The sequence below is a fragment of the Stenotrophomonas sp. Br8 genome (assembly GCF_014763005.1).
GTDB lineage: Bacteria > Pseudomonadota > Gammaproteobacteria > Xanthomonadales > Xanthomonadaceae > Stenotrophomonas > Stenotrophomonas lactitubi.
In genome coordinates, this window is the sequence record NZ_JACGTN010000012.1 from 1 (window position 1) to 108,916 (window position 108,916).

90 protein-coding genes, 2 tRNA genes and 1 pseudogene are annotated in these 108,916 nt (G+C 65.6%); 29 read left to right on the forward strand and 64 right to left on the reverse strand.

Translation table 11 applies throughout. The features are described from left to right. Positions 1 to 45 precede the first annotated feature (45 nt). Positions 46 to 121: transfer RNA gene (locus H3005_RS11380), tRNA-Lys, on the reverse strand. Positions 122 to 267: 146 nt separating this feature from the next. Between H3005_RS11380 and H3005_RS11385 the strand changes: the two genes are divergently transcribed. Then, positions 268 to 1,227 carry a DUF2268 domain-containing putative Zn-dependent protease gene (locus H3005_RS11385; RefSeq protein ID WP_191078215.1) on the forward strand — a complete coding sequence of 320 codons (960 nt, stop codon included), beginning with the start codon at positions 268 to 270 and terminating at the stop codon, positions 1,225 to 1,227. 72 nt (positions 1,228 to 1,299) lie between these two features. On the opposite strand, the gene queC is transcribed toward H3005_RS11385, so the two are convergent. The 19 genes from queC to aspS form a co-directional block, all read right to left on the reverse strand. Next, a complete protein-coding gene (queC, locus tag H3005_RS11390) occupies positions 1,300 to 1,965 on the reverse strand; it encodes a 7-cyano-7-deazaguanine synthase QueC (protein WP_191078216.1) in 666 nt (221 codons plus the stop codon). A gap of 77 nt (positions 1,966 to 2,042) precedes the next feature. Next, positions 2,043 to 2,744 (reverse strand): 7-carboxy-7-deazaguanine synthase QueE, encoded by a 702-nt coding sequence (gene queE / locus H3005_RS11395; RefSeq protein ID WP_191078217.1) that lies wholly within the window; start codon positions 2,742 to 2,744, stop codon positions 2,043 to 2,045. A 139-nt stretch (positions 2,745 to 2,883) separates the two neighbouring features. Further along, entirely contained in the window at positions 2,884 to 3,702 is an 819-nt protein-coding gene (gene ybgF, locus H3005_RS11400; RefSeq protein ID WP_088100990.1) for a tol-pal system protein YbgF, read from the reverse strand. Between the two features lie 3 nt (positions 3,703 to 3,705). After that, positions 3,706 to 4,224 (reverse strand): peptidoglycan-associated lipoprotein Pal, encoded by a 519-nt coding sequence (pal, locus tag H3005_RS11405; RefSeq protein WP_100553345.1) that lies wholly within the window; start codon positions 4,222 to 4,224, stop codon positions 3,706 to 3,708. Positions 4,225 to 4,288: 64 nt separating this feature from the next. Continuing rightward, positions 4,289 to 5,608, reverse strand: coding sequence for a Tol-Pal system beta propeller repeat protein TolB (gene tolB / locus H3005_RS11410; protein WP_100460130.1), 1,320 nt, complete (start codon positions 5,606 to 5,608; stop codon positions 4,289 to 4,291). 143 nt (positions 5,609 to 5,751) lie between these two features. Further along, positions 5,752 to 6,168 carry a TonB C-terminal domain-containing protein gene (locus H3005_RS11415; protein WP_100553346.1) on the reverse strand — a complete coding sequence of 139 codons (417 nt, stop codon included), beginning with the start codon at positions 6,166 to 6,168 and terminating at the stop codon, positions 5,752 to 5,754. A gap of 9 nt (positions 6,169 to 6,177) precedes the next feature. Then, on the reverse strand, positions 6,178 to 7,230 hold the full coding sequence (gene tolA, locus H3005_RS11420) for a cell envelope integrity protein TolA (RefSeq protein ID WP_191078218.1): 1,053 nt from the start codon (positions 7,228 to 7,230) through the stop codon (positions 6,178 to 6,180). Further along, complete coding sequence (gene tolR / locus H3005_RS11425; protein ID WP_100553348.1) at positions 7,220 to 7,648, reverse strand: protein TolR; 429 nt, start codon at positions 7,646 to 7,648, stop codon at positions 7,220 to 7,222. The genes tolA and tolR overlap by 11 nt, the downstream gene beginning before the upstream one ends. 24 nt (positions 7,649 to 7,672) lie before the next feature. After that, entirely contained in the window at positions 7,673 to 8,452 is a 780-nt protein-coding gene (tolQ, locus tag H3005_RS11430; protein ID WP_025874672.1) for a protein TolQ, read from the reverse strand. A gap of 10 nt (positions 8,453 to 8,462) precedes the next feature. Then, on the reverse strand, positions 8,463 to 8,912 hold the full coding sequence (gene ybgC / locus H3005_RS11435) for a tol-pal system-associated acyl-CoA thioesterase (protein WP_100553349.1): 450 nt from the start codon (positions 8,910 to 8,912) through the stop codon (positions 8,463 to 8,465). Beyond that, positions 8,902 to 9,942 (reverse strand): Holliday junction branch migration DNA helicase RuvB, encoded by a 1,041-nt coding sequence (ruvB, locus tag H3005_RS11440; RefSeq protein ID WP_089236560.1) that lies wholly within the window; start codon positions 9,940 to 9,942, stop codon positions 8,902 to 8,904. Before ruvB ends, ybgC begins: the two co-directional genes overlap by 11 nt. Before the next feature lie 514 nt (positions 9,943 to 10,456). Beyond that, entirely contained in the window at positions 10,457 to 12,376 is a 1,920-nt protein-coding gene (locus tag H3005_RS11445) for a potassium transporter Kup (protein ID WP_089236561.1), read from the reverse strand. Between the two features lie 49 nt (positions 12,377 to 12,425). Beyond that, positions 12,426 to 13,019 (reverse strand): Holliday junction branch migration protein RuvA, encoded by a 594-nt coding sequence (gene ruvA, locus H3005_RS11450; RefSeq protein WP_089236562.1) that lies wholly within the window; start codon positions 13,017 to 13,019, stop codon positions 12,426 to 12,428. A gap of 13 nt (positions 13,020 to 13,032) precedes the next feature. Beyond that, positions 13,033 to 13,554, reverse strand: coding sequence for a crossover junction endodeoxyribonuclease RuvC (gene ruvC, locus H3005_RS11455; RefSeq protein WP_089236563.1), 522 nt, complete (start codon positions 13,552 to 13,554; stop codon positions 13,033 to 13,035). A gap of 129 nt (positions 13,555 to 13,683) precedes the next feature. Further along, positions 13,684 to 14,415 (reverse strand): YebC/PmpR family DNA-binding transcriptional regulator, encoded by a 732-nt coding sequence (locus H3005_RS11460; RefSeq protein ID WP_089236564.1) that lies wholly within the window; start codon positions 14,413 to 14,415, stop codon positions 13,684 to 13,686. Between the two features lie 153 nt (positions 14,416 to 14,568). Next, complete coding sequence (locus H3005_RS11465; protein WP_025874679.1) at positions 14,569 to 15,201, reverse strand: alpha/beta fold hydrolase; 633 nt, start codon at positions 15,199 to 15,201, stop codon at positions 14,569 to 14,571. Between the two features lie 77 nt (positions 15,202 to 15,278). Continuing rightward, the gene (locus H3005_RS11470) at positions 15,279 to 15,800 is read right to left on the reverse strand and encodes a GNAT family N-acetyltransferase (RefSeq protein WP_191078219.1); all 522 of its coding nucleotides are present in this window, start codon (positions 15,798 to 15,800) and stop codon (positions 15,279 to 15,281) included. 32 nt (positions 15,801 to 15,832) lie between these two features. Further along, positions 15,833 to 16,168: a DNA primase gene (locus tag H3005_RS11475; RefSeq protein ID WP_191078220.1), complete on the reverse strand. Its 336-nt coding sequence runs from the start codon at positions 16,166 to 16,168 to the stop codon at positions 15,833 to 15,835. A 16-nt stretch (positions 16,169 to 16,184) separates the two neighbouring features. After that, a complete protein-coding gene (gene aspS / locus H3005_RS11480) occupies positions 16,185 to 17,936 on the reverse strand; it encodes an aspartate--tRNA ligase (protein ID WP_191078221.1) in 1,752 nt (583 codons plus the stop codon). Positions 17,937 to 18,096: 160 nt separating this feature from the next. On the opposite strand from aspS, the gene H3005_RS11485 reads away from it, so the two are divergent. Continuing rightward, positions 18,097 to 18,849 (forward strand): DUF3011 domain-containing protein, encoded by a 753-nt coding sequence (locus H3005_RS11485; RefSeq protein WP_100553353.1) that lies wholly within the window; start codon positions 18,097 to 18,099, stop codon positions 18,847 to 18,849. A gap of 99 nt (positions 18,850 to 18,948) precedes the next feature. Here H3005_RS11485 and H3005_RS11490 read toward each other — a convergent pair whose 3' ends face one another. The 3 genes from H3005_RS11490 to blaL2 all read right to left on the reverse strand — a co-directional run bounded on the left by H3005_RS11490 (position 18,949) and on the right by blaL2 (position 21,890). Next, a complete protein-coding gene (locus H3005_RS11490) occupies positions 18,949 to 19,590 on the reverse strand; it encodes a hypothetical protein (RefSeq protein WP_191078222.1) in 642 nt (213 codons plus the stop codon). Positions 19,591 to 19,646: 56 nt separating this feature from the next. Next, positions 19,647 to 20,861 carry a cation:proton antiporter gene (locus H3005_RS11495; RefSeq protein WP_191078223.1) on the reverse strand — a complete coding sequence of 405 codons (1,215 nt, stop codon included), beginning with the start codon at positions 20,859 to 20,861 and terminating at the stop codon, positions 19,647 to 19,649. A gap of 117 nt (positions 20,862 to 20,978) precedes the next feature. After that, a complete protein-coding gene (blaL2, locus tag H3005_RS11500; protein WP_191078224.1) occupies positions 20,979 to 21,890 on the reverse strand; it encodes a L2 family extended-spectrum class A beta-lactamase in 912 nt (303 codons plus the stop codon). Between the two features lie 175 nt (positions 21,891 to 22,065). Between blaL2 and ampR the strand changes: the two genes are divergently transcribed. Beyond that, positions 22,066 to 22,929: a LysR family transcriptional regulator AmpR gene (gene ampR / locus H3005_RS11505; RefSeq protein WP_191078225.1), complete on the forward strand. Its 864-nt coding sequence runs from the start codon at positions 22,066 to 22,068 to the stop codon at positions 22,927 to 22,929. Between the two features lie 91 nt (positions 22,930 to 23,020). Here ampR and H3005_RS11510 read toward each other — a convergent pair whose 3' ends face one another. Beyond that, a complete protein-coding gene (locus H3005_RS11510) occupies positions 23,021 to 24,886 on the reverse strand; it encodes an ABC-F family ATP-binding cassette domain-containing protein (protein WP_191078226.1) in 1,866 nt (621 codons plus the stop codon). 334 nt (positions 24,887 to 25,220) lie between these two features. Here H3005_RS11510 and H3005_RS11515 point away from each other — a divergent pair, with 334 nt between their 5' ends. Both H3005_RS11515 and ybaL read left to right on the forward strand, forming a co-directional pair. Next, positions 25,221 to 27,608 (forward strand): TonB-dependent receptor, encoded by a 2,388-nt coding sequence (locus H3005_RS11515; protein ID WP_100553359.1) that lies wholly within the window; start codon positions 25,221 to 25,223, stop codon positions 27,606 to 27,608. Positions 27,609 to 27,778: 170 nt separating this feature from the next. Beyond that, a complete protein-coding gene (ybaL, locus tag H3005_RS11520) occupies positions 27,779 to 29,479 on the forward strand; it encodes a YbaL family putative K(+) efflux transporter (RefSeq protein ID WP_191078227.1) in 1,701 nt (566 codons plus the stop codon). A 387-nt stretch (positions 29,480 to 29,866) separates the two neighbouring features. Here ybaL and H3005_RS11525 read toward each other — a convergent pair whose 3' ends face one another. Then, positions 29,867 to 31,153, reverse strand: a complete 1,287-nt coding sequence (locus tag H3005_RS11525) for an aminotransferase class V-fold PLP-dependent enzyme (RefSeq protein WP_191078228.1) — start codon at positions 31,151 to 31,153, stop codon at positions 29,867 to 29,869. A 180-nt stretch (positions 31,154 to 31,333) separates the two neighbouring features. Between H3005_RS11525 and H3005_RS11530 the strand changes: the two genes are divergently transcribed. The 3 genes from H3005_RS11530 (at position 31,334) to H3005_RS11540 (ending at position 34,296) form a co-directional block, all read left to right on the forward strand. After that, positions 31,334 to 32,068, forward strand: a complete 735-nt coding sequence (locus H3005_RS11530; protein WP_191078229.1) for a response regulator transcription factor — start codon at positions 31,334 to 31,336, stop codon at positions 32,066 to 32,068. Then, positions 32,065 to 33,354: an ATP-binding protein gene (locus H3005_RS11535; protein WP_191078230.1), complete on the forward strand. Its 1,290-nt coding sequence runs from the start codon at positions 32,065 to 32,067 to the stop codon at positions 33,352 to 33,354. The genes H3005_RS11530 and H3005_RS11535 overlap by 4 nt, the downstream gene beginning before the upstream one ends. A 141-nt stretch (positions 33,355 to 33,495) precedes the next feature. Continuing rightward, complete coding sequence (locus H3005_RS11540) at positions 33,496 to 34,296, forward strand: MipA/OmpV family protein (protein ID WP_191078231.1); 801 nt, start codon at positions 33,496 to 33,498, stop codon at positions 34,294 to 34,296. A gap of 79 nt (positions 34,297 to 34,375) precedes the next feature. Here the strand turns inward: H3005_RS11540 and clpB are convergent, their stop codons facing one another. Further along, positions 34,376 to 36,961, reverse strand: a complete 2,586-nt coding sequence (gene clpB / locus H3005_RS11545) for an ATP-dependent chaperone ClpB (protein ID WP_100553365.1) — start codon at positions 36,959 to 36,961, stop codon at positions 34,376 to 34,378. Positions 36,962 to 37,141: 180 nt separating this feature from the next. Next, positions 37,142 to 37,957 carry a DUF3014 domain-containing protein gene (locus H3005_RS11550; protein WP_191078232.1) on the reverse strand — a complete coding sequence of 272 codons (816 nt, stop codon included), beginning with the start codon at positions 37,955 to 37,957 and terminating at the stop codon, positions 37,142 to 37,144. Between the two features lie 149 nt (positions 37,958 to 38,106). Here H3005_RS11550 and H3005_RS11555 point away from each other — a divergent pair, with 149 nt between their 5' ends. Beyond that, positions 38,107 to 38,817 carry a glutathione S-transferase gene (locus H3005_RS11555; RefSeq protein WP_100553367.1) on the forward strand — a complete coding sequence of 237 codons (711 nt, stop codon included), beginning with the start codon at positions 38,107 to 38,109 and terminating at the stop codon, positions 38,815 to 38,817. Between the two features lie 59 nt (positions 38,818 to 38,876). Here the strand turns inward: H3005_RS11555 and H3005_RS11560 are convergent, their stop codons facing one another. From H3005_RS11560 to H3005_RS11575, 4 genes are all read right to left on the reverse strand, one after another. After that, positions 38,877 to 40,484, reverse strand: a complete 1,608-nt coding sequence (locus tag H3005_RS11560) for a hypothetical protein (RefSeq protein WP_191078233.1) — start codon at positions 40,482 to 40,484, stop codon at positions 38,877 to 38,879. A 726-nt stretch (positions 40,485 to 41,210) separates the two neighbouring features. Beyond that, positions 41,211 to 42,929, reverse strand: a complete 1,719-nt coding sequence (locus tag H3005_RS11565; RefSeq protein ID WP_191078234.1) for a thiamine pyrophosphate-dependent enzyme — start codon at positions 42,927 to 42,929, stop codon at positions 41,211 to 41,213. A gap of 109 nt (positions 42,930 to 43,038) precedes the next feature. Further along, on the reverse strand, positions 43,039 to 43,899 hold the full coding sequence (locus H3005_RS11570) for an SH3 domain-containing protein (protein WP_191078235.1): 861 nt from the start codon (positions 43,897 to 43,899) through the stop codon (positions 43,039 to 43,041). Between the two features lie 36 nt (positions 43,900 to 43,935). Continuing rightward, positions 43,936 to 44,412, reverse strand: a complete 477-nt coding sequence (locus H3005_RS11575; RefSeq protein WP_191078236.1) for a DUF3574 domain-containing protein — start codon at positions 44,410 to 44,412, stop codon at positions 43,936 to 43,938. Between the two features lie 241 nt (positions 44,413 to 44,653). On the opposite strand from H3005_RS11575, the gene H3005_RS11580 reads away from it, so the two are divergent. From H3005_RS11580 to otsA, 4 genes are all read left to right on the forward strand, one after another. Beyond that, positions 44,654 to 47,086 (forward strand): TonB-dependent receptor, encoded by a 2,433-nt coding sequence (locus tag H3005_RS11580; RefSeq protein ID WP_191078237.1) that lies wholly within the window; start codon positions 44,654 to 44,656, stop codon positions 47,084 to 47,086. Positions 47,087 to 47,242: 156 nt separating this feature from the next. Beyond that, positions 47,243 to 48,001: a trehalose-phosphatase gene (otsB, locus tag H3005_RS11585; RefSeq protein ID WP_099820904.1), complete on the forward strand. Its 759-nt coding sequence runs from the start codon at positions 47,243 to 47,245 to the stop codon at positions 47,999 to 48,001. A gap of 38 nt (positions 48,002 to 48,039) precedes the next feature. Then, positions 48,040 to 49,821 (forward strand): glycoside hydrolase family 15 protein, encoded by a 1,782-nt coding sequence (locus tag H3005_RS11590; RefSeq protein WP_180165718.1) that lies wholly within the window; start codon positions 48,040 to 48,042, stop codon positions 49,819 to 49,821. Then, the gene (gene otsA / locus H3005_RS11595; RefSeq protein ID WP_180165720.1) at positions 49,818 to 51,182 is read left to right on the forward strand and encodes an alpha,alpha-trehalose-phosphate synthase (UDP-forming); all 1,365 of its coding nucleotides are present in this window, start codon (positions 49,818 to 49,820) and stop codon (positions 51,180 to 51,182) included. The genes H3005_RS11590 and otsA overlap by 4 nt, the downstream gene beginning before the upstream one ends. A 127-nt stretch (positions 51,183 to 51,309) precedes the next feature. On the opposite strand, the gene H3005_RS11600 is transcribed toward otsA, so the two are convergent. Genes H3005_RS11600 through rluD form a run of 3 tightly spaced genes read right to left on the reverse strand, consistent with a single transcriptional unit; the run spans position 51,310 to position 53,491 of the window. Further along, on the reverse strand, positions 51,310 to 51,735 hold the full coding sequence (locus H3005_RS11600) for a thiol-disulfide oxidoreductase DCC family protein (RefSeq protein ID WP_191078238.1): 426 nt from the start codon (positions 51,733 to 51,735) through the stop codon (positions 51,310 to 51,312). Further along, on the reverse strand, positions 51,735 to 52,502 hold the full coding sequence (gene pgeF / locus H3005_RS11605) for a peptidoglycan editing factor PgeF (protein ID WP_191078239.1): 768 nt from the start codon (positions 52,500 to 52,502) through the stop codon (positions 51,735 to 51,737). The genes H3005_RS11600 and pgeF overlap by 1 nt, the downstream gene beginning before the upstream one ends. Further along, entirely contained in the window at positions 52,502 to 53,491 is a 990-nt protein-coding gene (gene rluD, locus H3005_RS11610) for a 23S rRNA pseudouridine(1911/1915/1917) synthase RluD (RefSeq protein WP_089236593.1), read from the reverse strand. The genes pgeF and rluD overlap by 1 nt, the downstream gene beginning before the upstream one ends. 113 nt (positions 53,492 to 53,604) lie before the next feature. Here rluD and H3005_RS11615 point away from each other — a divergent pair, with 113 nt between their 5' ends. Then, entirely contained in the window at positions 53,605 to 54,489 is an 885-nt protein-coding gene (locus tag H3005_RS11615; RefSeq protein WP_100553374.1) for an outer membrane protein assembly factor BamD, read from the forward strand. A gap of 153 nt (positions 54,490 to 54,642) precedes the next feature. Beyond that, complete coding sequence (locus H3005_RS11620; RefSeq protein ID WP_191078240.1) at positions 54,643 to 55,842, forward strand: lipase family protein; 1,200 nt, start codon at positions 54,643 to 54,645, stop codon at positions 55,840 to 55,842. Between the two features lie 99 nt (positions 55,843 to 55,941). Here the strand turns inward: H3005_RS11620 and H3005_RS11625 are convergent, their stop codons facing one another. From H3005_RS11625 to sucC, 3 genes are all read right to left on the reverse strand, one after another. Next, positions 55,942 to 57,576 carry an NAD+ synthase gene (locus H3005_RS11625; protein WP_191078241.1) on the reverse strand — a complete coding sequence of 545 codons (1,635 nt, stop codon included), beginning with the start codon at positions 57,574 to 57,576 and terminating at the stop codon, positions 55,942 to 55,944. 234 nt (positions 57,577 to 57,810) lie between these two features. Next, complete coding sequence (gene sucD / locus H3005_RS11630) at positions 57,811 to 58,686, reverse strand: succinate--CoA ligase subunit alpha (RefSeq protein ID WP_017356169.1); 876 nt, start codon at positions 58,684 to 58,686, stop codon at positions 57,811 to 57,813. A 21-nt stretch (positions 58,687 to 58,707) separates the two neighbouring features. Further along, on the reverse strand, positions 58,708 to 59,877 hold the full coding sequence (gene sucC / locus H3005_RS11635; RefSeq protein WP_025874298.1) for an ADP-forming succinate--CoA ligase subunit beta: 1,170 nt from the start codon (positions 59,875 to 59,877) through the stop codon (positions 58,708 to 58,710). Positions 59,878 to 60,254: 377 nt separating this feature from the next. On the opposite strand from sucC, the gene H3005_RS11640 reads away from it, so the two are divergent. Next, entirely contained in the window at positions 60,255 to 61,868 is a 1,614-nt protein-coding gene (locus tag H3005_RS11640) for an ATP-binding protein (RefSeq protein ID WP_108265606.1), read from the forward strand. A 54-nt stretch (positions 61,869 to 61,922) separates the two neighbouring features. After that, the gene (locus H3005_RS11645) at positions 61,923 to 63,296 is read left to right on the forward strand and encodes a sigma-54 dependent transcriptional regulator (protein ID WP_100553378.1); all 1,374 of its coding nucleotides are present in this window, start codon (positions 61,923 to 61,925) and stop codon (positions 63,294 to 63,296) included. 393 nt (positions 63,297 to 63,689) lie between these two features. Here H3005_RS11645 and pilB read toward each other — a convergent pair whose 3' ends face one another. The 6 genes from pilB to H3005_RS11675 form a co-directional block, all read right to left on the reverse strand. Next, a complete protein-coding gene (gene pilB / locus H3005_RS11650; protein WP_191078242.1) occupies positions 63,690 to 65,417 on the reverse strand; it encodes a type IV-A pilus assembly ATPase PilB in 1,728 nt (575 codons plus the stop codon). 117 nt (positions 65,418 to 65,534) lie between these two features. Next, complete coding sequence (galE, locus tag H3005_RS11655; RefSeq protein ID WP_191078243.1) at positions 65,535 to 66,512, reverse strand: UDP-glucose 4-epimerase GalE; 978 nt, start codon at positions 66,510 to 66,512, stop codon at positions 65,535 to 65,537. Between the two features lie 96 nt (positions 66,513 to 66,608). Further along, positions 66,609 to 68,153, reverse strand: coding sequence for an NAD(P)/FAD-dependent oxidoreductase (locus tag H3005_RS11660; RefSeq protein ID WP_191078244.1), 1,545 nt, complete (start codon positions 68,151 to 68,153; stop codon positions 66,609 to 66,611). Next, positions 68,150 to 68,617, reverse strand: a complete 468-nt coding sequence (locus H3005_RS11665; protein ID WP_191078245.1) for a GtrA family protein — start codon at positions 68,615 to 68,617, stop codon at positions 68,150 to 68,152. The genes H3005_RS11660 and H3005_RS11665 overlap by 4 nt, the downstream gene beginning before the upstream one ends. Then, on the reverse strand, positions 68,614 to 70,518 hold the full coding sequence (locus H3005_RS11670) for a hypothetical protein (protein WP_191078246.1): 1,905 nt from the start codon (positions 70,516 to 70,518) through the stop codon (positions 68,614 to 68,616). The genes H3005_RS11665 and H3005_RS11670 overlap by 4 nt, the downstream gene beginning before the upstream one ends. 81 nt (positions 70,519 to 70,599) lie before the next feature. Next, positions 70,600 to 71,004: a pilin gene (locus H3005_RS11675; protein ID WP_191078247.1), complete on the reverse strand. Its 405-nt coding sequence runs from the start codon at positions 71,002 to 71,004 to the stop codon at positions 70,600 to 70,602. A gap of 348 nt (positions 71,005 to 71,352) precedes the next feature. On the opposite strand from H3005_RS11675, the gene H3005_RS11680 reads away from it, so the two are divergent. Genes H3005_RS11680 through coaE form a run of 3 tightly spaced genes read left to right on the forward strand, consistent with a single transcriptional unit; the run spans position 71,353 to position 74,107 of the window. Next, on the forward strand, positions 71,353 to 72,612 hold the full coding sequence (locus tag H3005_RS11680) for a type II secretion system F family protein (RefSeq protein WP_191078248.1): 1,260 nt from the start codon (positions 71,353 to 71,355) through the stop codon (positions 72,610 to 72,612). Positions 72,613 to 72,620: 8 nt separating this feature from the next. Next, positions 72,621 to 73,484: an A24 family peptidase gene (locus H3005_RS11685; RefSeq protein ID WP_100553384.1), complete on the forward strand. Its 864-nt coding sequence runs from the start codon at positions 72,621 to 72,623 to the stop codon at positions 73,482 to 73,484. 11 nt (positions 73,485 to 73,495) lie between these two features. Further along, positions 73,496 to 74,107, forward strand: coding sequence for a dephospho-CoA kinase (coaE, locus tag H3005_RS11690; RefSeq protein WP_191078249.1), 612 nt, complete (start codon positions 73,496 to 73,498; stop codon positions 74,105 to 74,107). A 72-nt stretch (positions 74,108 to 74,179) separates the two neighbouring features. Here the strand turns inward: coaE and H3005_RS11695 are convergent, their stop codons facing one another. Further along, the gene (locus H3005_RS11695) at positions 74,180 to 78,976 is read right to left on the reverse strand and encodes an RHS repeat-associated core domain-containing protein (protein ID WP_223880210.1); all 4,797 of its coding nucleotides are present in this window, start codon (positions 78,974 to 78,976) and stop codon (positions 74,180 to 74,182) included. 161 nt (positions 78,977 to 79,137) lie between these two features. Here H3005_RS11695 and H3005_RS11700 point away from each other — a divergent pair. Continuing rightward, positions 79,138 to 79,410 (forward strand): annotated as a pseudogene (locus tag H3005_RS11700) (dephospho-CoA kinase); the annotation flags it as partial. A 98-nt stretch (positions 79,411 to 79,508) separates the two neighbouring features. On the opposite strand, the gene H3005_RS11705 reads toward H3005_RS11700, so the two are convergent. The 10 genes from H3005_RS11705 to H3005_RS11750 all read right to left on the reverse strand — a co-directional run bounded on the left by H3005_RS11705 (position 79,509) and on the right by H3005_RS11750 (position 87,884). After that, positions 79,509 to 79,895 carry a hypothetical protein gene (locus H3005_RS11705; protein ID WP_191078250.1) on the reverse strand — a complete coding sequence of 129 codons (387 nt, stop codon included), beginning with the start codon at positions 79,893 to 79,895 and terminating at the stop codon, positions 79,509 to 79,511. A 512-nt stretch (positions 79,896 to 80,407) separates the two neighbouring features. Then, entirely contained in the window at positions 80,408 to 81,778 is a 1,371-nt protein-coding gene (locus H3005_RS11710; RefSeq protein ID WP_100460170.1) for a HAMP domain-containing sensor histidine kinase, read from the reverse strand. After that, complete coding sequence (locus tag H3005_RS11715; RefSeq protein WP_025874286.1) at positions 81,741 to 82,418, reverse strand: response regulator transcription factor; 678 nt, start codon at positions 82,416 to 82,418, stop codon at positions 81,741 to 81,743. The genes H3005_RS11710 and H3005_RS11715 overlap by 38 nt, the downstream gene beginning before the upstream one ends. Before the next feature lie 8 nt (positions 82,419 to 82,426). Next, positions 82,427 to 82,900 carry a hypothetical protein gene (locus H3005_RS11720; protein ID WP_191078251.1) on the reverse strand — a complete coding sequence of 158 codons (474 nt, stop codon included), beginning with the start codon at positions 82,898 to 82,900 and terminating at the stop codon, positions 82,427 to 82,429. Positions 82,901 to 82,989: 89 nt separating this feature from the next. Beyond that, complete coding sequence (locus H3005_RS11725; protein WP_100553388.1) at positions 82,990 to 83,466, reverse strand: hypothetical protein; 477 nt, start codon at positions 83,464 to 83,466, stop codon at positions 82,990 to 82,992. A gap of 255 nt (positions 83,467 to 83,721) precedes the next feature. After that, positions 83,722 to 84,600: a 30S ribosomal protein S6--L-glutamate ligase gene (rimK, locus tag H3005_RS11730; protein WP_100553389.1), complete on the reverse strand. Its 879-nt coding sequence runs from the start codon at positions 84,598 to 84,600 to the stop codon at positions 83,722 to 83,724. A gap of 94 nt (positions 84,601 to 84,694) precedes the next feature. Continuing rightward, a complete protein-coding gene (locus H3005_RS11735) occupies positions 84,695 to 84,937 on the reverse strand; it encodes a hypothetical protein (RefSeq protein WP_100553390.1) in 243 nt (80 codons plus the stop codon). A gap of 199 nt (positions 84,938 to 85,136) precedes the next feature. Next, positions 85,137 to 85,517, reverse strand: a complete 381-nt coding sequence (locus tag H3005_RS11740; protein ID WP_191078252.1) for a DUF805 domain-containing protein — start codon at positions 85,515 to 85,517, stop codon at positions 85,137 to 85,139. Between the two features lie 342 nt (positions 85,518 to 85,859). Next, a tRNA-Gly gene (locus H3005_RS11745) sits at positions 85,860 to 85,933 on the reverse strand. A gap of 106 nt (positions 85,934 to 86,039) precedes the next feature. Further along, the gene (locus tag H3005_RS11750) at positions 86,040 to 87,884 is read right to left on the reverse strand and encodes an autotransporter domain-containing protein (protein ID WP_100553407.1); all 1,845 of its coding nucleotides are present in this window, start codon (positions 87,882 to 87,884) and stop codon (positions 86,040 to 86,042) included. 206 nt (positions 87,885 to 88,090) lie between these two features. Between H3005_RS11750 and thiS the strand changes: the two genes are divergently transcribed. The 4 genes from thiS to H3005_RS11770 all read left to right on the forward strand — a co-directional run bounded on the left by thiS (position 88,091) and on the right by H3005_RS11770 (position 91,810). Further along, a complete protein-coding gene (thiS, locus tag H3005_RS11755; RefSeq protein ID WP_025874279.1) occupies positions 88,091 to 88,291 on the forward strand; it encodes a sulfur carrier protein ThiS in 201 nt (66 codons plus the stop codon). 115 nt (positions 88,292 to 88,406) lie between these two features. Then, positions 88,407 to 89,201, forward strand: a complete 795-nt coding sequence (locus H3005_RS11760; RefSeq protein ID WP_100553408.1) for a thiazole synthase — start codon at positions 88,407 to 88,409, stop codon at positions 89,199 to 89,201. Then, positions 89,201 to 89,935 carry a tRNA (guanosine(46)-N7)-methyltransferase TrmB gene (trmB, locus tag H3005_RS11765; RefSeq protein ID WP_089236613.1) on the forward strand — a complete coding sequence of 245 codons (735 nt, stop codon included), beginning with the start codon at positions 89,201 to 89,203 and terminating at the stop codon, positions 89,933 to 89,935. Before H3005_RS11760 ends, trmB begins: the two co-directional genes overlap by 1 nt. Positions 89,936 to 89,962: 27 nt before the next feature. Then, the gene (locus tag H3005_RS11770; protein WP_100553409.1) at positions 89,963 to 91,810 is read left to right on the forward strand and encodes an SLC13 family permease; all 1,848 of its coding nucleotides are present in this window, start codon (positions 89,963 to 89,965) and stop codon (positions 91,808 to 91,810) included. A 327-nt stretch (positions 91,811 to 92,137) separates the two neighbouring features. Here H3005_RS11770 and H3005_RS11775 read toward each other — a convergent pair whose 3' ends face one another. Next, a complete protein-coding gene (locus tag H3005_RS11775; RefSeq protein ID WP_049469607.1) occupies positions 92,138 to 92,473 on the reverse strand; it encodes a Rieske (2Fe-2S) protein in 336 nt (111 codons plus the stop codon). A gap of 178 nt (positions 92,474 to 92,651) precedes the next feature. Here H3005_RS11775 and H3005_RS11780 point away from each other — a divergent pair, with 178 nt between their 5' ends. The 4 genes from H3005_RS11780 to H3005_RS11795 all read left to right on the forward strand — a co-directional run bounded on the left by H3005_RS11780 (position 92,652) and on the right by H3005_RS11795 (position 95,827). Next, the gene (locus H3005_RS11780) at positions 92,652 to 92,933 is read left to right on the forward strand and encodes a hypothetical protein (RefSeq protein WP_089236615.1); all 282 of its coding nucleotides are present in this window, start codon (positions 92,652 to 92,654) and stop codon (positions 92,931 to 92,933) included. A gap of 70 nt (positions 92,934 to 93,003) precedes the next feature. Beyond that, positions 93,004 to 93,720 (forward strand): fumarylacetoacetate hydrolase family protein, encoded by a 717-nt coding sequence (locus tag H3005_RS11785; protein WP_100553410.1) that lies wholly within the window; start codon positions 93,004 to 93,006, stop codon positions 93,718 to 93,720. A gap of 56 nt (positions 93,721 to 93,776) precedes the next feature. Then, a complete protein-coding gene (gene mscL, locus H3005_RS11790) occupies positions 93,777 to 94,181 on the forward strand; it encodes a large-conductance mechanosensitive channel protein MscL (protein ID WP_100553411.1) in 405 nt (134 codons plus the stop codon). A gap of 224 nt (positions 94,182 to 94,405) precedes the next feature. Next, positions 94,406 to 95,827 carry a M28 family peptidase gene (locus tag H3005_RS11795; protein ID WP_089236617.1) on the forward strand — a complete coding sequence of 474 codons (1,422 nt, stop codon included), beginning with the start codon at positions 94,406 to 94,408 and terminating at the stop codon, positions 95,825 to 95,827. A gap of 77 nt (positions 95,828 to 95,904) precedes the next feature. On the opposite strand, the gene H3005_RS11800 is transcribed toward H3005_RS11795, so the two are convergent. The 9 genes from H3005_RS11800 to H3005_RS11840 form a co-directional block, all read right to left on the reverse strand. Beyond that, positions 95,905 to 97,356 carry an alanine/glycine:cation symporter family protein gene (locus H3005_RS11800; protein ID WP_100553412.1) on the reverse strand — a complete coding sequence of 484 codons (1,452 nt, stop codon included), beginning with the start codon at positions 97,354 to 97,356 and terminating at the stop codon, positions 95,905 to 95,907. 13 nt (positions 97,357 to 97,369) lie between these two features. Next, the gene (locus H3005_RS11805) at positions 97,370 to 98,362 is read right to left on the reverse strand and encodes a hypothetical protein (protein WP_100553413.1); all 993 of its coding nucleotides are present in this window, start codon (positions 98,360 to 98,362) and stop codon (positions 97,370 to 97,372) included. A 271-nt stretch (positions 98,363 to 98,633) separates the two neighbouring features. Beyond that, the gene (locus tag H3005_RS11810) at positions 98,634 to 99,407 is read right to left on the reverse strand and encodes a TrmH family RNA methyltransferase (protein WP_223880213.1); all 774 of its coding nucleotides are present in this window, start codon (positions 99,405 to 99,407) and stop codon (positions 98,634 to 98,636) included. A gap of 52 nt (positions 99,408 to 99,459) precedes the next feature. Continuing rightward, positions 99,460 to 100,977 (reverse strand): alanine/glycine:cation symporter family protein, encoded by a 1,518-nt coding sequence (locus tag H3005_RS11815; protein WP_089236620.1) that lies wholly within the window; start codon positions 100,975 to 100,977, stop codon positions 99,460 to 99,462. Between the two features lie 216 nt (positions 100,978 to 101,193). Continuing rightward, the gene (locus H3005_RS11820) at positions 101,194 to 101,733 is read right to left on the reverse strand and encodes a GNAT family protein (protein WP_100553415.1); all 540 of its coding nucleotides are present in this window, start codon (positions 101,731 to 101,733) and stop codon (positions 101,194 to 101,196) included. Beyond that, positions 101,726 to 104,851, reverse strand: coding sequence for an efflux RND transporter permease subunit (locus H3005_RS11825; protein WP_100553416.1), 3,126 nt, complete (start codon positions 104,849 to 104,851; stop codon positions 101,726 to 101,728). The genes H3005_RS11820 and H3005_RS11825 overlap by 8 nt, the downstream gene beginning before the upstream one ends. After that, on the reverse strand, positions 104,848 to 105,954 hold the full coding sequence (locus H3005_RS11830) for an efflux RND transporter periplasmic adaptor subunit (RefSeq protein WP_100553417.1): 1,107 nt from the start codon (positions 105,952 to 105,954) through the stop codon (positions 104,848 to 104,850). The genes H3005_RS11825 and H3005_RS11830 overlap by 4 nt, the downstream gene beginning before the upstream one ends. Positions 105,955 to 106,271: 317 nt before the next feature. Further along, complete coding sequence (locus H3005_RS11835; RefSeq protein ID WP_191078253.1) at positions 106,272 to 108,335, reverse strand: TonB-dependent copper receptor; 2,064 nt, start codon at positions 108,333 to 108,335, stop codon at positions 106,272 to 106,274. A 72-nt stretch (positions 108,336 to 108,407) separates the two neighbouring features. Continuing rightward, complete coding sequence (locus H3005_RS11840; protein ID WP_100554192.1) at positions 108,408 to 108,791, reverse strand: DUF2946 family protein; 384 nt, start codon at positions 108,789 to 108,791, stop codon at positions 108,408 to 108,410. Positions 108,792 to 108,916: the final 125 nt, after the last annotated feature.

Consider the following 108,916-nt stretch of genomic DNA (forward strand, 5'->3'; position numbering starts at 1 on the left):
CCCACAAAAAAGGCGCCCTGAAGGCGCCTAAGTTGTTGTCACAATTGGTGGGCCGTGATGGATTCGAACCATCGACCAAAAGATTAAAAGTCTTCTGCTCTACCGACTGAGCTAACGGCCCATGCAACATCCCTGCCTGTCGGCGGGGTGGGCATTCTACCCTACTTTGCGCGGCAGAGAGAAATCATTGCAGTATCGGCCTGCAGTTAAACCGTTCCATGCACCGGACGCATCTCATCCACGATCCTTCTTCCTTCGGAGCCACGGATGCGCCTGTCCTTCTGTCTGTACGCCTGCCTGCTGCTGCCCTGCGCGGTCACCACTGCTGCGCCCCCATCGGTACAGACAGATGACATCGCCCGATTCTGGAGTACCTACGATGCGGTGCTTGCCGAGCCCGATGGCGCGCAGCGGGTGGCCCTGGTCCGGCAGCACTACATCGAGCCGGGTAGTGCCGGCCTGCATGCGCTGATGAAGGTGCGCAACTACACCGCCGTCGAGTACGCCGACGCAATGCTCGCCTGGCCGCGCTTCTGGGCCTCGGTGCGGCCGCTGACCGCCAACGCCCAGCAGGCCAGTGCCACGCTTGAGCGGGATCTGGCGGCGTTCCGCAGGCTCTACCCCGCCCTGCGCCCGGCCAGCATCACCTATGCCGTGGGCGTGCTGCGCACAGGTGGCACCACGCTGGGCAACCAGGTGCTGATAGGCGCGGAGATGGCACTCGGCGATGCAAGCGTGGATGTCAGTGAACTGCCGGAGCCGTTGCGCAGCCGCCTTCGGGTCTTCTACGACAGCACTCCCGGCGCGAACAACGCGCAGAACAACCTGCACGAGTACGTGCACACCCAGCAGCACGAGACAACCGGCTCGCTCGCACAGTACGCGGTGCGCGAGGGCGTGGCCGAGTACATCGCCGAACGGATCAGCGGTCGCCGACCGGCGCTGCCGCTGTACACCTACGGGCCGTTGCATGAATCCGACATCCGCGCTCGCTTCATCGTGGAGATGGACGGCAATGATCTGGACAACTGGCTGTACAACAGCGCACGCAATCCGTTCGGGGTGAGTGATGTGGGCTACTACGCCGGTTACCGCATCGCGCAGGAGTACATGCGCCAGCAGCCGGATGAGCAGGCGGCGATCGCACGGATGATCGAGCTGGATTACACAGATCCGGCCACGGTGCGGGCGTTTATCGAGGCGTCGGGGTGGTTGCAGCAGCGGTAGCGCCGGACCGTGCCCGGCGCACAGTGCCAACCAAGGTTGGCACCTACCATTGGGGAATCAGCCCCCATTACCTCAGGCGTACAGCGTCGGGTCGGCCACGCCGGCGTCGGTGAAGCCCTGCGCGCGCAGGCGGCAGGCGTCGCAATGGCCACAGGCCGCGCCGCTGGCATCGGCGTTGTAGCAGGACACGGTCAGGCCGAAGTCGACGCCCAGGCGCACGCCTTCGCTGACGATCTGGCCCTTGCTGAGGAACTGCAGCGGCGCATGCACGGTGATGCCCGCGCCTTCCACGCCCGACTTGGTCGCCAGGTTGGCCAGCGTCTGGAAGGCGGCGATGAACTCGGGACGGCAATCCGGGTAACCGGAGTAGTCCACGGCGTTGACGCCGCAGAAGATGTCGTTGGCACCGAGCACTTCGGCCCAGCCCAAGGCCAACGACAGCATGATGGTGTTGCGCGCCGGCACGTAGGTGACCGGGATGCCCTCGCCGCCCGCCTCGGGCACATCGATGTCATCGGTAAGCGCCGAGCCGCCGATGCTGCGCAGGTCCACGTCCACGGTCTTGTGCACGATTACGCCCTGGGCCTTGGCCACGCGCGCGGCGGCATCCAGCTCGGAGGTATGGCGCTGGCCATAACGCACGCTCAGCGCATGCACGGCGAAGCCCTGTTCCTGGGCCATGGCGATGACGGCGGCTGAATCCATGCCGCCGGAGAGAAGCACGACTGCCTTCTTCATGGGTAAATCATCCGGTTTGGGGGAAAAGCCAGCACGCTGTCCCGCGCCGGAACTACATCAAGGAACAACGGACGGGCTCAGCGGCCCGGCTCGTCATTCCACAGAATCTTATGCAACTGCATCTGGAAGCGCACCGGCAGCCGGTCTTCCACGATCCAGTCCGCCAGCTGGCGGGCAGTGATCTCGCCCTTGCTGGGCGAGAAGAACACCATCGTGCGCTGTACCAGTTCGTGTTCGGCGACCATGGCCTTGGCCCAGTCGTAGTCTTCGCGATTGCAGATCACGAACTTGATCTGGTCGCGCGTGGTCAGCAGCGGCAGGTTCTCCAGCCGGTTGCGGGCGACCTCGGCCGAGCCGGGCGTCTTGATGTCGACCACGCGCGATACGCGCGGATCGACCGCGCTGACGTCCAGCGCACCGGACGTTTCCAGCGACACATCCAGACCGGCATCACACAGCTTCTGCAGCAGCACCAGGCAGCGCTTCTGTGCCAGCGGCTCGCCGCCGGTCACACAGACGTGACGCACACCCTGCGCCCGCACCTCGGCGACGATGTCGTCGATGTCCCACCAGGTGCCGCCGTGGAAGGCGTAGGCGGTGTCGCAGTACTGGCAGCGCAGCGGGCAACCGGTCAGGCGCACGAACACGGTCGGCCAACCGGCGGTATCGGCTTCGCCCTGCAGCGAGGTGAAGATCTCGGTGATCTTCAGGCGCGGCAGTGGCGACTGCACGATTTCGCTGGGCGTGGCGACGGCGGCGGACGGGGAAACGGCGGTCATGGCAAACAATTCTTCATGGGACGGGCGACGGATGTATCGGCGCCGGAAACGAAAGCAGCCGAGCATGGGCTCGGCTCTACAGGAGGCTGCCGGGAGTCAGCCCGGCGCCAGGGTGCGTATTGTACGCCTGGTCAGCGGATCAGCGGATCTGATTGCCGAGGCGGATCGATTGCAGGCGGTCCTGCGCGGTACGCGCGGCATCCGAGCCCGGGTATTGCGCCACGACGGTCTCCAGCGTCTGCTGGGCCTGGTCGACCTTGCCCTCGCCATACTGCGAGAGGCCGACCTTGAGCAGGCCACCTGCGGCCTTGTCGTGGGTGGGATAGCGCGAGAGCAGTTCACGGAACTGGGACTCGGCCATCGGGAAATTGCGGGTGGCGTAATAGCTCTCGCCCAGCCAGTACAGCGCGTTGGGGGCGTAGACGCCGTTCGGGTACAGCTCCAGGAAGCTCAAGAACAGCTGCGCCGAATCATCGTACTTGCCTGCCTTCAACGCATCGAAAGCCACGTTGTAGGAGGTACGCTCGTCACCGGTGACGGCCAGGCTGCCCGGATCACCATGGACGGAAGGCGGCCGCTCGGAAGTGGCCGCCGCTGCGGGTTTTGCCGGGGCTGCAGGAGCCTTCGGTGCGCTCGCCGGAACAGCAGGCAGGGCCGGGGCGGCAGAGCCCCCTTCCAACCGGTTCAGGCGGCTGTCCAGATCCAGGTACTGATCCTGGGCGGACTGCTTGAGCTGGGCGTTGTCGTGCTGGAGTTGCTCGATCGAGGCCTGCAGGCTGGTGACCTGCTGCCGCAGCTGGTTGATCTGGTTCAACAGGTCCTGGTTGGCACTGTTGTTGTACATCTGCTGCTCGAGCGAACCGACACGGTCGGCCAGACTCTGACGTTGTGCATGCGCCGGTGCGGCAGCCACGAGGGCTGCCGCAACGACCAGCATCAGTTTGATGCCAAGGCGCATGGATTACTGCGCGGTGTAGACGATTTCGACGCGACGGTTCTGCGACCAGCAGGACTCGTTCGACTCGGTGCAGACCGGACGCTCTTCACCGTAGGACACGACGGTCAGCTGCGAAGCCGAGCCACCGTTGGCCTGCAGCGCCGAGTTGACGCCGTTGCCACGACGCTCGCCCAGGGCCTGGTTGTACGCGCGCGAACCGCGCTCGTCGGTGTGGCCCTGCAGGGTGATGCGCGAAGACGGACGGTCACGCAGGTACTTGGCGTGGCAAGCCATGATGGCCTGGAATTCCGACTTCACTTCTTCCTTGTCCAGGTCGAAGTAGACAACGCGCTGACGCAGGCAGGCATCGGTGTCCAGATCGCCCGGGCCGTACAGGCCGGAGGTGGACGGACCGGTCGGGGTGGTGGTCGAGGTGCCGGTATCGACCGGAGCCGGGGCTTCTTCCTTGACCTTCTTCGAGCAACCGGCCAGGACGGCCACGGACAGCAGGGAAACAAGCAGAACGCGGGTGGACTTGTTCATGGCGATACCTTTGTGGCTCCTAAGCCGATGAGGGGTTCAATACAGAGAAAATATTAACACTCTTTTAGCGCTGGGTACGGTATGGGGACCATGCCGGCTCGCGCACATCACCGTCTGCCAGGACCAGGCGCTGGCGCACGCGCGCGTCGGCCGAGACGGCGTACAGCACACCACGACCACCCTCACGGGCGGCATACAGCACCATGCTCGCGTTGGGCGCGAAGCTCGGCGATTCGTCCAGCGAACCCGGCGACAGCGTGCTCCAGCGCGGCGAGCCCAGCGAGCTGTCCATCAGCGCGATCTTGTAGCTGTTGCCCGAACCCTGGGCGACAGCGATCTTCTTGCCGTCGTAGGACACCGACGGCTTGGCGTTGTAGTTGCCCTGGAAGGTCACACGCTCGGCGCTGCCACCACCGGCCCCGACCTTGTAGACCTGCGGACGGCCGCCGCGATCAGAGGTGAAGTACACCGCGCTGCCGTCCGGGGCCCAGGTCGGCTCGGTGTCGATGGCGAAGTGGTTGGTCAGCTGGGTCAGCTGCTTGCTGCCCAGGTCCATCACGTAGATTTCCGGGTTGCCCGAACGCGACAGGGTCAGGGCCAGCTTGCGGCCGTCCGGCGAGAAGGCCGGTGCGCTGTTGATGCCGCGGAAGCTGGTGACCAGCTCACGGGCGCCGGTGGAGATGTTCTGGATGTAGATGGCGGAGTTGCCACGCTCGAAGCTGACGTAGGCCAGCTTGTTGCCATCCGGGCTCCACGACGGCGACAGCAGCGGCTCGGCCGAACGCACGATGGTCTGCGGGTTGAAGCCGTCCGAATCGGCGACCATCAGCGCATAGCGCATGGCGTCGCCCTTGCCGCTGGCGGTCACGTAGGCGATGCGGGTCCAGAAGGCGCCACGGACACCGGTGATCTTTTCGTAGATGGCGTCGGCCATCTGGTGGGCGACGTCGCGCATGGCGTTGCCGCGCGCGGTCATCGCCAGGCCCAGCAGGCGCTCGCCCTTGGGCACGTCGAACAGTTCGTACTCGACGCGGTAGGCGCCGGCGCCGGCGTCCATGACCCGGCCGACGACGATGTAGTTCTGCTTCAACGCGCGCCAGGTGGCGAACTGGATGTCACCGCCACGGATCGGCTTTTCCACGATCTGCGCTTCGGGCAGCGTGCGGAACTGGCCCGAACGCTCGAGATCGGCACGGACCACACCGGCGACGTCGGTCTGCGGGGCGGCGGCCGAACCCTGGTAGGGCATCGGCACGATGGTGATCGGGAGGGCGGAGGCATTGCCGCCGATGATGTCGATATCCAGCCCCTTCTGCTGCGCGACGGCAGCAAAGGGCAGCAACAGAGCCGCAAACACGGCAAGCCAGCGAGGCATCTTCTTCATGGAGAGCTCAAAAAAGGGAAACCGGAACGAGGGATAGCAAAACGGGAGTGAACCGCTTCGCAATCATGAACCAAGGGTACGTGAAAGGAGAGTCACTTGGGGCAAGACAATCACGCGCCTTTAACGAAAACGCAGGATCTCTACTACTCCGCGACAAAGGTCAGCTGTAGATGTCGCACGTAGACAGACTGGAATCCCTCGATGGGCAATGGCTGCGCCCTGCGGACGGCATCCTCCAGAGACGACCGCCCCACGGCATCGAACTGGCAGTCGGACTGCGTCTCTACGGAGATGACGGTGCCGGTGGGCAACTGCAGGACGCGCGCGGAGCACCGTTGGCCCGGCAGCACCGAAGCTGGACGAAGCCAATGCTCCACGATCCGCGCGCGGACAGCGTCGGCGTAGGCCTTCTGCAATGCCAGATGATCATTGCGGGGCGAGCCTGCGTGCTCTGCTGCCGATAACGACAGCGCCATCGGCAACGACAGCGCGAACGCACACAGACGCAGGGCTCCCTTCGTCGCGGGTCCTCCACAGCGCGGGGGGCGGGCGTTGGTCATTCTGTTCCGTCAGTCCTGAGCAGTGAAGGTCAGGTTGAGCGTGCGGTTGAACACCTTCTCGAAGCCCCGGTATGGCAACGGCTGGGCGTTGAGAACGGCCGCTTCGATCGAGCGCCTGCCCGCTTCATCATAGGCGCAGTTGGAACTCACCTTGGCCTGCAGCACCTGCCCGCCCGGAATCTGGGTGATGGTGACCTGGCACTTCTGCCCCAGCGGTACGCTGTCCGGACGTGTCCAGGTATCGCGCACCTTGGCCTGGATGGCCGCAGCGTACTTGGCAGACAGGTCGTCGCTGCTGCCACCACCACCGGCAGCCGGCTGAGCGGCGCCGCTGGCGCCTGCGGCAGCAGTGCCGGCAGCGTTACGCGCGGCAGCGACCTGACGCAGCTTCTGCTCGGCCAGCTTGGCTTCCTTCTCGGCCTGCTCGCGGCGGGCACGGATGTCGGCGATCTTCTTCTGCTTCTCGGCCTCGGCCTTGTCGGCCGCCAGACGCTCCTGCTCGGCCTGCTTCTTCTTGGCGTCCGCTTCCTGCTGCTTGGCCAAGCGCAGCTTCTGCTCGGCCTCTTCCTGGCGCTTGCGCTCGGTCAGGTCGATCTGCTCCTGGCGGCGCTTGGCTTCCTGCTCCTGCTTGGCCTTTTCCTGCGAGATCGCCAACGCGCTGACCGCATCCTGGTCCTTGGTGTCGGGCTGCGCCACGCGCTCCTGCGCCTGTTGCTGCTGCGGCGTCGGCGCGTCCTGCGGGCGCGGCTCTTCAATTGGCTGCGGCGGCGGGATGGTGTCTTCCGGCACCGGGATCGGCTCGGCCACCGGCGGCGGCAGGTCTTCCAGCTTCTCCGACTGGCGCAGGGCCTGGCGCGCGGCAGCCGCCTCGGAGGCGGACAGCGCCAGGCTGGCCTCCACCGAGGGATCGCCTGCGGCGGCATCGGTATTGCGCTGGGGCGACCACAGCCAGGCGCCGATGAAGATCAGCGCCACCAGCAGGTGCACCAGCACGGCCAGCACCAGGGGCAGGCCCCAGCCCGGTTCCTCCGTATGCGGCGGCGGCAGGGCGTCAGCGTGCATCGGTGGCCAGGCTCACCTTGTCGACGTGGGCACGCTTGATCACATCCATCGCATCGATGACCTTTTCATAGGCCACGGCACGGTCGGCGGCGACGATCACGCGCACGTCCTTGTCCTGCGCGGCGATGCCGGACAGGTGGCCCTGCAGTTCCTCGGCGGTGACTGCGGTGGGCTCCTTGGCGTCGGGCAGCTTGAGGCTGAGCTGGCCGTCCTGGCGCACCGAGACGATCAACGGATCCTGCTTGCTTTCCAGCGCCTTGGCGTTGGAATTGGGCAGGTCGACGTCGAAGGTCAGGGTGAGCATGGGCGCGGTGACCATGAAGATGATCAACAGCACCAGCATGACGTCGATATAAGGAACGACGTTGATTTCCGATTTCAGCTTGCGGCGCTTGCGGCGACCGATGGCAGCGGACATGGCTTGGACTCCCGGGTCTGGCGCTTACTCGTCGCCAGCGCTCTGGCGCTGCAGGATCGAGCTGAACTCGTCGGCGAAGGTCTCGAAACGCACCGACATGCGCTCCACGCGGGTGGTGAAGCGGTTGTAGGCCCACACTGCCGGAATCGCCACGAACAGGCCGATGGCGGTGGCGAACAGCGCTTCGGAGATGCCCGGGGCGACGGCGGCGATACCGGCCTGGGCACCGCTGCTGATCATGTCGTGCATGGTCACCATGATTCCGAATACGGTGCCGACCAGGCCCACGTACGGGGCGGTGGAACCGATGTTGGCCAGCAGTTCCAGGTTGCGTTCGAGCTGGTCGACTTCGCGGGTGTAGGTGGTGCGCATCGCGCGCTGGGCACCTTCCAGCTGGGCACGGCCATCCAGCCGGCGCTTGTCGCGCAGGCGGGTGTACTCGCGGAAACCGGCTTCGAAGATCGCTTCCAGGCCGCCGACATTGCGGCTGCGGTCGGTGGCCGAGCTGTACAGCTTGCCCAGGTCGGCACCGGACCAGAAGCGGTTCTCGAACTCGTCGGCTTCGCGTGTGGCCTGCTTGAAGATGCGGGCCTTGCGGAAAATGATCACCCAGCTGACGAACGAGCCGACCAGCAGCGCCAGCACGATGATCTTCACCGGCAGGCTGGCCTTGGCCATCAGTTCGAGGTAGTTGATGCCGCCGCCGGTGGTGGCCTGGGCAAGGGTCTGGGTCGCGGCATTGCTGACGTCAGCCGGCAAAGCCTCGGTGACCGTGGCCTGCAGGGCCAGGAGCGTTGCGATCATCCGTTGTTCCTCAAGAGTTCTGTTCGGATTCGGGGTGGAGGTGGGGTTGCAGCGCGGCAAGGACCAGATCGTCCATGCCACGCGGGCGGAAACTGGCCGCGTCCAGTGCGGCGATGCGGACCTGCGCGGACAGCAGCAGCTGGCCGTCGCGCAGGACCTGCTGGTCGAAGACCATGCTGGCCTTCTTCAGCTGGACCAGGCTGGCGCTCACCTGCAGCTGGTCATCCAGCCGTGCCGGCTTGATGAAGTCCATCTGCATGGAGCGCACCGCGAAGACCATGCCGTGCTCGGTACGCATGCGCTCCTGGCCGAAGCCCAGCGCACGCATCCATTCGGTCCGCGCCCTTTCCATGAAGGCCACGTAGCGGGCGTGGTAAACCACTCCGCCAGCGTCGGTATCTTCCCAGTAAATGCGTGTCGGCCAACTGAATCGGGGTTCAACCGAGGGTTCAACCGACATCGGGGACCTCGGCGAACAGATCCTGCGGCGGGTTTTTCGGCTTCAGGCCCAGGTGCCGGTAGGCCTTGTGGGTAGCCATGCGGCCGCGCGCGGTGCGCACCAGGTAGCCCTGCTGGATCAGGTACGGCTCGACCACATCTTCGAGCGTGCCACGCTCTTCGGACAGCGCCGCAGCCAGCGATTCAATGCCAACCGGGCCACCGTCGAAGTAGTCGACCATGGTCTTCAGCAGCCGACGATCGAGCTCATCGAAGCCCTCCGGGTCGACCTTGAGCATCTGCATCGCCGCCTGGGCCACGGTCTGGTCGATGTGGCCACCCGCCTTGACCTGGGCGTAATCGCGCACGCGGCGCAGCAGGCGGTTGGCGATACGCGGGGTGCCCCGCGCGCGGCGCGCGATCTCCCCTGCCCCGTCGGCGGTGCAGTCGATGGCCAGGATGGCGGCCGAGCGACGCACGATGCGGGTCAGTTCTTCGACGCTGTAGAACTCCAGGCGCTGGACGATGCCGAAGCGGTCGCGCAGCGGCGCGGTCAGCAGACCGGCGCGGGTGGTGGCGCCGATCAGGGTGAACGGCGGCAGATCGATCTTGATCGAGCGTGCTGCGGGGCCCTCGCCGATCATGATGTCGATCTGGAAATCTTCCATCGCCGGGTACAGCACTTCTTCCACCACCGGCGACAGGCGATGGATTTCGTCGATGAACAACACATCGTGCGGCTGCAGATTGGTCAGCAGCGCGGCGAGGTCGCCGGCCTTTTCGATCACCGGGCCGGAGGTCACGCGCAGGGCCACACCCAGTTCGTTGGCGATGACATGGCTGAGGGTGGTCTTGCCCAGGCCGGGCGGGCCGAAGATCAGCACGTGGTCCAGCGCATCACCACGACCCTTGGCGGCCTGGATGTAGATATCCATCTGTTCGCGCACCGGCACCTGGCCGAGGTAGTCGGCAAGTCGCTTGGGTCGGATGCTGGCGTCGGCGGCGTCATCCTCGCGGGTGGCGCCGGCACCGATGATGCGGTCGTCGGTCATGTGCTGATTATGCGGCAAAAACGGGGGGATTCGGCCGGGCTGCGCCCGGCACCCGCGGAGGCCAAAGCAACGGCAACAGCCGAAGCAAGAGCAGAAGCAGGTTTCCCGAGGGATGGCGGGGGGGGCCCGGTTGCGGGGGACGCTGCAAGTACGTCCATGTAAGCTCGGTCGCGCCATCCATGGCGCTCACGCCCCCGCAACCGGACCCACCCCACCTTCGACAGATCTGCGCAATCTGCCGGAATGGCATGCCCTGCTCCTGGTAGGTGTCGACCTTGGTCGACACGGAATGGCCTGCTCTTGGTAGGTGTCGACCTTGGTCGACACGGTAGATCCACGCCATGCGTGGATGGAGTTGTGGAGCCGAGCAATGCTCAGGTCAGGACCGGGGCAATTCAGGAGGTAAAGCCCCCTTGTTGTTCAAGGGGGCGCGCCGGCAGGCGCGGGGATAAGGTGGAATGCTCAGGGGCCCGCGATTTGCGCAGCACATCGTGGGGCGTAGCGCAGGTGGAGATTAAATCTCCACTTGCGCTCCGAGCTCCACCAACCGGTTGCCCGGAATGCGGAAGAAGCCCGTCGCCGGGGCGGCGTTCCTGTGCATCAGCGCGAACAGCTTGTCGCGCCAGATCGGCATGCCACGGTTGGCGGTGGCGACGATGGTTTCGCGGCTGGCGAAGAAGGTGGTGTCCATCGGGTCGAAGTAGATGCCGCCGTGGTCGCACGAGCGCATCAGCGCCAGCGGGACGTCGGGGGTCTCCATGAAGCCGAAACGCACGTAGACGCGGTAGAACTCATCGCCCACCGATTCGATCTTCAGGCGCTGCCCCTCCGCCGCGTACGGCACCGGCAGGGTCACCACGTGCAGGAACACGTTGCGCTCGTGCAGCACCTTGTTGTGCTTGAGGTTGTGCATCAGCGCATGCGGGGCCACGGTCGGGTCGGCGGTGAGGAACACCGCAGTGCCCGGTACGCGTACCGGCGGCGCCAGCATCAGGCCCGGCAGGAAGGTGTCGATGCGGATGCCGTCCTTGCGGATCTCGTCGCGCAGCAGTTCGCGGCCACGGCGCCAGGTGCGCATCATGGTGAACAGGAAGATGCCCAGCACCACCGGGAACCAGGCACCCTGCAGCAGCTTGGCGCCGTTGGCGATGACAAAGCCCAGATCGATGACGAAGAACACCACGCACAGCGGCAGGATCCAGTTGCGTGCCTTCGGCCACAGCGAACGTGCGACCAGGGCCAGCAGCAGGGTATCGATCAGCATGGTGGCCGACACCGAGATGCCGTAGGCCACGGCCAGGTTGGACGAGCTGCGGAAGGCCAGCACCAGGCCGATCACCATCACCGCGATGCCCCAGTTGATGCCGGGGATGTAGATCTGGCCGATGGTGTCGTGCGAGGTGTGCTTGATGCGCATGCGCGGGATGTAACCCAGCTGCATGGCCTGGCGCGAGACCGAGAAAGCGCCGGTGATGACCGACTGCGAGGCGATCACTGCGGCCATCGTGGCAAGCACGATCATCGGGTACAACGCCCACGACGGTACCGCCTCGAAGAACGGGTTCTTCACCGCCTCGGGGTGATTGAGCACCAGCGCGCCCTGCCCCAGGTAGTTCAGCACCAGGCACGGCAGCACGAAGAAGTACCAGGCGTGGCGGATCGGCTTGGCACCGAAGTGACCCATGTCGGCATACAGCGCCTCGCCACCGGTCACCGCCAGCACCACCGCGCCGAGGATGAAGATGCTGTGCCAGCCGTGTTCCATGAAGAAGCGGATCGCCCACCACGGGTTGAACGCTTTCAGCACTTCCGGCGCGTCGACGATGTTGTAGATGCCGATCGCCGCCAGTGAGATGAACCAGATCGAGGTGATGGGACCGAACAGCTTGCCGATCTTCTCGGTGCCAAAGCGCTGCACCGCGAACACCGCCAGCAGCACCACCACGGTGATCGGCACGATGAAGGCATGCAGCCCGGGGGCCGCCACCTCCAGGCCTTCGACCGCGCCCAGCACCGATATCGCTGGCGTGATCACGCCGTCACCGAAGAACAGCGAGGCGCCGAAGATGCCGAGGATGCCGACCACGTACGCCGAGCGTGACCCGTTGCGCAGCGTGCGCTGGGTCAGCGCCATCAGCGCCATGATGCCGCCCTCACCGTCATTGTCGGCGCGCATGATGATGGTCACGTACTTCAGGGTGACCACGATGTTCAGCGCCCAGAACGCCAGCGACAGCACGCCCAGCACGGTGTCATGGTCGCTGGTGAGCCCGTAGTGCGGCGAGAACGCCTCCTTCAGGGTGTACAGCGGGCTGGTGCCGATATCGCCGAAGACCACGCCGATCGCACCGATGATCAGCGCCAGCCCCCCGGCGGGGGGAGCGTGACCATGGCCGCCATGGGCGGCGGTGTGCGGGGTTTGACTGCTGGACATGGGGCTCCTGGCGAAGCTCAGGCTGTAATGGAAAAGGGAACGGAGCGGCTCAACGCAGCGCCGACTGCAGGGCCTTGCGGATGACCATGGCCACTTCGTCGCCCTCGTTGAAGGCTTCGCGCGCCATCCGCGCCGCCTCGGTCGGCTTGTAGCCCAGCTGCTGCAGCGCCACGGTGGCATCGGACAGCGGATCGGCCGGGGCCGGGCCACTGCCGGTCGGCAGTGCGCCACCGGCGCCGAACTGCGCCGCGCGGTCACGCAGCTCCAGCACCATGCGCTCGGCGGTCTTCTTGCCGATGCCGGGGATGCGGGTCAGCGCGGTGATGTCGCCGGCCTGGACCATGCGTGCGAATTCTTCGACGGTGACGCCGGACAACACGGCCAGCGCGATCTTCGCGCCGATGCCGCTGACCCGCTGCACGTCGCGGAACAGGCGGCGCTCGCCTTCGCGCAGGAAGCCGTACAGCGAGACGCTGTCTTCCTTCTGCGAATAGTGGGTGTAGAGGATGACCTCACGGCCGAGCTCGGGCAGGTCGTAGAAGGTGCTCATCGGCGCCTCCAGCTCGTAGCCCACTCCGTTGACGTCCACCACCAGCCACGGCGGCGCCTTGTAGGCGACGATTCCGCGCAGTCGACCGATCATTGCGTGCAGCTCCTCATTTGCGGCCCCACGCCTGGCGGGCAGTCAGCCCCAGGCGGTTGGCCGTTGCCCTTACGTGGGCATGGGTGATGGCCACGGCCAACGCGTCGGCCGCGTCGGCCTGCAGCTTGGTTTTCAGGTTGAGCATGAGCCCGACCATGTGTTGAACCTGTTGCTTTTCGGCGCCGCCACGACCGACCACCGCCAGCTTGATCTCGCTGGCGGCGTATTCGTGCACCGGCAGGTCGCGCAGCACCACCGCCGAAATCGCCGCGCCACGGGCCTGGCCCAGCTTCAGCGCCGAATCGGGGTTGCGCGCCATGAACACCTTTTCGATGGCCACTTCCTGCGGCTGGTACTCGTGGCACAGCTCGGCCAGGCCCAGCACCAGCAGCTTCATGCGCTGCGGGAAGTCATCGGCCCCGAGCAGCACCAGCGGCTGGTGATGCACGTGGCTGACCCGGCCGCTGGCATCGACATCGATGATGCCGACCCCGGTCCGTTGTGAACCCGGGTCGATGCCGAGAATACGGGTCATGCGGCACGCACACAGGCGCCGCTGATCCGGGAAGGACGCATGCGGCGGTGATGGCTGGAAACGTCTGGGGTCATCATGGTCCGCATTGTCCGCTCACCGGCCGCCAAAGGCGACCGGTGGAGCGTACGTTCAGGCGTAGGCGTCCGCGCCGAGATCGGCGTTGGAGTAAACGTCCTGCACGTCGTCGAGGTCTTCCAGCATGTCCAGCAGCTTCTTGACCTGCAGGACGGTGTCGCCCTCGACCTTGATGTCGTTGTCGGCACGGAAGGTCAGCTCGGCATGGTCCGGCGTGCGGCCAGCCGCCTGCATCGCATCCTTGACCGCGTGGAAGCTGTCCGCGGCGGTGAGCACGTCGATCGCGCCATCCTCCGGGTAGACCACGATGTCATCGGCACCGGCCTCGATGGCCGCTTCGGAGATGGCGTCCTCATCGGCGCCAGCAGCGTAATGCAGCACGCCCACGCGCTTGAACATGAAGCTGACCGAGCCTTCGGTGCCCATGTTGCCGCCGCACTTGCTGAACGCATGGCGGACATCGGCCACGGTGCGCACGCGGTTGTCGGTCAGGCAATCGACGATGACGGCCACGCCACCGGGAGCGTAGCCCTCGTAGCGGATCTCTTCGTACTCGACGCCTTCCAGTTCACCGGTGGCCTTCTTGATGGCGCGCTCGATCACGTCCTTGGACATGTTCGCGGTCAACGCCTTGTCCACCGCCACACGCAGGCGCGGGTTGTTGTTGGGGTCGCCTCCACCGCCGCGCGCGGCGACGCCGATCTCACGGATGATCTTGGTGAAAATCTTGCCGCGCTTCGCGTCAGACGCGTTTTTGCGGTTCTCGATGGAGGGGCCTCTACCCATGGGTCTTTCCGTACGTGCGTTGATGGATAAGGCCGCGGATTCTACCTGATCGGGCCCGGCGACCGTGTCGAGGGCGGACAGATGCCGCAGGGCACGGCGCCCCGGTAGCGCCGGGCCATGCCCGGCGAGCGCAGCGGCGCTGGGTGACGTCGCTCAGGCCGCAGCGGCGTCGCGGCCATGGTCGAACTGGCCATGGCGGAGGAAATGCGCGGTCTGCCGCGCGGCATCGGGTGACACCACCAGGCCGCTGTGGCTGGTGCGCACCACGCAATGGTCGGCCAGGCCCGGCAGGCGGGTCTCGGCCAGCGCCACGGTACCGTCGGAATCATCATCCAGCGCCCCGAGCAGGCTGCCCAGCCCATGCGGCACCGAGCCGGCGATCAGGCCGACCGCGGCCTTGCCCTGCCAATCCGGCAGCCCATCCAGCAACAATTCGCTGCTGCGGCCCAGGGCCAGGCCCCAACCATGTTCGGACAACGAGCGTGCGGTGCCACTGCCACGCAGTGGCGAACCCAGGCAGACCACGCGTTGCACGGGCAGCTGCGGCTGCCGGCGCAGGGCTTCCAGCGCCAGCAGGCCGCCAAGGCTGTGCCCGACCAGCGACAGCGGGCCTGCGTCTGCCAGCCGCTCCAGCAACTGCGGGACGGCCACATCGGGGCCGCCGAATACGGACGAGTAGCCAAAGGTATGGACCTGGAAGCCACGCGCGCGCAGGCGCCAGGCCAGTGGCCCGACCCAGGCACGGGCATTCCAGATGCCATGCAACAACAGAACGGGGGGAGTCATGTGCAACAGCCTGGCGGTCAGCGGGGCGAAACTACGGTGATTGAACAGAAGCCAGGGGCAAGCGGCGGTGAACGGCTTCAGGCCGGATGCGGCAGACGGCGCAGGATGAACTCAAGATCGTTGGTATCCCCCACCGGGAACAGGTACTCGCCGGCCTTTTCGAAACCATACCGGGCGTAGAAACGCTGGGCACCGAAGTTTTCCGACCACACACCCAGCCACAGCGTGCGCGGGCCGTCGCGTTCCAGCCAGGTCAGTGCGGTTTCCAGCAGGCGGCTGCCCCAGCCGCAGCTCTGCTGCGTCTTGACCAGGTACAGGCGCTTGAGTTCGCCGTCACCGGGCTTCACGTCCGGATGCGGCAGCCCACAGGGGCCGGCGGCGGCGTGGCCGACCGCCTCCCCATCCAGCTCCAGCAGCCACACCGCGTAATCGGGGTGGCCCAGGATCGTGCGCTGGCGCTCGACCGTGTAGGACTCGCCGATGAAGTCCTGCAGATCCTGCGGCGGATACAGATGTCCGAAGGTCTCGGTGAACGTGCGCGCGGCCAGCGCCGACAGGGTCGGCGCGTCGTCCACAGTGGCGCGGCGGATCGAATACATGGGTCGAGTTGACGCCAGGACAACGGTTCGGGTCAAGCCCGCTCCGCCGGTTCCTTTTCGTCTTCTTCCTCTTCCTCTTCTTCGTATTCCTCGTCGTCCTCTTCTTCCTCGCCTTCTTCCTCTTCTTCGCCTTCCTCGTCCTCGTCGTACTCTTCCTCTTCGTCGTCTTCGTAATCCTCGACGCCGAAGTCTTCACCGTCCCAGCGACCTTCGCCGTCGGCGACGAAGGTCAGGGCCATGGCCGACGGGTTGGTACCGACGCGGACCAGCCAACCACCGAAGACACGTGCACGCTCGGTGACCAGGTTGGCCTCGGAGCCTTCATTGCCCAGCTTTTCCCACTCCAGCGAAAACGCAAACTCGGTCATTGCCTGGATCTCCTGATCAGTTTTTCTTGGGGCGAACCTGGATGTGCACTTCGGCCAGCTGCTCGTCGACGATCGGCGACGGCGCGTCGGTCATCAGATCCTGTGCACCGGTGGTCTTCGGGAACGGGATGACGTCGCGGATCGACTCGGTGCCGGCCATCAGCGCGGCGATACGGTCGATGCCGAAGGCGATGCCACCGTGCGGCGGCGCGCCGTAGTTCAGCGCGTCGAGCAGGAAGCCGAACTTGGCACGGGCTTCTTCGGCACCGATGCCGAGCAGCTCGAACACCGCGCTCTGCATGTCGGGGCGGTGGATACGGATCGAACCGCCGCCGATTTCATTGCCGTTGAGCACCATGTCGTAGCCGCGCGAAACGGCAGTCTTGGCGTGCGCGCGCAGATCGGCGATGTCGTCCACGGCCGGCGCGGTGAAGGGGTGATGCAGGGCGACGTAGCGCTGCGCTTCCTCGTCCCACTCGAACATCGGGAAGTCGGTGACCCACAGCGGCGACCAGCTGTCGGCGACCAGACCGAAGTCCTTGCCGGCCTTCAGGCGCAGCGCGCCCATGAAGTTGGACACCTTGTTGTAGCCGCCGGCACCGAAGAACACGATGTCGCCGTTGCCGGCGCCGACGTGGGCCACCAGCGCGGCGAAGCCTTCTTCGCTGAAGAACTTCTGGATCGGCGAGCTGATTTCACCGTTCTCGCCCACCTTGATGTAGGCCAGGCCCTTCGCGCCGTACTTGGCGGCGTGCGCGGCGTACTCATCGATCTGCTTGCGCGACAGGCTGGCACCACCCGGGATGCGCAGCGCGGCGACGCGGCCATCGGCATCGTTGGCAGCAGCGGTGAACACCGGGAATTCGCTGGTCTTGACCAGTTCGGCCACGTCCACCAGTTCCAGCGCGATGCGCAGGTCCGGCTTGTCCGAACCGTAGCGACGCATCGCCTCGGCCCAGGTCATGCGCGGGAAGCTGGCCTCCAGTTCGACGTCGACCACTTCCTTGAAGATGCCGCGGATCATGTCTTCGACGAAGTCCTGCACGTCGCGCTCGCGGACGAAGGCGAACTCCATGTCCAGCTGGGTGAATTCCAGCTGGCGGTCGGCACGCAGGGCCTCGTCGCGGAAGCAGCGCGCGATCTGGTAGTAGCGGTCGAAGCCGGCCACCATCAGGATCTGCTTGAACAGCTGCGGGCTCTGCGGCAGGGCGTAAAACTCGCCCGGGTGCATGCGTGCCGGCACCAGGAAGTCGCGTGCGCCTTCCGGGGTGGCCTTGGTCAGGATCGGCGTTTCGATGTCCTGGAAGCCCTTTTCGTCCAGGTGGCGGCGCAGGGCCTGCACCAGCTTGATGCGGGTGCGCTGCATGCGCTGCATTTCCGGACGGCGCAGGTCCAGGTAGCGGTACTTCAGGCGGGTTTCTTCGCCCGGGTTCTCGTGCGCGTGGAACGGCAGCGGCGCGGCCTTGTTCAGCACGGTGATGGCGGTGGCGATCACTTCCACCTTGCCGGTGCGCAGCTTGTCGTTGACCGCATGGCGGGCGCGCACCACGCCTTCCACCTGCAGCACGTCCTCATAGCCCAGGCTGGCGGCCACGGCGAACACTTCGGCGTTGTCGAGCTCCACCGTCACCTGCACGATGCCTTCATGATCGCGGAGATCGATGAAGCAGACGCCGCCCTGGTTACGGGCCACGTCGGTCCAGCCGGCGAGGGTGACAGTCTGGCCAATCAGGGTCTCATCGACCAGGCCGCAGAAGTGGGTACGCATGGGGGGAAAGCTCCGCTGGAGAACGCCGGCGCCTGATGGGGGCCGGAAAGCCTCTTATTCTGCGGCCGAGGCCCCGGCCGGGGCAAATGCAGACGGTCACGCGGGCTTGATCGCCCCGGTCCTTATAGTCGCGCACCTACTCCCGTATGGGGATGTCGCCATGAAACCGCAGTCCCTGGCCAGCCTGGCCGTGATCCTCGGTACCTTTACCGCGCTCGCCCTGCCCTCCGCCCCTGCCGCCGCGCAGGACGGGGTGGTCCGCTGCGAGAGCCAGAACAACCGCGAACGCGTCTGTAACACCGGTTGGCGCGACGCGCAGCTGGTCCGCCAGCTGTCCGGCTCGGCCTGCGTGGAGGGCCGCACCTGGGGCACCCGCAACGGCAGCATCTGGGTCAACAACGGCTGCCGCGCCGAATTCACCCAGGGCCGTGGTGGCTGGGGTGGCGGCAACGGCGGCGGTTGGGGCGGCGGCAACGGCAACGGCGGCACCGTGCGCTGCGAAAGCCAGGACAACCGCGAACGCAGCTGCCCGGTCGGCTGGCGCAACGCGCGCGTGGTCCGGCAGATATCCGGTACCCAATGCGTGGAGGGCCAGAACTGGGGCGTGCGCAACGGCGCGATCTGGGTCAACCGCGGCTGCCGCGCCGAGTTCGCCGAAGCCCGCGGAGGCTGGGGCGGCGGCAATGGTGGGGGCAATGGCGGCGGCTGGGGTGGCGGCAACAGCAACTACAGCGTGACCTGCAGCAGCAACAACAACCGCCAGCAGAGCTGCAACTGGGATGAACGTCAGGGCCGGCCGGTGCTGCAGCAGCAGCTGTCCGGCAGTGCCTGCCAGGAAGGCCGGACCTGGGGTTACTCGCGCGGCAACGTGTGGGTCAGCAACGGCTGCCGGGCGCGCTTCGGCACGCGTTGAGGGCAGGGTCGGATCCCTGGCCGACGGCCAGGGCTCTGCCCCTTGGATGCGTGCAATGCTATGGTCGGAGCCCTCCACAGGAGGGATCCGACCCCGCAATCAGGGTGCCGGCGAAGCCTGATCCCCCCAGGGGGCGGGCGGCAGTGCGATCGGCTTGCTGAGGTCGAACTGGACCCGGAATCGACGGCCCTCCGGACGGGTCAGCTCATAGACGAAACGCTGGTCCGGCTCGATCTCCATCGCCCAGGTGTTGTGGGTTGAAGCCAGCATGTCGGCACGACGGAACATCGCCACCGATTCGCCATCGGCGGGGAACTGCTGGCGTTCGGCGGTACCCGGCGGCTTGCTGTCGCCGCCGTACAGGGTGATCGCATCGGGGCTGCCATCGGCGTGACGATGGTCGTGCTTCAGGCGCACGCCGTGCTCGGTGCGGGTCAATACCCAGGTGCGCGAATGGTCATCGCCCACGTGGAACGGGATGCGCAGCTCATGCCCCGGGTCGGCACAGCCACGCACATGCATCACCAGCTTCTGCCCGGCAAAGGGATCGTTGCCGGTGGGCGCCGGCGTGTCTTCCACCACCTTGCCCTCGTAGGCCTGGCCGCAATGGGCTGCGATGGCGGCCATGAAGGCGTCGGCTGGTGCGGTCGCCAGATCGTGGTTGACCGTATGCGATGGCTGCGAGCAGGCGGCGAGGCCGAGCAGGGCGATGGCGGAAGCAACAGCGGCGATCGGTTTCATGCCCCAACCCTAACGGCCATGGCCGATGCGCGCAAACCGCACTCTCTGGATCTGCCTCAGCGCTCGGCTGCAGGGGCGACGGCAACCACCTCCGTCGCCGCCACCGGCGCATCTTCGCCCTGCCCTGCCGGCTCCTGCTCCACCGGATCGACATCGAACGGCGTGCGGAACACCAGCGAGGGCAGCAGCGTGGTCAATGCGGCGTACAGCAGCAACGCGCCGAACAGCACCGCCGGAATCTGGAAGCGATCGCGCATGATCGCGGCCAGCACCAGGGTGAAGATCAATGTCGGTGCCAGCGCCAGCGACACACGCAGGCTGCTGCGGAAGCTTTCGCCGAACATCACGCGGCGCTGCAGCCAGACCACCGCGATGCGCAGCGGCAGCACCACCAGGGTGATGACGATGCCCAGCCCCAGCGCTTCCCAGCTCAGCGCTTCGCTGGGTACCTTGGTGCCGGCGTTGAAGAAATAGAACGGCACGAAGAACGAGGCGAACAGACGCAGCGCATGCAGGTTTTCGTGCGAGGCCAGCAGCGGCATGCGCTGGTGCAGCAGGCGCGCGACCAGGCCGGCGATGAAGGCGCCGACCAGGTAGTACACGCCCAGCAGGTAGGTGATGTACGCCGCTACCATGCCGACCATCACCAGCAGCGAGAATTCCGAGCCCGGCGCATGCGGTGCGACCCAGCGACCGAGCGCGATGAACACCAGCGGCAGGCCGACCATCATCGCCAGCAGCGCCGTGCTGGACAGCGCCATGTGCGCCGGATCCCCCGCCTGCAGCACGATGAACAACGCCGCCAGGGCCAGCAGTTCACCGGCAATGGCCTTGCTGGTGACCCAGAACCGTTCGTCCTCGCTCAGCCCCAGCCGCGACAGCGAATCCATGATGAAGCCGGTGGACGGGGTCAGCAGCGCCAGCGCGAGCAGCCCTGCCGCCTGCCATGGCAGACCGGCGTAACGCCAGGCCAGCCAGCCGACGCCGAACAGGGTCGCACTGCGGATGAGCAGATGCGCCAGCAGCGGCCACATGCCGCGGCGCAGGGCCTGCAGGTCCACTTCCAGGCCGGCGAACAGGAACAGCGAAGAGATGCCCAACGTGGCCAGCAGTCCGATGACCGCGTCATGCGCCTGGTCGCCCAGCCAGAGCATGCCGATGATGCCGAACAGCAGGCAGGTCAGGGGCGCGGGCAGGCTGAACCGCTGCAGCGCGCGCGGGATCACCAGCAGCGCGAAGATCAGCAGCAGGTAGACCAGTTCATGACTCATCGGCGACTTCCATGTGGATCGAAGGCGCGCAGGATGCACGCCTGCGCGCGATGGGACAAGTAGAACACTGCTGAAAATCAGCCCCTGCCCTGCGACACCCAGGCACAGCCGCTGCGGTCAGGCGATCAGCCCGTCGGCGATGCGACCGACCTGCGCAAGCACCGCCGCGCGCTGTTCGAAGCTGAGCGCGCCCGCCTGCAGATAGGCCGTCACGATCCAGGGCGAACCACCCTGCACCGGCCACAACACGGCGATGTCGTTGCGGGCGTCTTCACCATTGCTGCCGGTCTTGTCGCCCACCCGCCAGCGCTTGCCCAGGCCTGCACGAAGGCAGGCATCGCCGGTTTCGTTGTCGATCAGCCAGTCGGCCAGCTGCTGGCGTGAGGCCGGCTTGAGTGCGTCGCCCAGCACCAGCCGCTGCAGCGTCGCAGCGATGGCCGCCGGGGTAGTGGTGTCGCGTGGATCGTCGATGGCGAAGCTGTTCAGTTCCGGCTCCAGGCGATCGCTGCGGGTGATCGTATCGCCGCTGGCGCGCAGGAACGCGGTCACTGCCGGCGGCCCACCGATCGCCGCGAACAACAGATTGGCGGCGGTGTTGTCGCTGGTGATCAGCGTAGCCCTGCACAGGTCACGCACGGTCAGGTCCTTGCCGACGTGACGGCGGGTGACCGGCGCGTGCTCGAGGATGTCCTGCGCCCGCACCGGCAGGCGCTGGTCCAGCAGTGCCGGATCGCGCTCGGCCTGCTTGAGCACCGTGGCAGCCAGCACGCTCTTGAAGGTGCTGCAGAGCGGGAAGCGCTCGTCCTGGCGATGGCCGAGGCGACGCCCCCTGCCGGTGTCGAGCAGGGTCACGCCGAGTCGACCGCTGCACGCCTTTTCCAGCGCGGCGAAATCGCTGGCGGCGGCGATGGCGGCAGGGGTTGGCGCGGCGGCCATGGTTGTTGTGGCGGCACGGGCGAGCAGCGGTGCGGCGAGCGCGGAAGCGGCGGCAGCGCCACTGAACTGCAGGAATCGGCGACGAGCGAGCATTCGGGTTCTCCTGGGCGAATTCCGATTATCGGAGGCCATCAACGCTGGCTACCAGCGCGGATTTTCAGGAGGAGACATTAATTTAATTCATGTATAGCGCAGATATTCTGCCGCCATTTCAAAGACACCCGCCAACCAGATACGATCAGCCATCATTCCGGCTCACGGCTCACGCATGCTCCACCCCACCCTGCCGCTGAATGCGCTGCGCGCCTTCGAAGCCGCTGCCCGGCACCAGAACTTCACCCGGGCTGCTCTGGAACTGTGTGTCAGCCAGGCCGCGCTGAGCCACCAGATCCGCGGGCTGGAAGACCGTCTGGGCGTCCGCCTGTTCCATCGCCTGCCCCGCGGCGTGGCGTTGACCGAGGAAGGAGCAGCGCTGTACCCGGTGCTCAATGAGTCCTTCGAGCGCATTTCAGCCAGCATCGCCCGCTACACCGGTGGCCCGGCGCGGGAAGTGCTGACGATCGGCGTGGTCGGTACCTTCGCCACCGGCTGGCTGCTGCCGCGGCTGGCCGCGTTCGACGCCGCGCACCCGGATATCGAGCTGCGGCTGCAGACCCACAACAACCGCATCGACCTGGCCGGTGAAGGCCTGGACCTGGCGATCCGTTTCGGTGATGGCGACTGGCAGGGGCAGATCTGCACGGCGATCCTGGATGCACCGTTCGCGCCCTTGTGTGCGCCGGCACTGACGCGGCGACTGAAGCATCCGCGCGACCTGGCGACCTTGCCGCTGCTGCGTTCGTACCGCAGCGACGAATGGCCACGGTGGCTGCAGATGGCCGGAGCCAACGGCGTGGAAGCACGCGGCCCGGTGTTCGATTCGTCGTTGACGCTGGCCGTGGCTGCCGCTGGTGGCGCAGGCGTGGCCTTGCTGCCGCTGCGCATGTTCGAGGCGGACCTGGCCGAGGGCCGGCTGCTGCAACCGTTTGCTACCACGCTGGAATTGGGCCGCTACTGGCTGACCCGGCTGCGCTCACGCGCAGAGCGGGAACCGGCCAAGCGGTTCCGCGAATGGCTGCAGGCGCAGGGATGAAACACGTGCGCCGCGGGTAGCGCCGGGCCATGCCCGGCGAGCGCAGCGGATGGGAAAAGCCGCCGGGCATGGCCCGGCGCTACCGATGGAATCAGGATTCCAGCAGTTCCATCCAGGCCGCTTCGGCCTTTTCCAGCTGCGCGGCGGTGGCTTCGCGGTCGCGGCCGAGCACGGCCATGCGCGTGGCATCGGCGTAGTTGCTCGAGTCAGCAAGCTGCCGGTCCAGTTCGGCCAGCACGCCTTCCAGCTCGGCGACCTTGGCTTCGGCACTGGCCAGTTTGTGCGGGTTGACCGGCTTCTTCTGCACCATCTGCGCGACCGGTGCGGTCTTGACCACCACCGGCTCCTCCACCTGCTCCATGCGTACCTTGGTGCCCTGCGCCTGCGGACGCGTGCGCAGCCAGGCGGCATACGCGTCGAGGTCACCGTCGAACGGCTCGACCACGCCATCGGCCACACGCCAGAAGGTGTCGCAGACCAGGCCGATCAGATGGCGATCATGCGAGACCATCACGATCGCCCCGTCGAAATCGGCCAGTGCTTCAGCCAGCGCTTCGCGCATTTCCAGATCCAAGTGGTTGGTCGGTTCGTCGAGCAGCAGCACGTTCGGCTGCTGGTAGGCGATCAGCGCCAACGCCAAGCGCGCGCGCTCGCCGCCGGAGAAGCCGTCCACCGGTTCAAAGGCACGGTCGCCCGGGAAATTCCACTTGCCGAGGAAGTCGCGGAACGACTGGTTCGGTGCATCCGGGGCCAGGTCGCGGAAGTGTTCCATCGGCGACTGGCCTTCATGCAGCGACTCGACGGTGTGCTGGGCGAAGTAGCCGATACGCAGGTCCGGGTGCGCGGCGCGTTCGCCGGCGATCGGTGCCAGCTCGCCCACCAGGGTCTTCACCAGCGTTGTTTTACCGGCGCCGTTGGGGCCCAGCAGACCGATGCGCTGGCCCGCTTCAAGGCCAAAGCCCACGTTGTGCAGGATCACCGAGTCACTGCCGTAGCCGGCCTCGACGTGGTTCAGGCGGATCAGCGAGAACGGCAGTTTGGCCGGCGGCGCGAACTCGATGCGGAACTCGCGCTCGGCGCGCACTGCTTCGGTACCGGCCAGCTTGGCCAGGCGCTTCATCCGGCTCTGCGCCTGCGCGGCCTTGCTGGCCTGGGCCTTGAAGCGGTCGATGAAGCTCTGCAGATGGGCGCGCTCGGCCTGTTCCTTCTCGTGCGCGATCTGCTGCTGGCGCAGCTGTTCGGCGCGCTGGCGCTCGAAGTCGGTGTAGCCACCCGGGTAAAGCTTGGCGCCGCCACCGTGCAGGTGCAGGGTGTGGGTGGCCACGTTGTCGAGGAACTCGCGGTCATGCGAGATCAGCAGCAGCGTGCCCGGGTACTTCAGCAGCCACTGTTCCAGCCAGTACACCGCGTCCAGATCCAGGTGGTTGGTCGGTTCGTCGAGCAGCAGAAGGTCGCTGGGCATCATCAGCGCGCGGGCCAGGTTCAGGCGCACGCGCCAGCCGCCGGAGAACGAGGACACCGCGCGGTGGTGCGTTTCGGCCGGGAAACCCAGGCCATGCAGCAGCTTGCCGGCGCGCGCTTCGGCGTCGTAGGCATTCAGCTCGGCCATGCGCGTATGCGCCTCGGCCACCGCTTCCCAATCCTCGCGGGCGGTCGCCTCGGCCTCGGCGGCCAACACGGCGGCCACTTCGATATCGCCGCCCAGCACGAAGCTCAGCGCCGGGTCCGGCAGCGACGGGGTTTCCTGGGCGACGCTGGCGATGCGGATCTTGCCGGGCAGGTCGACGTCACCCTTGTCGGCCTCCAGCTCGCCCTTCACCGCCGCGAACAGGCTGGACTTGCCAGCACCATTGCGGCCGACCACGCCCACCCGGTAACCGGCGTGCAGCGTCAGGTCGACATTGGACAACAGCAGCCGCTCGCCGCGGCGCAAGGCGAAATTACGAAGCGAAATCATGGGGGGAGGCGTCCATATAACCGAATGGAATGTGCTGGTAAGCACTGTTCCTGCGACGCAATTCTAACGTTAACGAATACTTGACGCGCCCCGGGATGCGCGGCGGGCGACGTTCCTCTCTCCCACGTCCTGTCCGCGCGCCTCCCGGGCCCCCTCCCCCGTCACTGCCTGTCGCAGCTAAATGGTTGCTGCTGCAACGTTTTTTCTGATGACCGGCATTTGACAGGCACTGAATATCCCGTTAATTCCTGTATTGCGCACCGCAACAACCGTCGTCCGCTCACCCCCGTGATGTCGATTCCGGTGCCATCCCGCCAACCGGAGCCCCCTCCCGATGACCCGCAAGACCAGCCTGATCGCCGCCGCCGTCGCTGTCGCACTCGGTGGTTCTCCGTTCGTTGCCGCCGCCCAGCAGGCCGGCACCGCCGCCAACACCCTGGATACGGTGATCGTCACCGGCACACGCGTGGCCGACCGCACGGTCGCCGAATCGCAGTCGCCGATCGACATCATCACCCCCGAGATCCTGCAGTCCACCGGTACCGGTGAGCTGGCCACCGCGCTGTCGCGCGCGCTGCCGTCGCTGAATTTCCCGCGCCCGGCACTGACCGACGGCACCAGCGGTGTGCGCCCGGCACAGCTGCGCGGCCTGTCGCCGGACCAGGTGCTGGTGCTGGTCAACGGCAAGCGCCGCCACACCTCGGCGATGATCAACGTCAACGGCAGCATCGGCCGTGGTTCGTCGGCGGTGGATATCAACGCGATCCCGATCGCCGCCATCGAGCGCGTCGAGGTGCTGCGTGACGGCGCCTCCGCACAGTACGGTTCGGATGCCATTGCCGGCGTCATCAACATCGTGCTGAAGGGCAGCGGCAGTGGCGGTAGCCTGGCTGTCGACTACGGCCAGTATTCGGCCGGCGACGGCAACAAGTACCAGCTGTCCGGCGATACCGGCGTTGAGTTCGGCAACGGCCGTGGCCGCGTGCACGTGGCCGGCCAGATCAGCCAGCAGGACGAGAGCGACCGCGCCGGCCCGTACCGTGGCACCACGCCGAACACCGGCAACTTCCCCAGCGTTGGCCAGACCACCTTCATTGTCGGCGACCCGAAGGTGGACGCCACCGCTGCATCGGTCAATGCCAGCTATGACTTCAGCGACCACGTGACCGGCTATGCCAGCGCGCTGCTCAGCAACCGCGACATCACCTCGTTCGCGTTCTACCGTTCGCGCAACCACAGTGGGCAGAGCGCGCTGCTGGCGCAGACCTACCCGGACGGCTACGTGCCGCAGATCAACCAGTACTCCAAGGACCGCTCGCTGGTGGCCGGCGTCAAAGGCAACACCGACAACGGCTGGACCTGGGACCTGAGCCTGAACCACGGCGAGAACACTCTGGATTTCCACACCCGCAACAGCATCAACTACAGCCTGGGCGCCACCAGCCCGCGTTCGTTCTACGACGGTACGCTGAAGTACCAGCAGGACATCTTCAACGCCGACCTGACCAAGTCGCTGGACTGGGGCCTGGCCTATCCGGTCACGCTGTCCTTCGGCGGTGAGTACCGTCGCGAGAAGTGGGACCAGAACCCGGGTGAACTGAACTCCTACACCGGCACCGGCGCGCAGGGCTTCGCCGGCTTCACCCCGACCAACGAAGTGCACACCGACCGCCACAACTACGCGGTCTATGCGGGCCTGGAAGCGGACCTGACCGAGAAGTTCTCGGCCGGCATCACCGGCCGCTACGAGGATTACTCGGACTTCGGCGACCGCTTCTCCGGCAAGCTGTCGGCGCGCTACGCGTTCACCGACAAGGTCGCGCTGCGGGCCACCGCCTCCAGCGGCTTCCGCGCGCCGTCGCTGCCGCAGCAGGGCTACCAGGCGGTGACCAGCCAGTTCACCAACGGCGTATTCGTCGAACGCGGCACCTTCCCGACCACCAGCCAGGCCGCACAGGCGCTGGGCGCTTCGCCGCTGAAGGCCGAGACCTCCACCTCCTACAGCCTGGGCCTGGTGCTGCAGCCAATCGACCGCCTGTACGTCACCGTCGATGCGTACCAGATCGACATCGACAACCGCATCGCGCTGTCGTCCAGCATCACCACCAACGCCGCCTCCAGTGCGCTGCTGTCCGGGCTGGGCCTGCCGCAGGTGACCGCGTTCTCGTACTTCACCAATGGCCTGGACACCCGCACCCGCGGCGTTGACTTCGTGTCCAGCTACACCGTGCCGTTCAGCGCCAGCAGCCTGGAACTGACCGCGGCGTACAGCTACAACGACACCGAAGTGCAGCGCGTGGGCGGCACGCCGGCGGTGTTCGGCACGCTGGGCCTGACCCAGTCGCTGATCGGCCGCGATGAGATCGGCCGCATCGAAGACAGCTACCCGCACGACAAGACCATCCTCAGCGGCACCTGGCGTTCGGACCACTGGGAGCTGGGCCTGGCAGCGACCCGCTACGGCAAGTTCACCGTGCGCAACTCGGCCACGGCCGCGCGTGACCAGACCTACGGCGACAAGTGGGTGCTGGATGCTTCGGCCAGCTACAAGCCGAGCGCGAACTGGACGCTGACGGTGGGCGCCGACAACCTGCTGAACGAGTACCCGGACCGCACCGAGGATCTGCAGAACTCGACCTTCGGCATGCTGCCGTACAGCAACTACTCGCCGTTCGGCTTCAATGGCGCGTACGTGTACGGGCGGATCAAGTACAACTGGTAAGCGGTAACGGGCGTGCCGGGCCCTGCCCGGTGGCTGCCCTGGTAGTGCCGGCCGCTGGCCGGCAACGACGCGTGGGCAAACCCGCAGGCACGGATCGTGGACTGCGGGTTTGCCGTATCTGGCCGCATCGGTGAAAATCGGGGTACCCCCCCTGTTTCCTGCGAGAGCCGATGCACCATGACACCGACCTGATCAACATCGTTGCCGTTGGTCTCGGGCTCGCCTTCATCTTCGGCGCGCTGGCCAACAAGCTGCGCTTGTCTCCTCTGGTCGGTTACCTGGTTGCTGGCATCTGCGTCGGCCCGTTCACTCCGGGCTTCGTCGCCGACCAGGCATTGGCCAACCAGCTGGCCGAGCTGGGCGTGATGCTGCTGATGTTCGGCGTCGGCCTGCATTTCTCGCTGAAGGACCTGATGGCGGTCAAGGCCATCGCCATTCCCGGTGCCATCGGCCAGATCCTGGTCGCTACCCTGCTCGGCTGGGGCCTGGCAGCATTGATGGGCTGGCCGGTCATCCATGGCGTGGTGTTCGGTTTCGCGCTGGCCACGGCCAGTACCGTGGTGCTGCTGCGCGCGATGGAGGAGCGCCGCCTGCTGGAAACCCAGCGCGGCAAGATCGCAGTCGGCTGGCTGATCGTCGAAGACCTGGCCTGCGTGCTGGCACTGGTGATGATGCCGGTGATGGCCGGCGTGTTCGGGCCCGACGCGGCCAATGAACACCACACCATCGGCAGCGTGCTGGCCAGCATCGGCTGGACGTTCGTGCAGCTGGGCCTGTTCGTGGCGGTGATGCTGGTGGTCGGCCGCCGGGTCATTCCGTGGATCCTGGAGCGCATCGCCGGTACCGGCTCGCGCGAACTGTTCACCCTGTCGGTGCTGGCGATCGCGCTGGGCGTGGCGTTCGGCTCGGCGATGCTGTTCGGCGTATCGTTCGCGCTGGGCGCGTTCTTCGCCGGCATGCTGCTCAATGAATCCGAACTCAGCCACAAGGCGGCCAGCGATTCACTGCCGCTGCGCGATGCATTCGCAGTGCTGTTCTTCGTCTCGGTGGGCATGCTGTTCAATCCCAGCATCCTGATCGAGCACCCCTGGCAGGTGCTGGCCACTGCCGGCATCATCATGTTCGGCAAATCGGCGGCAGCGTTCTTCATCGTGCGCGCGTTCGGCCATCCCACCGGCACCGCCTTGACGATCTCGGCCAGCCTGGCGCAGATCGGCGAGTTCGCCTTCATCATCGCCGGCCTCGGCGTGACCCTGAAGATCCTGCCGCCCACCGGCCAGGCGCTGGTGCTGGCGGGCGCGCTGATCTCGATCATGCTCAATCCGCTGGTGTTCGGCCTGCTCGACCGCTGGCTGCTGAAGCACCAGGAAACCACGCCCACGGCAGTGGAGACCGAGCTGCCTCCCGGACCGTCGCTGGACCTGCACGACCATGCCATCGTCATCGGCTACGGCCGCGTCGGCAGCGCGCTGGCACAGGTGCTGCGCGACCGTGGCGTGCCGGTGATGATCATCGACGACAACAAGGAACACGTGGCCGAAGCGCATGCGGCGGGCCTGCCCGGCATCCGTGGCAGCGCCGCTTCGGACAAGGTGCTGGCCGAGGCCCATCCCGAGCGCGCGAAGATCGCGGTGCTGGCGATCCCGCAGCCGCTGGAAGCCGGTGAGACACTGGCCAAGCTGCGTGCGATCAACCCCAACCTGACCCTGCTGGCGCGCGCGCACAGCGATGCCGAAGTGAAGCATCTGCTTGAACACGGTGCCGACGGTACGGTGATGGCCGAGCGCGAGCTGGCTTACTCGCTGGCGGAAATGGTGATGGCGACCCCGCCGTACCGCAGTCTTGGGCAGCACAGCATTCCGGTGGTGTGAGGGGGGTGCGGCAGGGCTGCGCCCTGCACCTGCGGTAGTGCCGGCCGCTGGCCGGCAACCTCAACAGCAACAGCAACAGCTAAAGCTGGCTTCCTGTGGGTTGGCGGGGTGGCATGGCCTGCTCTTGGTGGGTGTCGACCTTGGTCGACACGTCGATCCACGCCAGGCGTGGATGTTCTTCGTTCACTCGTCGAAGAATTCGATTTCGATTGAGATTCATCCACGCATGGCGTGGATCTACCGGGGTTGGTTGCGCCCAAAAAAATCCCCGGCCGACCCGCATCGGCCGGGGATGATATCGCCACGCCCTTGGAGAGCATCTCTACCGTAGCGCGTTCCTGCAGCGATGGTGATCGCCTATGGCGATGACGACCAAGCCGCCAGCTATCAGGCGTCAGCCAACGCCTGCTCCAGGTCAGCGCGCAGGTCGCCGATGTGCTCGATGCCGATCGACAGGCGCACGGTGTCCTCGCTGACCCCGGCCCTGGCGAGCTCGGCCGCATCCAGCTGGCGATGGGTGGTCGACGCTGGATGGGTGGCCAGCGACTTCGCATCCCCCAAGTTCACCAGCCGGGTGAACAGCTTCAGTGCATCAAGGAAACGCGCGCCGGCAACGCGCCCGCCGGGCAGGCCGAAGGTCAGCACGCCGGAGCCGTGGCCGCCCAGATAGCGCTGCGCCGCCGCGTGTTCGGGGTCGTCGGGCAACCCGGCATAACGCACCCACGCCACCTTCGGATGCGCGCGCAGGTACTCCGCCACGGCCAGCGCATTGGCGTTGATCCGCTCCATGCGCAGGGCCAGGGTCTCGATGCCCTGCAGGATCAGGAAGGCATTGAACGGTGACAACGCTGCGCCGGTATTGCGCAACGGCACTACCCGCGCACGGCCGATGTAGGCCGCCGCGCCGAGCGCTTCGGTGTAGACCACACCGTGATAGCTCGGGTCGGGCTGGTTCAAGCGGGCAAAGCGTTGCGGCTGTGCCGTCCAGTCGAAACGGCCCGAATCGACGATCGCCCCGCCCAGACTGGTGCCGTGGCCGCCGAGGTACTTGGTCAGCGAGTGCACCACGATGTCGGCGCCATGTTCGAACGGGCGCAGCAGGAACGGCGTGGCTACCGTGTTGTCGACGATCAGCGGCACGCCGGCCGCATGCGCGACCTCGGCGATCGCAGCAATGTCGGTGACGTTGCCGCGCGGGTTGCCGATCGACTCGACGAACACGGCCTTGGTGCGCTCATCGATCAGGGCTGCGAACGCAGATGGGTCGGCCGGATCGGCAAAACGCGTCTGGATGCCGTACTGCGGCAGTGTGTGCGCCAGCAGATTGAGGCTGCCGCCATACAGCGCGCTGGCGGCAACGATGTTGTCACCGGCCTCGGCGATGGTCTGGATCGCATAGGTGATCGCCGCCTGCCCGGAGGCCAGTGCCAACGCGCCGATGCCCCCTTCCAGCGCCGCCACGCGCTGCTCCAGCACATCGGTGGTGGGATTCATGATGCGCGTATAGATGTTGCCCGGCACCTTCAGGTCGAACAGGTCCGCCCCGTGCTGGGTGTCATCGAATGCGTAGGCCACGGTCTGGTAGATCGGCACCGCCACCGCGCGGGTGGTCGGGTCGGGACGATAACCGCCGTGCACGGCCAGGGTTTCCAGTTGCCACTGCGGATCGCTCATTGCGCCAGGCTCCATCCGGGGAAACGCCCACCATAGGCCAGCCTTCGACCGCCACTGAGAGCCCCTGGCGATGACGCCAGTACCGGCGGTTATCAGGTTGCCCGGGATTCAGGCAGTCGTCATGGGCCATTGCTAGGCTTCGCCGCCGGGCCTTTCGCCCCGGACAAGGACGCCCTACCGATGCAGCCCTCCCCGTGGACTCCCGCCACCGGCAACCCGACCCAGGTGCTGCTGGTCGAGGACGACCGCCGCCTGGCCGAGCTGGTCAGCGACTACCTGCGCGAACATGGATTTGCCGTGCAGCACGTACCGCGCGGCGACCTGGCCAGCGCGGCCTGTCGCCAGCACGCGCCGGAACTGGTGGTGCTGGACCTGATGCTGCCTGGCCTCGGTGGCATCGACGTGTGCCGGCAGATCCGCAGCTTTTCCGACGTGCCGATCCTGATGCTGACGGCGTGCGAGGACGATATCGAACAGGTGCTGGGCCTGGAGTCCGGCGCCGATGACTACGTGCACAAGCCGATCGAGCCGCGCCTGCTGCTGGCGCGCCTGCGCGCACTGCTGCGCCGTCGCCATGGCAGCGGCCCTGCGGGCGTGCCGTGCCGGCTGATGCATGGCGAACTGCTGATCGATCGCGTGCAACGCGAGGTTCACCTGCATGGGCAGCCGGTGGAACTGGGCACCACCGAATTCGAAATCCTCTGGCTGCTGGCCAGCCAGCCCGGGCAGATCCTCTCGCGCGACCAGATCCTGCAGGCGGCACGTGGCATCGGCTTCGATGGCCTGGACCGCAGCGTGGATGTCTGCATCGGCAAGCTGCGCCGCAAGCTCGGCGACGACGCGCGCGAACCGCGCCGGATCAAGACCGTGTGGGGCCGTGGCTACCAGTTCAATCCGTCGGCCTGGTCGGCGTGAAGCGCCTGTTCCTGTGGTTGTGGTTCGTCACCGGGGCCTGCCTGCTGGTGTCGGTGTTCAGCCTCAACCATCTGCTGGACCGCATCTACACGCCCCTGCAGGAACGTGTCTTCGTCGAACAGGTGCGCGGCCAGGTGTATGCACTGCGCAGCGGACTGGCCGGCCTGGACCGCCCGCAGCAACAGCAGCGTGTGGCGCAATGGCAACCGCACTACGGCATTGCACTGTCACTGCTGGATGCGCCGCCGCAACTCGATGACGAAGAGCGCGCTGCCCTGCGCGGGGACGGCTTCATCGTCCGCAACCGCTACCAGCAGGTACTGCTGCCCATCGATGGCGCTGACGGACGCTGGCTGGAGCTGCGCTTTCCCGGCGAAGTGCAGATGACCCTGTACATGACCGCTGCCGCCTACCTGTGCATCCTGCTGCTGGTGGGCGCCTGCCTCTATGCCTGGGTACGCCTGCTGTGGCGCGACCTGGAGGCGCTGCGGGGTCATGCAGACCGCATCGGTGCCGGCGACCTGCAGGCGCGTGCGCAGGTATCGCCGCGCTCGCAGATCCGGGTCATCGTCGAGCATTCCAACCGCATGGCAGCGCGCGTGGCCGAACTGGTGCAACGGCAGCGCGATCTGACCCATGCCATTTCCCACGAGCTGCGCACGCCGATCGCGCGCCTGGCCTTCGGCCTGGACCTGATGCAGGACAGCAACGATCCGGCGCGACGGGCACACCTCGCTGCCGGCCTGCATGGCGATCTGGCCGAGCTCAACCGGTTGGTCAGCGAGCTGCTGGCCTACGAGCGGCTGGAACATCCCAGCGACGCCGAGCCCATGCAGCGGATCGAAGCGAACGATTGGCTGCAGGCCTGCATGGAAGACGCACGGCGCGATGCCGAGCGCGCGGGCCTGGTACTGCAGGTCTGGCCCAGTGCGCTGCCACGCGTGGATGCCGAGCCACGTCTGCTGCAGCTGGCCCTGAGCAACCTGGTCGGCAACGCGCTGCGCTATGCACGCACCCGTGTGGAGGTGTCACTGGTCAGCGTGGCCGGCAAGGCCTGCCTGCGCGTGGACGACGATGGCCCCGGCATCGCAGAAGCTGATCGCGAGAAGGTGCTGCGCCCGTTCACCCGTCTGGATGACAGCCGCAGCCGCGACACGGGTGGCTTCGGCCTGGGCCTGGCCATCGCCGGGCGCATCGCGGTTCGTCACCACGGAGAGCTCCGCGTGGGACGCGCGACCCTCGGTGGCGCGCGCCTGGAAATGCACTGGCCAATGGCTGCCAGCTGAACGGCGCAGGCCGCGCTTACAGTTGCTTACAACTCCCGCACAACTGCGGACGGATTGGTCGCCGGCGTCCCGCCACGCTGGCGACCCTGCAGCACGCGCCGGATGCGCGCGCTGCACTTCCTCCCAATGTAGAGAGTTGCCATGTCCCACCTTCGCCGTTTCCCCACCCTGCTCGGCCTGGCCCTGTTGCCCTTGTTCGCAACGTCCGCAGCGCATGCCAAGGATGACAAGTGGACCTTCGAGCTTGCTGCTGGCGGCGGTGTCGCCCCGCGTTACAGCGGCAGCGAGGAATTCCAGGCCGCACCCACACTGTCCTTCGACGTGACCTCGCCGGGCGGCTGGTTTCTGGGTACCAGCGGTGCGGGTTGGGGTACGGCGATCGGCGAACACACCCGCGTGCGTGCCTACGTCGGTGGCAGCGGCAGCCGCCGCGAGAAGAACTCGATCCTCGGCGGCTCGGACTTCCTGCGTGGCATGGGCGATATCGATACCCGGCCCCTGGTCGGCCTGGCAGCTGGCTATACGCTGGGTGAGGCAGTACTGAGTGGTTCGTGGCAGTACACGCTGAAAGACGACGACAAGGGCGACAACGGCCTTGCCACCCAGCAGATCCATCTGAATCTGGAGATGCCGTTGTTCGATCTGGCCGGTGGTGTGGTCAGCGGCAGCGTCTCCACCGACTACGGCAACCGCGGCTACATGCAGACCTGGTATGGCGTCAGCCCTGACCAGGCCGCTCGCACCGGTTTCGCCCAGCACAAGCCCAAGGCTGGTCTGGTCAGCGCCGGCCTGGGCATGAAATGGAGCCATCGCGCCGGTCGCAACGGCAACTGGTACATCGCCGTGGAAGGCACCCGCCTGCTGGGCGATGCGGCGGACAGCCCGATCGTGCAGAAGGCCAACCAGTTCGGCTTGATGACCGGGTATACGCACCGGTTCTGAGCATTGCCGGCATGCGCCGGATGCGGCCGGTCGCTACAACGGAAACGGGGCGCTGCGATCATGCAGCGCCCCGTTCGGCTCAGGCCTTGGCGAACACCAGATGGCCGCCGTCGTTGCCCACTTCGATGGTATCGCCGTTGGCGAACGCACCGGACAGGATCTGCTGCGCCAGCGGGTTTTCCAACTGCGCCTGGATCGCACGCTTCAGCGGGCGCGCTCCGTAGACCGGATCGAAGCCGACGTTGCCGAGCAGATCGAACGCCGCATCGGACACCACCAGCTTCAGGCCACGCTCGGCCAAACGCTTTTCCAGGCCGCGCATCTGGATGCGCGCGATCTGCTTGATCTGCTGCTTGTCCAGCGGATGGAACACCACGATGTCGTCCAGGCGGTTGATGAACTCCGGACGGAAGTGCGCCTGCACCACCCCCATCACCGCGGCCTTCATCTGCGTGTACGCCTCCGGCGTGTCATCGCCACTCATGTCCTGGATCTGGTGCGAACCCAGGTTCGAGGTCATCACGATGACGGTGTTGCGGAAGTCCACCGTGCGGCCCTGGCCGTCGGTCAGGCGACCGTCGTCCAGTACCTGCAGCAGGATGTTGAACACATCCGGATGCGCCTTTTCCACCTCATCCAGCAGGATCAGCGAATACGGGCGACGGCGCACGGCCTCGGTGAGGTAACCACCCTCCTCGTAGCCCACGTAGCCCGGGGGCGCACCGATCAGGCGTGCGACGCTGTGCTTCTCCATGAACTCGCTCATGTCGATGCGGATCATCGCGTCGGCGCTGTCGAACAGGAACTCGGCCAGTGACTTGCACAGTTCGGTCTTGCCCACGCCGGTCGGGCCCAGGAACAGGAACGAGCCACCCGGTCGATTCGGATCGGACAAGCCGGCACGCGAACGACGCACCGCGTCGGACACCACCTTGATCGCCTCTTCCTGGCCGACCACGCGGTTGTGCAGCACCTCTTCCATGCGCAGCAGCTTGTCACGCTCGCCTTCCAGCATCTTGTTGACCGGGATGCCGGTCCAACGCGAGACGACCTCGGCGATCTCCTCGTCGGTGACGCGGTCCTGCACCAGCTTGAAGTCGTGGTTCTCCACTTCCTGGGCGGCGGCCAGCTGCTTTTCCAGCTGCGGCAGCACGCCATACTGGATCTCGCTCATGCGGGCAAAATCCTGCCGGCGCTGCGCCGACTCCAGTTCAACCTTGGCCTGCTCGACCTGTTCCTTGAGCTTGGTCGTGCCCTGCAGCGCGGCCTTCTCCGACTTCCAGACCTCGTTGAGATCGGAGAACTCGCGCTCCAGCGCGTCGATATCGTTCTCCAGGTCGGCCAGGCGCTGCCGCGAGGCATCGTCCTTTTCCTTCTTCAGCATCTCGCGCTGGATCTTCAACTGGATCAGGCGACGTTCCAGCCGGTCCAGTTCCTCCGGCTTGGAGTCGATCTCCATGCGCAGGCGCGAAGCGGCCTCGTCCATCAGGTCGATGGCCTTGTCCGGCAGCTGGCGGTCGGTGATGTAGCGGTTGGACAGCGTGGCCGCAGCGACGATGGCCGGGTCGGTGATCTCCACCCCGTGGTGCACCGCGTACTTTTCCTTCAGGCCACGCAGGATCGCGATGGTGTCCTCCACCGTCGGCTCACCCACGAACACCTTCTGGAAGCGGCGCTCCAGCGCGGCATCCTTCTCGATGTACTTGCGGTATTCGTCCAGCGTGGTCGCACCGACGCAGTGCAGTTCACCGCGTGCGAGTGCCGGCTTGAGCATGTTGCCGGCATCCATCGCGCCATCGGCCTTGCCGGCGCCGACCATGGTGTGCAGCTCATCGATGAACAGGATGATCTGCCCTTCGCTCTTGGCCAGGTCGTTGAGCACGCCCTTCAGGCGCTCCTCGAATTCGCCGCGGAACTTCGCACCGGCGATCAGCGCGCCCATGTCCAGCGACAGCACGCGCTTGCCACGCAGGCCTTCGGGCACTTCGTCGTTGATGATGCGCTGGGCCAGGCCTTCGACGATGGCAGTCTTGCCCACGCCGGGTTCGCCGATCAGCACCGGGTTGTTCTTGGTACGACGCTGCAGCACCTGGATGGTGCGGCGGATCTCCTCGTCACGGCCGATCACCGGGTCGAGCTTGCCGCTCTCGGCACGCGCGGTCAGGTCGATGGTGTACTTCTCCAGCGCCTGCCGCTGTTCTTCGGCGTTCTCCGACTGCACGTTCTCGCCGCCACGCAGCTTGTCGATGGCGGTCTGCAGGCGCGCCTTGTCGGCACCGGCAGCGCGCAGCGCCATGCCCAGCGTGCCGCCGTCTTCCAGCGCGGCCAGCACGAACCACTCGCTGGCGATGAAGGCATCGCCCTGCTGCTGTGCCAGCTTGTCGGTGTGGTTGAGCAGGCGGTTGAGATCGTTGCCGATCGACAGGTTGCCGGCCTGGCCGGACACCTTCGGCAGTGCTTCAAGCGCCTCGTCCAGGCGCTCGCGCAGCACCGGCACGTTGACGCCGGCCTGGGCCAGCAACGGCCGGGTGCTGCCGCCCTGCTGGTCCAGCAGGGCACTGAAGACATGTACCGGTTCAATGATGCTGTTGTCGCGGCCTACCGCCAGCGACTGCGCGTCTGCCAGCGCCTGCTGGAAACGCGAGGTGAGCTTGTCCATGCGCATTGTGAAACCTCATCGGTCATCTTGGCCGGCCGCGCCGGCGATGCTTGAGAGATGCGGTTGCCCCACCCCGTTTCAAGGGTGGCTGCGACTGCATTCGAAGGCCAGTCAGCCTGCGGCCAGCATGCCGGACGGGGTGTTGTCGGCGCGTTGATCCGGATCACATCCGCACGACGGGGGCTCTCAACGGGTGATCGCGCCCCGGATCGCCCGCAGCTGCTGCTTGACCGCCCGCGCCTGCCCCGCGTCCATGCGCAGCAAGGCCTTCTGGCCGATCGAGCGCGACTGAAGGGTGGCATCGACGAAGCGGTAGCGTCCGCGCTCATCGCGCTCCACCAGCGGCGCTTGAGCCAGCTCAGGGGTGTCCAGCAGATGATCGATGACTGACACCAAGCGGTCATTGAAGTAGCCATCGGGCTTTCCAAGATCGACGTAGGCCTGCTGGATCAACGGATAGAAGCGCTTGTAGGCCAAGGCCGCCGCCGCCGGGTCGAGCGCAGTGAAGGCCTGCACATAGGGCGCATAGCGCGCTGCATTGGCCGCAGCGATGCGTTCGCCGCCCTCGCCCTGCTCCACCTGCAGGCGGCCCGGCAGCGGCCGAGCGGCCAGCGCGGTAGGCGGCACACTGGCCTTGTCCAGGTTGTCGACCTGGGTAACCAGCCGCTGGATCAGGTGATCACGCAGCAGCACGGTCAACGCACCCTCGCCCTTGAACAGTTCGCTCAATGCGCTCCAGGCGGCGGTATCGCTGTCAGCGAGCTTCGGCAGCGCCGGGTCAGCGGCGGCCTCGGAATCCAGCGGATGCCTGATCGGCGGTGGTGCGGGCTCTTCGACGGCAACAGGCTTCGGTGCAGCGCCTGCCGAGGTCGGCGCGGATTGCACCGGCACCGATACGCCATCTGCCAGGCTCTGCAACTGTTCGCGGAACAACCATGTGCCCGCGCCCCCCACCACCACCACGCCCAGAACCCAGGGCCAGACCGCTTTTCCACTCTGCATGATGCAGTACCTCGCTTTTCACCTGCATGGACAAGGTGTGACTCCCCTCGTTCCGCAGGGTTCCCCATCCATTCCGCTGGCGTTGTGGTTCACGCCTGCTTTGCGCGATACGCGCGACCCTGCTGTTCTTGTCTTGCGGAGAAGCCTTCATGCAGTACGCGCTGTACTACTGGACCGGCATCCAGGGCCGTGGCGAATTCGTGCGGCTGGCGCTGGAAGATGCCGGCGCCGACTATGTCGACATGGCGCGGGTGCACGGCGACGCGGTGATGCAGCCGTTCCTCGACGGCCACAGCGAAGGTGCGCAACCTTTCGCGCCACCGTTCCTGAAGGCCGGGCGACAGGTCATCGCACAGGTTGCGGCCATTCTCGATTTCCTCGGCCCGACGCTGGATCTGGTCCCGCAGGCCGCCTCGCGGCGCATGCAGGCGCTGCAGTGGCAGCTGACCATCGCCGATCTGGTGGCCGAGGTGCACGACACCCACCATCCGATCGCTGCGTCGAAGTACTACGAAGACCAGAAGACCGAAGCGAAGGCACGCGCGGCAGCGATGCGCGGTGAGCGCCTGCCGAAGTTCCTCGGCTACTTCGAGCAGGTGCTGAAGGCCAACGGCGGTCGCCACCCGTTGCGCGAACACTCCTACGTGGACCTGTCACTGTTCCAGCTGCTGAGCGGGCTGGACTACATGTTTCCGCGTCGCATGCAGGCGTTGTGGCCCACCCTGCCGCTGCTGCGCGCATTGAAGGATCGGGTGGAGCAACGGCCCAACATCGCCGCCTATCTCGCTTCGGAGCGGCGGCTTGCCTTCAACACCAACGGCATCTTCCGGCATTACCCGGAGCTGGATTCAGAGCGGTAGCGCCGGGCCATGCCCGGCGGCGACGCAACCCAACGCCGGGCATGGCCCGGCGCTACCGGTCAATGGGCGTTTTCAGCCAGCGGCTTCACCGCCTGCTTCTGCAGCGACAGCAGCCCCAGCAGGATGGCCAGTGCCACATACGCGCCGGCGAACTGCCAGCTGATGACACGGGCCAGGCCCTGCAGATCCCACGGCAGGTAGATGCCGCCGCGCGGATCCACCGAATGGATCAGGCCGAACAGGGTGAGCCCCGCCGCCACCAGCAGGAAGCCACAGGCGCGACGCAGGCGCCCATCGACCATCGCCGCGACGGTGGCAATCCACAGCATCGACGTGATGATGAAGCCGTTGCCCAGTGCGAAGATCACCGCCAGCTCCGGCAGGCCGTGGCCATCGACGTGGGTCAGCAGTGCGCCCATCTGCTCGGCCGGAATCCAGCCCGGTGCCTTGATGGCCAGCAGGTAAGCTGCCGACGGCAGGAAGCCCAGCACCATCGCGCCGGCATGCTGGCGCGGCGTCGCCTGGAACGCCTGGGTGGTGATGTCGATTGACACGTACACGATGATCGGCGCCAGCACCGCCAGCGGCAGCCACTGCACCAGCCCGGAAATGATGCCGAGCATGCCGCCGATGCCAACGAAAAGGCCGGTCAGCAGCGTGTAGCCGCTGCGCGCGCCCATGTGCTTGTAGGCCGGCTGACCGATGTACGGGGTGGTCTGCGCAACGCCGCCGCAGACGCCAGCCACCAGCGTGGCCACCGCTTCCACCAGCAGGATGTCGCGGGTGCGGTAGTCATCGCCGGCCGCGCGCGCGCTCTCGGATACGTTGATGCCACCCACCACCATCAGCAGGCCGAACGGCAGCAGCAGCGGCAGGTAGGTCATCGCGGTCGGCAGGCCCTCGATGAAGCCCAGCGTCGGCAGCGGCAGTACCACCTGCGGCGGCACCCAGGCCGGAATCTGGAAGCCGGGCACGCCCAGCCCGGCCAGGCCAAGCCCGTAATACAGGACGGTGCCGAACACGAACGCCAACAGCACACCCGGACCACGCAGCGGCAGCTTGCCCTTGGCGATCAGCACGTACAGCAGCAGGCCCAGCGTGGTGAAGCCGACCAGCGGCGAGCGCAGGGTTTCCAGCAACGGCAGCAGGCCCATCAGCACCAGTGCAATGCCAGCGATGGAGCCCAGCAGCGCGGCACGTGGCAGCGCGCGGGTCACCGCTTCACCGAAGAAGGACAGGATCAGCTTGAGCACGCCCATGATGACCAGCGAGGCCATGCCCAGCTGCCAAGTGGCGATGGCGGCGGCATGCGGGTCCAGGCCCTGCTGCTTGAAGGCCAGGAAGGCCGGGCCCAGCACCAGCAGTGCCATGCCGATGCTGGTCGGCGCATCCAGGCCCAGCGGCATGGCGGTGACGTCATCGCGCCCGGTACGCGCGGCCAGGCGCCGTGCCATCAGGGTGTACAGCAGGTTGCCGACCAGCACGCCCAGGGCAGTGCCGGGGAACATGCGGCCGAAGACCACGTCGGCGGGGAACTGGAACATCCCGACCAGGGCCATGGCAATGAAGCCGAGGATGGAAAGATTGTCGACGACCAGGCCGAAGAAGCCATTGAAGTCGCCAGCGACGAACCAGCGGTGCGGCGCGGTGGAAGCGGGAGCGGACATGGAAGGGGCGGTGGGGGTGGGGACCGCCGATGGTAGGCCCAGCGGGGCCGGCGCGCCAATTCCCGCGTGGAATGATGGGTTCCAGCCAACGGCGGAGCCCATCGTGGTTGGTCGCCGAAAGCGGGTTCTGAGGTTGGGCCGGGCGGGCAGGCTGCGCAGGGGACGCTGCAAGTCCCCCTCCGGGGCCCGGCCCAGCCGCTGGCGGCTGTGCGTTCGGGCGCTTGCGAAGCAGTGCTTCGCAAGCAAAGCGCCCTCACCCATGTAAGCTCGGTCGCCGCATCCATGCGGCTCACGCCCCTGCACAGCCTGCCCGCCCGGCCCCTGACAGTTTCCTGCGGGCGCCGGCCACGGAACAGAATCAAAAGATCAAAGGCAGAAGCCGGTCGCTTCGCTCTCAAGCGCCTGATCGCAGGCATCTGCCTGGTTGCCGGCCAGCGGCCGGCACTACCGGGAAGCATCCACGCATGGCGTGGATCTACCAGGTCGACACCTACCAAGAGCAGGTCACGCCATTCCGACAGATTGCCGAGATCTGTCGAAGGCGGGGTGGGTCCGGTTGCGGGGGTGTCCGCGGCATGGATGCCGCGGCCAAGCCCCCAAGGATGGGTTTACGGCGTCCCCCGCAACCGGACCCACCCCGCCATCCCACGGATAGCAAGCTGTTGCTTCGGCCGTTGCCGTTGCCTCAGCAGGTGCAGGGCGCAGCCCTGCATCAAACCCAACCTCTTACTTCTTCAGGAAGTTGTCCACCAGCAGATGCTTGACGTCATCGATGCGACCACTCAGCACCGCCTTGGCCGCGTACAGCGCCGTGCCCGCCACCTGCTTGGCCTCGATCTGCGGCGGCATCACCAGCTCCGCGCGACTGGTGTGCACGTCCAGCAGCGCCGGCCCACGCTGGGCCAGGAAATCCTGCACCGCTTCCTCCAGATCCTCGCTGCGGGTCACGGTGCGGCCATGGAAACCGATCACCTCGGCCAACCGCCCGAAGTCCGGATTCTTCAGGTCGGTGTAGTTGTCCAGCAGGCCCTCCACATTCTGCTCCAGCTCGACGAAATTCAGCGAGCCGTTGTTGAACACCACCACCTTGATCGGAAGATTTTCCTGTACCGCGGTCAGCAGATCGCCCAGCAGCATCGCCAGCCCGCCGTCGCCGGACAACGAAATCACCTGTCTTCCCGGAAATGCCTTCTGCAGACCCAGCGCCTGCGGCATCGCGTTGGCCATCGTGCCGTGCAGCAGGCTGGTCAGCGTGCGGCGCCGGCCGTTCACCCGGATATGCCGCAGCACCCACACCATCGGCGAGCCACCATCGGCGGTGAACAGCGCATCGTCGGTGGCGTACTTCGACAGCAGCGCGGTCAGGTGCTGCGGATGGATCAGCTCGCCTTCACCCGGCTGCTCCTCCTGCTCGCGCTTCTTCAGCGCCTTGTCGCGGTGCCCGATGCATTCGTCCAGGAAACTGCTGTCTTCGCGCGGGGGCAACATCGGCAGTAGTGCGTCCAGCGTCGGTGCGATATCACCGACCACGCCCAGGTTCACCGGGTGGCGGCGGCCGAGGTGGCTGCCGTCGCGGTCGACCTGGATGATCGTGGCCTTGTCAGGATAGAACTGGCCCCAGGCGAAATCCGCGCCGAGCAGCAGCAGCGTGTCGCACTCCATCAACGTATGGAATCCGGATTCGATGCCGAAAACACCGGTCATGCCCATGTTGTACGGGTTGTCCGGTTCGACGAAGTCCTTCGCACGCGACGTGTGCGCCACCGGTGCCTGCAGGCGCCGCGCCAGTTCCAGCAGCTGCGCATGCGCGCCCTGGCAACCGGCGCCGGCATAGATGCCGATACGCTTGCCCTGCCCCAGCAGTTCGGCAATCTGCTGCAGTTCGCTATCGGACGGGCGCAGCACCGGCTGGGTGTAATGCACCGAGAACGGCACATCGTGCTTCACTTCCGCTTCGCTGATGTCGGCCGGCAGAATCACCACCGCCACGCCGCGACGGCTGATCGCCGCCTGGCAGGCGAGCGCCACCACGCGGCGTGCCTGCGCCGGGCTGTGCACCTGCTCGCAGAACACCGTGCAGCTGCCATACACCGCCTTGAAATCCACTTCCTGCGGGAACTCCATGCCGAGTTCGCTGGTGACCACCTGGCTGGCGATCAGCACCATCGGTGCACGGTTGCGGTTGCTCTCGAAGATGCCGTTGATGAAGTGCAGGCCACCGGGCCCGCACGAGCCCGCGCAGGCGGTCAGCTGGCCGCTGATCAATGAATCGGCACCGGCGGCGAACGCGGCGACCTCTTCGTGGCGCACATGCACCCACTCGATTTCACTGCGATGCAGTGCATCGGTGACATGGTTCAGGGTGTCGCCGACGATGCCATAACAACGGCGGACGCCCGCCTGCTGCAGTGTATCGACGACGATCTCGGCAACGCGCTTGCTCATGGTGCTGCAGCCTGGTTCGGGGGAAACCCGAGGCTAGACCCGGTGAAGTGATGCTGCCGTGGGCAAGAGGCCGATCGCCTTGTTGTGCAAACTCCAGGCAGCGCTGCCGTCAATCGTTGACGTTGATCCAGCCGTCAATCGCGCCCTGTTTCGGATTGCGGTAACGCAGCTTCACCCAGCCGTCCTGCTCATCCAGCATCTCCACCTGATCGCCCTGTACCAGGTAGCGCTTGGTGCTTGATGCGCCGGGCCGGTCGAACAGGAACAGGCGCGCTGGCACCACGGTGGCGTCCTGGCCCCGCAGCGGTGCGCGGCTGGCGGGTGCGCCCAACCCGTCACCAATGGCGCTTTCCAGCACCTTGCCGGCAGGATCATAGGTGCGCCACACCGCCAGCGGGCCTTGGTTTCCGGTCTCTTCCCAGCGCAGCGCCTGGTTGAGCGTATCGCCCAGCATCAGCACATTCTCACCGCGATACAGATAAAGCTGCGGGCCGTTGAAGCGATACACGTCGGTGTACCACATCGGCCCGCTGCGGCAGCTGGCAGTCAGCGTGCGCGTGGCGGCATCGGCAGTGAGGCCCATCAGTTCACCGCACTGATCGTGTCCATGAGTCACCGCCTTCAGCGCGCGGAATTCACCACTGCCCGCGTCGAAGCGATACACCGCAACAGCCTCGTTGACCATGCCCACCGCCGCGCGCGCAACCAGTTCAGGGTGCCCATCGAAATCGAGGTCCTCCGCGCTCAGGCGTGAATTGCCATCGGCGTCCGGCGCGCCGGGCAAGTGCTGGCGCTTCCCGGCCGGCTGCAGCAGCACGGCAAGCATGCCGTCCTCCTGCACCTCGGCCGTCACCTGCACACCCGCTGCCGGCGAAAACCGCAGCGGGCCCTGGCCGTCATCCTGCGCCTGCGCCACGGGCACCAACAAGCCGGCCAGCATCACGCCCAACAACACATCCCTGGGTTTCATCGTCATTCCCTGCAGCGCCACTGTGGCGCCTCTGGGTCAGAACGATACGTCAACCGGCTGCCGCGACCACAGCACCGACTGGTGCTTGGTCTGCTGCTTCCACGCCAGCCGGATCGCTTCGATGTCGGCACGGCGCTGCGGGCTGTCCTCGTGCAGCACCACCAGCACCTTGGTGCGCAGGCGGTTCGGGGAGGCATCGCCACGGAACAGCCACTGGCCATAGGCATCGAACACGGTCAGCCCATCCGGGAAGCGCGGGGTCACCTCCTTGTCCAGGAACGCGCGCCACTGCGCATCGCTGATGGTGTCGGCCTGCGGGCGGTCACCGGCGCCCTGCTCTTCGCCCACGCCGAAGTACAGCTCGCTGCGCACCCAGCCGTGGCCGCTGGACGGACGCGCGGCGTCGCCCTGCAGGTCGGCGGTGGTGGCATAGGCGCTGGGCGCCTTGGAAGACAGGCTGGCGCAGCCACTGGTGGCCAGCAGCACGGCGAAGACAAGGCCAAGGTGTTTCATCGGGAACAGCACTCCGGGAAGGGGAAAAAGCACGACGAAGGGGCACGGAGGGTACACCTGCGCCTCGGTTGCGGCTGCAACCAATGCCCTCATGCCGGCAGGGCATGAAGTGATGCGATGGGAGAAGGGGCTTGCATCGCACCACCTCCTCACGCCAAGATAATATATCGCTTCATCCGGATGGATGTAAGTGAAACTATCTCCCCCGCCCCTTCCCCACGTCGTTGCTGCTGGAGTCCGCATGTCCCCCCGCCTGTCCGCGTCGCCGCTCGGCCTCGCCATCGCGCTCGCCCTGTCCCCCGCCCTGGCTTCGGCCCAGGACGCCGCCACCAACCTGGACACGGTGATCGTCACCGGTACCCGCGCCGCCGACCGCACTGTGCTTGAGTCCACTTCGCCGGTGGACGTGCTGACCGCCGAGGACATCCGCAAGGCCGGATTGGTCAATGGTGAGCTCGGCAGCGCCCTGCAGGCCCTGCTGCCCTCGTTCAACTTCCCGCGCCAGTCCAACTCCGGCGGCGCCGACCATGTGCGCGCCGCGCAGCTGCGCGGACTGTCGCCGGACCAGGTGCTGGTGCTGATCAACGGCAAGCGCCGCCACCATACCGCGCTGGTCAACACCGACAGCAAGATCGGCAAGGGCACCACCCCGGTCGATTTCAATTCGATCCCGGTCAGCGCCATCAAGCGCATCGAAGTGCTGCGCGATGGCGCCGGTGCGCTGTACGGCTCCGATGCGGTGGCCGGCGTGATCAACGTGATTCTCGACAACGGCGGCGACGGTGGCGAGATCGAAGCCAGCTACGGCGCCAACCACACCGATCTCAAGCCGATCGGCCGCACCCTCACTGATGGCCAGACCGGCAACATCAGCGCCAAAGTCGGCACATCGCTGGGCGAGGACGGCGGCTTCCTGCGCGTAGGCCTGGAATACAAGAAGCGCAACGGCACCAACCGCGCCGGCTTCGACCAGATTCCGCCGTGGGACCAGACCGAGGCCAATCTTGCCCTGCAGGGCAAGCGCAACTATGTGCTCGGTGATGGCGCCAGCAAGGACATCAACCTGTGGCTGAACACCGAGATCCCGGTCGGAAAGACCGCGACGTTCTATGCGTTCGGCACGTTCAACCAGCGCGATACCGAAGGCGCGAACTACTTCCGCTACCCCGACGGCGATGCCAACTGGAAGCAGGTCTACCCCAACGGCTACCGGCCGATCTCCGAAGGCGAGAACCGCGACGTGCAGGCGGTGGCCGGTGTGCGCGGGCAGTGGGGCGAATGGGCTTACGACGGCAGCCTGGATTACGGCCAGAACGACTTCACCTACCGCCTGCGCGATTCGCTGAACGCCTCGCTGGGCCCGACCAGCCCGACCCGCTTCAAGACCGCCGACTACGAGTACGCGCAGACCGTGGGCAACTTCGATCTGAGCCGCGTGTTCTCCCAGTCCGACAGCATCAGCCACACCCTGGGCCTGGGTGCGGAAGCCCGCCACGAGCGCTACCAGACGCGTCCAGGCGACCCGGCCAGCTACGCCGCCGGCCCGTACACCGATCGTCCCACTGGCTCGCAGGCAGGTGGCGGCCTGACCCCGCAGGACGCGGCCACCCTGTCGCGTGATGTGGCCAGCGCCTACGCCAGCCTGTCCAGCCAGTTCGGCGAGAAATTCTCCACCGATCTGGCCGCGCGGTACGAACACAGCGATGACTTCGGTGGCGAGCTGACCGGCAAGCTCGGCCTGCGCTACGAATTCACCCCCGCATTCGCCCTGCGCGGTGCGATCTCCAACAATTTCCGCGCGCCGTCGCTGGCGCAGATCGGCTACGAATCCACCTCCACCGGCTACAACGCCGGTGGCCAGCTGGTGCAGGGCCGCCTGCTCTCGGTCAACAATCCCATCGCCCGTGGCCTGGGTGCGCAGGACCTGAAGCCGGAGAAGTCGCTGAACACCTCGCTCGGCTTCACCAGCCGCATCGGCGAGCACTTCGACCTGTCGCTGGACTTCTTCCAGATCGACATCGATGACCGCATCGCACTGTCGGAGAGCATCACCGGTGATGCGCTGACCGACTACGTGGCCGCCAACTACGGCGTCAGCGGCCTGCAGAGCGCCAGCTTCTTCGTCAACGCCGCCGACACGCGCACCCGCGGCGCCGAGCTGGTGAGCAACTGGCGGCAGTCTCTGGGCGATGGCCAGCTGCTGCTGACCGGCACCTACGCCTACACCAAGACCACCTTGAAGAACGTATTGGCCACGCCCGCGCAACTGCAGGCACTCGACCCGGACTACGTACTGTTCGGCATCGAAGAGACCAATACGCTGACCGATGCCACGCCGCGCACCCGTGGCAGTTTCGCGGCCAGCTGGAGCAATGACCGCTGGTCGCTGAGCAGCCGGGTGAACCGCTACGGCAGCGCGACCCGCGTATTCAACTTCGGTGATGGCTACATTCCGCGCCAGACCTACCAGGCCGAGTGGCAGCTGGATGCGGAAGTGGAGTACCGCATCACGCCGCAGTGGAGCGTGGCGATCGGTGGGCAGAACCTGACCGACAACTACCCGGATCGCTCCAACGAGGACATCCACTACTTCGGCAACCTGCCCTACGACGTGCTGTCGCCGATCGGCAGCAACGGTGCGTATTACTACGGGCGCGTGCGTTACACGTTCTGATTGCTGCGAACGGCGTGCCGACCAACGGTCGGCACCCACCGGGACGCCATTGATCGCTGCGGGTGGGTGCGGACCGTTGGTCCGCACCAGCCGGCGCTACCAGCCGTAGCCTGACCTCGACCCCACGTACACGCTGGCGCTGGCATGGTGGTCGCCATGGCTGAACCGCTCCCCCTGCGTCCGCCACCTCCATTGCTGGACGACGCCTGTGCGTTGTTCCTCGATGTGGATGGCACCCTGATCGAATTCGCTGCACGCCCCGACGCCGTGCAGCTTCTCCCCGATGTGCGTGAAGCCATCGGCCGCATCAGCGATCGACTGGAAGGTGCCGTGGCACTGGTCAGTGGTCGCCCGCTTGAACAGCTGGACCAGTTGTTCGCGCCACTCAAGCTTCCCGCCGCGGGCCTGCATGGCCACGAGCTGCGTGCACAGGACGGGCACGTGATACGCGATGAGCATGGCGACGACACCGCCGACTGGCTGCATGCCCTTCATCAACAAGCCATGCGTTTCGCGCATGGTCATCCCGGCGTACTGGTCGAAAACAAGGGCGTAGGCCTGGCCCTGCACTGGCGTGGTGCACCGCATGCCGCCAACGACGTGCGTGCCTTCGCCGACCGCCACATCCGCGGCCGTGCCAGCTACCGCCTGCAGCCAGGCGACCATGTCGTTGAATTCGTTCCGGTGGCTACCAACAAGGGCCGGGCCGTACGTCGGCTGATGCAGTACCTGCCGTTCCGTGGGCGTCTGCCGGTGTTCCTCGGCGATGACCTGACCGATGAATTCGGCTTCGATGCGGCCAACGGCCTGCATGGCTGGAGCGTGTTGATCGGTGAACGTGAACCCAGCGCGGCGGTGTTCGCGCTGCCCGACATACGCAGCGTGCACGCCTGGCTGCGTGAGAATGCGTATTGACCCCGGCCCCCACGGCCGCAACCGAGATGTACCGCGTGATGACCCAACCCGATCTTGATCTGGGCGTGGTCGGCAACGGCAGCTTCGGCGCCCTGGTCGACAAACACGCCCGTGTTGTCTGGAGTTGCCTGCCGACCTTCGACGGCGACCCGACCTTCTGTGCCCTGCTCAGCCCCAACCAGCAGACCGGCGGCGACTTCGCCATCGAGCTGGAGGACTTCGCCGACAGCGAACAGGAATACCTCACCAACACCGCGATCCTGCGCACCGTGCTGCGCGATGCGCATGGCGGCGCGCTGGAAATCCTCGATTTCGCCCCGCGCTGGCGCCAGAACGATCGTTTCTACCGGCCAGTCAGCCTGATCCGCCAGGTGCGTCCGTTGTCCGGCAGCCCGCGCATCGTCATCCGCGCACGCCCACTGGCCGACTGGGGCGCGCGCGTGCCCGAGTCCACCTGGGGCAGCAACCACGTGCGCTGGATCCTGCCCGAGCATGTGCTGCGCCTGACCACCGACGTACCTGTGCGCTTCGTGCGTGATGGCATGCCGTTCGTGCTCAACCATCCCATCCACCTGATCCTGGGCGTGGATGAATCGCTCAACCGTTCCATCAGCGGCTACGTGCAGGAAGCCTTCCAGCGCACCCGCGACTACTGGCGCGAATGGGTGCGCTACTTGTCCATTCCGCTGGAATGGCAGGACGCGGTGATCCGCAGTGCGATCACCCTCAAGCTCTGCCAGTACGAGGACAGCGGCGCGATCATCGCGGCGATGACCACCTCGATTCCGGAGGCACCCGGCAGCGTGCGCAACTGGGACTACCGCTACTGCTGGCTGCGCGATGCCGCCTTCGTGGTACGCGCGCTGAACCGTCTGGGCGCCACCCGCACGATGGAGCAGTTCCTCGGCTACATCTTCAACCTCGCCACCACCGACGGCACGCTGCAGCCGCTGTACGGCATCGGCTTCGAAGCCAAGCTGGACGAGGATGAAGTACCCAGCCTGTCCGGCTACCGCGGCATGGGCCCGGTGCGGCGCGGCAACCTGGCCTGGGTGCAGCGCCAGCACGATGTATACGGCAGCGTGGTGCTGGCCTCCACCCAGCTGTTCTTCGACCGCCGCCTGCAGGATCCGGGTGACAGCCACACCTTCGCTCGGCTGGAACCGCTGGGCGAACAGGCCTTCGCACTGCATGACGTGCCCGACGCCGGCCTGTGGGAGTTCCGCGGCCGCACCGAAGTGCACACCTACACCAGCGCGATGTGCTGGGCGGCGTGCGATCGCCTGTGCAAGATCGCCGTGCGCCTGAAGCGTGATGACCGCGCGCAGTACTGGCGCGAGCGTGCCGACACCATCCACGCACGCATCATGGAAAAATCCTGGAGCGAGGAGCTCGGCCACTTCACCGACACCTTCGATGGCCATCGCCTGGATGCCTCGTTGCTGCTGCTGGCCGACATCGGCTTCATCGACGCCAACGACGCACGCTTCGTCGCCACCGTCGAAGCCATCGGCCGTGACCTCAAGCATGGCAACGCGCTGTACCGCTACATCGCACCGGATGATTTCGGCGAGCCGGAAACCAGCTTCACCATCTGCACGTTCTGGTACATCGATGCGCTCGCTGCCATCGGCCGCATGGACGAAGCACGCGAGATGTTCGAAGCGCTGCTGCAGCAACGCAATCATCTGGGCCTGCTGTCGGAGGACCTCGCCTTCGACGGTGGTGAAGCCTGGGGTAACTTCCCGCAGACCTACTCGCATGTCGGCTTGATCACCGCGGCCATGCGCCTGTCGCGTTCCTGGCAGGAGGCCTCGTGAGCCGTCTTGTCATCGTTTCCAACCGCGTGGCCGTCCCCGGCGAGAACCGCGCCGGCGGCCTCGCTGTCGGCCTGCTGGCGGCATTGAAGGAGCGCGGCGGGCTGTGGTTCGGCTGGAGCGGCAAAAGCGTGCGCGAAGCCAGTGGCGCGCTGCACGAACAGCGCGACGGCGATATCCAGTACGTCACCATGGACCTCGCCAAGCGTGATGTGGACGGCTACTACAACGGCTTCGCCAATCGCACCCTGTGGCCCCTGCTGCACTTCCGCCTGGACCTGGTCGACTACGACCGCGGCACCCGCGAGACCTACCACAGGGTCAACGCACTGTTCGCCGACAAGCTGGCGCCGCTGCTGCGCGAAGACGACATCGTCTGGATCCACGATTACCACCTGATTCCGCTCGGCGCGATGCTGCGCGAGCGCGGCATCGGCTGCCGCATCGGTTTCTTCCTGCACATCCCGATGCCCTCGGCCGATCTGCTGCAGGCGATGCCCGACCATCTGCGGTTGTTCTCGGCGCTGTATGCCTACGACCTGGTCGGCTTCCAGACCCAGCGCGATGCCGATCGCTTCCAGACCTACCTGCGCCTGTTCGGCGGCGGTCGGGTGCTCGACAACGGCAACCTTGAAGCGCCCGGTGGACGCCACTTCCGCGCCGCGGCGTTCCCGATCGGCATCGACACCGAGCTGATCGCCCGCCAGGCCAGCACCGCCGCCAGCAAGGCGGCAGTGAAGAACCTGCGCAGCAGCCTGCGCGACCGCCAGCTCGCCATCGGCGTGGACCGCCTGGACTACTCCAAGGGCCTGCCCGAGCGTTTTCTCGGCTTCGAACGCTACCTGCAGCGCCATCCCGACCAGCGCGGCTCGCTCACCTACCTGCAGATCGCCCCGGTCTCGCGCGGCGATGTCACCGAGTACCGGCAACTGCGCAGCCAGCTGGAGCAGATCGCCGGCCACATCAACGGTGGCCACGCCGAGCCCGACTGGACCCCGCTGCGCTACGTCAACCAGAACTTCACCCACGCCACCCTGACCGGTTTCTACCGCGCCGCCGCTGTCGGCCTGGTCACCCCGTTGCGCGACGGCATGAACCTGGTCGCCAAGGAATACGTGGCCTCGCAGGACCCGGAAGATCCCGGCGTGCTGGTGCTGTCCCTGCTGGCCGGCGCCGCCGATGAACTGAAGCAGGCGCTGCTGGTCAACCCGCACGACCTGGACGGCGTGGCCGATGCCATCGCCACCGCCGCGACGATGTCACTGCGCAAGCGCCAGGAACGCTGGCACGCGATGATGGAACACCTGCGCACGTACGACATCAACCATTGGCGCCGCAGCTACCTCGAGGCGCTGGAAGGCTGAGGCAAGAGCTCCTGTAGAGCCGAGCCATGCTCGGCTGGCTTTTGTAGAGTCAAGCCATGCTCGATTGCTCCGCTCAACTCTGCGGAAGAGCCAGCCGAGCATGGCTCGGCTCTACAACAACAGGCGATCAATCGAGGAAGCGCGCGGCCTGTGCCGGCGTCGGCAGGAAGCAGGCATCATGCCGCCCGAACCAGCGATAGCGGTTGCGTGCCAGCACACGGTACGCACCGTCGCGCCAGCGGCGTGGCAGCACGCGCAGCACGGCCGCCAGGCGCCAACCACCGCCCAGTGCGTCCAGAACGCGCAGGATCGCATCGGTATCGGTCCACGCGCCCTGCCCGTCCAGCAGCAGGAACGACGTCGGGTCGTGCGCGTCCAGGCCGTGCGCCCGCAACAGCGCGCTGCCCTGCGCGCCCTGCATTGCCGCGAAGCGAAAGCGCTCCTGCCGGTCGAACCGCAGCAGGAAACGTACCCAGCGGCTGCACAACGCGCAGACGCCGTCGAAGACAATCACGCCGCCAGGTTCTGCCCCCGCAACGCGATCGCCCCGCATCAGTCCATCCACACCAGCGTCGCCAGCCGGCCGGTACGGCGGTCGCGGCGATGCGAGTACAGGTCTGCATCGGCCATGGTCGAGACCGTGCCGCCATGGATGTTGCCCAGCTCCATGCCCGCCGCCTGCAGGCGCTGTCGCGCCAGCGCGAACAGATCCACCTTCCAGTGCCCGGGCCGGGTCGCCATGAAGGCCGAAGCAGCGGCCGCGTCATGGCCGACGAAGGCGTGGTACACCTCTTCGCCGATCTCGTAATCAGCCGGTCCCGCCGCCGGGCCCAGCCACGCGCGCAGCTGTGCCGGCGGCGTCTGCATGGCGGCCACAGTGGCCTCCAGCATGCCGTCGGCCAGTCCACGCCAACCGGCATGGGCAGCGCCCACCTCGCTGCCATCGACGGCGGCGAACACCACCGGCAGGCAGTCCGCAGTGAGGATCGCCAGCACCACGCCCGGTACCGAGGTCACCGCGGCATCGGCCACCGGCTCGCTGGCTCCCTCCACCGGCGGCGCGCCAAAGCGCAGCACGGTGCTGCTGTGTACCTGGCGCAGCCAATGCGGCGCCGATGGCAACGCCAGCCCCTGCTGCAGCAACTGCCGGTTGTGCTCAACGTTGGCCGGCGTGTCACCGTCGGCCGCGTGCCGGTTGCCCAGGTTGAACTGGGCGAACGGCTCCGGCGAGACGCCCGCGCCGTGCCGGCGCGTGGTCAGCGCATGCACACCCGGGGGCGTCGGCCAATCGGCCTGCAGCAGCGGCAGCGCGGTATTCATTACCAGCGGTCCCGCTCGCGTTCGGCGAAGGCGGCGCTGTCTTCGCGCAGCACCTTCATCAGGTGCAGCATGTCGGCCGGCGCCGGCGCGGTATTGCGCACCGGCTCACCGCTGATCGGATGCACGAACTCCAGGGTCTCTGCATGCAGGGCCTGGCGCTTGAAGCCGCGCAGCGCGGCCACCAGCTCGTCGCTTGCACCCTTGGGCAGCTTCAGCGCGCCGCCGTACAGCTGATCGCCCACGATCGGATGACGCAGGTGCGCCATGTGCACGCGGATCTGGTGGGTGCGCCCGGTTTCCAGGCGGCATTCCAGCGCCGTATGCGCGCGGAAGCGCTCGCGCAGGCGGTAATGGGTCACTGCTTCCTTGCCATCCTCGCGCACGCCCATCTTCAGGCGGTCGCGCGGGTGACGGTCGATCGGCGCATCGGCCGTACCACCGGCCACCAGCGCGCCCATCACCACGGCCAGGTACTGGCGGTGCACGTCACGGGCGGCCAGCTGCTCGACCAGCGCGGTCTGCGCTTCCAGCGTGCGGGCCACGACCATCACGCCGCTGGTGTCCTTGTCCAGGCGATGCACGATGCCCGCGCGCGGCAGCACCGCCACCGACGGGTCGCGGTACAGCAGCGCATTGACCAGGGTGCCGCTGTGGTTGCCGGCGCCGGGGTGCACGACCAGACCAACCGGCTTGTTGATCACCAGCAGGTGCTCGTCCTCGAACAGCACGTCCAGCGGGATGTCTTCCGGCTCGGCGGTGGTCTGGGCTTCCAGCACCACCTGCAGGGTGACCACCTCGCCGCCGCGCAGTGCGTCGCGCGGGCGCGCCTGTGCGCCGTCCAGCAGGACGTCGCCGGCCTTGATCCACTCGGTCAGGCGGGAGCGGGAGTATTCGGGGAACAGCTCGGCCACGACTGCGTCGAAACGACGGCCGGCGGAGGTGTCGGGGACAATGGCCTGGCGGGCCGATTCGGAGGGTTGTTCAGACATGGCAGGGGGCATCTTTGAAATTTTGGGGTCCCGGCGAGCCGGTTTCAGTCGCTGGACAGGACACTAGGCTATCATCGACCCTTCGTATTCCAGCCGCGTCCCGCATTGACCCCATGATCCGACGCTCCGTCCTGCTCTCCGCGCCCGTCCGCCTCACCGCCCTTCTGCTGGTGCTGGTCATCGTCGCCACCGGCTGCAACCGCGGCACCAAGGGCGATCGCCCTGATGAAGGCACCCCGGTCGAACAGCTCTACGAAAAGAGCCACAAGCTGATGCAAGGCGGCAACTGGAGCGGCGCTGAAGCCAGCTTCCGCCGTCTGGTGGCGCAGTATCCCTACGGCCCGTACACCGAGCAGGCGATGATCGAATCGGCCTATGCCCAGTACAAGGCCGGCAAGCACGATGACGCGGTATCCAGCATCGACCGCTTCATCCGTACCTACCCGACCCACCGCAACATCGCGTACCTGTACTACCTGCGCGGCCTGGCCAACTCCAACCGCAATACGGTTTTCCTGCGTCGCGTATGGTCGCTGGACGCAAGCCGCCGCGATCTGTCCACGCCGCACCAGGCGTATTCAGACTTCAACATCGTGGTCGACCGCTACCCCAACAGCCGCTATGCCGCCGATGCGCGCCAGCGGATGCTGGTGCTGCGTGACGTATTCGCCCAGCACGAGCTCGACAATGCCCTGTACTACATGCGCCGTGGCGCGTGGGTCTCGGCCGCCGGCCGCGCCAACTACCTGCTGGAAACCTACCCGCAGAGCGCGTTCCAGAACGATGCCGTGGCGGTACTGGCCGATTCCTATACCCACCTGGGCAACAAGACCCTGGCCGACGACGCCCGCCGCGTCCTGCAGCTGAACCAGCCGGACCACCCGTGGCTGGAAGGCAAGTGGCCGAAGTACCCGTGGATGGTCCGCAAGCTGAACCCGTTTGCCGGCGAGAAGTCCGCCGCCACCGGCCAGCGCAACGCGCGACTGGAAAAGAAGTAAGAAAAGAGGCCCCGCAAGGGGCCTTTTTTTTGCCTGGCGTCATCGCTAGGAATTCTCCGAATCCGCGATCGCTGCGACGTCCGTCCCAGTCAGCGCGAAGGACAGCTTCCAGACTGCGGCGCAAAGGCCATCCCGGCCTGCATGGAGCGCCACATGTCCTCATCGTCCCTGCGGTTCCGCCCCCGCCCGACCCTGCTGGTCACGGCCCTGCTCGTTCTGGCCGCCAGCCCCGTTGCCGCCCTCGCAGCGCAGCCGGGCGACCTGCTCTCAGCCTCGCCCTACCGCGCCAGCTGGGTGCCCTCCCAGGCCGCCCAGGCCTACAAGCTGGCCTACCGCACCCCCGATCATCACGGTCGCCTGGCCCAGGCCACCGGGCTGGTCTACCTGCCCGCCGGGCCTGCGCCGGCAGGTGGCTGGCCGGTGGTGTCCTGGGCACACGGCACCCAGGGCATCGCCGACCACTGCGCGCCTTCGGTATCGGGCCCCTATCAGCCCGAGCGCGATGGCCGCTTCCTCGACCAGTTCCTGGGACAGGGCTATGCCGTCGTTGCCGCCGATTACCAAGGCCTGGGCAGCCCGGGTGACCATGCCTATCTGCACGTGCGTACCTCCGCGCGCAACGCCATCGATCTCATCAAGGCCGGCCGCCATTTCCTCGGCAACGCCACGCTGTCACCACGCTGGGTCTCCGTGGGCCACTCGCAGGGCGGCGCCGCCGCACTTACTGCCGGCCATCTGGCGCCGTCCTATGGAGCCTCGCTGCAGTACCGCGGCAGCTTCACCACCGGCACGCCCACGGCCGTCGAACTGACCGCGCTGGTCATGAAGCCCGACAACCGCGCCCCCAATCCCGGGGCGGTCAACGCCTATCACGCCTACCTGCTCGATGGCCTGCTGCAGGTGGAACCGCGCATCGCGCAGGTGCTCAGCGACGAAGGCCATGCGCGGGTCGCGCTGGCACGCCAGCAGTGCCTCGGCCCATTGGCTGCCAGCCTGGAAGGCGCCAATACAGGAGAAATGTTCAGCGCGCCGCTGACCTCGGTACCGGGCATCTGGGCACTGCTGCATGACTACCTGGGCGTGCCACGGCGGGGCTTCAGCCAGCCGCTGATGCTGGGCCACGGCAGCCAGGACCGCGACGTGCCCTATCTGACCACCCTGCTGTATGCGGTCGGCCTGGCCCTGCGCGCCGAACCGGTGGCATTCCGCCGATATCCGGTCGACCATCGGGGCACACTCGACGCCGCAGCGGCCGATGGCCTGGCATTCGTTCGTGCGCGGCTGGGCAACGATTCCTTCAACGAGGCCGCTGAAACCGCCGGCCTGGAACAGCTGCTCAACGAAGCCCAGTAGATCCACGCCATGCGTGGATCGGCGGTTCACGCGGTTGCCGGCCAGCGGCCGGCACTACCTATCGTTTGGTAGCGCCGGGCTGGGCCCGGCGACCGGCCCTCAGCTCTTGTAGCCGTTGCTGATCGGGTACCGGCGCTCACGCCCGAACGCGCGGCGTGAGACCTTCGGGCCCGGCGCGGCCTGGTGGCGCTTCCACTCGCTGATGCGCACCAGCCGCAATACACGATCCACCACCGCCGCGTCGTAGCCGGCGGCGACGATCTCCGTGCGCGACTGCTCCTGGTCGATGTAGCGGTACAGGATGCCGTCCAGCACATCGTAGGCGGGCAGCGAGTCCTGGTCGGTCTGGTTCTCGCGCAGTTCGGCCGATGGCGGGCGGCTGATCACCGCCGGCGGGATCACCGGTGCGCCACCCACCGTGTTGCGCCACTTGGACAGGCCGAACACCTCGGTCTTGTACAGATCCTTCAGCGGCGCGTAGCCGCCGCACATGTCGCCATAGATCGTGGCGTAGCCGACCGCGTATTCGCTCTTGTTGCCGGTGGTCAGCAGCAGGCCACCGAACTTGTTGGCCAGCGCCATCAGGATCACGCCACGGCTGCGCGACTGCAGGTTCTCCTCGGTCACATCCGGCGTGGTGCCCTCGAACATCGGTGCCAGCGCCTGCATCAGGCCCTGGAATGCCGGCTCGATGGAAACGGCTTCCAGCTTCACACCCAGCGCTTCGCACTGCTCGGCGGCCAGGTCGTTGGACATGCCTGCGGTATAGCGCGAGGGCAGGCGCACGGCGGTGACGTTCTCCGCGCCCAGCGCATCGACCGCCATCGCCAGCACGATCGCCGAGTCGATGCCGCCGGACAGACCCAGCCACACCTTCTTGAAACCATTCTTGCTGCAGTAGTCCTGGATGCCGCGGGTCACCGCGCGCCAGGCCAGCGCATCCATGCTTTCGTCGCCGTCGTCCATCCACACGTGCGGCATGAAGCGGCGCGTAGCGCCGTCGTACTCCACCACCAGCCACTGGTCGACGAAGGCAGCCGCCGCCGGATGCACCGTGCCATCGCCGTCGGCCACCACCGATGCACCATCGAACACCAGCGCATCCTGGCCGCCCACCACGTTGAGGTAGGCGATGGCCGCGCCGCTTTCGCGGGTACGTGCCGCCAGCACCGCATCGCGCTGGGCATGCTTGCCGCGCTCGTAGGGCGAAGCGTTGGGCACCACCACCAGCTGCGCACCGGCACGCACCGTATCGGCCAGCGGCTCGGCGAACCACAGGTCTTCGCAGATCAGCAGGCCCACCGGAATGCCATCAATCTCGAACACGCAGCTGCCACCGTCGGGGTCGACATCGAAGTAGCGGCGCTCGTCGAATACCGCGTAATTGGGCAGCTCGCGCTTGCGGTAGGTCTGCTCCACCAGGCCATCGCGCAGCACGCTGGCCGCGTTGTAGACCACCGCACCGGCCGCCTGCGGCCAACCGACCACGGCGGTGATGCCACGGCACGCCGCCGCAATGCGCGTCATCGCCTGCTCGCACTCGTACAGGAAGCCCGGGCGCAGCAGCAGGTCCTCCGGCGGATAGCCGCTGACTGCCAGCTCGGGGAACATCACCAGCCCGGCGCCGTACTCGTCGCGCGCCTGGCCGATCATCTCGATGATGCGCTCGGTGTTGCCGGCGACATCGCCAACCGGGAAGTCGAACTGCGCCATCGCGATGCGGATCGAAGCCATGAGGGTCCAGCCTGTGGTTGCAATGCGCACATTGTAGCGCCGCTCCATGTGCGCGCCGGGCGCTCCCACTCCATGGACAGGCCCTGCTCAGTAGATCCACGCCATGCGTGGATGGGGTTGGCTGCAATGCTCAGGACACCAGACGCAGAAAGGCCGCCCGGAGGCGGCCTTTCTGTTTCAGGCAGCCGAGCGTTGGCTCGGCTCTACAGAATCGTCTGCCAGAGGCAGTCGACCTTATTTCACCAGCTTGGCGATGGCAGCACCCAGGTCGCCCGGCGAACGCACGGTGACGACGCCAGCAGCTTCCATTGCAGCAAACTTGCCTTCCGCAGTGCCCTTGCCGCCCGATGCGATCGCACCGGCGTGGCCCATGCGCTTGCCGGCCGGAGCCGAAGCACCGGCGATGAAACCGACGACCGGCTTCTTCACGTGGTTCTTGATGTACTCGGCACCGGCTTCTTCAGCGTCGCCGCCGATTTCGCCGACCATGATGATGCCTTCGGTCTGCGGGTCTTCGTTGAACAGCTTCAGGCAGTCGACGAAGTTCAGGCCGTTGATCGGGTCACCACCGATGCCGATGCAGGTGGACTGGCCCAGACCGACTTCGGTGGTCTGCTTGACCGCTTCATAGGTCAGGGTGCCCGAACGCGACACGATGCCGATCTTGCCCGGCTTGTGGATGTGGCCCGGCATGATGCCGATCTTGCACTCACCCGGGGTGATGACGCCCGGGCAGTTCGGCCCGATCAGCACGGTGTCCGGATGCGAACGGGTCAGCACGTTCTTGACGCGCAGCATGTCCAGCACCGGGATGCCTTCGGTGATGCAGACGATGACCTTGATGCCGGCAGCAGCGGCTTCCAGGATCGCGTCAGCCGCGTACGGCGGCGGCACGTAGATGACCGAAGCGTTGGCGCCGGTGCTCTGCACGGCGTCGGCAACGGTGTTGAAGACCGGCAGGTCGATATGGGTGGTGCCACCCTTGCCCGGGGTCACGCCGCCAACAACCTGGGTGCCGTACTCGATCATCTGAGTGGCGTGGAAGGTGCCCTGCTGGCCGGTGAAGCCCTGCACGATCACCTTGGTGTTCTTATTGATCAAAACTGACATTGGATTTCCTTCGGTGTCGGATCAGGCGGCGTTCTTGACAGCTTCGACGACCTTCTTGGCACCGTCGTTGATGTTGTCGGCCGGGATGATGGCCATGCCGCTGTCACGCAGCAGCTGCTTGCCTTCTTCCACGTTGGTGCCTTCCAGACGCACCACGACCGGAACCTTGACGCCCACTTCCTTCACAGCGGCGATGATGCCTTCGGCAATCATGTCGCAGCGGACGATGCCGCCGAAGATGTTGACGAAGATGCCTTCGACCTTGTCCGAGGACAGGATCAGCTTGAACGCTTCGATGACGCGCTGCTTGTTGGCACCGCCGCCCACGTCCAGGAAGTTCGCCGGCTCGCCGCCGTTGAGCTTGATGACGTCCATGGTGGCCATGGCCAGGCCTGCGCCGTTGACCATGCAGCCGATGTTGCCGTCCATGGTGACGTAGTTGATGTCCAGCTCCGAAGCGATCACTTCGGTCGGATCTTCCTGGGTCTTGTCGCGCATGGCGACCAGGGCCTTCTGGCGGAACGCGGCGTTGTCGTCGCTGTCGAACTTGCCGTCCAGCGCGTACAGGTTGCCGTCATCCAGGATGGCCAGCGGGTTGATTTCAACCAGCGCCAGGTCCTTTTCGTTGAACAGGCGGTACAGGTTCACCATGATGTTGGCGAACTGGCCGGCCTGCTTGGCGGTCAGGCCCAGCTTGAAGCCGAAATCACGACCGTGGTAACCCTGCACGCCTTCGACGAAGTCGACGTTCAGCGAGTGGATCAGCTCCGGGGTTTCAGCGGCGACCTGCTCGATCTCCACGCCGCCTTCCGAAGAAGCGATGTAGGTGATGGTCTTGGTGCCACGGTCAACCAGCACCGACAGGTACAGTTCCTTGACGATCTCGCCAGCGGTGGTCACCAGCACCAGGTTGACCGGCAGTTCAACGCCAGCGGTCTGGTAGGTGGCCATCTTGGTGCCGAGCATCTTGGCCGCAGCGGCCTTCACGTCGTCGGTGGTCTTGCAGAACTTGACGCCGCCAGCCTTGCCGCGGCCGCCAGCGTGGATCTGCGCCTTGACCATCCAGGGGCCTTGGCCCAGGGAGTTGGCAGCGGCAACAGCTTCGTCCGGGGTCGCAGCGACCTTGCCGGCCGGGACCGGGATGCCGTACTCGGCAAGCAGTTGTTTTGACTGGTATTCGTGGAAATTCATGCGTCACCGTGGGAATAGGAACGACCGCACGCAATTCCTCAGGGCCCCGGCGGGGCGCCGGCATGGACCGCGGCGGGCCCACTATTGTGGCCGAGCCAGCGCCGGGGCGCAAAGAAGTATGGACAAAAGGCCGGAACCGGCCAGATTTCCACGGTCATTCAGGCAGTTGCGGCACGGCCTGGACCACGTCCCCCGGGTCGGCCCCGGCCGATTGCGCAGCCCAGCCCGCTACAGGCGCCCTATACTGACCCCGTAAATTCGAGCCCACGGTGCCGGTAACCGGGCAGCGAGCAGATCCGACGATCGGGGGACGTCGGGAAGGTTCGACCCACCGCCGGCATGATCCAGTTCCAGGCAGCCAGAAGGGGAGTTCCGGCGTGTCACCCAGTGCTTCATTGATCGACCGCATCGAATCGATACCGCGGCGAGAGCTGTATTTCTTCGCCCTGTACCGGGTGCTGATCGCCTCGGTCATCGCCGCCCTGCTGTACAGCCCGCTGTCGGCCATGGTCGGCGAAGCCCACCACCCTCGCCTGGCCAACAGCGTAGGCGCGGCTTACCTGCTGCTGTCCCTGTTGTGGCTGGTGATCGGCCGCAACGAGCGCTGGCTGCGGCAGATCGTGGTCGGCGGCGTGCTGCTGGACATCGTCGCCGCCAGCCTGCTGGCGCACGCCCTGCCCGGTGCCAGCGCCGGCATCTCGATGTCGCTGCTGTTCAACATCGCCGCCGCCGCCACCCTGCTGCCGCTCAGCTGGGGCCTGCTGCTGGCACTGGCCGCCAGCGTCGCCACCGCCGCCGAATACCTGTGGAAAGTGCTGGAAGGCGGCGATCCCACCCGCACCCTGGCCGAACTGGCGATGTTCGCCACCAGTTACCTGGCGCTGGCCTTCATCAGCTACCAGGTCGGCAACCGCGCGCGCCGCAACCAGCAGTTGGCCAACCAGCGCGGCGACGAAGTAGCCAACCTGTTCCAGATCAACGAACTGATCATCCGCCGCATGCGTACCGGCGTGGTGGTGGTGGACGCCGACAACCGCATCACCCTGGCCAACGAAGCCGCCTCGATCCTGCTCGGCGACAGCGATGGCAACAGCGATTCCGGCCGCCTCGACCTGGCCAGCGTCGCCCCCGAACTTGCCCGGCGCCTGCAACGGTGGCGCAACGGCTGGGCGCAGGATGAAATGCCACTGCAGCTCAACCCCGACCAGCCGGAAGTGCAACCGCGCTTCGCCCGCCTGCTGGCCGGCAGCGACCTGGTGCTGGTGTTCCTGGATGACTCCAGCGTGGTCTCGCGCCGCGCCGAATCGCTTACCCTGTCGGCGATGGGGCGCTTCTCGGCCAGCCTTGCCCACGAGATCCGCAACCCGCTGGCGGCCATCAACTACGCCGTGCAGCTGCTCGAGGAAGGCACCGGCTTCAACGACAGCGACCGCCGCCTGCTGCAGATCATCCACCAGCAGTGCCAACGCACCAACGGCATCGTTGAGAGCGTGCTGGGCCTGGCCCGACGCGAACGCGCCAATCCGGAAAACGTCGACCTCGCTGCCTTCGTGCGCCGCTTCGTGCTGGAGTACAAGCAGGGGCAGACGCTGGAAACGGACAGCATCGAACCGATCATCAACGACACCTCGGTGCCGGCACAGGTCGACCCGCGCCACCTGTACCAGGTGCTGACCGTGCTGGTGCACAACGCACTGAAGTACGGCCGCATCGGCGAGCAGCCCGCGCGCGTGCGGCTGCGCGTCGCCCAGCACGAACGCAGTGCGGTGATCGACGTGATGGACCGTGGCCCGGGCATTCCCGAGACCGTCGCCGCGCAGCTGTTCCGCCCCTTCTTCACCACCTCCGAGCACGGCACCGGCCTGGGCCTGTATATCGCCCGCGAGCTGTGCCGGGCCAACCAGGCGCGGCTGGATTACATTCCCGTCCCCGCCGGCGGCTCCTGCTTCCGATTGGTTCTGCCCGGCCCGCACACCCTGCTTCCGCACTGATCCCTCGCGTCAAACATTTGTCGCCTTCCACCCCCTCGGCTATCTTTCCCTCCCATGAACGAAACCCGCAGCGCCCTCGTCGTCGACGATGAACGCGATATCCGCGAACTGCTGGTGTTGACCCTCGGCCGCATGGGCCTGCGCATCAGCACCGCCGCCAACCTCGCCGAAGCCCGCGAACTGCTGGCCAGCAATCCGTACGACCTGTGCATCACCGACATGCGCCTGCCCGACGGCAACGGCATCGAACTGGTCAGTGAGATCGCCCAGCACTACCCACGCACGCCGGTGGCGATGATCACCGCCTTCGGCAGCATGGACCTGGCCGTGGAAGCACTGAAAGCCGGCGCCTTCGATTTCGTCAGCAAGCCGGTGGACATCACCGTGCTGCGCGGCCTGGTCAAGCATGCGCTGGAACTCAACAACAGTGAACGCCCCGTTGCCGGACCCGCCGCGGAACAAGCCGCGCGCCTGCTCGGCGAATCGCCGGCCATGGACGTGCTGCGCGCCACCATCAGCAAGGTCGCGCGCAGCCAGGCACCGGTCTACATCCTGGGCGAGTCCGGGGTGGGCAAGGAACTGGTCGCACGCACCATCCACGCACAGGGCGCACGCGCGGCCGGGCCGTTCGTGCCGGTCAACTGTGGCGCCATCCCCACCGAGTTGATGGAGAGCGAGTTCTTCGGCCACCGCAAGGGCAGCTTCACCGGTGCCCATGCCGACAAGCCGGGGCTGTTCCAGGCCGCGCACGGCGGCACCCTGTTCCTGGATGAAGTGGCCGAACTGCCGCTGCAGATGCAGGTGAAGCTGCTGCGTGCGATCCAGGAGAAATCGGTGCGCGCGGTTGGCGCGCCCAGCGAAGAACCGGTGGACGTGCGCATCCTCTCGGCCACCCACAAGGACCTGGCCGAGCTGGTCGAAGACGGGCGTTTCCGCCACGACCTGTACTACCGCATCAACGTGATCGAACTGCGCGTGCCGCCGCTGCGCGAGCGCCGCCAGGACCTGCCGGCGCTGGCCGCCTCGATCCTGGCACGGCTGGCCCGCAGCCACGGCCGCGCCACCCCACTGCTGGCGCCCTCGGCGCTGGACGCGCTGGCCCAGTACGGCTTCCCCGGCAATGTGCGCGAGCTGGAGAACATCCTTGAACGCGCGCTGGCACTGGCCGAGGAAGACCGTATCGGCGCCGACGACCTGCGCCTGCCGCAGCACGCGCCACGCTCACCGGGCAGTGCTGCCCACGCCGAAGCCGTGGTTGATCTGCACCCCGGCAGCGCCGCCCTGCCCTCGTACATCGAGCAGCTCGAGCGCAGTGCGATCCAGCGCGCGCTGGAAGAAAACCGCTGGAACAAGACCCGTACCGCCGCGCAGCTGGGCATCACCTTCCGCGCGCTGCGTTACAAGCTGAAAAAGCTGGGGATGGAATAGGTAGTGCCGGCCGCTGGCCGGCAACCTCCTGCACCACGCATCCACGCATGGCGTGGATCTACTGGACGCTGACCGCACATCCACGCACGGCGTGGATCTACTGGACGCTCTGCGTCGAAGTGCTAGTGCCGGCCGCTGGCCGGCAACCTCATGCACCGTGCATCCACGCATGGCGTGGATCTACTACACGCTGACCGCCATCCACGCATGGCGTGGATCTACTCAACGTTCTGCGTCGAAATGGTAGTGCCGGCCGCTGGCCGGCAACCTCATGCACCGTGCATCCACGCATCCACGCATGGCGTGGATCTACTGGACGCTGACCTCCATCCACGCATGGCGTGGATCTACTACACGCTGACCGTCATCCACGCATGGCGTGGATCTACCGCATCAATCCTTGGTGACGCGGTTGATTTCGGCGAGGCTGGTCACACCTGCAGCCGCCTTCTTCAACGCCGACTGCCGCAGATCGTTCACACCGATCGCCTGCGCAGCCTCGGCAATCTGCAGCGCGTTGCCGCCCGCCAGCACGATGGTCGCGATCTCGTCGGTCATCGGCATCACCTGGTAGAGACCGGTACGGCCCTTGTAGCCCTCGGTGCATTCATCGCAGCCGACCGCTTCGTGCAGCTGGATGCCCGCATCCAGCTGCGCCTGGGTGAAGCCTTCTGCCAGCAGCGCATGCGCGGGCAGGTCTGTCGGCCGCTTGCAGTTCGAACACAGGCGGCGCGCCAAGCGCTGGGCGATCACCAGCGTCACCGAGCTGGTGATGTTGTACGGCGCGATGCCCATGTTCATCAGGCGCGCGATGGTCTGCGGCGCGTCGTTGGTATGCAGCGTGGACAGCACCATGTGACCGGTCTGTGCGGCCTTGATCGCAATTTCCGCCGTTTCCAGGTCGCGGATTTCGCCGACCATGATGATGTCCGGATCCTGTCGCAGGAACGAGCGCAGGGCTGCGGCGAAGGTCATGCCGCGCTTGTTGTTCTGCTGCACCTGGTTGACGCCGGGCAGACGGATTTCCACCGGGTCTTCGGCCGTAGAAATATTGCGGGTTTCGTCGTTGAGGATGCCCAGCGCGGTATACAGCGACACCGTCTTGCCCGAACCGGTCGGGCCGGTCACCAGCACCATGCCATACGGTTTGTGGATCGCTTCCAGGAACAGCTTCTGCTGATCCGGCTCGTAACCCAGCTTGTCGATGCCCAGCTTGGCCGCGCTGCCATCGAGGATACGCAGCACCACCTTCTCACCGAACAGCGTCGGCAACGTGCTGACACGGAAGTCGATCTGCCGGGTCTTGGACAGGTTGAGCTTGATGCGACCATCCTGCGGCACGCGCTTTTCCGCGATATCCAGCTGCGCCATCACTTTCAGGCGCGCAGCGATGCGCTGGTTGAGCTTGGTCGGTGCGCGCGCGACCATCTTCAGCAGGCCGTCAATGCGCAGACGCACGCGATAGTCGTCTTCGTAGGGCTCGAAGTGGATGTCCGACGCGCCCTTGCGGATCGCATCGATCAACACCTTGTTGATGAACTTGACCACCGGAGTATCGTCGCCCTTGGCGTCGATGCCGCTGTCGGTGCTGGCCATGTCATCGTCGCCACCGCCGATGTCGAGATTGGCCATGGCGTCGTCGTCGCCGCCGAGCGCATCGCCCATGGTGTCGTGGCTGGCATGCCACTGCTCCAACGTGCGGCGTATCTGGTCCTCGTCCACCAGGATCGGTTCAACCACCAGATTGGTGTGGAACTTGATCTCATCCAGCGAGTGGGTGGGGTTGCTGGTGCCGACGAACAGCTTGCCGCCGCGTTTGAACAGCGGCAGCACGTTGTGCTTGCGCAGCAGTTCCTCGCTGACCAGGCTCATCGCGTTCTGGCTGCTGTCGAAGGTGGACACATCGAACAGCGGCATGCCGAACTCGAGCGAGTTGGCGGCGGCCAACTGGGCCGCGCCGACGACCTTGTTCTGTGCGAACCATGTTGGCAGCGGCTGCCTGGCGGCCGTCGCCTTGGCCATGGCATCGCGGGCGCCGGCTTCATCCAAGGCGCCGTCCTGCACAAGGCGACGGGCCAAGCCGGTAATGCCGACGAGATTGGCGGTGGTGACGGCGTTCATGCGATTCCTCTACTGGGGCCGACGCTCCGCCCAAGGCAGACGCCGTGTTGTGCATAGGGGTGACATATTAACCGCGTAGCTGGCGTGAACGCATGCCTCTGGGCTACACGCCCAGGCTCAGAAGGGCTGCGCACGGTGCCACCGCCAGGCGCTTTCGATGATTCCGCCCAGGTCGCGCCACTCACGTGTCCATCCCAGCACCTCCTGGGCCTTTCCACTGGAGGCAACCAAACGTGCAGGATCACCTGGGCGGCGCGCCGCCAGCTCAAAGGGCACGGCCCGGCCAACCACCTCGGCAGCCGCCGCGACGATCTGCAGCACCGACGACCCTTCCTCGCTTCCCAGGTTGAAGTCGTGGGCGCCGGGCGAACGCTCAAGCAGCTCCACCGCCAAGGCATGGGCACGGGCCAGGTCCTGGACATGGACGTAATCGCGGACACATGTGCCATCGACGGTGGGGTAGTCGGACCCGAATATCCTGAGCGGCGGCGCTTGCCCAGCCGCGGCACGCAGGACGTTGGGAATCAGATGGGTTTCACAGGCATGCGCCTCGCCGATTCCGTGGTCGGCAAGCGCCCCTGCTGCATTGAAGTAACGCAGCACCACCGAGGACATGCCATGCGCAGCCCAGACATCGGCCAGTATCCGCTCCACCATCAACTTGCTCGCCCCATACGGGTTGATCGGATGCATAGGGTGCTGCTCGTCGATCAGCCCGGTCGGGGACTGCCCGAAGACTGCTGCGGTCGAGGAAAACACCAGCCGATCAACGTCCCGACGTCGCATCTGCCGCAGCAGATTCAACGACCCGGTGATGTTGTTCTGGTAGGTGTTGAACGGGTCCGCCACGGAGTCGGCCACCAGCGAAGTCGCTGCAAAATGCATCACGACGTCGAAGTGGCGCCCCGCAAATGCTCGTTCCAGGGCTGACTCATCCAGCAAGTCCGCATGGATGAAGTCGCCCCATTTCACAGCCGCACGGTGGCCCGTGGACAGATTGTCCAGCACGGTAACCGAATGACCCTGTTCGGCAAGCCACTGCGACATGTGGCTGCCGATATACCCTGCCCCTCCGCAGACCAGGACGTTCCACATCTGCCTGTCTCCACGCAAAATCCCATACCGCAACAACTCGACCCCACGCCGCAACTACCACGCGGCAGGTGCAGGCTTGATCAAGACTGACTGATCTCAGGCCTTGGCCTCTTCGTGGTACTCGTCGTCCACGTTGATGGACCACAGGCGGCTCTTGTCTACGTTGCCGCTCGTGATCTGGTCGGCAGCTTCCTTGGCCGTCAACATGGAATGATCCTGGTTGTTGTAGCGGTGCATGCCATTGCGCCCCACCAGAAACAGATTAGGCACCGTGTCCAGCGCAGTACGCAGTCGATCAAAGTTCGCGTAGGCCTCGCCGAAGTAGCCCGGGTAGGCCTTGGGCACCCGGATGACGACCGCATCCTGTGCCGATGCGGCTGAGACCAGACCGATCTGCAGCATTTCACGCTGCGCGAGCGCCTGCAGTTCCGCGTCAGGCATCTTCCACAGATCGTCTGTCTCGCAGCAGAAGAACTCCAGACCCATCCAGACCATGGATGCGTCCTTCACCATGTACGGGCTCCAGTTGTTGAAGACCTGCACACGCCCCACATTCACGCCGGGTTCCTGGATATAGATCCAATTATCGCCGAGTGCGCGCGGCAGCTCATCGGCGCTGTACAGCAAGCCCACCGTGATGAAATCGCGGTACTGGAGATTGTCGGCGATGACCGCAACCTCGTGGCTCCAGCTCTGTCGCGAGGCCGCCACCAGATCGCGCACCGGCATGGTGGAGACGACATGGGTGCACTCCAGCTGGATCGCTTCACCCGATTCGCCCTGCACCGTCACGCTGCGCACTTTCCCGCCCTCAACCGCCAGTCCCACGGCCTTGTGCTTCATCAACAAGGTGCCGCCACGTGCCTGGAACACCTGCGCTGCGGTTTCCCACATTTCACCCGGGCCATGCTTGGGGTACAGGAAATTCTCGATCAGCGAGGTCTGCGCGACCTTACCGTTCATCCCTAGCATGCCACGCAGTGCGTGAAACACGGCCTTGGTGACGGACAGGCTCTTGATGCGTTGCGCACCCCACTCCGCGCTGATCTGGTTGCACGACACGCCCCAGACCTTCTCGGTGTATTCCTTAAAAAACTGGCGGTACAGGCGCTGACCGAAGCGATTGATCAGGAAATCTTCAAGGCTGCGCTCAGGCTCGATCTTGCTGATCTGCGAGCGCAGATAGCTGAGACCAAACTGCATGGATTTGCCAAGCCCGAGGTTGCGGAAACTGTCCGCATTCAACTTCAGCGGGTACGAGAAAAAGCGACGATTGAAGTAAATCCGCGAAAGACGGTTGCGCACCAGCATGGCCGTCGGCTCGGCGCCCTCGGCCCGTGTCGCGCCTGGCGGAACCCCTTCGCGGGCCTGTCCCTGGTAGCGCAGGTTCAGCGGGACATCGCCGGCGTGCTCGATGGGCATCAGATTGGCCCACCACTGCATGACCCAATCGGACTTGGAAAAGAACCGGTGACCGCCGATATCAATGCGGTTTCCATTATGGTTGACCGTGCGCGAAATACCGCCCACGCAATCGTCGGCCTCGACAATCGTCACCTGCACGTCGGGCTGCCCCACCAGCTCCAGTGCTGCGGTCAGGCCGGCGGGGCCGGCGCCGATTATTACTATCTGCTTGCTCATGATGCTTCCCCTTCCACAATGGACCGGCCGCTCACGCGCGACCGGAACAGAATCAGTTTACGCAGTACGAAGTTGCTGGTGAACGAAAAGCCCACCGCAACCACCCTGGCAATGCTCCCCCGCACGCCAAACCACTCGATACACACCCACATTACGCCTTGCACGACCAGCAAGCCTAAGCAGCCGATCAGCACAAAGGTCGCCAGTTCCGCCGAACGGGAACGGAAACTGCGCGCCGCGAACACCCAGCGCACGCTAATGACATAGGCCACCACACTGCCCAGCAGGAAGCCGCCCGTCGCGGCGGCATACCAGTCCCACCCCAGGTGGGCCAGCAGAGCGAACACACCCAGATCAGCCAACAGCGCTGCCGCCGAGGCCAGCAGATAGCCGCTTCCCTCGGACAGCCAACCCCGCCGGGTCGCGAGGTCCGCCTCGAGCTCCACCAGCGGCTGCTCGCTCATGGCGTGGCCTCACCCTCGGAAGCTACCCAATCCGAGCACTTGTACAGATACTCGGTGGAGATCACTTCACCGGTGCCGGGGTGGCGTACCTGCCACCGGCCGCGTACGTGCTTTTCTTGGTCATACGGCAGCACGAAATAGTCGGGCGGCGCCAGTTCGCCATGTCGGGTGCACAGGTGACGTAGCCCCAGTTCGCTCACCCGGCAGGGTTCCGGATTCTCCTGCACATTGGCCAGCACGCCGCAGATTTCAGCCTGTAATGTCACCGGCTCGACCTGGGTGTTCAATTGTTTTCCAAGCAGCGCCGTCTGCCGATTGAACATCTGCCCGGACAGCTGCTGCGGACTAAAGTAGTTGGCGCGACGAAGTACCATCCAAGCGGCGCGCGGGGACGCCTCGCTGGCATACCAGAAAACAACTGCGCTACGCGGAATATTTTCGGCAAATACAGGAGTGCCGTGCGCAGACTCCTGGGCACGCGTCCACGGGCTACGGGAATCCCACAGCCACAACGCCCCCAGCAGGGCCAGTACTGACAAGGCTCCCAGCAACGCCTGACCCTTTTCACCACTGCGCTGATAGCCCCAAACCAGCAAGGCCACGGTCCCACCGCACAGCAGCGGGTAGGCGAAGATCATCACGTCCTGGCGGATTATCTCGGAGTTGCGGCCCGTCATCTCGTACACAGCCCAAATCTGCAGCTGGTATCGGAAACAGGCCACGGCCAACGCTAGTACCAGGCCGACCAGCAACAGGCGGCGGATGGGAGCACTGACCTTGGCCGCGACCAAGGGCCAGACCATATGCAATGGAATAAGACCGAGTACCGCCCAGGGCAGCGTGCTGCGCGGCACGCTGGCACCAATGACGGCGATGGCAATGACCAGCAGCGGGCCTACCCAATCACGCCCGCCGCGTTGCCACTGCTCCCAGACCAGGAAGGGAATGGCTGCAGCCGCCAGCCAATGGACCAGCCACAGCACGCGCCACAACTGCAGGCCGACGGGCAGAATCAATCTCAGCACATCGGCCAGCAGATAGCTCAGGCCAAGGCCCACAATCATAGCGAGCAGCAAGGCCTTGGCCAGGCGGCCAAACAGTGTGTTGGCGCCACCGTGCTGTGCCACCAGATGGAGCAGATAGATGTCGGCCAGCACGATGCACCAGTCCCGAAGGGCCCAGGCGCCCAGAAACACCTGGTCGCCCACGCCATCGATCATGGCGCGCCACTCTAGATCCATGACCTGCAGCAGACCGCCCAGCGGCCCCACCTTCAGGGCGGCCAGCACCAGTACCGGCACCGCCAGCAGTAGCGACCACAGCCAGCGGCGATCCCCGAGCACCAGCCAACACAAAGCCGCCAGCACCGCCGCGATGGCCTGAAGTGGGTGTAGCAGCCCCGCTAGGGCGAACCCCACTATCGCCCAGCCCATCCGCCCTTGGACCAAGGCCGCCAGCGCGAGCAGGCACAGAGCCTCTGCAATTGGCCGTGCGGTCAGGAAGGGTTCGGCATACGAGAACATGCTGAACGCGCCGTAGCCGGTGGGCATTACGATCAACGCCAGCAACGCGGGCCAGCGCCAGCGCGGCGGGAACAGCACGTGCACACACCACGCACTGGCCGCGTAGAAAAGAAAGCGGCCGACGAAGGTCAGCGCCATGAAGGCCTTGCCCGGCTCCACGTGGGCCAGCAGGAGCGCCAGCAACTGAGGGAACAGGGTGAAACTGGCCTGACTGCCTGCCACGAAGAACAGGTCACGATTGAAGATGTCCGGCGAAATCAGTCGCAATGCCTGCGCGAGATACAGCGTCGCGTCATGGCGAATACCTGTATAGGGCCTGAGATAGACGATCAGCGCCAGCGCAAAGCACCACGGCGCGATCCTGCGCAACGTCAGCATGAACGAGGTCCGCATCCAGAAAAAGCGAGCCCCGCAGACGCGGGGCTCGGGTACAACGTCTGGCGTGTTATGCCTGCCGAATTACTGGCAGGTAGCCGGACGGTACTTGGCCGGGATCGAGCCACTGCAGATCCAGGTCACCTGGCCGTTGGCGGCCTTGGTACCGGTCAGGGTGATGTTACCGGTGGCGCTGCCGCCCAGAGCCTGCGAGGTGGCGGTGATCACGCCTGTAGCGTAGGTCACGCCCGAGACATACTTGGACGACTGGGTTTCGATAGCGACGGTGGCCGGCATGGTGGTGGCGGTGTCCGAAGCAGCCGCTTCCGCAACGGTAGTACGGGCCGACGAAGCAGCCAGCACGACTTCCGAAACGCGCGACTTGATCAGGTAGTCCTGGTAAGCCGGCAGAGCGATGGCGGCCAGGATGGCAATGATCGCAACAACGATCATCAGTTCGATAAGGGTGAAGCCCTTCTGGTTCTTCATAGTGATACATCCCCAAGATAGTGGTGGTTGAGTCAGTGCGCAGGATCGATCCGGCCATCGGCCGGCTGAGCGGGTCCTACACCCTGCGGGTGGATCAACGCAGGTTGCGTGCCAACCCCGGCACGCCTCCCCCTGGATTTCCCCGCGCCCATGATGGCAGCAATTTCCGGGATGTGAACCCCCCGGTCATCATTCTGCGACGGACCCAGCAATGTGACGCAGTACGTCACCTTTGGTCGGTAGCCGGCACGAATTCGCACTCTTGCCCGCTCAGACTCTGCCAAGTCGGCGATGAACCCGCTACCATCGGCAGATGCCCGTCTGGGGATGGCGGGCCGGGGAGCCAATATGTCTGTCAGTCGCAGTGCGATGAAGAAGGAGCCCGTGGCCCGCGCCACGATGGAGCTGCAACCGTTTGTCTGGGAGGGGACCGACAAGCGGGGAATCAAGATGAAAGGCGAACAGTTGGCGAAGAACGCCAATCTGCTACGCGCCGAACTGCGTCGCCAAGGGATCAATCCGGGGCAGGTCAAGCCGAAGTCCAAGCCGCTGTTCGGCGCGGCGGGCAAACGGGTCACCCCCAAGGACATTGCGTTCTTCAGCCGGCAAATGGCGACCATGATGAAATCCGGTGTACCGATCGTATCGGCGCTGGAGATCATTGCCAGTGGGCACAAGAACCCACGCATGAAGAAGATGGTCGACGGGGTTCGCACGGATATCGAGGGCGGCTCATCACTGCACGAAGCCGTCAGCAAACACCCGGTTCAATTCGACGAGCTATATCGCAACCTGGTCCGCGCTGGCGAGGGCGCAGGCGTACTGGAGACGGTGCTTGATACCGTTGCCACCTACAAAGAGAACATCGAAACCCTCAAGGGCAAGATCAAAAAAGCCATGTTCTACCCTGCGATGGTGGTAGCCGTTGCCATCATCGTCAGCTCGATTCTGCTCATCTGGGTCGTCCCTCAATTTGAAGACGTCTTCAAGAACTTTGGCGCCGATCTACCAGCCTTCACCCAGATGATCGTGAACGCGTCGCGCTTCATGGTCTCCTGGTGGTGGCTGATGCTCCTCGTAGCCGTCGGCAGCGCCGTAGGATTCATCATGGCCTTCAAGCGCTCTCCCGTTCTGCAGCATCGCGTTGATCGCATCATCCTGAAGGTGCCGGTGATCGGCGAAATCATGCATAACAGCGCCATTGCCCGTTTTGCCCGGACGACTGCCGTGACCTTCAAGGCCGGCGTGCCGCTGGTGGAAGCCCTGAGCATTGTCGCCGGCGCAACCGGCAACAAGGTGTATGAGGAAGGCGTCCTGCGGATGCGAGATGACGTGTCGGTAGGCTACCCGGTCAATATGGCCATGAAACAACTCAACCTGTTCCCGCACATGGTCATCCAGATGACCGCGATCGGTGAAGAGGCTGGCGCACTGGACACCATGCTGTTCAAGGTTGCCGAGTACTATGAGCAGGAAGTCAACAATGCCGTGGATGCCCTGAGCAGCCTGCTGGAACCGATGATCATGGTGTTCATTGGTACCATTGTCGGCGGTATGGTCATCGGCATGTACCTGCCCATCTTCAAACTCGGCGCCGTCGTCGGCTAAAGGTAACAATGGCATTTCTCGACCAGCATCCCGGCCTCGGCTATCCCGCTGCGGCCGGTCTGGGACTGCTTCTGGGCAGCTTCCTGAACGTTGTCATCCTGCGCCTGCCCAAGCGGCTGGAATGGCAGTGGAAGCGCGATGCGCGCGAGGTTCTGGAAGAGCCGGACTTCTACGAGCCGCCCCCGCCGGGCATCGTGGTGGAGCCTTCGCACTGCCCGCACTGCAAGCACAAGCTGGCCTGGTACGAGAACATCCCGCTGTTCAGCTGGATGATCCAGGGCGGCAAGTGCCGCCACTGCAAGGCGCCCATCTCCATCCAGTACCCGCTGGTGGAAGCGCTGACCGCGGTGATGGTGCTGGCCTGCGTGTGGCAGTTCGGCTTCGGCTGGCAGGGCTTTGGCGCGATCGTGCTGACCTGCTTCCTGATCGCCCTGTCCGGCATCGACCTGCGCACCCAACTGCTGCCAGACCAGTTGACCCTACCCCTGATGTGGCTGGGGTTGATAGGCAGCATCGACAACCTGTACATGCCCGCCAAACCGGCCCTGCTCGGCGCCCTGCTGGGCTACCTGTCGCTGTGGTCGGTGTGGTGGCTGTTCAAGCAGCTGACCGGCAAGGAAGGCATGGGCCACGGCGACTTCAAGCTGCTGGCCGCGCTGGGCGCCTGGTGCGGGATGAAGGGCATCCTGCCGATCATCCTGATGTCGTCGGTGCTGGGCGCCATCATCGGCTCGATCTGGCTGTACAGCCGTGGCCGTGACCGGGCGACGCCGATCCCATTCGGTCCCTACCTGGCACTGGCCGGCTGGCTGTTCTTCATGTGGGGCGAGCCCCTGCTGAACCAGTATCTGGTGATGAGCGGGCTGCGCTGAGGGGAGTCCCCATGAGCCAGTATGTGGTTGGCCTGACCGGCGGCATCGCCTCGGGCAAGAGTGAGGTGACCCGGCGCTTCGAGGCGCTGGGGATTGTTGTGGCCGATGCCGACCTGGCCGCGCGCGCGGTGGTGGCAATCGGCAGCCCTGCCCTGTCCCTGATTGCCGAACGCTTCGGCGCGGACATGCTGCTGGCCGACGGCGGCCTGGACCGGGCGCGTCTGCGTGCCCACATCTTTGCAGACCCGGCCGAGCGGACGGCGCTGGAAGCGATCACCCACCCGGCCATTCGCCGGTTGATGCAGCAGCAGTGCGAGCAAGCCGCCAGCCCCTATGCGCTGGCGGCGATCCCGCTGTTGACCGAAGTGGGCGGCCGCCAGGCCTACCCGTGGCTGGACCGGGTGCTGCTGGTGGACGCGCCCGAGGCGGTGCAGCACGCCCGACTGATGCAGCGCGACGGCATCGACGCCGCGCTGGCCGACCAGATGATCGCCGCCCAGGCTACCCGCGCAAAGCGCCTGGCGCTGGCCGATGACGTGGTGGTCAATGATGGCCATCCGGATGACCTGCAGGCACAGGTGGAGCGACTCGACCACACGTATCGTCGACTAGCGACCCAGTGAAATTGACATCTACATTCTCAAGTGGAGTTTAGATACTGAGCACAATCAAACTTTCACTAAGTCTTGATGCACTCACCTCCCCTGATCACTTTGAAAATATCTCGTCAATTCCACTCCCACACCGATTTGGAACTGCAATCCGTACCGAATCGAGGGCGTGAGCGATGAACTAGGAGATACACCACCATATTCAGAATTCTTCAGGCGCCCCTTGGAGTCTCGTGACTGAGTAGTTCCATAATTCCAGCCCCCTCCCACACCGACGCCGTAAGAAGTCACCGAGGCTTCACCATACACGCCAAAGCCATTAGCACCATCGCACGCAGTATCGGCTGTCGAATCTGGGGCTCCGCCCATAGGATCAAAGGAAGCTCCACCGCCGAGCCCCAACCCTCCGCGAAGGCTAAACGATGTCACCGAAAAGCCCTCGCCGGAGACAACTAGGAATCCGCCCGGGCCAACTGGCCCTAATATTTCTGATGGGATGTAGCCTCCTACAGACAAACTCCAAAGCCCAACCGGATCAATAAGATTCGTTGGCGCAGAGTAAACATATACATACGCTCCAACCCCCCCAGCTAGCCCAATCGGATCACTCTGAGAGTACCGCCCCACTGCCGGGTCATACTCCCGCTGGTAGTTGTAGAACAGCCCACTCGCATCGGTCGCCTGCTGTCCCGGGAAGCGCAGCGCCAGATCAAACACCACGCCATCCCCATCGGGGTCATTGGCCGGTGCCTGGTCGCCAAATACCTCACTCTTGTTGCTCCACTCCCAGATCGCGACATCGCGCACGGGGTCAACCACTACGCGCGGTGTCCCCAGGTGATCGGGCTGGATGTAAGCCTGCTCCGGCACGCCCGTGGCTGGTGTCTGAATCAGCGCCACAGGGTAGTTGTCCAGCCAGACCGCCTGTTGCTGCGCCTGACCGGTGGCCGAATAGTTGCCAACCCACTGCCCGGCTTCATCATAGACCGTGATCTGAGCATCGCCGCCAGCCGGGCTGCGCAGCACGCGTTCGCCGCGGTGGTTGTAACCGTAACTCTCCACTACAGCAGCGCCGTGCTTCACCGCATTCATGCGGTTGGCATCGTTGTAGGCGAACGTCTTGCCGCCAATGCTGGTGGCATTGCCCGCGGCATCCTGGTTGCGCGCCTGACTATCCACGGCAATCAGGCGATGGCTGTCAGACGGATAGGTGTAGCTTGCGGTCCCCGCCGAGGTGGTCAGCGACGTGCGGTTGCCTGTGGCGTCGTAGCCATAGGTTTCGATCGGCGTGCCCGTCGCACCGTCCTGCGTCTGGGTCAGTCGGCCGAGCGTGTCATAGGCGTACTTGGCCAGCATCTCGGAGCCTGCACCGCTCTTCAATTCGGTGATCGAGCCGACGGGATCGTAGCCGTAGCCCAGTGACAGACCGCCTGCCGCGGGGTCATGCACCGCCTGCGGACGGTAATCCAGATCCAGCGGGCGCTGCAGTTGGCGGCCGTTGCCGTAGGTCCAGCCGGTCGCCGGCCCGAAGGCCGCGTAGGTCACGTTGTTGACCACCACCTGCCGGGTCTGTCCCGGGCGAGTCATGCCAATCTGGTTGATCTGCCCTTGGGCGTTGCGCACATAGTCGGCAACGCTTCCGTCCGGGTACGTCAACGCGGCCAAGCGACCGGATTTGCTGTAGGCGTAGCGCAGCGTGCTAGCTAAACCATTGATCGTCTGCACCTTGCGGGTGACCTGGCCGAAGCGGTCATGGCAGTACGCGGTGCTGCCATTGGCGTGCAGCACCTGGCCCAGGCGCCCCTTGGCGAAACTCTCATCATTGGCGCATACCGCTGGTGCGCTGTCGTACTGATAACCCACGTCCAGGCTGGGGTCCGGATACGCGACGCCGACCAGTCGGTTGAGCGCGTCGTAGCTGTAAGCGGCAGTCACGCCGCGCGCATCGGTACGGGTCTTGCGGTTGCCAGCGTCATCAACGGTGAAAGTGGTGTTACCGCTGTCCGGGCTGACCTGCCCGGTCAGATCGCCGAAGCCGTTGTAGGCGTAGGTGGTGTGCAGCCCCTTGGGATCGGTCACCTGGGTGACCTGATCCAACGCGTTGTAGCTGGAGCGGATTTCCGCAGCAACGCCGCCCACGTCCTGCAAGGTCTGCGCCAGCCGGTTCAACGGATCATACTGCTGCTTCGTCACCCGCTGCAGGGCATCGGTGACCGACTGCGGATTGCCATTGGCATCGTAAGTAAAGCCGGTGGCGTTGTTGCCGGCATCCTTCAGCGTGGTCAACTGCCCTAGAGTGTTGTAGACGCGGGCCAGCGTGCGGCGCAGCGTCCCCCCTGCATCGACCGTATTTTCCTGCAGTCGGTTGCCGGCGTTGTCCAGCGTGTAGTGAATGGTGTTGCCGGCACTGTCCGCAATGTCCGTCAGCCGCTGGGCTGCGTCGTAGACATAGGTGACGCTGCTACCGTCGGGCTCGGTGATCCGCTGCACGTGGCCGGTGGGCCAGTAGCTCAGCTGGGTGCTGCGGTCTTCGGCAGTAGTGCCGCCACGCACGGTGATCGACGTCGGCCAGCCACGTGGATGATAGGTGTAGTCGGTCACCACGCCATTGGCATCACGCACTGACAACGGGCGCCCGAAGGCATCGTAGGCTAGGGTCTCAACGGTATGACCCAGCGCACTGGTGATGCTGCGCAGATCGCCCTTGCGGAACGCACAGGTGCCGCTGGTCGCACACCCCGCATCATCAGCGGTGTACCAGGCATAGGTCATGGTATCGGCCACGTCCGTTCGCGGACCGTCGATGCTTCGCAGCAGGCCTATCCGAGGGCAAGTCCCGGCGCCTACATCCGCAGCCTCGCAGTAATTGAATGTTTGGAAACGCGCCTCAAGAGACACCGGATCTAGCGCAGCACTAGTTGATACCTGACCACGCGAGTTGTAAGACCAGCGGACGATGGACACCACCCGCCCCTCCGAATCCAAGACACGACGCTCGATAGGTGAATTTATGGATTCATCCCAATCTATTTGAACGATACGTCGCACAGAGGTCCCGACTGCTTCTTCTACTGAAACGCGATGCGCACCTGCATATGAAAATACATCCACAGCGCCACGACGCCCGGTGCGTTCGAGCAATCGACCTTGGGCGTCGTGCTTCATCAGCTCGCTACCGCGCGAATCCTGGACCGATATGGGTGACCGATAAAATGTGCTATCAAACTTATAGGAAACGACCTCGCCAGATGAGACCTTTACAAAGACGTGCTGATCATCCTTATAGGAAAGATATGTACCCTGCACTTTTCCTTCGACGGTGTGCAGCTCACTTGATGTCACTCGCCCCCACAGGTCGTAGCCGAAGCTGGCATAGCGAGCGCCATCCTCGCCGGTGATGCCAGTCAGCAGATAGGGACTTAGACTTGTGGCCAACCCCTCCTCACCATAATGATAGCGTTTGACCTGACCAGCACCGTAGTCCACAGCCAACAAACTCCCCAGATCGTTCTGAGAATAGACAATATGCGCCCCACCGGGCAGCTCAATTGAATCGAGGCGCCCATTTGCATAGTGAAATCGAACTACTCGCCCAGCACCGTCTGTCAGACTGGCGATACGGAACGCCTCGGATAAACCTGTCACTGGCTCATGCGCCACAACAACGTCGTTGGCAGGATTATTCAAATCCTGAACAACCACCAATCGACCTTTACCATCAAAAATCCGAACGCCGCCAATCCCGTCACGAAGAACATACTTATCACTAGAAACTCGCGTCAGCGTACTCGTCGACATTCCCACACTGTACACGTCGCCAGCCAACCGAGTCAGCTTTGCGTAGTACCCCTCATCGGAAATTATGTACCCGTAAGGAAAATCAAGGCGCGCGCTATAGGTATAGGTCCAACCAAGGGGAAAATCGCGACCAAAACCCACTTGCCGCAACGAATGATAGTAGCGATTAAACAACTTGCCAGCAAACTCGAAATCCGCTTCAATCCGAGACTTATCACCATTATCAGGGTGGCATGGATATGGATTTGCCGGACACGAAAAAGTTTGCGTTATTTTCCTAACTACAATATGCGGCATGGAGCGGGATGGAGCACATACCGCATTGAGCGAAGGAGTCCGCGATTGCTCACCATAGAAGCCAGCCGGACATATATATGACTGGAACTTTACGAGAGGAACTCCGCCCTGATCAGGCGGCACATCTCCCCAGCCGGAACAGTAGATATCCCACTTCAACTCCTTGCCAGGAGACATAAAATGGACATATCCATAAGGGCCGGGAGGATTCGGCGAGTGTCCCGATGGAGAAGATCCATAACCTCCAGTCACTTCAACATTGCTATATTTGCATTGAGCCGAGTCCTTTAAATATTTCGCCTTGTACTGCTCAATCAAATAGGCCTCATTCAAACATAGGAGTTGATGATGAGGGTCGCCATTAGCTAAATTCGCTTCGCATACGGGACTGGAATCTTGCCAGCCAGCAATTCGATAAACAGGCGGAAATAGTGTCTTGGGAGATTGCTTGTCGACGGCATAATCGATCCGCAAGGATTCAGATCCTGCCCCGTAGGGCCGAGCACTCTGTTGACGGAGCAATCCTTGATACTCCGGATACTCCTGCTCCAGCGCCTGCTCCGCCTCATGAAGACTTTTAAAGCACCCCCCTGTTGACGGGCAGTAGTTCTCAAGGGCGGGGGGGGCAGATGGCGGAAGGTCGTTAGCTTGACTCCCAGCGGATGCCCCCAATAGACCAGAAAAAATCAGAACACTGCCAATCGCGCCCAAAGGGCTGGCTTTTCCACGCATCACTATCCCCTGGAGTTCAGATTCACACCAAGGAATACCGATGATGTCTTGCATCCGTCCTTGGAGCCCTAGTCCGTCAGGCTAGGACGATCCAAACTTGGCGACAAGGCCAGAAATCAAAAGTGAGACCAGGGTCCATTCCCGCCGCCCACTTGACCACATCGACTTCCCAGCGGCTTCTCTAAGCCGCCACCGCGCATGTGAAGGCGACGACTCCCTTGTTGACCGAAGTGGGCCGCCGCCAGGCCTTCTCGTGGCTGGACCGGGTGCTACTGGTGGATGCCCCGGAGGCCGTGCAGCACGCCCGGCTGATGCAGCGCGACGGCATCGACGCCGCGCTGGCCGACCAGATGATTGCCGCCCAGGCCAGCCGCGCGCAGCGCTTGGCGCTGGCTGATGACGTGGTCGTCAATGATGGCCATCCGGATGACCTGCAGGCGCAGGTGGAGCGGTTGCATGCTCGATATCTGGGGTTGGCAGTCGGGTAAGCCGGCAGGTCTGCCGGCTCCGACCGAACAGGCATCCACGCACGGCGTGGATCTACTCACCAGCACCGCGCGAGCAGGCATCCACGCATGGCGTGGATCTACTCCAGCTGCTGGCGGGCGTAGCGGGCGAGTTCGCGGGCGGCCAGCAACAGGCCTTCCACTACGTCCGGCGGCAGTTGCTGGCCTGCACTGCCCTGCACCCGTGCCGCTTCAGCGGCGTGCAGCATCTGGATCAACGCATTGAGGCCAGCCAGCGTGCGGCTGAGGCTGGCCAGGGTTACCGCTTGCGACGGGGTGAGACCCGCGCCCTGCCGGGTCTGGCCATCGGCGTTGTCGCGGCCATCCATGCGTGCCATCAGTGCCGGCAGCAGGTCGCTGGGTTCGGCCAGCACGTCTTCGATGCGTTCGGCGATGTCGGCCGGCAACTGGTCGGCGGATTCGCCGACCAGGCGGCGCAGGTTCGGATAGGTGGTGCGTGTGGACATGGCAGTGCTCCTCGCAGACGGCAAGGCCACCCGCAGAAGCGAGGTGGCGGACGGTGCGGGTTGGCGTACCGGAGACCCAACAACTCAACAGCAAGGAAAAAGACTCCAGCGGATTCTGGTGAATCCCCACGCACCGCCCGCCGAAGCAAGAGCATGCGGTGCATTTTCCATGATGGCCTAGGCGCATCAGGAGCTGTTGAATTGTCGGGTTTGTTCGGGACGCCAATCCCGGCCAGGGCGATGACCCCAGCCATGCCATCTCGCCAGCTGCATGCAAAGCGGTCATGAGGCGAAAACGCCATGCGGGCCAACCGTCTGCGGAACCGTGCGGTGTGACACGCGCAGGGCGCGGAGTGCGTCACGCAGGTGTCGTGCGGGGCCAGAAGCGCCGCGCCTTCGCGAAAACTGCATTGGCGCTGCATGCGACATTTCGCGCCGAGTGGGAGATTTCGACGACGGATGGATTCGTGCCGACCAAGGTCGGCACCTACCAAAGCAGCAGCCAGAATGAATTACAACGGCTTCGGCGAGAACGTCAGGGTGGCGATCACGCCGCGGGCGCCGCCCGGGCGCACGCTTACCTGCCAGCCGTACAGGTCGCACAGGCGGCTGACGATCGACAGGCCGATACCGCCGCCCTGCGAGTGACCGGCATGGGTGCCGCGATAGCCGCGCTGGAACAGCTTGGCGGCATCTTCCTCGCTCAGGCCCGGCCCGCTGTCGGTCACCGATACGGCGTTGGCGCCCACATGCACGCGGACCTCGCCATCCTGCGAATACTTCACCGCATTGCCGATCAGGTTGCCCAGCGCCACTGACAACGCCGCTTCGGGGGCATCGATGACCAGATCGCGTTCGCCATCCAGGTGCAGCTCCAGCGGCTTGCCACCCAACTGCGCGCGATGCGCATCCAGCAGCTGTTCGGCCACACGGGCCACATTGCTGCTGCCCTGCCCGCGCTCGTTGCGCGACAGCAGCAACAGCGCGCCGATCAGATCGCTGCACTGTTGCTCGGCACGTTGGATGCGCTGCAGGCGCTGCAGCACCTTCTCGTCCAGGCCCGGGCGGGTCAGCAGCAGCTCGGTAGCGCCACGGATCACCGCCAGCGGCGTACGCAGCTCATGGCTGACGTCCGCATTGAACTCACGGTCGCGCTGCACCACTTCGGTCAGCCGCGAAGAATAGTCATCGAGCGCCTGGGCCAGCTGCCCCACTTCGTCATCGGGGAAGCGCGGCGCCAAGGGTTCTGGGTCGCTGGTGCCGCCACGGTACGCACGCAGGCGCGCGGCCAGATCCGAGACCGGCTTCATCACCTTGGAGGCCGACCACCAGCCCAGCACCAGCGACAGCAGACTGAACACCAGCACCGACAGGAACAGCGCGCGGTTGAGCTGCTGCCCACCGCGAACGCTGTCGGTCATGTCGTAGGCCAGGAACGCCCAGGCATCAGGGGTCTTGCGCACGGCCAGCTTGTAGGAATAGCGCTCTCCGCGCTCGTCCACACCGCCCATGTTGTACAGGCCGTCCTTGAACTCGTACCAGTCCGGCTCCTCCTCGCGCAGCGCCTCGAACTTGTCCGGCTTGATCAGGCGCGCGCGCATCTGCTGCACCGGCAGGTCGGGGTTGCGGTCCGGGCTTTCGTAGTAACGCCGCACGTACTCGCTGATGTTGCGGTTCATCACGTCTTCCACCAACTGGTTTTCCACCCGCATGCGGGCCCAGTTGGTGGCAAACGCGAACAGTGTCGTCAGGCAGAAGCCCAACAACACGAACGAGACGATGATGCGGCTGCGCAGACGCCGCCGATAAGGCGTGCGCCGGCGCTCCCCCTTGCTTGCCACAGAATCAGGCTTCCGGCGTGGCGATGCGGTATCCGATGCCATGGCGGGTCTGGATCATCGGCACTTCAAAGGGCTTGTCCACCACGGCGCGCAGGCCATGGATGTGCACGCGCAGCGAATCGGAGTCCGGCAGCTCTTCGCCCCAGACACGGGTTTCCAGTTCCTGTCGGGTGACCACGGCCGGGGCCGCTTCCATCAACGCCTGCAGGATCTTCAGTGCGGTCGGGTTGAGCTGCAGCAGCTTGCCCTGGCGACGCACTTCCAGCGTGTCCAGGTTGTATTCCAGGTCACCGGTTTCCAGCACGCGGGTCTGCACGCCCTTGCCGCGACGCGACAGGGCGTTCAGACGTACCTCGACTTCCTGCAGCGCGAACGGCTTGATCAGGTAGTCGTCAGCACCGGAATCAAAGCCGGCCAGTTTGTTGTCCAGCGAATCGCGCGCGGTCAACATCAGCACCGGGGTCTGCTTGCGTGCTTCGTTGCGAAGCTTGCGGCAGACTTCGATACCGTCCATGCCCGGCAGGTTGAGATCCAGGACAATCGCGTCGAACTCGTGCACGACAGCCAGATGCAACCCGGTCACTCCGTCGGCAGCGAAGTCCACGGTGTGGCCCCGGTCCTCCAGGTAGTCGCCCAGATTGGCCGCAATGTCGCTGTTGTCTTCGATTACCAGGATTCTCACTGTCACCTCTAATTGACGAATTTACCGACGCGCTGGGCCTGGCCCATGTCGCGCTGTGCCTTGTCCTTCTGCCGAGCACGCTCGGCGACGGTCATGCATTGCGTGGACGACATGTTGGAACCGATGGCCTTCTCACGTCGGCATATTAGACGACTATCTTCACGCGCCTGTGTCAAAACGGTGTTCACGACCTGCTGATCGTTGAAGACCTCAGTTCGTACCGATTCAGGCATCGCGTCCCTGGTCGGATACTGCTCGGCGGCGGTACGGATGCGAACCAGGGTCTCACGGACCTTGCCCCGCTCTTCCTGACGCAGTTCGGAATAGGTTTCGCCGTCGTTGAGTTCGATCTCGATGCGCTCAATCTGCTGCAGCAGCGGCTTGCCCGGCAGGAACACCTCTTCGGCACTCTTGGCCCCTGCCGAGGCAGCGACCAGGACCAATGCCGAAACCAGAACCGCTGATATCACTGGATGCTTCATGACAAACGAATCCCTGTTTGAGGTGAACGCCGACTGTATGCGGATGCGCGCTCTGCCAGCAAGTGCTGGCCGGCAGGGTGCAGGCGGCCCTAAAGCTTGGAATCCGGATTCAAATTGCTATTGGTGCGCTGGTCGTTGAGCAGGGCCTTGCCCTTCTCTTCGATACGTCGCCGCTGGGCGACGGTCAGGCAGCGGCTCTTGGGCATATTGCTGCCCGTAGTGCGCTGGTATGAGCAGATCTGGCGACTGTCGTCGTGGGCGCGCGTGAGGATGATGTTGACCCGCTCCTGATCGTTGAAAACGTCGTTCTGCACCTGCGGCGGCAACTCCTGGACGGTCTGGCGGTCGCCCATCCGCTGGGTGATCCGCGCCAGCGCCTGCTGGACCTGACTGCGGTCCTCGGCGGAGATTTCGTTGTAATCGCCCTGCTGCAGGGCTTTTTCGACCTGGCGGACCTGCTCGGCCACCGGGCTCTGGCGGTCCATCTGCACAGCCGCCTTTTCCGGCTTGGCCAGTGCAACGCCAGGCAGGCACAGCAACAGCACGATCATCGTGGTGCGGTACATCGCCAACCTCCCGATCCTTCGGAACGAAGGCCCAACTCTACGAGTGTCCCCGCGCGCCCACAAGGGACCCTTGGCAGGGGGGCATCGAGCATAAAAAAGACCCAGGCGGTGCACCCGCCTGGGCCTGAAGTTGTATCCCGATACCGATCCTGCTGAGAGGCAGAGCTGCGGTTCGTTGAAGGCTACGCCCGGGGCGATTAAAGCGGTGTTAAACCCGCCAACCCTGCCTGAATTAAATTTCAACCCGCTGAAATATCAAGGTTTTTTGATTTTCTCGACATGCGCGATGATGCGTGCGGCCACGTCCACCCCGCAGGCAGCCTCGATCCCTTCCAGACCCGGGGTGGAGTTCACCTCCAACACCAGCGGGCCGCGCTCGGAGCGGATCAGGTCCACGCCACAGACGCCCAACCCCAGCGCCTTGGCCGAACGCACCGCCACCTGCTGCTCGGCCCGGCTGGCCTTGGACGCCACCGCGGTACCGCCGGCATGCAGGTTCGAGCGGAAATCCCCTTCCGGGGCCTGACGCTGCATCGACGCCACCACCTGGTCGCCGACCACGAAGCAGCGCAGGTCGGCGCCCTTGGCCTCGCCGATGAACTCCTGCATCAGGAAGTTGGCATACAGCCCACGCAGGGCTTCGACGATGCCGCGCGAAGCGCTGGCCTTCTCGGTGAGGATCACACCGCGGCCCTGGGTGCCTTCGTTGAGCTTCACCACGTGCGGCGGCGGGCCGAGCATGGACAGCAGGTCGACGGTGTCGTCAGGGTTGTCGCCAAAGACGGTGACCGGCATGTCGATGCCCTTGGCCGCCAGCAGCTGGTGCGCCCGCAGCTTGTCGCGCGAACGCAGGATCGCGTCGGACGGGTTGGGCGTGCGCGCGCCCATCAGCTCGAACTGGCGCAGCACGGCGGTGCCGTAGCGGGTGACCGAAGCGCCGATGCGCGGGATGACCGCGTCTACGCCGGTCATCGGCCGGCCCTTGTAGTGCATGGAAAAGCCGTCCGCGGCGATGCGCATGTAGCAGCGCAGCGGATCCAGGATGCGTACGGTATGGCCGCGCGCGCGCGCGGCCTCGACCAGCCGACGGGTGGAATAGAGCCGGGTGTTGCGGGACAGGATGGCGAGCTTCATCGCAGTGGGATCGGTCGGCAGGCGCGCAGCATAGCGTGGCGACGTTGCGTCTGGATGATGCTGTTCGGTCCATGCGCGGCAGGGGCTGCCCAGCTCAATCGGGGCCTGGCAGCACCGACGGATATGTGCGCGCCGCTTCGCCCAGCGCCGCGATGCAGGCCATCTGGATCGCCGATCCACTGAAGGCCTCCTGATAGATCTGCCCGATCAACTGCGCCGCCTGCGGGCCACCGGCGCGCCCGAGTGCTCGAACCGCTTCAACCTGTTTGGCCGAGCCAATGCCAGCGGAAAGAAAGATCCGATGCAGCGCGGTGACGACGTCATCCCTGCGATCCATGCCTGCGTACTCCCTGAAATGAGAGCAATACGCTAGCGAAGACCGCAGCGGTCGGACATGCGGATTGTTTGAATCTGTACGCCGTGCGCAAACGAAAAACCCCGGAAACGACAATGCCGCTTCCGGGGCCTGGATTCAGGAGCGGGCGAAGGGAATCGAATCCCAACCCGCCCAACCGAAGCGGTAGGGTCCATGGTGGTCAACCAAATCTATTCTCTTCCTCGCTGCCGGGGAGAAGCATCACCGGAAACAGAACGAACACCCCTAGAGGAACCAACGCAATCACAACGAACCACCCAGACTCATCAATGTCGTGCAGTCTTCGAACGGTCAGTGCGAGCATTGGCAGAGGGAAAAGTATGAGTGCAACCAACGCTACCACCCGTCCCGCATCCCCGAGACGCGAGGACAGTTCCCAGCTGTGCAGATCGGTGCCGATCAGCCAGTAGCCGGCATTGTCCAAGCTATAGCTGAGCGCCGCGACGAGAGCAGCAAGCAGAAAGAACGACCAGAATTCTGTCCGGTTGGATCGCCCTGAAAAATCGAAGCACCGTCTGATTGGCAAAAGTGCAGCGATCATTCGCGCTCCGGACAACGGATGATGAAAACCCCTAGCTAACGATCTTTTAGCATCTCCAAACCAAGCAACAACTGAACTATCGGTTCGACAGGAACCGGAAGGTCGAAGGAGGAGCGAAGGGGATTTTCAATTCCGCGATCTCCACGCCGAGACGGCGCAGACAGGGCCTGTTTGGCAATCGACATTCGCGAGGTGCCGGCCCGGCTGGGGCATTGACCGGTCACCACGACCGGGATCCACGTCCAGAAGAAAAGACACTCCAAAGCCACTTCGACGCAGCGAATTGCGGAGCGGTCCGGATATCGCGGAGTGGTTGGAGAAGCCGCGGACCTTTGGGAGACATGGAGCGGGCGAAGGGAATCGAACCCTCGTCAGTAGCTTGGGAAGCTACAGCTCTACCATTGAGCTACGCCCGCGTTGCCCGACAAGTCTATGCGGGGCACGTGTTCAAACGCAACGGGCAGGCCCTTGCAGCCTGCCCGTCGAGTAGACGGCAAGCCCGCAGGCCTGCCGTCATGTGCATCAGAAGCTGCCGCTGAAGCTGGCAAACAACGTCGCGTCCTGCGCACGCTTCTGCAGGGTGGTGGCGCTCAGGCCGATGTTGCTCTGCAGGCCGAACAGTTCCATGCGCGCGCCCAGGATGGCGGTCGCATAGTTCTTGTCGAAGTCCATGCCCGGCACGCGGTACATGCCCACGTCCGGCAGGCTCTGCACCCAGGCGCTGGCCTGCTTGGTGTCTTCGAACTCGTGGTCGTAGGTCACCTGCACGTACGGCTTGACGGTGCCGCCGTCGAAGCGGGCCTGCCAACCGATACGGCCCACGGTGGAATCGACATCCTGCTTGCCGTAACCCAGCGCGGTGGCGAGGGTGCCGGCATCGGCGCTTTCGGTGTAACCGTCGATCTTGACCTGCTGCCAGATCACCGAGGCGATCGGGCCGTGGCGGAAACCGCCCTCGGTGCCGAACTCGTAACCGGCGTTCAGGGCGGCGGTCAGGTTGCTGCCGTCCGGCGAGCCGCTGTGCTCACGGGTTGCCGGGCCGAGCTGGACCTTGCGGTTCACGTCATAGGAGAGCCAAGTGTAGCTGACCTGGCCATTGACCCAGATGCGGTCGCCGTACCAGCCAGCGAACAGACCGGCCGTGGTGTCCTTCTGGGTGAAGTCGCCACGGCTGTTGCCGAAGTCGGCATTCAGACGGCCAAAGCCGGCGAAGCCGCCGAAGACCATGCCGTCACGCGCCCAGTCGATACCGAACAGGCCGGCCGGGGCCAGACCGTCGTACAGATCGGCGTGGTCATAGCGCTGCATGTCGCCGCGCACGCCGCCCCACCACGACAGGCCGTCAGCCGGGCGACCCGCCTGGTGCAGGCTGACCTGGTCGGCACGCGAGCGGCCGATGGTCTGTGCCGAATGGCTCAGCACCTGCTGCAGGCGCGGACCTTCGAGGATCGACACCGCGTACTGGCCCAGCAGCGCATGGCCGGCGGTGGTCGGGTGCACGCCGTCGGCGAACAGATAGGCGGTGGCCGCATCCGGGCTGACGTAGCTGGTCGGGTTGCAGGTCAGGATGCTGGTGGTGGTGTCAGCAGGGTTGATCCTGCAACCGGTGTCGGTGACGTTGCGGAAGCCGTACATGGCCGGGTTGGCCGCCACTTCACGCAGCACGGTGAAGGTATCGAGCGGGATGAACTCGATGCCGGCCTGCTTCAGGCCGCCATACAGGGCCTTGTTGTAGCCAGCTGCCAGCGCGGTCGCCTGCGCGGCACCGGCCGGACCCAGCGAGCGGAACTGCGGGGCAATGCCGACGTCGGGCAGGTTGGGGACGAGCACGTACTCGGCACCGGCCTGCTTGAGGGCGCCCACCAGGGCCACCTGGTCGGTGACAGCCGCGCCGATGATGGCCTGCGCCTGGGCCGGCGCACGCGCTGCGGCGAACAGGTCGTTGGCACCGCCCCAGACCGTGTACAAGGCATTGGCGTCAGCCTTGCCGCCGTTGGCAGCCAGGTAGCGGGCCGTCTGGCTCTTCAACGATGGGATGGTGCCCAGGGCACTGGCCACGTCGACGCCGACACGGGCACCGCCGACAGCGTAGTTGTCGCCGTTCTGGCCGTTGCCGTTGGCAGCGCCATTGAGGCCGTAGTAGTTGGCGACCTGCTGCGCCCACACCCAGCCCGGGTTGGTGGTGAACTGGCCAGTGACCGGGCGCACGTCGGCCGGCAGCAGCGGACGGAAGTAGCCAGCGTCGGTCAGGCTGTCGCCGAAGAAGACCGCGTGGCTGTAGGGGGATTCGCCTGCCATGGCCGGCAGCGCGGCCAGCGCGATCGCGGCCGCCATGAGGGAGCGGATCGGGCGTTTGCTGAGCAGCATGTAAAAACTCCTGTGGGGATATCGTTGAGGATCCGACGCACGTACGCCGGCGCACGGTGAATGGTTTCACTGCGCCGCCAATTGCTCACGCTGCGCCGCCGCATGGATTGTCGCCCGAGCCAGGCCTGGTGGGCTTTGCCGGTGCGGGCGTAGCGCGCAACTTGCAACGGTTCCGATGCGAACCGGCGATCAGCGACAATGGCCGCATGAACATCCAGCTCAATGGCGAACCCCGCACCCTGCCCGCTTCGGCGACCCTCCTGGACCTGCTCGCGGCCGAGCAGCTGCTGCAACGCCGGGTGGCGGTGGAGGTCAACGGCGAGATCGTCAGCCGCAGCCGTCATGCCGAGCATGTACTGGCCGAGGGCGATGTGGTGGAGATCGTGCATGCGCTTGGCGGTGGTTGAAGCAAGGCCCGTGCCTTGCGCTCGCCGGGCATGGCCCGGCGCTACCAGCGAGAAATGACCCTCGCCCCCGCATCCGCGTGACCCCATCTTCAGGCGGATAAGCGATAATCGCGCCATGAACGCTCATGTCTCCCCCGATTCGCTGGTGATCGCCGGCAAGACCTACAGCTCGCGGCTGCTCACCGGCACCGGCAAGTTCAAGGATCTGGAAGAAACCCGCCTGGCCACCGAGGCCGCAGGCGCCCGGATCGTCACCGTGGCCATCCGCCGCACCAACATCGGCCAGAACCCGGGCGAACCGAATCTGCTCGACGTGCTGCCGCCGGACCGTTACACCATCCTGCCCAATACCGCCGGCTGCTACACCGCCGAGGATGCCGTGCGCACCTGCCGCCTGGCCCGTGAACTGCTGGACGGCCACAACCTGACCAAGCTGGAAGTGCTGGGCGACCAGAAGTCGCTGTACCCGGACGTGGTGCAGACCCTCAAGGCCGCCGAACAGCTGGTCAAGGACGGTTTCGAGGTGATGGTCTATACCTCCGACGACCCGATCCTGGCCAAGCGCCTGGAAGAGATCGGCTGCGCTGCGGTGATGCCGCTGGCCGCGCCGATCGGCTCGGGCCTGGGCATCCAGAACAAGTACAACCTGCTGCAGATCATCGAAGACGCCAAGGTGCCGATCATCGTCGACGCCGGCGTGGGCACCGCTTCGGACGCGGCGATCGCGATGGAGCTGGGCTGCGACGGCGTGCTGATGAACACCGCCATCGCCGGTGCGCGCCACCCGGTGCTGATGGCCAGCGCGATGCGCAAGGCCGTGGAAGCAGGCCGCGAGGCATACCTGGCCGGCCGCATTCCGCGCAAGCGCTACGCCAGTGCGTCCTCGCCGATCGATGGGTTGATCGGCTGATGACCAATCCATTCGACAGCGCCGGTTCGAAGGCGCCGCCCAAGCCGTTCACGGTCAACGAAGGCCGCCGTGAAGTGCGCAGCTTCGTGCTGCGCCAAGGTCGTTTCACCCCCGCCCAGCAGCGCGCGTTCGACGAGCGCTGGCCGCGTTTCGGCCTGGATTTCAGCGGTGAACCGCGTGATCTGGATGCCACCTTCGGCCGCGATGCACGCAAGGTGCTGGAAATCGGCTTCGGCAACGGTGCCGCGCTGCGCTTTGCCGCACAGCACGACCCCAGCCGCGACTACATCGGCCTGGAAGTGCACGCGCCCGGCGTCGGCCGCCTGCTGAACGCGCTGGCCGACGACAACGCCGACCACGTGCGCCTGTACCACCACGACGCGGTGGAAGTGCTGGAGAAGGAAATCGCCGATGGCGCGCTGGACGAAGTGCGCATCTATTTCCCCGACCCGTGGCACAAGAAGCGCCACAACAAGCGTCGCCTGATCCAGCCGGGCTTTGCCGAGCTGCTGGTGCGCAAGCTGCGCTCCGGTGGCCGTCTGCACTGCGCCACCGACTGGGAAGATTACGCCGAGCAGATGTGGGACGTGCTGGATGCCACCCCCGGCCTGGTCAACCGTGCCGGCCCGCGTGGCAGCGTGCCGCGCCCGGACTGGCGCCCGCAGACCCACTTCGAGACCCGCGGCCAGAAGCTCGGCCATGGTGTCTGGGACCTGTTGTACGACCGCACCTGATGAACGCCTGAGGACGCCGCGCCCCACATGGATACCGCGCTGACGCTGACCACTGACATGAAGCTCGTGCTCGGGCTGGTCGGCTTCACAATGGCGATGTTCCTGTTCGAGCGCATCCGCGCCGACGTGGTCGCGTTGGTGGTGCTGGTGGTGCTGGGCGTGACCGGCCTGATCGCGCCGGAGGAGATCTTCGGCGGTTTCTCCGGCAACGCGGTGATGAGCATCATCGCCACCACCATCCTCGGCGCCGGCCTGGACCGCACCGGCGCGTTGAACCGCCTTGCGGCCTGGCTGCTGCGGCGAGGCCACGGTGTGGAGCAGCGGCTGCTGATGATGACCACGGCCATCGCCGGCCTGAACTCGTCCTTCATGCAGAACCCATCGGTGATGGCGCTGTACCTGCCGGTCGCCTCGCGCCTGGCCGCGCGCACCGGGCTGACCATGCAGCGCCTGCTGCTGCCGATCTCGGCGGCGATCGTGATGGGCGGCGCGCTGACCATGGTCGGCAACTCGCCGCTGATCCTGCTGAACGATCTGCTGGCCTCGGCCAACAACAACCTGCCCTCCGGCCTGGCCACCATCGAGCCGCTGCGCATGTTCGCGCCGCTGCCGATCGGCATCGCCCTGCTGATCGCCTCGCTGCTGTATTTCCGCTATTACGGCGACCGCAAGCTGGTGGAAGAGGAAAGCCTGGTCAACGACGGCACCACGCCGGCCCGCACCGAGAGCTACTTCGCCAAGACCTACGGCATCGAAGGCGATGTGTTCGAACTGGTGGTCACCGCCGAGAGTCCGCTGGTCGGCATGACCCTGGGCGAAGCGGAGAACCTGCATGACGCGCCGCTGCTGCTGGCACTGAAGACCGGCAATGACACCCGCCTGGCGCCGCCGGCAGAAATGCGCATATGGGTGGGCAGCGTGCTGGGGGCGATGGGCCCGCGCGAGCAGATCCACGATTTCGCGCAGAACCAGTTCCTGCGCATGTCCTCGCGCCTGAAACACCTGGGTGACCTGTTCAATCCCAGCCGCGCCGGCATTTCCGAAGCGGTGGTGCCGCCGACGTCGAACGTGATCGGCAAGAGCGCGGCCGACCTGCGCCTGCGCAAGGAACGCGGCATCAGCCTGCTGGCGATCAACCGCGACAAGCAGGTGATCCGCGAGGATGTGCGCGATGTGCAGCTGCGCGCCGGCGACATGCTGGTCTTCCACAGCATCTGGACCGATCTGGCGCAGGCCGCCAAGAGCCGCGACTTCGTGGTGGTCACCGACTACCCGACCGGCGAGCAGCGCCCGCACAAGTTCAAGATCGCCATGGCGATCTTCGCCCTGACCATCCTGATCGCGCTGACCAGCAAGCTGCCGGTGGCGCTGACCCTGATGACCGGCGTGGCCGGGATGCTGTTGACCGGCGTGCTGCGCATGGACGAGGCCTATGCCTCGATCAACTGGAAGACGGTGTTCATGATGGCCGGGCTGATTCCGCTTGGCTGGGCGATGGATTCCAGCGGCGCCGCGGCGTGGGTGGCCGGCCATACCATCGACAAGCTGCCCACGGGTATTCCGATCTGGGTGCTGGAGCTGGCGCTGGCCCTGCTGACCACGGTGTTCTCGCTGGTGATCAGCCATGTCGGGGCGACCATCGTGATGGTGCCGATCGCGGTAAACCTGGCGCTGGCGGCAGGCGGTAATCCCACGGCCTTCGCGCTGATCGTGGCGCTGTCGGCGTCCAATAACCTGATGACGGCGTCGAACCCGGTGATTTCGATGATCACCGGCCCGGCCAACTACACCCCGCGCGAGATGTGGCGGGTTGGCGGCCCGCTGTCGCTGATCTATACGTGCGTGGTGGTGGTGATGATCAACCTGATGTTCTGAGGGTGGGGGTTTGTTGGCAGGGCTGCGCCCTGCACCCGCAGAGGCAACGGCAACGGCAACAGCCGGAGCAACAGCAAAAGCTGGCTATCCGTGGGATGGCGGGGTGGGCCCGGTGGCGGGGGACGCCGCAAGTACGTCCCTGTAGGCTTGGCCGTGGCATCCATGCCGCGGACACCCCCGCAACCGGACCCACCCCGCCTTCGACAAATCGCCGCAATCTGCAGTAGATCCACGCCATGCGTGGATGGATCTCTGGATACCTGTTGATCTATTGGGTGCGGACTGTTGGCTTGGTGGGTGCGGACCGTTGGTCCGCACACCGATGCATCAGGCCAGGTAGACCTGCCCGTCGCGGACGTCCACCGGCACGGCGCGCAGGCGGTCGCCCTTGCAGGGGCCGGCGATGCAGTCGCCGCTGTCCAGCGCGAACGAGGCGCCGTGGGCGGCGCAGACCAGGTGGCCTTCGCGGCTCTTCAGGAACTGGCCCGGTGCCCAGTCCAGGCGGCGGCCCGCGTGCGGGCAGATGTTCAGGAACGCGCGCACCTGCTCACCGTCGCGGTACAGCAGCAGCGACTCGGCATCGCCATCGACCACCGCTTCAACCTCGGCAAACGCACCATCGGCAATGGCATCAAGGGTGATCAGGGCGACAGCGGCAGTCATGGCGAAGGCTCGGACGGAATCGCGCATTGTCGCATGCCTGGTCATGTGACTAGCTGCGACATGAACACAAGTCATTGATCCGTAATAAGCCAAGGCTATATTTAACGAGTTTTTCACTCAATGACAGTGGCAGCTGCCGATACTCATGGCTCGCTGATTTCCAGCCTATCGAGCCACCATGTTCAATCGCGATTTCGCCTTCAACCAGTTCCGCACCCTGTTTGCCCCGCGCAAGCCGCGCCATCCGCTGGTGCGCGTTGCCGTGGGCCTGCTCGGCCTGGCGATCCTGGCCGCGATGGTGTTCATCGGCGTATTCGTCGGTGCGGCCATGATCCTGGTGGGCCTGGCGTGGAAGCTGCTGGCTTCGCGCAAGCCCGGCCCGAGCCGCCCGGCCGACCCGAACGTGGTCGAGGGCGAGTACCACGTGGTGCGCAAGTCGGCGCTGCCGGCCTCGCGCTGATCGACGCTGCCCGCTGACGGCGGGCCTTGCTGCGTTCTAGACTGCGGGCACTCCCTTCCTGGATGCCCGCATGTCCGATGTCTCCGATGTGATCCCTGCTGCAGCCACGCCGCGTGTACCGGTCGTTGGCGGCGGCAGTTTTCCCGTGCACCGCATTTACTGTGTCGGCCGCAACTTCGCCGACCATGCGCGTGAGATGGGTGCTGCCGTGCCTGCAGCCGACGATCGCGGCCGCCCGATGTTCTTCACCAAGCCGGCCGACGCCATCGTGGTCGGCCACGATGATGTGATCCCCTACCCGCCTGCCACCAGCAACCTGCACCACGAGGTGGAACTGGTGGTGGCGATCGGCCGTGACGCACCCGCCGGCGAGCTGGCCGTGGCCGATGCCGAGGCACTGGTGTATGGCTATGCCGTGGGCCTGGACCTGACCCGCCGCGATCTGCAGGCCGCCGCCAAGGAAAAGGGCCACCCGTGGGATTCGGCCAAGGGCTTCGATGCCTCCGCGCCGATCAGCGAGATCGTGCATGCCGGTGAAGTCGGTGACCTGGCTGCGCTCAACCTGTCGTTGGAGATCAACGGCGAAGTACGCCAGCAGTCCCTGCTCGATCAGATGATCTGGAACGTGCCGGAGATCCTGCACGAGCTGTCCAAGCTGTGGCAGCTGCGTGCCGGCGACCTGGTGTTCATGGGCACGCCGTCCGGCGTGGCCGCGCTGAAGCCCGGCGACCGTTTCAGCGCACGCCTTGAGAACGTGGCCGAGCGCCACGGCGTGATCGCCGGCTGACATCACCTGCGCTACCCTGCGCGCTGTCCCCCCTCGCCCTCAGGAGAAAAACAACAATGGGAATGCTCACCGAGTTCAAGGAATTCGCGATGCGCGGCAACGTCATCGACCTCGCCGTCGGCGTGGTCATCGGCGCGGCCTTCGGCAAGATCGTCACCGCGCTGGTGGAGAAGATCATCATGCCGCCGCTGGGCATGCTGATCGGCAAGGTCGATTTCTCGCAGCTTGCGTGGACGCTGTCGCCGGCCAGCATCGGTGCCGATGGCAAGGAAATCCCGGCGGTGGTGATCGGCTACGGTGATTTCATCAACACGCTGATCCAGTTCGTGATCGTGGCCTTCGCCATCTTCCTGGTGATCAAGGTGATCAACCGCCTGTCGCGCAAGAAGGAAGCGGCACCGGCAGCGCCGGCCGAGGAAGTTCTGCTGCTGCGCGAGATCCGCGACAACCTGAAGAAATAAGGTGGTAGCGCCGGGCCATGCCCGGCGGAACGCCATCTTGCCGCTGCGCTCGCCGGGCATGGCCCGGCGCTACCGCAGAGGCATGCGAAAGCCCCGCTCCGGCGGGGCTTTCGCTTTGCTGCATCTGGCGGAAAACAGCATCCGCAGCGGCCATGACCTCCCGCCCATGCGCGGCGCTGAACGACTGTTAAGCTCCAAGGCTTACACCCTTCCCGGAGCTGTCCATGCGTCGCCGCGTCCTTGCCATCGCATCCTCCCTCGCCCTGCTGGCCGCGCCGGCCTTCGCGGCGCCGCATGCCACCACCCTGCCGCCGGCCTCGCTGGCTACCGCCGCACAGCTGCGCGACCAGGCGCTGGCCGACGACACCGGCTGGAAGGTGGTCGAATCGCTGACCACCGAGATCGGCCCGCGCATCGCCGGCAGCGAGGCCGACGCGCGTGCCGTGGCCTGGGCCGAAGCCAAGTTCAAGGCACTGGGCTTTGACAAGGTGTGGAAGGAACCGGTGACCTTCCCGAAGTGGGAGCGCCGTAGTGAACACGCTGCGGTGACCGGCAGGAACCCGCAGCCGCTGCAGATCACTGCGCTGGGTGGCAGCCCGGGCGGTACGGTGGAAGCCGAGGTGGTGCGCTTCGCCGATCTGGCTGCGCTGCAGGCCGCACCGGCCGGTTCGCTGAAGGGCAAGATCGCCTTCGTCGATTACCAGATGCTGCCGTTCCGCGATGGCCGCGACTATGGCCGTGGCGGCGCGATCCGCAGCAAGGGCCCGTCCGAGGCCATCCGCAAGGGCGCGGTCGGCTTCCTGATGCGTTCGGCCGGTACTGATTCGCACCGTGTGCCGCACACCGGCATCACCCGCTTCGATGACGGCCTGACCCCGGTGCCGTCGGCGGCGCTGTCGGTACCCGACGCCGACCAGCTGGCCCGCCTGCTTGCGCGTGGCGCGACCACGGTGAAAGTGGCGCTGGACTGTGGCTGGGATGGCACCGCGACCTCGTACAACGTGATCGGTGAGATCACCGGCCGCACGCTGCCGAAGGAAGTAGTCGTCATCGGCGGACATCTGGATTCATGGGACCTGGGCACCGGCGCGGTCGATGACGGTGCGGGCGTGGGCATCACCATGGCCGCCGGTCATCTGATCGGCCAGCTCAAGCAGGCACCGAAGCGCACCATCCGCGTGATCGCCTTCGCCAACGAAGAACAGGGTCTGTATGGCGGCAAGGCCTACGCGGAGGCACACGCCAAGGACGTGGCCCTGCACCAGCTGGCCGCCGAGAGCGATTTCGGTGCTGGACGCATCTACGCCTTCAACACCGGTTCGCCGAACCCGGAAGGCTCGCGCGAGGCAACGAAGCAGATTGCCGAGGTGATGAAGCCGCTGGGCATCGAGTACCAGGCCGACAAGGGTGGCCCGGGCCCGGACGTCGGCCCGCTGGCGGCCAAGGGCGGTGCATGGGCGTGGCTGGCGCAGGATGGCTCGGACTACTTCCACCTGCACCACACCGCCGACGACACGCTCGACAAGATCGACCCGAAGGCGCTGGCGCAGAACGTGGCGGCCTACACCGTGTTTGCCTACCTGGCCGCCGAAGCCGATGGCAGTTTCGGCAGTGAAGCGAAGGCCACCACGCCGCCGAACGAGTGAAGCCGCATCCACGCATGACGTGGATCAACGCTTGACCAGGTAGCGCCGGGCCATCCCGGCGCTACCTGCCAGGACACTTACTCCGCCCACACGCTGGTATTGCGAACCCCCAGCAGCTTCGGGTTGAACAACGGATCACGCCCGTGGCGCCGGTGGTTTTCGTAATCGCGCAGTGCTGCCAGCGCGGGCCTCTGCAGCAGCAGGATGGCGATGATGTTCAGCCAGCTCATCATGCCTACGCCGATATCGCCCAGCGCCCACGCGACCGTCGCACTCTTCATCGCCGAGTAGCCCGTAGCAGCCAGGAACAGCAGCTGGAAGGCACCCATCACCCACTGTCGGGGACGATCGCGGCAGAGGTAGCTGACGTTGGTCTCGGCCATGTAGTACAGGGCGAGGATGGTGGTGAAGGCGAAAGGCAGGATCGCCAGCGCGACGAATGACTTGCCGAAGCCGGGCAAGGCCGACTCCACCGCGTGCTGCACGAAGCGCGGCCCCGCTTCCACGCCAGGAAGGTTGCCCAGCAGCAGTCGTGCCTCATCGGGCACACCGTTCACCGCCGGGTCGTAGACGTTGTAGAGCCCGGTGGAGAGAATCAGGAAGGCCGTCGCGCTGCACACGACCATGGTGTCGATGTACACCGAGAACGACTGCACCAGCCCCTGCTTCACCGGGTGTGACACTTCCGCTGCGGCGGCAGGATGCGCGCCGCTGCCCATGCCCGCTTCGTTGGACAGCACGCCACGACGCACCCCCCACTGGATCGCGGTGCCGATCATCGCGCCGAATGCGGCGTCAACACCGAACGCGCTGCGCAGCACCAGGGCGATGACCTCAGGCACTTTCTCGACATTGAGCACCATCACCACCGCAGTGACCAGCAGATAGGCCACGGCCATCACCGGCACCACCCATTCGGCGACGCGCGCGATGCGACGCACGCCGCCGAGCAGGATCGCCGCCAACACCACCAGCAGCACACCGGTGGTGACCATTACCGGAACATCCCACGCTTCGTTCACCGCACTGGTGATGGCGTTGGACTGCGTGCCCGCCAGCATCGCCCCCGCCAGCACCGTGACCAGCGCGAACAGCACGGCGTACCAGCGCTGGCCCAACCCCTTTTCGATGTAGTACGCCGGACCACCGCGATACTGCCCCTTGGCATCGCGATCCTTGTAGATCTGCGCCAGGGTGGACTCGATGAACGCGCTTGAGGCACCGAGGAAGGCGACTACCCACATCCAGAAGATCGCGCCGGGACCGCCGAAGGCAATGGCCATGGCGACACCGGCGATGTTGCCCACGCCCACCCGGCTGGACAGCGACAATGACAACGCCTGGAACGGCGAGACACCGGCATCGGAGCGTTCGTGGCGGAACATCAGGCGCAGCATGTCCGGCAGCGCGCGCAGCTGGATGAAGCGGGTACGCACGCTGAAGTACAGACCCGTCGCCAGGCACAGCACCACCAGGTACGGGCTCCAGACAACGGCAAGAACGGCATTGACGATCGTTTCGACATTCATCGCAGGGCCCCCATCAGAAGAACATGCCCAGGGCGACCTGGGGGCTGATGATGCGGCCGGTATTGCGACCGGCAACGGTGAATTCGACGCCGGCAATCACCCCCAGCGACGGACTGAAGTGGTACTCGATCGCCGGCGCGAAGGTCAGGTTGCGGCTGGCAGGACGGGCCTCATCGATGCGCTGGAGCGTACCGGCCGCGTCCGGTGCGAAGCCGGTCAGCCGCTGGCCGCTTTCACGGCTGGCGGCCATTTCCATGACACCCACCCAGCGTTCGTTGAAGCTGTACTCGGCGCCCACCGAAAGACCCAGCACCGAACCGCGCGCGATATGTCCCTGGAAGCCGTCATCGGTGCCATACACGCTGCCGCCGGAAATCGCAGTGCGTGAGGGCGATGGCCCGGCACTGAGCTGCGCGCGCCAGCGCAGCGGGCGATCGTTCGCCAGCCACAGCACCTGCTGCACCGCCAGCGCAGCCACGGTGCGCTGCGTGCCGTCACCCTGGGCGTCGAGCGGGTTGCCGGTGATCCGGTCGTGACTGCCGGTGCTGAAGCGCTGCACCAGTGCAACTGACACCGCCGGGGTGGTGCCATCGGCACTGGAAGGCTGCAGCAGGTACTGCAGGCGTGCGGTGGTGTCGCCGGCGCGGAAACCACTGCTGCGCGCGTTGCCTGATTCTGCACGCGAGGCACTGAGGTTGACCTGGGCGGTCACCCGATCGCTGAACCCGTAGGCGATGGGCACCACCATCGCCCACGCGCCACTGCGCTCGTCGCTGCGTTGACGGTCGCCGTTGTGGTCGAAGGACGAGGAACTGTCGACCCGCACCAGATAGGGTTCGACGTACCAGCGACCTGCCGGCATACCGGCAGGATTGGGGGTGATCAGCGGGCCGGTGAAGTTGACGCCGTCGAGCGTGCGCTCGTTGGCCTGCGCGGACACGGCGGCAAGCGCACTGAATGCCAGTACCAGGCAGACACGCACCGTACTGCGGGGAGGATGATGCATGGGGACCACTCCTGTACGACGTTGGATGGACTTCCACCCTGCGTCGCCGGGAACGGCACACCAATAAGGAAACTTTCAATTCGTCATGCATGCTTTGCGCATCGCACTGTCAGGAAATCCACCGGGCGTTGCCCGGCGCTACCGGTGAACCGTGCATGCCGTGCGTAGTGCAACGCAGGAGGCACCTTCCCGGCATGAGGAAATCCCGCACGACGTGGATCTGCTCCGATCCGCGGGCACCGGCGTTACCCGGCGCCCGCAAACCCACCCATCAGCGGCGCTGGCTGACCCACTGCGCCAGCAGCACGGCAGTGGCGGAAGCGACATTCAGGCTTTCAACCGCGCCACTGCCGGGAATCGACAGTTGCTGGTCACACTGGCTGGCCAGGCCGCGATCCATGCCTTCACTTTCCGCGCCCATCACGTAGACCAGGCGGGCCGGCAACGATGCGCGGAACACGTCATCGCCACCGTCGACCAGGGTCGCGGCAAGGCCGAAACCGGCCGCGCGCAGCTGCGCCATCGCTTCTGCGTCTTCAGGCAGCTGCACCAGCGGCACCGACTCTGCTCCGCCCTCGGCCACGCGTGCGGCCGCGCCGGACAGTGCCAGCGTGCTGCTGGCAGGCAGCAGCAGCGCCTTGGCACCGAAGTGCGCGGCAGAGCGCAGGATCGCACCGAAGTTGTGCGGATTGCCGACGCCATCCAGCCACAGTGCCAGCGCCGGGCCTTCGCCCAGTTCGGCCAGCCACTGCGCCAGCGGCACCACCGGTGCGCGCAGCACGTCGGCCACCAGGCCTTCGTGATGGGTGGTGGCGGCCAGCTTGTTGAGGTCGCCCTCTTCCACCACGCGGTAGCCCACGCGGTTGGCCACGCACCACTTCAGCACCGGCTGCATGCGCGGAATCAGCGACTCCACCAGGTACAGCTTGCGCAGCGCCTGCGGACGCTTGGCGAACAGGGCCTGCACCGCGTTCCAGCCATACAGGCGCAGTTCGTCGTTGCCACGCCCCGGTGGCGGCGGGGTGCCGCCCTCACGCGGTGGCAGCGGGGTGGCCCGCGGCGGTCGCGACGACGGGCGGCGGGCATTCTTCCAGGGATCATTCACTACGGGACAACTCCAGCTTGCGTTGACGCCAGAAATCGGCGTTCTTGATGCCCAGGGCATCGGGGTCGAAGATCGGATCCAGGCCGAGCTTCTTCTGTCGTTCGTAATCGCGCAGCGCCAGCATGGCCGGCTTCTGCACGATGAGGATGGCGATGATGTTCAGCCAGGCCATCAGGCCTACGCCGATGTCGCCCAGCGCCCAGGCCAGGGTGGCGTTGTGGAAGGCACCGAACACCACCATGCCGATGATGCCCAGGCGCAGCAGCAGCACGGTGAACGGCCGCTTCCTGTTGTGGTTGACGTAGGTCAGGTTGGTTTCGGCCATGTAGTAATAGGCCATGATCGTGGTGAAGGCGAAGAAGAAGATCGCCACCGACACGAACGCCGAACCCCAGCCCGGCAGCACCGCTTCCACACCCGCCTGCGCGTAGCCCGCACCTTCTGGAATGCCGGCCAGGCCCTGGAAGATCGGCTCAGCACCCGCGACCGGCGAATACACGTTGTAGGTGCCGCTGGCCAGGATCAGGAAGGCGGTGGCGGTGCACACCATCATGGTGTCGAAGTAGATGGCGAAGGCCTGCACGTAACCCTGCTTGGCCGGGTGCGAGACCTCGGAGGCCGCCGCAGCGTGCGGACCCGAACCCTGGCCGGCCTCGTTGGCGTAGATGCCGCGCTTGATGCCCCACTCCACCGCCAGGCCCATCATCGCGCCGAACGCGGCGTGGGTACCGAAGGCGCTCTTGAAGATGATGCCGAACATTTCCGGCACGCGGTCGTAGTTGATGATCATGATGACGATGGCCATCAGGATGAAGCCGGCCGCCATGAACGGCACCACCACTTCGGCGAAGTTGGCGATGCGCTTGACGCCACCGAAGATCACCACGCCCAGCAGCAGGGCGACGACGATGCCGATGCCCAGCTTCAGCGCCTGCACCGATTCCATGCCGAAGGACTGGCCATCGAGCGGACCGCACAGCGCGGTGCCACGGCATGCATTGATGATGCTGTCGGCGATCGCGTTGGCCTGCACGCCGGGCATCAGGAAGCCGGCAGCGATGATCGTGGCGATGGCGAAGGCCATGGCATACCACTTCAGGCCCATCGCCTTTTCGATGTAGTAGGCCGGGCCACCGCGGTAGCGGCCTTCGGCATCCTTGGTCTTGTAGATCTGCGCCAGGGTGCATTCCACGTACGAAGTGGATGCGCCGAGGAAGCCCATCACCCACATCCAGAAGATCGCGCCGGGGCCGCCGAAGGCGATGGCGGTGGCCACGCCGGCGATGTTGCCGATGCCCATGCGGCCGGCCATCGACATGGCCAGGGCCTGGAACGAGGACACGCCGGCGTCGGATTTCTCACCGGACACGGTGAGGCGGCACATCTCGACGAAACCACGGATCTGCATGAAGCGGGTGCGCAGGCTGAAGAACAGGCCGGCGGCCAGGCACATGAAGATCAGCGCCTTGCTCCAGATGATGCTGTTGATGAAATGTACGGTAGCTTCCACGCGCGCTCTCTCCAGTCGGCGGGTTGTGAGGACGTCCCGTCGGCTGGAAGGGACCGGTCGATTCTCCCTGATCGAAGGTCGCTGCGATAGCGCCGGATGCGGGGGCGTGTTCTCCGCCGGGCATGGCCCGGCGCTACCCCCGGAGACGGCAGCACCTCCGGCGGCCAACGGAAACGGCGGCGCACCCGGTAGCGCCGGGCCATGCCCGGCGGCCTTTCAGGGCAGCGCGGTCCGCACCCGGGCGAATCGGCGCAGGTCATGCAGGACGCCGCGCTTGTAGACGGCGCAGCGCTCCACGCCCTCTTCCTGGAAACCGTTCTTTTCCAGTACCCGGGCCGAGCCCAGGTTGAAGTCGACCACCGTGGCCTGCAGCCTGAACAGGCCAAGCTCGTCCATCACCCAGGGCGAGAACAGACCGACCACACCGGTCATCAGGCCCCGCCCCCAATGGGCCTGGCCGAGCCAGTAACCCAGTTCAGCGGTATGCCCGCGCTCGGCCACGCCTTGCTGGGCACCCACGCTGCCGCAGGCCTGGCCGTCGATCTCGATGGCCAGGTTCAGGGTGCCGGGGGCCAGCACGCGCCCGCCCAGGAAGGCTTCGCCATCCTCGCGGGTGTACGGATACGGGAAGCGGTCACGCAGTCCACGCGAGACGTCCGCGTCGTTGGCGTGGCGCAGCAGCGACTCCAGGTCATCGCTGCGCCAGGGCCGCAGGAGGAAGCCTTCGCCGTGCAGAATGCGCGCCGGCTCAGGCATGACCACCCACCGACGGCGAGTCGGCCTCCTGCTTCTCCAGCTCGCGCTTCACCGCCTCCGGCGAGCGGGTATACGGGGCCAGCCGCGCGTAGAACGCCGGCACCACGAACAGCGACAGGAAGGTGGACAGGGTGACGCCGAAGATGATCACGATGCCGATGGTGCCACGGCTGGCCGAACCGGGGCCACCGGCCACCACCAGCGGAATCGCGCCGACCACGGTGGCGATCGAGGTCATCAGGATCGGACGCAGGCGCACCATCGCCGATTCGATGATTGCTTCGCGCACGGTTCGCCCGTCGTCGCGCAGCTGGTTGGCGAATTCGACGATCAGGATGCCGTTCTTGGCCGCCAGGCCGACCAGCATGACGATGCCGATCTGGCTGAACAGGTTCACCGTGCCGCCACTCAGCCACAGGCCGACCAGCGCACCGAGCACACCCAGCGGCACGGTCAGCATGATCGTCAGCGGGTGGATGAAGCTCTCGAACTGCGCGGCCAGCACCAGGTACACCACCAGCAGGGCCATGGCGAAGGTCAGCAGCACCGCGCCACCCGCGCTCTGGTACTCGCGCGATTCGCCCTTCCAGTTCACCTGCGCGTACTGCGGCAGCTCTTCGCGCGTCACCTGCTGCGCCCAGGCGATAGCCTCGCCCAGCGGGTAGCCGGGTGCCAGGCCGGCACTGATGGTGATCGAGCGCAGGCGGTTGAAGCGGTTCAAGGTGCCAGCTTCGGCCACTTCGCTCAGCGTGACCAGGTTGGACAACGGCACCAGTTCGCCGGAGGTCGCACGCACGCGGATCGCGGCGAGGTCGGCCGGGCTGGCGCGGCCATCACGGCCGGCCTGGACCAGCACGTCGTACTCCTCGCCGTTGTCGACGAAGGTGGTGACGCGGCGCGAGCCCATCATCGTTTCCAGCGCCGAACCGATCGCGGTGACCGGCACGCCGAGGTCGGCCGCACGCTGGCGGTCGATGTTCACCCGCATCTGCGGACGGGTTTCCTTGTAGTCCGAGTCCGGACCGACCAGGCCGGGGTTGTCGGCCATGCGCAGCAGGATGCGGTCGCGCCACTGCGCGATCTCGGCGTATTCCGGGCCACCCAGCACGATCTGGAACGGCTGCCCGCCACTGCGCACCAGGCCGCCACCGACCTGGGTGCGTACGCGCACGCCACGGATGGTGTCCAGTTCCTTCTGCAGTTCGTTGGCTACTTCCGGCGTGCCTTCGCTGCGCTGGCGCCACGGCTGCAGGAACACGCTGACGCGGCCGGTGTGCATTTCCTCGCTTGCGCCGAAGCCGCCGGGCACGCGCGGGTTGGCGCGCACGATCGGCTTGTCCGCGCCCACATGCGGGGCCAGCAGCGCTTCCACCTGCTGCACCTGCTGCACGGTGTAGTCGTAGCCGGCGCCCTCCGGGCCATCGATCATGATCTGGAACGAACCTCGGTCTTCGGCCGGAGCCAGTTCCGAAGGCAGCACTTTGATCAGCAGCCAGCTGGCCGCCAGCGCTGCGACCATCACCAGCAGATAGATCCACGTGCGATCGACATGATGATCGAGCACGCGACCGTAAGCGCCGGCCAGGCGTTCCAGATTGCGGTTGATGAAACCGTGCAGCCCGCGCGGGGCCTGCCCGGTATGCGGCTTGAGCAGCTTGGAGGCCATCATCGGGGTCAACGTCAGCGCAACGAACGCTGACAGCGCGACCGCTGCGGCCAGCGCCACCGCCAGTTCGCGGAACAGGCGCCCGGTATTGCCTTCCAGGAAACCGACCGGCAGGAATACCGCCACCAGTACGGCGGTGGTGGCAATCACCGCGAACGCCACCTGTGCGGTACCGCGTTTGGACGCCACCAGCGGTGGTTCGCCCAGGTCGATGCGGCGCTGCACGTTTTCCACCACCACGATCGCATCATCCACCACCAGGCCGATGCACAGCACCAGCGCCAGCAGCGTCAGCAGGTTGATCGAGAAGTCGAACGCGTACAGCGCGATGAACGCCGCCACCAGGCACACCGGCACCGTCACCGCCGGAATCAACGCCGCGCGGAAGCTGCCGAGGAACAACCAGATCACCGCAAGCACCAGGATCATCGCCTCCACCAGCGTCGCGTACACGCGGTCGACGGCGGCCTCGATGAAGGTGGTGTTGTCGAAGGCAACGAAGATCTGCGTGCCCTTGGGCAGGGTCAGCGCAACACGCTCGGCCTCGGCGCGCGCGGTGCGCGCCACGTCCAGCGAGTTGGCGGTGGAGGTCTTGACGATACCCAGGCCGATGCCGGGCTCACCGTTGCTGCGGTAATAGGCGCGACGCTCGGCCGAGGCCAGCTCGATCTTCGCCACATCGCCCATGCGCACCACGTAACCATCACTGCCCTTGCCCAGCGGGATGGTCGCGAAGTCTTCGGGCTTGATGTAGTTGCGCTCCACGCGCAGGGTGAAATCGCGGTCGGTGGATTCGATGCGGCCGGCCGGCAGTTCCACGTTCTCGTTGCGCAGCGCGGTTTCGATGTCGCCGGTGGTCAGCCCGCGTGCGGCCAGCTGGTCGCGGTCCAGCCAGATGCGCATCGCGTAGCGCTGGCGGCCACCGATGCGGACCTGGGCCACGCCATCGAGGCTGGAAAAGCGGTCGACCACGTAGCGGTCGGCGTAGTCGCTCAGTTCCAGCGTGTCCATGGTCGAGGACACCATGTTGAACCAGATGATCGGATCGGCATCGCTCTCGACCTTGGCGATCTCCGGTGGCCGTGCCTCTTCGGGCATGCGGTCGGCCACGCGGCTGACCGCATCGCGCACGTCGTTGGCCGCCGCTTCGATGTCACGGTTGGAGGTGAATTCGATGCTGACCTGCGAACGGCCGTTGGTGCTGCGCGCGTTGATCGTATCGATGCCTTCGATGCCGGCCAGCGCGTCTTCCAGCACCTGGGTGATCCGGCTCTCGATCACCGCTGCCGAGGCACCGGTGTAGTCCACCGACACCGAGACGATCGGCGGGTCGATGGCCGGCAGTTCGCGCAGGGTCAAGCGAGTGAAGGACATCACGCCCAGCACCAGCAACAGCAGGCTCATCACCACGGCAAACACCGGCCGCTGGATGGAGATGTCAGACAGCTTCATCCGCCGTGACCCTCGGCAGCGACCGGTGCTTCAGCCGTCACCGGCTGGGCGCCACTGGCGGGCGCGGCGTCGGTGGCCGCCACCTTCAGGCCTGCACGCAGCTTGCCGGTGCCGTCCACCACGATGCGCTGGCCTGCCTGCAGGCCCTGCTTGATCTCGACCACGCCAGCGCGGCGTGCACCGGTGACCACGTCCACGCGTTCGACGGTGTCATCGGCCTTGATGCGATACATGAAGCTGTCGCGACCGACCTGCACCACGGCGATTTCCGGCACCACCAGTGCCGGTCGATCAGGATGGAACAGGCGCACGTCTAGCAGCATGCCCGGACGCAGTGCGTGGTCGCCGTTGGCGAAGTCGGCACGCACAGTCACCGCACGGGTGGCCGGGTCGATACGTGCATCGATGGTGCTGACCTCGCCTTCGAAGGTGCGGCCCGGCCAGGCCACGCTGGTGGCCTGCACCTTGTCGCCGATGGTCAGCGCGGCCAGCTCCACTTCCGGCACCTGGAAATCGATGTGCATGCGCTCGACGTCGTCGAGGGTGGCGATCACCGTGGTCGGCGTCAGCAGCGTGCCCGGGCTGATCTGGCGGATGCCGAGGACGCCGGCGAACGGCGCGCGCACACGACGATCACCGATGTCCGACTGCATCTGCGCCACGCGTGCTTCGGCGGCATCACGGATCGACTTCTGCGTATCCAGGGTCGCGCTGGACACCAGCCGCTGTGCCGCCAGTTCGCGCTGGCGCTTGTACAACTGGTCGGCTTCGCGGAAGGTCGCCTGCGCCTGCACCAATGCGGCTTCCTGGGCCTGACCGCGCAGGGTCACCAGCGGCGCGCCAGCGGCGACCTGCTGGCCACTTTCGAAATGCACGCGCTCGACGATCTCGCTCACCTTGGCGGTCACGCTGATCGACTCGCGCGCCTTGGCCGTACCCAGCGCCTGCAGCGTGTCGCTCCACTGCATCGCCTGCACGACCTGCGCGGTGACCGGCACGGCTTCGCCCTGCCGACGCGCGGCGGCCTCCTGTTTGCCTGCGCACCCGGCCAGCACGGCCAGGCTGAGGCCAAGGGCCAGGGTCGAAGCGATACGAGCCAACATGAACAATCCTGAGCGATCCACGGCCGCCGAGTGTAGGCAAGGCCCCGCAAAAGCGATATGTGCCAAGCGTTTACCGGCGTGGAACGGGTGCTGCGATAGCGCTGCGCGCCCATTCCATGCAGGGGTCCGCAGCACGGTGTCGGTGTATGTCGGGATGTATCCCGGCGCGCCATGAGCGGCGACGCCGTCGTAGAGTCGGGAGGCCCGGCCGAGGGCGCCGGGCGGGGTCGGAACCTGGCGGGGATCCGACCCCGTTTTCTTTGGACGCAGGCCTTCTTTGCCCGGCGCATGGGTAGCGCCGGGCCATGCCCAGCGGATCAGTATCGGTAGTTCACCTTCATCCACAGGCTGCGGCCGGGCTCGTTGATGCGTACCGGATCGGCCGGGAAGCCGAAATCGGCGCTGCCGGCCAGATTCAGATGCTCGCTGTAGGCGCGGTCGAACAGATTGTCGACACCGGCGCTGAGCTGCAGCTGCGAACTGAAACGATAGGCCGCATTGAGCGCCAGCGTGGCGAAGCCACTGCTCGGCCCGAGGTCCTGCGCCACCACGTTGCCCTGCCCGTCCGCGACCCGGTGCTGATGGGTGACCGCGCGCACCAACGCACCGGCACTCCAGCGCTGGCCTTCCCAGTCAGCGCTCAGGCGCGCTTCCAGCGGCGGCATCTGCGGCAACGGGCGATGCTGGTCGCGGTTCTCGCCCCAGGCATAGGCCAGGGTGCCACCCAGCTTCCACTGCGCGTCGAGCTGCAGCTGCACACCGGCCTCGGCACCGGCGATGCGCGCCTGCACGTTGTCGGCCTGGCTCATGCCCATCATGCCGCTGCCGCGATAGGTGAACAGGATGTAGTCCTGGATCTGCCCCGCATAGGCGGAGACCCAGGCCTGCACGCGCGGGCCTTTGTATTGCAGGCCGACGTCGAGCTGGGTGGTGCGTTCGGGCTGGATGCCAGCGAACGCGTTGACCGCACCTGCCGGGCCATGATCGGGCGAGAACAGTTCCCAGTAGTCGGGCATGCGCTGGCTGTGACCAAGGCCGGCATACCAGGTCAGGCCATCGGCGAGATCCTGTTCGTAGCGCAGGAAGCCACTGCCCAGCCAGTCCCTGCGGCGCTGGCCGGCGGTGGGATTGGGCATGGCCATCATCATGCCGCCGATGTCGGCGCGCTCATCGCGCACGCTGGCACGATCGACGCGCAGGCCGCCGATCCAGCGCTGGTCGGTGCCGGCGCCGAGGGTCAATTCGGTGAACGCACCGTAGCGGCGGAAGTTGGCGTCGGTGTTCCAGTCCGCCTGTCTGTAGGTGCCGCGGCCCATGCCCATGCGGCCGCGATGTCGGCTGTCCTCGCCGTCGACGCCGGCCACCAGCTGCACGTCCTGCCAGCGCCATTCGGAGCTGATGCGCCCACCCTGCGTGCGGCGATCCACGTTCGACGCCATCGGCATCGGCATCATGCTGTGCGGGTTCGGCTCGCGCAGCGTGTAGTTGTCCATCACGTGGTCGGCTTCGTTGTAGTACACGTTGGCCTGCAGCGTGTCCCACGCCCCGGGCAGGTTGCGCTTCTCGAAGCGCGCGGCGTAGCTGGTGCGCTCGAACGCGGCACCGTCCATGCCGCGCCCGGCGTAGCGCGCGATCGCATCGCCGGCACCGGCGGATACTTCGAGCAGGGTATCGGCATCAGGCGTCCAGCCAACGGCTACGTCGCCATTCCACTTGCGCCATTTCGACGGAACCACATCACCGTTGCCGTCCTTGTAGTCATCGGCTTCGGAGCGATTGCCGCTGGCACGCACATAGCCCGTCGGATTGCCCAGGGTGAGGTCCAGCACCTGGTCGTTGCGGTTGCGCGAACCAACCAGCGTGCTGGCATCGGCACGCAGCCCGGGCTCGTCGAAACGCGGGGTATCACGCTCAAAACGCACGGTGCCCGCAGACGCACCCGCGCCCCAGCGCACGCTCTGCGGGCCCTTGATGATGGTCAGCCGGTCAAAGCTCTCCGGCGAGATGTAGGACAACGGGTTGTCCATGCGCGAGGGACACGCACCAATCAGATTGCCATCGTTGCTGAGGATATTCAGGCGCGAACCGAACATGCCACGCAGCACCGGGTCGCCGTTGGTGCCGCCGTTGCGGATGGCGGAAAAGCCGGGAACGGTCTTCAGGTAATCGGCGCCATCGCTGGCCGGCACCGGCTGTCGCGGCAGGCGCGGATCGGTCACCCAGTGCAAGGGTGAGGACGGTGCAGCGGCGGTGACCACCAGCGTATCCAGCGTCCGCGCATCTTCAGCGGGCGCGGCATGGGCGAAGGGCGCGGCCAAGGCAACGCCAAGGGCAAGCGGCAGGCGCGCACGGGCGCCCGCGTCGGGGAAAGTCATTTTCATGGGAACAGCTCCAAGGTACGCACGCGCGCACGACGCCCTTGCAGGCATCGTGCGACGGATTCGATAGGGAAATCAGCGGACGGTGGAGATCGGCGGCGGGCCACGCGCGGCGTGTGCCGGCCAATGCAGCAGCGGCAGTCGCAGCTGTGACCATGGGAACACCAGCTTCGGCCGCCACAGCAGTGGCAGCAGCAGCACCAGCACTGCCAGCCACGGCAGCAGGCGCATGGCCAGCACGCAGTACTCGCAGGCCTCGCCATGCATGGCGTGCGGATCGGCGGGCGGGCGGGGCACAGCCGGATCTGCATCGTGGTGCGCGTGACCGGCCATGGCCATGTCGTGCATGTCGTGGCCCATGGCCGTGTGGTCCATGCCTGCCATGCCCGCATGATCCATCGGCTGCGCCTGAAGCGCGCGGCTGACCAGCGGCGCGAGCACCATCAGCAGCGTCGCCATGAAGGCAAGCTGGAGCAGGGTTCGATGCAGCTGGACGGTACGGATCACCGCGCTAGTGTAGAGGTGCCCCCCGGGGGCGCCGTGCGACGAACCGTCGCAGGAGGGGGGGGGGGGGGGGGGGGTAT

Coding starts and splice junctions, on each gene's coding strand:
- ruvB (WP_089236560.1), bottom strand. CDS start 9,942: ATGACCGACGACCGCATCATCGGTGCCGGCGCCACCCGCGAGGATGAC.
- H3005_RS11465 (WP_025874679.1), bottom strand. CDS start 15,201: ATGACTCCCCCCGTTCTGTTGTTGCATGGCATCTGGAATGCCCGTGCC.
- H3005_RS11475 (WP_191078220.1), bottom strand. CDS start 16,168: ATGACCGAGTTTGCGTTTTCGCTGGAGTGGGAAAAGCTGGGCAATGAA.
- ruvC (WP_089236563.1), bottom strand. CDS start 13,554: ATGACCCGTATTCTCGGCATCGACCCGGGTTCACAACGGACCGGGGTC.
- coaE (WP_191078249.1), top strand. CDS start 73,496: ATGAGCCAGTATGTGGTTGGCCTGACCGGCGGCATCGCCTCGGGCAAG.
- H3005_RS11710 (WP_100460170.1), bottom strand. CDS start 81,778: ATGGCATCGGATACCGCATCGCCACGCCGGAAGCCTGATTCTGTGGCA.
- H3005_RS11515 (WP_100553359.1), top strand. CDS start 25,221: ATGACCCGCAAGACCAGCCTGATCGCCGCCGCCGTCGCTGTCGCACTC.
- queE (WP_191078217.1), bottom strand. CDS start 2,744: ATGACCGCCGTTTCCCCGTCCGCCGCCGTCGCCACGCCCAGCGAAATC.
- H3005_RS11495 (WP_191078223.1), bottom strand. CDS start 20,861: ATGAGTCATGAACTGGTCTACCTGCTGCTGATCTTCGCGCTGCTGGTG.
- H3005_RS11575 (WP_191078236.1), bottom strand. CDS start 44,412: ATGAAACACCTTGGCCTTGTCTTCGCCGTGCTGCTGGCCACCAGTGGC.
- H3005_RS11600 (WP_191078238.1), bottom strand. CDS start 51,735: ATGCGGGGCGATCGCGTTGCGGGGGCAGAACCTGGCGGCGTGATTGTC.
- H3005_RS11785 (WP_100553410.1), top strand. CDS start 93,004: ATGTCCGATGTCTCCGATGTGATCCCTGCTGCAGCCACGCCGCGTGTA.
- H3005_RS11620 (WP_191078240.1), top strand. CDS start 54,643: ATGTCCTCATCGTCCCTGCGGTTCCGCCCCCGCCCGACCCTGCTGGTC.
- H3005_RS11695 (WP_223880210.1), bottom strand. CDS start 78,976: ATGCAAGACATCATCGGTATTCCTTGGTGTGAATCTGAACTCCAGGGG.
- H3005_RS11805 (WP_100553413.1), bottom strand. CDS start 98,362: ATGCATCATCCTCCCCGCAGTACGGTGCGTGTCTGCCTGGTACTGGCA.
- thiS (WP_025874279.1), top strand. CDS start 88,091: ATGAACATCCAGCTCAATGGCGAACCCCGCACCCTGCCCGCTTCGGCG.
- pilB (WP_191078242.1), bottom strand. CDS start 65,417: ATGAACGCCGTCACCACCGCCAATCTCGTCGGCATTACCGGCTTGGCC.
- H3005_RS11460 (WP_089236564.1), bottom strand. CDS start 14,415: ATGGGTAGAGGCCCCTCCATCGAGAACCGCAAAAACGCGTCTGACGCG.
- H3005_RS11590 (WP_180165718.1), top strand. CDS start 48,040: ATGACCCAACCCGATCTTGATCTGGGCGTGGTCGGCAACGGCAGCTTC.
- H3005_RS11490 (WP_191078222.1), bottom strand. CDS start 19,590: ATGAAACCGATCGCCGCTGTTGCTTCCGCCATCGCCCTGCTCGGCCTC.
- H3005_RS11705 (WP_191078250.1), bottom strand. CDS start 79,895: ATGTCCACACGCACCACCTATCCGAACCTGCGCCGCCTGGTCGGCGAA.
- H3005_RS11820 (WP_100553415.1), bottom strand. CDS start 101,733: ATGCCTGAGCCGGCGCGCATTCTGCACGGCGAAGGCTTCCTCCTGCGG.
- H3005_RS11775 (WP_049469607.1), bottom strand. CDS start 92,473: ATGACTGCCGCTGTCGCCCTGATCACCCTTGATGCCATTGCCGATGGT.
- pal (WP_100553345.1), bottom strand. CDS start 4,224: ATGAACAAGTCCACCCGCGTTCTGCTTGTTTCCCTGCTGTCCGTGGCC.
- H3005_RS11795 (WP_089236617.1), top strand. CDS start 94,406: ATGCGTCGCCGCGTCCTTGCCATCGCATCCTCCCTCGCCCTGCTGGCC.
- H3005_RS11840 (WP_100554192.1), bottom strand. CDS start 108,791: ATGGCGACGCTGCTGATGGTGCTCGCGCCGCTGGTCAGCCGCGCGCTT.
- blaL2 (WP_191078224.1), bottom strand. CDS start 21,890: ATGCTCGCTCGTCGCCGATTCCTGCAGTTCAGTGGCGCTGCCGCCGCT.
- H3005_RS11565 (WP_191078234.1), bottom strand. CDS start 42,929: ATGAGCAAGCGCGTTGCCGAGATCGTCGTCGATACACTGCAGCAGGCG.
- H3005_RS11720 (WP_191078251.1), bottom strand. CDS start 82,900: ATGAAGCATCCAGTGATATCAGCGGTTCTGGTTTCGGCATTGGTCCTG.
- H3005_RS11485 (WP_100553353.1), top strand. CDS start 18,097: ATGAAACCGCAGTCCCTGGCCAGCCTGGCCGTGATCCTCGGTACCTTT.
- H3005_RS11445 (WP_089236561.1), bottom strand. CDS start 12,376: ATGTCCAGCAGTCAAACCCCGCACACCGCCGCCCATGGCGGCCATGGT.
- H3005_RS11560 (WP_191078233.1), bottom strand. CDS start 40,484: ATGTCCGCTCCCGCTTCCACCGCGCCGCACCGCTGGTTCGTCGCTGGC.
- galE (WP_191078243.1), bottom strand. CDS start 66,512: ATGTGGAACGTCCTGGTCTGCGGAGGGGCAGGGTATATCGGCAGCCAC.
- H3005_RS11415 (WP_100553346.1), bottom strand. CDS start 6,168: ATGACCAACGCCCGCCCCCCGCGCTGTGGAGGACCCGCGACGAAGGGA.
- sucC (WP_025874298.1), bottom strand. CDS start 59,877: ATGAATTTCCACGAATACCAGTCAAAACAACTGCTTGCCGAGTACGGC.
- tolQ (WP_025874672.1), bottom strand. CDS start 8,452: ATGATCGCAACGCTCCTGGCCCTGCAGGCCACGGTCACCGAGGCTTTG.
- H3005_RS11830 (WP_100553417.1), bottom strand. CDS start 105,954: ATGTTGGCTCGTATCGCTTCGACCCTGGCCCTTGGCCTCAGCCTGGCC.
- ruvA (WP_089236562.1), bottom strand. CDS start 13,019: ATGATCGGTCGACTGCGCGGAATCGTCGCCTACAAGGCGCCGCCGTGG.
- H3005_RS11670 (WP_191078246.1), bottom strand. CDS start 70,518: ATGCTGACGTTGCGCAGGATCGCGCCGTGGTGCTTTGCGCTGGCGCTG.
- H3005_RS11580 (WP_191078237.1), top strand. CDS start 44,654: ATGTCCCCCCGCCTGTCCGCGTCGCCGCTCGGCCTCGCCATCGCGCTC.
- aspS (WP_191078221.1), bottom strand. CDS start 17,936: ATGCGTACCCACTTCTGCGGCCTGGTCGATGAGACCCTGATTGGCCAG.
- H3005_RS11530 (WP_191078229.1), top strand. CDS start 31,334: ATGCAGCCCTCCCCGTGGACTCCCGCCACCGGCAACCCGACCCAGGTG.
- ampR (WP_191078225.1), top strand. CDS start 22,066: ATGCTCCACCCCACCCTGCCGCTGAATGCGCTGCGCGCCTTCGAAGCC.
- H3005_RS11470 (WP_191078219.1), bottom strand. CDS start 15,800: ATGTATTCGATCCGCCGCGCCACTGTGGACGACGCGCCGACCCTGTCG.
- H3005_RS11740 (WP_191078252.1), bottom strand. CDS start 85,517: ATGATCGCTGCACTTTTGCCAATCAGACGGTGCTTCGATTTTTCAGGG.
- H3005_RS11770 (WP_100553409.1), top strand. CDS start 89,963: ATGGATACCGCGCTGACGCTGACCACTGACATGAAGCTCGTGCTCGGG.
- tolR (WP_100553348.1), bottom strand. CDS start 7,648: ATGTCCGCTGCCATCGGTCGCCGCAAGCGCCGCAAGCTGAAATCGGAA.
- H3005_RS11550 (WP_191078232.1), bottom strand. CDS start 37,957: ATGCAGAGTGGAAAAGCGGTCTGGCCCTGGGTTCTGGGCGTGGTGGTG.
- H3005_RS11780 (WP_089236615.1), top strand. CDS start 92,652: ATGTTCAATCGCGATTTCGCCTTCAACCAGTTCCGCACCCTGTTTGCC.
- H3005_RS11735 (WP_100553390.1), bottom strand. CDS start 84,937: ATGGATCGCAGGGATGACGTCGTCACCGCGCTGCATCGGATCTTTCTT.
- pgeF (WP_191078239.1), bottom strand. CDS start 52,502: ATGAATACCGCGCTGCCGCTGCTGCAGGCCGATTGGCCGACGCCCCCG.
- H3005_RS11555 (WP_100553367.1), top strand. CDS start 38,107: ATGCAGTACGCGCTGTACTACTGGACCGGCATCCAGGGCCGTGGCGAA.
- H3005_RS11835 (WP_191078253.1), bottom strand. CDS start 108,335: ATGAAAATGACTTTCCCCGACGCGGGCGCCCGTGCGCGCCTGCCGCTT.
- H3005_RS11570 (WP_191078235.1), bottom strand. CDS start 43,899: ATGAAACCCAGGGATGTGTTGTTGGGCGTGATGCTGGCCGGCTTGTTG.
- tolA (WP_191078218.1), bottom strand. CDS start 7,230: ATGCACGCTGACGCCCTGCCGCCGCCGCATACGGAGGAACCGGGCTGG.
- trmB (WP_089236613.1), top strand. CDS start 89,201: ATGACCAATCCATTCGACAGCGCCGGTTCGAAGGCGCCGCCCAAGCCG.
- H3005_RS11615 (WP_100553374.1), top strand. CDS start 53,605: ATGATCCGACGCTCCGTCCTGCTCTCCGCGCCCGTCCGCCTCACCGCC.
- H3005_RS11825 (WP_100553416.1), bottom strand. CDS start 104,851: ATGAAGCTGTCTGACATCTCCATCCAGCGGCCGGTGTTTGCCGTGGTG.
- mscL (WP_100553411.1), top strand. CDS start 93,777: ATGGGAATGCTCACCGAGTTCAAGGAATTCGCGATGCGCGGCAACGTC.
- tolB (WP_100460130.1), bottom strand. CDS start 5,608: ATGAAGAAGATGCCTCGCTGGCTTGCCGTGTTTGCGGCTCTGTTGCTG.
- ybgC (WP_100553349.1), bottom strand. CDS start 8,912: ATGTCGGTTGAACCCTCGGTTGAACCCCGATTCAGTTGGCCGACACGC.
- H3005_RS11680 (WP_191078248.1), top strand. CDS start 71,353: ATGTCTGTCAGTCGCAGTGCGATGAAGAAGGAGCCCGTGGCCCGCGCC.
- H3005_RS11645 (WP_100553378.1), top strand. CDS start 61,923: ATGAACGAAACCCGCAGCGCCCTCGTCGTCGACGATGAACGCGATATC.
- H3005_RS11675 (WP_191078247.1), bottom strand. CDS start 71,004: ATGAAGAACCAGAAGGGCTTCACCCTTATCGAACTGATGATCGTTGTT.
- rimK (WP_100553389.1), bottom strand. CDS start 84,600: ATGAAGCTCGCCATCCTGTCCCGCAACACCCGGCTCTATTCCACCCGT.
- H3005_RS11625 (WP_191078241.1), bottom strand. CDS start 57,576: ATGGCTTCGATCCGCATCGCGATGGCGCAGTTCGACTTCCCGGTTGGC.
- H3005_RS11525 (WP_191078228.1), bottom strand. CDS start 31,153: ATGAGCGATCCGCAGTGGCAACTGGAAACCCTGGCCGTGCACGGCGGT.
- ybgF (WP_088100990.1), bottom strand. CDS start 3,702: ATGCGCCTTGGCATCAAACTGATGCTGGTCGTTGCGGCAGCCCTCGTG.
- clpB (WP_100553365.1), bottom strand. CDS start 36,961: ATGCGCATGGACAAGCTCACCTCGCGTTTCCAGCAGGCGCTGGCAGAC.
- queC (WP_191078216.1), bottom strand. CDS start 1,965: ATGAAGAAGGCAGTCGTGCTTCTCTCCGGCGGCATGGATTCAGCCGCC.
- H3005_RS11750 (WP_100553407.1), bottom strand. CDS start 87,884: ATGCTGCTCAGCAAACGCCCGATCCGCTCCCTCATGGCGGCCGCGATC.
- H3005_RS11510 (WP_191078226.1), bottom strand. CDS start 24,886: ATGATTTCGCTTCGTAATTTCGCCTTGCGCCGCGGCGAGCGGCTGCTG.
- H3005_RS11800 (WP_100553412.1), bottom strand. CDS start 97,356: ATGAATGTCGAAACGATCGTCAATGCCGTTCTTGCCGTTGTCTGGAGC.
- otsB (WP_099820904.1), top strand. CDS start 47,243: ATGGCTGAACCGCTCCCCCTGCGTCCGCCACCTCCATTGCTGGACGAC.
- H3005_RS11385 (WP_191078215.1), top strand. CDS start 268: ATGCGCCTGTCCTTCTGTCTGTACGCCTGCCTGCTGCTGCCCTGCGCG.
- H3005_RS11665 (WP_191078245.1), bottom strand. CDS start 68,617: ATGAGCGAGCAGCCGCTGGTGGAGCTCGAGGCGGACCTCGCGACCCGG.
- ybaL (WP_191078227.1), top strand. CDS start 27,779: ATGCACCATGACACCGACCTGATCAACATCGTTGCCGTTGGTCTCGGG.
- H3005_RS11540 (WP_191078231.1), top strand. CDS start 33,496: ATGTCCCACCTTCGCCGTTTCCCCACCCTGCTCGGCCTGGCCCTGTTG.
- H3005_RS11760 (WP_100553408.1), top strand. CDS start 88,407: ATGAACGCTCATGTCTCCCCCGATTCGCTGGTGATCGCCGGCAAGACC.
- H3005_RS11725 (WP_100553388.1), bottom strand. CDS start 83,466: ATGTACCGCACCACGATGATCGTGCTGTTGCTGTGCCTGCCTGGCGTT.
- sucD (WP_017356169.1), bottom strand. CDS start 58,686: ATGTCAGTTTTGATCAATAAGAACACCAAGGTGATCGTGCAGGGCTTC.
- H3005_RS11685 (WP_100553384.1), top strand. CDS start 72,621: ATGGCATTTCTCGACCAGCATCCCGGCCTCGGCTATCCCGCTGCGGCC.
- H3005_RS11660 (WP_191078244.1), bottom strand. CDS start 68,153: ATGAGCAAGCAGATAGTAATAATCGGCGCCGGCCCCGCCGGCCTGACC.
- rluD (WP_089236593.1), bottom strand. CDS start 53,491: ATGTCTGAACAACCCTCCGAATCGGCCCGCCAGGCCATTGTCCCCGAC.